This is a genomic window from Methylohalobius crimeensis 10Ki (genome assembly GCF_000421465.1).
Taxonomy (GTDB): Bacteria; Pseudomonadota; Gammaproteobacteria; order Methylococcales; family Methylothermaceae; genus Methylohalobius; species Methylohalobius crimeensis.
The window spans coordinates 2,188,015-2,303,357 of record NZ_ATXB01000001.1 but is presented as its reverse complement, the minus strand read 5'-3'; the positions used below and the strand labels follow the sequence as shown (position 1 = coordinate 2,303,357).

The 115,343-nt window shown below is 57.6% G+C and carries 101 protein-coding genes (2 of these 101 only partly in view); 57 read left to right on the top strand and 44 right to left on the bottom strand.

Annotated features, from left to right (window positions below):
* Positions 1-1,759: the 3' portion of a sodium-translocating pyrophosphatase gene (locus H035_RS0111400; protein WP_022949106.1), read on the top strand. It extends 251 nt beyond the left edge of the window; the window shows 1,759 of its 2,010 coding nt (coding positions 252-2,010); the start codon falls outside the window, past its left edge; the stop codon is at positions 1,757-1,759.
* 146 nt (positions 1,760-1,905) lie between these two features.
* Here H035_RS0111400 and H035_RS0111395 read toward each other — a convergent pair whose 3' ends face one another.
* Positions 1,906-2,526 carry a MarC family protein gene (locus H035_RS0111395; RefSeq protein WP_022949105.1) on the bottom strand — a complete coding sequence of 207 codons (621 nt, stop codon included), beginning with the start codon at positions 2,524-2,526 and terminating at the stop codon, positions 1,906-1,908.
* On the bottom strand, positions 2,523-3,167 hold the full coding sequence (ccmA, locus tag H035_RS0111390) for a cytochrome c biogenesis heme-transporting ATPase CcmA (protein ID WP_022949104.1): 645 nt from the start codon (positions 3,165-3,167) through the stop codon (positions 2,523-2,525). Before ccmA ends, H035_RS0111395 begins: the two co-directional genes overlap by 4 nt.
* Positions 3,168-3,335: 168 nt before the next feature.
* Here ccmA and H035_RS19420 point away from each other — a divergent pair, with 168 nt between their 5' ends.
* Entirely contained in the window at positions 3,336-4,526 is a 1,191-nt protein-coding gene (locus H035_RS19420) for a polysaccharide deacetylase family protein (RefSeq protein ID WP_022949103.1), read from the top strand.
* Between the two features lie 73 nt (positions 4,527-4,599).
* Positions 4,600-6,066, top strand: a complete 1,467-nt coding sequence (locus tag H035_RS0111380) for a hypothetical protein (protein ID WP_022949102.1) — start codon at positions 4,600-4,602, stop codon at positions 6,064-6,066.
* A gap of 1 nt (position 6,067) precedes the next feature.
* Here H035_RS0111380 and H035_RS19415 read toward each other — a convergent pair whose 3' ends face one another.
* The 5 genes from H035_RS19415 to H035_RS0111355 form a co-directional block, all read right to left on the bottom strand.
* Complete coding sequence (locus tag H035_RS19415; RefSeq protein WP_022949101.1) at positions 6,068-6,598, bottom strand: Slp family lipoprotein; 531 nt, start codon at positions 6,596-6,598, stop codon at positions 6,068-6,070.
* Positions 6,595-7,536, bottom strand: a complete 942-nt coding sequence (locus H035_RS19410) for a bifunctional enoyl-CoA hydratase/phosphate acetyltransferase (RefSeq protein ID WP_022949100.1) — start codon at positions 7,534-7,536, stop codon at positions 6,595-6,597. Before H035_RS19410 ends, H035_RS19415 begins: the two co-directional genes overlap by 4 nt.
* An 11-nt stretch (positions 7,537-7,547) precedes the next feature.
* The gene (locus tag H035_RS0111365; RefSeq protein ID WP_022949099.1) at positions 7,548-7,910 is read right to left on the bottom strand and encodes a carboxymuconolactone decarboxylase family protein; all 363 of its coding nucleotides are present in this window, start codon (positions 7,908-7,910) and stop codon (positions 7,548-7,550) included.
* A gap of 65 nt (positions 7,911-7,975) precedes the next feature.
* Positions 7,976-10,348, bottom strand: a complete 2,373-nt coding sequence (locus tag H035_RS0111360) for a phosphoketolase family protein (RefSeq protein WP_022949098.1) — start codon at positions 10,346-10,348, stop codon at positions 7,976-7,978.
* Positions 10,349-10,351: 3 nt separating this feature from the next.
* Positions 10,352-11,545, bottom strand: coding sequence for an acetate/propionate family kinase (locus H035_RS0111355; RefSeq protein WP_022949097.1), 1,194 nt, complete (start codon positions 11,543-11,545; stop codon positions 10,352-10,354).
* A 150-nt stretch (positions 11,546-11,695) separates the two neighbouring features.
* On the opposite strand from H035_RS0111355, the gene H035_RS21380 reads away from it, so the two are divergent.
* From H035_RS21380 to H035_RS0111340, 3 genes are all read left to right on the top strand, one after another.
* Positions 11,696-11,860 (top strand): DUF3096 domain-containing protein, encoded by a 165-nt coding sequence (locus H035_RS21380; protein WP_022949096.1) that lies wholly within the window; start codon positions 11,696-11,698, stop codon positions 11,858-11,860.
* Positions 11,861-12,154: 294 nt separating this feature from the next.
* Positions 12,155-14,806, top strand: coding sequence for a SpoIIE family protein phosphatase (locus H035_RS0111345; RefSeq protein WP_022949095.1), 2,652 nt, complete (start codon positions 12,155-12,157; stop codon positions 14,804-14,806).
* Positions 14,807-14,868: 62 nt separating this feature from the next.
* Positions 14,869-16,002: a PhnD/SsuA/transferrin family substrate-binding protein gene (locus H035_RS0111340; RefSeq protein WP_022949094.1), complete on the top strand. Its 1,134-nt coding sequence runs from the start codon at positions 14,869-14,871 to the stop codon at positions 16,000-16,002.
* Between the two features lie 38 nt (positions 16,003-16,040).
* On the opposite strand, the gene H035_RS19405 is transcribed toward H035_RS0111340, so the two are convergent.
* The 3 genes from H035_RS19405 to H035_RS19400 are packed head-to-tail and all read right to left on the bottom strand — an operon-like array spanning position 16,041 to position 22,198.
* Positions 16,041-19,391: a mechanosensitive ion channel domain-containing protein gene (locus tag H035_RS19405; RefSeq protein WP_022949093.1), complete on the bottom strand. Its 3,351-nt coding sequence runs from the start codon at positions 19,389-19,391 to the stop codon at positions 16,041-16,043.
* 12 nt (positions 19,392-19,403) lie between these two features.
* Entirely contained in the window at positions 19,404-20,006 is a 603-nt protein-coding gene (locus H035_RS0111330; protein ID WP_022949092.1) for a hypothetical protein, read from the bottom strand.
* A gap of 17 nt (positions 20,007-20,023) precedes the next feature.
* Positions 20,024-22,198 (bottom strand): SPOR domain-containing protein, encoded by a 2,175-nt coding sequence (locus tag H035_RS19400; RefSeq protein ID WP_022949091.1) that lies wholly within the window; start codon positions 22,196-22,198, stop codon positions 20,024-20,026.
* Positions 22,199-22,413: 215 nt separating this feature from the next.
* Between H035_RS19400 and H035_RS0111320 the strand changes: the two genes are divergently transcribed.
* From H035_RS0111320 to H035_RS0111290, 7 genes are all read left to right on the top strand, one after another.
* Positions 22,414-22,764, top strand: coding sequence for a DUF4398 domain-containing protein (locus tag H035_RS0111320; RefSeq protein ID WP_022949090.1), 351 nt, complete (start codon positions 22,414-22,416; stop codon positions 22,762-22,764).
* 16 nt (positions 22,765-22,780) lie between these two features.
* Entirely contained in the window at positions 22,781-23,620 is an 840-nt protein-coding gene (locus H035_RS19395) for an OmpA family protein (protein WP_022949089.1), read from the top strand.
* A gap of 89 nt (positions 23,621-23,709) precedes the next feature.
* Positions 23,710-23,994: a DUF883 family protein gene (locus H035_RS0111310; RefSeq protein WP_022949088.1), complete on the top strand. Its 285-nt coding sequence runs from the start codon at positions 23,710-23,712 to the stop codon at positions 23,992-23,994.
* 4 nt (positions 23,995-23,998) lie between these two features.
* Complete coding sequence (locus H035_RS0111305) at positions 23,999-24,454, top strand: hypothetical protein (RefSeq protein WP_152486020.1); 456 nt, start codon at positions 23,999-24,001, stop codon at positions 24,452-24,454.
* Between the two features lie 67 nt (positions 24,455-24,521).
* On the top strand, positions 24,522-24,995 hold the full coding sequence (locus tag H035_RS0111300) for an ATP-dependent zinc protease family protein (RefSeq protein WP_022949086.1): 474 nt from the start codon (positions 24,522-24,524) through the stop codon (positions 24,993-24,995).
* Positions 24,992-25,897: a 30S ribosomal protein S6--L-glutamate ligase gene (rimK, locus tag H035_RS0111295; protein WP_022949085.1), complete on the top strand. Its 906-nt coding sequence runs from the start codon at positions 24,992-24,994 to the stop codon at positions 25,895-25,897. Before H035_RS0111300 ends, rimK begins: the two co-directional genes overlap by 4 nt.
* On the top strand, positions 25,894-26,967 hold the full coding sequence (locus tag H035_RS0111290; protein WP_022949084.1) for a succinylglutamate desuccinylase/aspartoacylase family protein: 1,074 nt from the start codon (positions 25,894-25,896) through the stop codon (positions 26,965-26,967). The genes rimK and H035_RS0111290 overlap by 4 nt, the downstream gene beginning before the upstream one ends.
* Before the next feature lie 9 nt (positions 26,968-26,976).
* Here H035_RS0111290 and H035_RS19390 read toward each other — a convergent pair whose 3' ends face one another.
* The 3 genes from H035_RS19390 to H035_RS19385 are packed head-to-tail and all read right to left on the bottom strand — an operon-like array spanning position 26,977 to position 31,473.
* The gene (locus tag H035_RS19390; protein WP_051149778.1) at positions 26,977-28,806 is read right to left on the bottom strand and encodes a cation:proton antiporter; all 1,830 of its coding nucleotides are present in this window, start codon (positions 28,804-28,806) and stop codon (positions 26,977-26,979) included.
* Positions 28,803-30,293, bottom strand: a complete 1,491-nt coding sequence (locus H035_RS0111280; protein WP_022949082.1) for a RimK family protein — start codon at positions 30,291-30,293, stop codon at positions 28,803-28,805. Before H035_RS0111280 ends, H035_RS19390 begins: the two co-directional genes overlap by 4 nt.
* A gap of 7 nt (positions 30,294-30,300) precedes the next feature.
* Positions 30,301-31,473, bottom strand: a complete 1,173-nt coding sequence (locus tag H035_RS19385; RefSeq protein ID WP_022949081.1) for a GNAT family N-acetyltransferase/peptidase C39 family protein — start codon at positions 31,471-31,473, stop codon at positions 30,301-30,303.
* A gap of 57 nt (positions 31,474-31,530) precedes the next feature.
* On the opposite strand from H035_RS19385, the gene H035_RS0111270 reads away from it, so the two are divergent.
* Complete coding sequence (locus H035_RS0111270; RefSeq protein ID WP_026596532.1) at positions 31,531-32,967, top strand: TrkH family potassium uptake protein; 1,437 nt, start codon at positions 31,531-31,533, stop codon at positions 32,965-32,967.
* On the top strand, positions 32,964-33,635 hold the full coding sequence (locus H035_RS19380; RefSeq protein ID WP_022949079.1) for a potassium channel family protein: 672 nt from the start codon (positions 32,964-32,966) through the stop codon (positions 33,633-33,635). The genes H035_RS0111270 and H035_RS19380 overlap by 4 nt, the downstream gene beginning before the upstream one ends.
* Positions 33,636-33,649: 14 nt before the next feature.
* Here H035_RS19380 and H035_RS0111260 read toward each other — a convergent pair whose 3' ends face one another.
* From H035_RS0111260 to H035_RS0111245, 4 genes are all read right to left on the bottom strand, one after another.
* Positions 33,650-34,048 carry a hypothetical protein gene (locus H035_RS0111260; RefSeq protein ID WP_022949078.1) on the bottom strand — a complete coding sequence of 133 codons (399 nt, stop codon included), beginning with the start codon at positions 34,046-34,048 and terminating at the stop codon, positions 33,650-33,652.
* A 14-nt stretch (positions 34,049-34,062) separates the two neighbouring features.
* Entirely contained in the window at positions 34,063-35,145 is a 1,083-nt protein-coding gene (locus H035_RS0111255) for a metallophosphoesterase (RefSeq protein WP_022949077.1), read from the bottom strand.
* 5 nt (positions 35,146-35,150) lie between these two features.
* The gene (locus H035_RS0111250) at positions 35,151-36,308 is read right to left on the bottom strand and encodes a cytochrome-c peroxidase (protein WP_022949076.1); all 1,158 of its coding nucleotides are present in this window, start codon (positions 36,306-36,308) and stop codon (positions 35,151-35,153) included.
* A 112-nt stretch (positions 36,309-36,420) separates the two neighbouring features.
* Positions 36,421-37,257, bottom strand: a complete 837-nt coding sequence (locus H035_RS0111245; protein ID WP_022949075.1) for a ZIP family metal transporter — start codon at positions 37,255-37,257, stop codon at positions 36,421-36,423.
* A 178-nt stretch (positions 37,258-37,435) separates the two neighbouring features.
* Here H035_RS0111245 and H035_RS0111240 point away from each other — a divergent pair, with 178 nt between their 5' ends.
* From H035_RS0111240 to H035_RS20855, 15 genes are all read left to right on the top strand, one after another.
* Complete coding sequence (locus tag H035_RS0111240) at positions 37,436-38,902, top strand: cation:proton antiporter (protein WP_022949074.1); 1,467 nt, start codon at positions 37,436-37,438, stop codon at positions 38,900-38,902.
* Entirely contained in the window at positions 38,899-39,894 is a 996-nt protein-coding gene (locus H035_RS0111235) for an LOG family protein (protein ID WP_022949073.1), read from the top strand. Before H035_RS0111240 ends, H035_RS0111235 begins: the two co-directional genes overlap by 4 nt.
* 28 nt (positions 39,895-39,922) lie before the next feature.
* Positions 39,923-41,308, top strand: coding sequence for an MBL fold metallo-hydrolase (locus H035_RS0111230; RefSeq protein ID WP_022949072.1), 1,386 nt, complete (start codon positions 39,923-39,925; stop codon positions 41,306-41,308).
* 13 nt (positions 41,309-41,321) lie between these two features.
* A complete protein-coding gene (gene siaA / locus H035_RS0111225; protein WP_022949071.1) occupies positions 41,322-43,349 on the top strand; it encodes a biofilm regulation protein phosphatase SiaA in 2,028 nt (675 codons plus the stop codon).
* Positions 43,350-43,410: 61 nt separating this feature from the next.
* Positions 43,411-43,944: a biofilm regulation protein kinase SiaB gene (gene siaB / locus H035_RS0111220; RefSeq protein WP_022949070.1), complete on the top strand. Its 534-nt coding sequence runs from the start codon at positions 43,411-43,413 to the stop codon at positions 43,942-43,944.
* 11 nt (positions 43,945-43,955) lie between these two features.
* A complete protein-coding gene (gene siaC / locus H035_RS0111215) occupies positions 43,956-44,339 on the top strand; it encodes a biofilm regulation phosphoprotein SiaC (RefSeq protein WP_022949069.1) in 384 nt (127 codons plus the stop codon).
* A complete protein-coding gene (gene siaD, locus H035_RS22220; RefSeq protein WP_022949068.1) occupies positions 44,339-45,157 on the top strand; it encodes a biofilm regulation diguanylate cyclase SiaD in 819 nt (272 codons plus the stop codon). The genes siaC and siaD overlap by 1 nt, the downstream gene beginning before the upstream one ends.
* Positions 45,158-46,096 carry a 1-phosphofructokinase family hexose kinase gene (locus H035_RS22215; protein WP_026596526.1) on the top strand — a complete coding sequence of 313 codons (939 nt, stop codon included), beginning with the start codon at positions 45,158-45,160 and terminating at the stop codon, positions 46,094-46,096.
* Between the two features lie 413 nt (positions 46,097-46,509).
* Positions 46,510-48,915, top strand: coding sequence for a phosphoenolpyruvate synthase (gene ppsA, locus H035_RS0111200; RefSeq protein WP_022949066.1), 2,406 nt, complete (start codon positions 46,510-46,512; stop codon positions 48,913-48,915).
* A 75-nt stretch (positions 48,916-48,990) separates the two neighbouring features.
* Positions 48,991-50,175: an alanine transaminase gene (gene alaC, locus H035_RS0111195; RefSeq protein ID WP_022949065.1), complete on the top strand. Its 1,185-nt coding sequence runs from the start codon at positions 48,991-48,993 to the stop codon at positions 50,173-50,175.
* Positions 50,176-50,258: 83 nt separating this feature from the next.
* Positions 50,259-51,569 carry a homoserine dehydrogenase gene (locus H035_RS0111190; RefSeq protein ID WP_026596525.1) on the top strand — a complete coding sequence of 437 codons (1,311 nt, stop codon included), beginning with the start codon at positions 50,259-50,261 and terminating at the stop codon, positions 51,567-51,569.
* 2 nt (positions 51,570-51,571) lie between these two features.
* A complete protein-coding gene (gene thrC, locus H035_RS0111185) occupies positions 51,572-52,642 on the top strand; it encodes a threonine synthase (protein ID WP_040574405.1) in 1,071 nt (356 codons plus the stop codon).
* Positions 52,643-52,646: 4 nt separating this feature from the next.
* Positions 52,647-54,374 carry a single-stranded-DNA-specific exonuclease RecJ gene (gene recJ / locus H035_RS0111180; RefSeq protein ID WP_022949062.1) on the top strand — a complete coding sequence of 576 codons (1,728 nt, stop codon included), beginning with the start codon at positions 52,647-52,649 and terminating at the stop codon, positions 54,372-54,374.
* A complete protein-coding gene (gene nadC, locus H035_RS0111175) occupies positions 54,371-55,231 on the top strand; it encodes a carboxylating nicotinate-nucleotide diphosphorylase (protein ID WP_022949061.1) in 861 nt (286 codons plus the stop codon). The genes recJ and nadC overlap by 4 nt, the downstream gene beginning before the upstream one ends.
* Complete coding sequence (locus tag H035_RS20855) at positions 55,215-55,739, top strand: hypothetical protein (protein WP_022949060.1); 525 nt, start codon at positions 55,215-55,217, stop codon at positions 55,737-55,739. The genes nadC and H035_RS20855 overlap by 17 nt, the downstream gene beginning before the upstream one ends.
* An 8-nt stretch (positions 55,740-55,747) precedes the next feature.
* Here the strand turns inward: H035_RS20855 and H035_RS0111165 are convergent, their stop codons facing one another.
* Genes H035_RS0111165 through H035_RS19370 form a run of 3 tightly spaced genes read right to left on the bottom strand, consistent with a single transcriptional unit; the run spans position 55,748 to position 59,385 of the window.
* The gene (locus H035_RS0111165) at positions 55,748-56,116 is read right to left on the bottom strand and encodes a YraN family protein (protein ID WP_022949059.1); all 369 of its coding nucleotides are present in this window, start codon (positions 56,114-56,116) and stop codon (positions 55,748-55,750) included.
* On the bottom strand, positions 56,103-57,995 hold the full coding sequence (locus H035_RS0111160) for a penicillin-binding protein activator (RefSeq protein WP_022949058.1): 1,893 nt from the start codon (positions 57,993-57,995) through the stop codon (positions 56,103-56,105). Before H035_RS0111160 ends, H035_RS0111165 begins: the two co-directional genes overlap by 14 nt.
* A 10-nt stretch (positions 57,996-58,005) precedes the next feature.
* Entirely contained in the window at positions 58,006-59,385 is a 1,380-nt protein-coding gene (locus H035_RS19370) for a citrate synthase (protein WP_022949057.1), read from the bottom strand.
* 144 nt (positions 59,386-59,529) lie between these two features.
* Here H035_RS19370 and H035_RS0111150 point away from each other — a divergent pair, with 144 nt between their 5' ends.
* Positions 59,530-61,110, top strand: a complete 1,581-nt coding sequence (locus tag H035_RS0111150; RefSeq protein WP_022949056.1) for a peptide chain release factor 3 — start codon at positions 59,530-59,532, stop codon at positions 61,108-61,110.
* Positions 61,111-61,322: 212 nt separating this feature from the next.
* A complete protein-coding gene (locus H035_RS19365; protein ID WP_022949055.1) occupies positions 61,323-61,757 on the top strand; it encodes a c-type cytochrome in 435 nt (144 codons plus the stop codon).
* Between the two features lie 59 nt (positions 61,758-61,816).
* Here H035_RS19365 and cysG read toward each other — a convergent pair whose 3' ends face one another.
* A complete protein-coding gene (cysG, locus tag H035_RS0111140; protein WP_022949054.1) occupies positions 61,817-63,223 on the bottom strand; it encodes a siroheme synthase CysG in 1,407 nt (468 codons plus the stop codon).
* Here cysG and H035_RS22860 point away from each other — a divergent pair.
* Positions 63,125-63,505, top strand: coding sequence for a sulfurtransferase TusA family protein (locus H035_RS22860; RefSeq protein WP_456152366.1), 381 nt, complete (start codon positions 63,125-63,127; stop codon positions 63,503-63,505). The two genes, cysG and H035_RS22860, sit on opposite strands and share 99 nt — an antisense overlap.
* Positions 63,506-63,622: 117 nt before the next feature.
* On the opposite strand, the gene H035_RS0111130 is transcribed toward H035_RS22860, so the two are convergent.
* On the bottom strand, positions 63,623-64,324 hold the full coding sequence (locus H035_RS0111130; protein WP_022949052.1) for a histidinol-phosphatase: 702 nt from the start codon (positions 64,322-64,324) through the stop codon (positions 63,623-63,625).
* Positions 64,325-64,414: 90 nt separating this feature from the next.
* Here H035_RS0111130 and H035_RS0111125 point away from each other — a divergent pair, with 90 nt between their 5' ends.
* The 3 genes from H035_RS0111125 to H035_RS0111115 are packed head-to-tail and all read left to right on the top strand — an operon-like array spanning position 64,415 to position 66,632.
* Complete coding sequence (locus tag H035_RS0111125) at positions 64,415-64,939, top strand: RNA pyrophosphohydrolase (protein ID WP_022949051.1); 525 nt, start codon at positions 64,415-64,417, stop codon at positions 64,937-64,939.
* A gap of 36 nt (positions 64,940-64,975) precedes the next feature.
* Positions 64,976-65,422 (top strand): type 2 periplasmic-binding domain-containing protein, encoded by a 447-nt coding sequence (locus tag H035_RS22495; protein ID WP_026596524.1) that lies wholly within the window; start codon positions 64,976-64,978, stop codon positions 65,420-65,422.
* Between the two features lie 25 nt (positions 65,423-65,447).
* The gene (locus H035_RS0111115; protein WP_152486019.1) at positions 65,448-66,632 is read left to right on the top strand and encodes a porin family protein; all 1,185 of its coding nucleotides are present in this window, start codon (positions 65,448-65,450) and stop codon (positions 66,630-66,632) included.
* A gap of 1 nt (position 66,633) precedes the next feature.
* Here H035_RS0111115 and cpdA read toward each other — a convergent pair whose 3' ends face one another.
* Genes cpdA through H035_RS0111080 form a run of 7 tightly spaced genes read right to left on the bottom strand, consistent with a single transcriptional unit; the run spans position 66,634 to position 74,494 of the window.
* Positions 66,634-67,485 carry a 3',5'-cyclic-AMP phosphodiesterase gene (gene cpdA / locus H035_RS0111110; RefSeq protein WP_022949048.1) on the bottom strand — a complete coding sequence of 284 codons (852 nt, stop codon included), beginning with the start codon at positions 67,483-67,485 and terminating at the stop codon, positions 66,634-66,636.
* Complete coding sequence (gene argA, locus H035_RS0111105; protein WP_022949047.1) at positions 67,482-68,789, bottom strand: amino-acid N-acetyltransferase; 1,308 nt, start codon at positions 68,787-68,789, stop codon at positions 67,482-67,484. Before argA ends, cpdA begins: the two co-directional genes overlap by 4 nt.
* Before the next feature lie 3 nt (positions 68,790-68,792).
* Positions 68,793-69,941, bottom strand: coding sequence for an acetylornithine deacetylase (gene argE / locus H035_RS0111100; RefSeq protein ID WP_022949046.1), 1,149 nt, complete (start codon positions 69,939-69,941; stop codon positions 68,793-68,795).
* A 6-nt stretch (positions 69,942-69,947) separates the two neighbouring features.
* Positions 69,948-71,648 carry a dihydroxy-acid dehydratase gene (gene ilvD, locus H035_RS0111095; protein ID WP_022949045.1) on the bottom strand — a complete coding sequence of 567 codons (1,701 nt, stop codon included), beginning with the start codon at positions 71,646-71,648 and terminating at the stop codon, positions 69,948-69,950.
* Between the two features lie 33 nt (positions 71,649-71,681).
* Entirely contained in the window at positions 71,682-72,380 is a 699-nt protein-coding gene (locus H035_RS0111090; RefSeq protein ID WP_022949044.1) for a TIGR04211 family SH3 domain-containing protein, read from the bottom strand.
* Between the two features lie 51 nt (positions 72,381-72,431).
* Positions 72,432-73,328: an ornithine carbamoyltransferase gene (argF, locus tag H035_RS0111085; RefSeq protein ID WP_022949043.1), complete on the bottom strand. Its 897-nt coding sequence runs from the start codon at positions 73,326-73,328 to the stop codon at positions 72,432-72,434.
* Positions 73,325-74,494, bottom strand: coding sequence for an acetylornithine transaminase (locus H035_RS0111080; RefSeq protein WP_022949042.1), 1,170 nt, complete (start codon positions 74,492-74,494; stop codon positions 73,325-73,327). The genes argF and H035_RS0111080 overlap by 4 nt, the downstream gene beginning before the upstream one ends.
* 234 nt (positions 74,495-74,728) lie before the next feature.
* Between H035_RS0111080 and H035_RS0111075 the strand changes: the two genes are divergently transcribed.
* The 3 genes from H035_RS0111075 to miaA are packed head-to-tail and all read left to right on the top strand — an operon-like array spanning position 74,729 to position 78,824.
* Complete coding sequence (locus H035_RS0111075) at positions 74,729-76,033, top strand: N-acetylmuramoyl-L-alanine amidase (protein WP_022949041.1); 1,305 nt, start codon at positions 74,729-74,731, stop codon at positions 76,031-76,033.
* A 29-nt stretch (positions 76,034-76,062) separates the two neighbouring features.
* Positions 76,063-77,886, top strand: a complete 1,824-nt coding sequence (mutL, locus tag H035_RS0111070; RefSeq protein WP_022949040.1) for a DNA mismatch repair endonuclease MutL — start codon at positions 76,063-76,065, stop codon at positions 77,884-77,886.
* A complete protein-coding gene (gene miaA, locus H035_RS19360; RefSeq protein ID WP_022949039.1) occupies positions 77,883-78,824 on the top strand; it encodes a tRNA (adenosine(37)-N6)-dimethylallyltransferase MiaA in 942 nt (313 codons plus the stop codon). The genes mutL and miaA overlap by 4 nt, the downstream gene beginning before the upstream one ends.
* Positions 78,825-79,003: 179 nt before the next feature.
* On the opposite strand, the gene H035_RS19355 is transcribed toward miaA, so the two are convergent.
* The 8 genes from H035_RS19355 to H035_RS0111025 all read right to left on the bottom strand — a co-directional run bounded on the left by H035_RS19355 (position 79,004) and on the right by H035_RS0111025 (position 89,068).
* Positions 79,004-82,126 (bottom strand): TonB-dependent receptor domain-containing protein, encoded by a 3,123-nt coding sequence (locus tag H035_RS19355; RefSeq protein WP_022949038.1) that lies wholly within the window; start codon positions 82,124-82,126, stop codon positions 79,004-79,006.
* Positions 82,127-82,160: 34 nt separating this feature from the next.
* Positions 82,161-83,330 carry a tetratricopeptide repeat protein gene (locus tag H035_RS0111055; RefSeq protein ID WP_026596519.1) on the bottom strand — a complete coding sequence of 390 codons (1,170 nt, stop codon included), beginning with the start codon at positions 83,328-83,330 and terminating at the stop codon, positions 82,161-82,163.
* Between the two features lie 4 nt (positions 83,331-83,334).
* Entirely contained in the window at positions 83,335-84,006 is a 672-nt protein-coding gene (locus H035_RS19350; RefSeq protein WP_022949036.1) for an energy transducer TonB, read from the bottom strand.
* Between the two features lie 4 nt (positions 84,007-84,010).
* Positions 84,011-84,415, bottom strand: a complete 405-nt coding sequence (locus H035_RS0111045) for an ExbD/TolR family protein (RefSeq protein ID WP_022949035.1) — start codon at positions 84,413-84,415, stop codon at positions 84,011-84,013.
* A gap of 5 nt (positions 84,416-84,420) precedes the next feature.
* Positions 84,421-85,041, bottom strand: a complete 621-nt coding sequence (locus H035_RS19345; protein WP_022949034.1) for a MotA/TolQ/ExbB proton channel family protein — start codon at positions 85,039-85,041, stop codon at positions 84,421-84,423.
* Positions 85,038-86,507, bottom strand: coding sequence for a MotA/TolQ/ExbB proton channel family protein (locus H035_RS20850; protein ID WP_022949033.1), 1,470 nt, complete (start codon positions 86,505-86,507; stop codon positions 85,038-85,040). The genes H035_RS19345 and H035_RS20850 overlap by 4 nt, the downstream gene beginning before the upstream one ends.
* 5 nt (positions 86,508-86,512) lie before the next feature.
* Complete coding sequence (locus H035_RS0111030; RefSeq protein WP_022949032.1) at positions 86,513-87,298, bottom strand: DUF3450 family protein; 786 nt, start codon at positions 87,296-87,298, stop codon at positions 86,513-86,515.
* Positions 87,299-87,373: 75 nt separating this feature from the next.
* Positions 87,374-89,068 (bottom strand): hypothetical protein, encoded by a 1,695-nt coding sequence (locus H035_RS0111025; RefSeq protein WP_040574400.1) that lies wholly within the window; start codon positions 89,066-89,068, stop codon positions 87,374-87,376.
* Between the two features lie 357 nt (positions 89,069-89,425).
* Between H035_RS0111025 and gap the strand changes: the two genes are divergently transcribed.
* The 3 genes from gap to H035_RS0111010 are packed head-to-tail and all read left to right on the top strand — an operon-like array spanning position 89,426 to position 92,974.
* Positions 89,426-90,439: a type I glyceraldehyde-3-phosphate dehydrogenase gene (gene gap / locus H035_RS0111020; protein ID WP_022949030.1), complete on the top strand. Its 1,014-nt coding sequence runs from the start codon at positions 89,426-89,428 to the stop codon at positions 90,437-90,439.
* A gap of 3 nt (positions 90,440-90,442) precedes the next feature.
* A complete protein-coding gene (pyk, locus tag H035_RS0111015) occupies positions 90,443-91,915 on the top strand; it encodes a pyruvate kinase (protein ID WP_022949029.1) in 1,473 nt (490 codons plus the stop codon).
* Between the two features lie 30 nt (positions 91,916-91,945).
* Positions 91,946-92,974 (top strand): class 1 fructose-bisphosphatase, encoded by a 1,029-nt coding sequence (locus H035_RS0111010; RefSeq protein ID WP_022949028.1) that lies wholly within the window; start codon positions 91,946-91,948, stop codon positions 92,972-92,974.
* Positions 92,975-93,010: 36 nt separating this feature from the next.
* Here the strand turns inward: H035_RS0111010 and H035_RS0111005 are convergent, their stop codons facing one another.
* Positions 93,011-93,919, bottom strand: a complete 909-nt coding sequence (locus tag H035_RS0111005) for a LysR family transcriptional regulator (RefSeq protein WP_022949027.1) — start codon at positions 93,917-93,919, stop codon at positions 93,011-93,013.
* A gap of 188 nt (positions 93,920-94,107) precedes the next feature.
* Here H035_RS0111005 and tkt point away from each other — a divergent pair, with 188 nt between their 5' ends.
* The 4 genes from tkt to H035_RS20845 all read left to right on the top strand — a co-directional run bounded on the left by tkt (position 94,108) and on the right by H035_RS20845 (position 100,631).
* Positions 94,108-96,120, top strand: a complete 2,013-nt coding sequence (gene tkt, locus H035_RS0111000; protein WP_022949026.1) for a transketolase — start codon at positions 94,108-94,110, stop codon at positions 96,118-96,120.
* Between the two features lie 23 nt (positions 96,121-96,143).
* Positions 96,144-97,190, top strand: coding sequence for a class II fructose-bisphosphate aldolase (fba, locus tag H035_RS0110995; protein WP_022949025.1), 1,047 nt, complete (start codon positions 96,144-96,146; stop codon positions 97,188-97,190).
* A 106-nt stretch (positions 97,191-97,296) separates the two neighbouring features.
* Complete coding sequence (gene fba / locus H035_RS0110990; RefSeq protein WP_022949024.1) at positions 97,297-98,361, top strand: class II fructose-bisphosphate aldolase; 1,065 nt, start codon at positions 97,297-97,299, stop codon at positions 98,359-98,361.
* Positions 98,362-98,630: 269 nt separating this feature from the next.
* Entirely contained in the window at positions 98,631-100,631 is a 2,001-nt protein-coding gene (locus H035_RS20845; RefSeq protein ID WP_022949023.1) for a cyclic nucleotide-binding domain-containing protein, read from the top strand.
* Positions 100,632-100,673: 42 nt separating this feature from the next.
* On the opposite strand, the gene rpmG is transcribed toward H035_RS20845, so the two are convergent.
* Together rpmG and rpmB are read right to left on the bottom strand one after the other, a co-directional pair.
* Positions 100,674-100,829, bottom strand: coding sequence for a 50S ribosomal protein L33 (gene rpmG, locus H035_RS0110980; RefSeq protein ID WP_022949022.1), 156 nt, complete (start codon positions 100,827-100,829; stop codon positions 100,674-100,676).
* A 23-nt stretch (positions 100,830-100,852) separates the two neighbouring features.
* On the bottom strand, positions 100,853-101,089 hold the full coding sequence (gene rpmB / locus H035_RS0110975; protein ID WP_022949021.1) for a 50S ribosomal protein L28: 237 nt from the start codon (positions 101,087-101,089) through the stop codon (positions 100,853-100,855).
* A gap of 143 nt (positions 101,090-101,232) precedes the next feature.
* Between rpmB and gshB the strand changes: the two genes are divergently transcribed.
* The 7 genes from gshB to H035_RS0110940 are packed head-to-tail and all read left to right on the top strand — an operon-like array spanning position 101,233 to position 106,915.
* Positions 101,233-102,195 (top strand): glutathione synthase, encoded by a 963-nt coding sequence (gene gshB, locus H035_RS0110970; protein ID WP_022949020.1) that lies wholly within the window; start codon positions 101,233-101,235, stop codon positions 102,193-102,195.
* Positions 102,192-103,103 carry an energy transducer TonB gene (locus H035_RS19330; RefSeq protein WP_022949019.1) on the top strand — a complete coding sequence of 304 codons (912 nt, stop codon included), beginning with the start codon at positions 102,192-102,194 and terminating at the stop codon, positions 103,101-103,103. Before gshB ends, H035_RS19330 begins: the two co-directional genes overlap by 4 nt.
* A gap of 16 nt (positions 103,104-103,119) precedes the next feature.
* On the top strand, positions 103,120-103,689 hold the full coding sequence (locus tag H035_RS0110960; RefSeq protein ID WP_022949018.1) for a YqgE/AlgH family protein: 570 nt from the start codon (positions 103,120-103,122) through the stop codon (positions 103,687-103,689).
* On the top strand, positions 103,682-104,116 hold the full coding sequence (ruvX, locus tag H035_RS0110955; RefSeq protein WP_022949017.1) for a Holliday junction resolvase RuvX: 435 nt from the start codon (positions 103,682-103,684) through the stop codon (positions 104,114-104,116). Before H035_RS0110960 ends, ruvX begins: the two co-directional genes overlap by 8 nt.
* Positions 104,113-104,649 (top strand): bifunctional pyr operon transcriptional regulator/uracil phosphoribosyltransferase PyrR, encoded by a 537-nt coding sequence (gene pyrR / locus H035_RS0110950; protein WP_022949016.1) that lies wholly within the window; start codon positions 104,113-104,115, stop codon positions 104,647-104,649. The genes ruvX and pyrR overlap by 4 nt, the downstream gene beginning before the upstream one ends.
* Before the next feature lie 2 nt (positions 104,650-104,651).
* Complete coding sequence (locus H035_RS0110945) at positions 104,652-105,614, top strand: aspartate carbamoyltransferase catalytic subunit (protein WP_022949015.1); 963 nt, start codon at positions 104,652-104,654, stop codon at positions 105,612-105,614.
* Complete coding sequence (locus H035_RS0110940; RefSeq protein ID WP_022949014.1) at positions 105,611-106,915, top strand: dihydroorotase; 1,305 nt, start codon at positions 105,611-105,613, stop codon at positions 106,913-106,915. Before H035_RS0110945 ends, H035_RS0110940 begins: the two co-directional genes overlap by 4 nt.
* Before the next feature lie 27 nt (positions 106,916-106,942).
* Here H035_RS0110940 and H035_RS0110935 read toward each other — a convergent pair whose 3' ends face one another.
* A complete protein-coding gene (locus H035_RS0110935; RefSeq protein ID WP_022949013.1) occupies positions 106,943-108,061 on the bottom strand; it encodes a PilT/PilU family type 4a pilus ATPase in 1,119 nt (372 codons plus the stop codon).
* Positions 108,062-108,073: 12 nt separating this feature from the next.
* Complete coding sequence (locus H035_RS0110930) at positions 108,074-109,108, bottom strand: type IV pilus twitching motility protein PilT (protein ID WP_022949012.1); 1,035 nt, start codon at positions 109,106-109,108, stop codon at positions 108,074-108,076.
* A gap of 61 nt (positions 109,109-109,169) precedes the next feature.
* Here H035_RS0110930 and H035_RS0110925 point away from each other — a divergent pair, with 61 nt between their 5' ends.
* The gene (locus H035_RS0110925; protein WP_022949011.1) at positions 109,170-109,850 is read left to right on the top strand and encodes a YggS family pyridoxal phosphate-dependent enzyme; all 681 of its coding nucleotides are present in this window, start codon (positions 109,170-109,172) and stop codon (positions 109,848-109,850) included.
* On the opposite strand, the gene H035_RS0110920 is transcribed toward H035_RS0110925, so the two are convergent.
* On the bottom strand, positions 109,847-111,712 hold the full coding sequence (locus tag H035_RS0110920) for a polysaccharide biosynthesis protein (protein ID WP_022949010.1): 1,866 nt from the start codon (positions 111,710-111,712) through the stop codon (positions 109,847-109,849). The two genes, H035_RS0110925 and H035_RS0110920, sit on opposite strands and share 4 nt — an antisense overlap.
* Before the next feature lie 254 nt (positions 111,713-111,966).
* Here H035_RS0110920 and H035_RS0110915 point away from each other — a divergent pair, with 254 nt between their 5' ends.
* From H035_RS0110915 to H035_RS0110905, 3 genes are all read left to right on the top strand, one after another.
* The gene (locus tag H035_RS0110915; RefSeq protein WP_022949009.1) at positions 111,967-112,854 is read left to right on the top strand and encodes a porin family protein; all 888 of its coding nucleotides are present in this window, start codon (positions 111,967-111,969) and stop codon (positions 112,852-112,854) included.
* Between the two features lie 91 nt (positions 112,855-112,945).
* Positions 112,946-113,887, top strand: a complete 942-nt coding sequence (gene pip / locus H035_RS0110910; RefSeq protein ID WP_022949008.1) for a prolyl aminopeptidase — start codon at positions 112,946-112,948, stop codon at positions 113,885-113,887.
* Positions 113,884-114,495: a UbiX family flavin prenyltransferase gene (locus H035_RS0110905; protein ID WP_022949007.1), complete on the top strand. Its 612-nt coding sequence runs from the start codon at positions 113,884-113,886 to the stop codon at positions 114,493-114,495. Before pip ends, H035_RS0110905 begins: the two co-directional genes overlap by 4 nt.
* Before the next feature lie 527 nt (positions 114,496-115,022).
* On the opposite strand, the gene H035_RS19325 is transcribed toward H035_RS0110905, so the two are convergent.
* Positions 115,023-115,343 carry the end of an IS4 family transposase gene (locus tag H035_RS19325; RefSeq protein ID WP_084684842.1) on the bottom strand. 732 nt of this gene lie beyond the right edge of the window, so the window shows 321 of its 1,053 coding nt (coding positions 733-1,053); its start codon lies off the right edge, out of view; its stop codon occupies positions 115,023-115,025.

The window sequence follows — 115,343 nt, the reverse complement described above, 5'->3', positions numbered from 1 at the left end:
GGGGGCGACGGCCTCGGCCACTGCCGGCTATATCGGCATGAATACCGCCACCCGCGCCAATGTACGCACCACCGTGGCGGCCAGCACCGGCGATGCCGCCAAGGCGCTGGAAGTGGCCTTTTTCGGCGGCTCTATCATGGGGTTGGCGGTGGCTTCCCTGGGGCTTTTGGGCTTGGGGTTGATGTATCTTTTCTTCGGCGACGATCCGGAAACCGCCCACGCCCTGCACGGTTTCGGCATGGGGGCGTCGGTGGTGGCCCTGTTCTCCCGGGTCGGCGGCGGCATCTACACCAAGAGCGCCGACGTGGGGGCGGATCTGGTGGGCAAAGTGGAAGCGGGGATTCCCGAGGACGATCCGCGCAATCCCGGCGTGATCGCCGACAACGTGGGCGACAACGTGGGCGACGTGGCCGGGATGGGGTCGGATATTTTCGAGTCCTATTGCGGCGCCATGATCGCCACCATCGCCATGGCTTCCACCATCGCCGCCGAGACCCTGGCGCCGGTGGGGTCTCGCGCGGCGCTGATGTTCCTGCCGTTGGCGCTGTCTTCGGTGGGACTGCTGTCTTCCATCACCGGCATTTGGCTGGTGAGGCGTTCGGCCGACCGGTCGGCGGAAGTGGCGCTTCGGATCGGCACCATCGGCGCGGCGGCCATTTTCATCGTCCTGGCTTTCTTGGTGATTTTGATCGCCGGGGTCAGCCTCAAGGCTTGGCTCGCCGTATTGGCGGGTTCTGTGGGGGGAATCGTCATCGGTCTGGTGACCGAGTATTACACCGGCGGGCGGCCGGTGGCGCTCATCGCCCAATCCGGGGAAACCGGTCCGGCCACGGTGATCATTTCCGGCCTGGCGACCGGCATGCAATCGGTGGTGGTGCCGATTTTGAGCATTAGCGCGATTATTTTCTTGGCTGACTGGCTAGTCGGCTTGTACGGCGTCGGTATCGCCGCGGTCGGTATGTTGTCCACGGTAGGAATTACCATGGCCATCGACGCCTATGGACCGGTGGCCGATAACGCCGGCGGGATCGCCGAGATGGGTGGGCTCGGCGCGGAAACCCGTCGGATCACCGATTCCCTGGATGAGCTGGGCAACACCACCGCCGCCATCGGCAAGGGGTTCGCCATCGGCGCGGCGGCCTTGGCGGCGCTTGCCATCATCACCGCTTACGGGGAAACCGTGGCGGCGGAATTGCCCGATTTCAGTCTCGACTTGAGCGACGCCGACGTCCTCGGCGGAGTGTTCATCGGCGGCACCATTCCATTGTTGATCGCTTCGATCACCATGACCGCGGTGGGGGATGCGGCTTTCGAGATGATCCAGGAAATCCGCCGTCAGTTCCGCGAGATTACCGGCTTGCTGGAAGGCGAGGTGGAACCGGATACGGCCCGCTGCGTGGATATCGCCACTCAAGCGGCGCTCAAGAAGATGGTTCTGCCCGGGGTGATCGCGGTGGCGGCGCCGGTGATCGTCGGTTTCTGGCTCGGTCCTCAAGCCTTGGGCGGCATGCTCGGCGGGGCGCTGCTGGGATGTGTGTTGATGGCGCTGATGATGGCCAACGCCGGCGGGGCATGGGACAACGCCAAGAAATACGTGGAGAAGGGCAGTCTGGGCGGCAAGGGATCGGAAGTCCACAAAGCCACCGTGGTGGGAGATACCGTGGGCGATCCGTTCAAGGATACCTCGGGGCCGTCCATGAATATTCTCATCAATGTGATGGCGATCGTCAGCTTGGTGATCGCACCACTTTTGGTATAGAGGCGTATAATCCACATGCGGCGCCTGCGAGCCGGTGAACACGCTGTAACTACTTCCTTGTACGCTCGTCGCAGCATCCTCGCTGCGAACGGTCCCGAAGCGTTCTCACCGGCTCGCGGTTAAGCTACGGTTGATATTAACAGGATCTAACGAAGGACCCGGCACAAGCCGTCGATCACGAATTGCATCGCGATGACCGCGAGCAACAGTCCGCTCAGGCGGGTGACGACGCCGATGCCGCCGACCCCCAAAACCCGGCGGATCCAGCGTGCGGCGTAGAAAGCCAAGAAAACGCAGGCGCATGCGGCGGCGATCACGCTGCCCAACAGCCAGGGGGAGATCTGCCGGGTGGGGTCCTGCTGCCAGACCAAAACGGCAGTGATGGCGCCGGGACCCGCCAGCAGGGGGATGGCCAAGGGCACGAGCGCGATGTTGTTTTTGCGCAGGCTTTCGGCTTCCTCGGCGGCCGAGCTTTTGAGGTTGGGGGGCGGAATCAGGTTGAACATTTGCAGGGCATAGATGAAAAAAATAAACCCGCCGGCGAGCTGAAAGGCGGGTACGGTGATGCCGAACAAACGCAGTGCCGCATCCCCGGTGAGGCCGAAGAAAAACAGGATCAGGGCGGCGGTGAAGCAGGCGACTGCGGCGACGCGCACCTGCCGGGTCCGGTCGAGATCGGCGGTCATGGCCAAGAAAAGCGGCAGATTACCCGCCGGGTCCATGATGATCAAGAGCGGAACGAATAAGCTCAGAAACTCCTTGATCACGATTTGCCGCCGAGGCGTAATTTCCGCACCGGGCACCGGGTTCGGACGGGTTGGTGGGAGGTCAAAACCACCATTCCACCTTGCTGCAAATGCGCGTCCAACAGGGTTTGCACCCAATCCACCCCGTGGACATCGAGGGAAGTGAACGGTTCGTCCAAAATCCACAAAGTGGCTTTCTGCAGCAGGAGGCGGGCCAGAGCGATGCGCTGGCGCTGGCCGGCGGACAAGGTTCTGCTGGGGGCGTCCATGTGCTTGCCCAGACCGACTTGAGTCAAAGCGTCTTCCAAGTCGATATCCGGTCGGATGCGGTAGAGTCGGCTCGCCAATGTGAGGTTTTCCAGCGGCGTCAACTCTCCCTTGACGCCGGTGTGATGGCCCAGATACACCAACTCTTGATGGAATCGATCCCGTTGCTTCCGGGTCGGCTTGCCGAACCAAAGAATTTCCCCGGCTGCCGGCGGGCTGAGACCACAAAGAATCCTGAGCAGGCTGGTTTTGCCGCAGCCGTTGGCGCCTTCCAGGTGGAGCAATTCCCCACCGGTTAAATGAAAGCTGAGACCGCTGAACAATAAACGGTCGCTTCGAATGCACTCCAAGTTGTCTACGTGCAGGGCGGGGGTGTGGGTGTGAGCCTCTGTCATGGGTCTCCAATCAACGTTGATAGAATCTTAATGTTGGCACCTGGCGAAGCGCTTTGCTTCCCACGACAAATTTTAAGCGCATCAAGTCCTTTGAGGATAGGCCGTGCGGAGCAAATTGGAGTATGATTGTCGGCAGAGACCTACAATTGATCGAGGATCGACATCCCCATGATGCCCATCCACCACGCCTTGGTTTTGAACCTGCATCAGCCGCTGGGCAATTTGCCCGATTTATGGGAGCACAACCGCTGGGAGGCCAAGGAAATTCTTTTCGCCATGGACCGCATTCCGAGAAAACTTTGGGGATTCGAGGATGTGGCGCGGGTGCATCTTTCCCTCTCGGGCACCTTGCTGGAGAGCCTTTCCGATCCGGTTTTTCAGAACCGGGTGTACGGAACGGTGGATGTGGGGTCGCTGCTTTGGCATTTTCAAAATACCTCCCTGTTCGAAATACTGGGCACCGCCTATTATCATCCGGTTTTGCCGCTGATTCCCGAAGCGGACCGCAAGGAGCAGCTCTGGCGTTGGCTTCATATCGGCCGGCATCTGTTTTGGCGTGAGCGGTTTCCGGGCTTCTGGCCGCCGGAGATGGGCTTCTCCATGGAACTGATTCCTCTCTTGGCGGAACTGGGCTACCGCTACGTCCTGGTGGACAGCGAACACGTGGAATCGGTGACCCCGATGGATTGGCCGCAGCTGCGTTACCGACCCCATATCGCCCGTTACGAAGGGGCGGAAATCGTCGTGGTGGTGCGCGACCGGGATCTGTCCAATGCGCAGGAGTCGGGGATGGAACCGGAATGGTTCTGCCAGGAAGTGGCCGAGCGCACCCGCTGGTGCGATTTTCCGCCGCTGGTGACCACGTGTACCGACGGCGAGAACGGCGGCTGGTTCCGCAATGTCACCCAAGGATCGAATTTCTGGGATGCCTTCTACTTGCCCATGCTCATGCGGGCCCGATTCGACGCGGAAGCGCCGCGGCCGATTTTCATCGGGGAGTATTTGGATCGTTACGGAGCGCACGGCGAGGTGAAAGTCCATTCGGGTGCGTGGAATACCGGCGATCATTCGGGACACGGATTTACCCAATGGACCGGCTCGACGCGTCAAAAAGATGGCTTGGCGGCGATCGAAGACTTGAGCAAACAGATTCATGATCTGCGTTGGCGTGCCGGAGAGCTGGGCAGGGGGGAGGCGGAGATTCAGTATCCGCTGTCGCAGGCCTTGTCCCATTTGCTCCAGGCCGAGACCAGTTGCCATTTTTATTGGGGAGAGGCCTGGATGGAGCGCGCCGAGCAACTGCTAAAAAAGGCGGAGGCGGAGCTGGAAACCGCCCGCGAATCCTTGGGAGATGAATGAGATTCCTTAAATACCCGATTCGCCATCACCTCATCCTCTTCACCTATATCTGCTATCAATAAGGAGGTCTTCTATGACCGAGCAATTGCCCGAAATCGTCGACGGTTTGCCCAATGTCTGCGGGAGCGAGGACCGTGTCCAGGCAGCGGTGAAAAAACATGCCGGTGAACGGATTTATCTGGAGAAAAGCGGGGTCGATTTCGACCGGATCGACAGCGCCTGTGCGATTGCCCTGCACATGCACCAGCCGCTGATCCCCGCCGGGGGAGACGATCTGCACAACGCCGAGATCATCAGTAACCTACAGCACATGATGGCGCACCAGGATATCGGCGACAATCACAACGCGCCGGTGTTTCATTGGTGCTACAAACGAATGGGGGAGTTCATTCCGCAGCTCATCGGCGAAGGCAAGCAACCGCGGGCGGCGCTGGATTATTCCGGCACGCTCCTTTACGGTCTTTGCAAAATGGGCCTCCACGACGTGTTCGATGCGCTCGGCCCCTTGGCCGCCGATCCGGCCCATGTGCATGCCGCCGAATGGCTCGGCACCGCCTGGGGACATGCCGTGGCCCCTTCCACGGCAGTACAGGATTTTCGCCTCCATGTCCAGGCGTGGCAGCATCACTTCGCCGCTATATTCGGGTTCGACGCGGTGGCTCGAGTACGCGGTTTCTCTCCCCCCGAAATGGCGCTGCCCAATCACCCGGATGTGGCGTATGAATTCGTCAAAACCCTGAAGGATTGCGGCTTTCAATGGGTATTGGTTCAGGAACACTCGGTGGAGCAGCCGGACAACGGTTGGGGACCCCAGGAGAAGCATCTGCCCCACCGGTTGGTCTGCCGCAACAGCCACGGCGAGACGGCGGAAATCATCGCCGTTATCAAGACCCAGGGCAGCGATACCAAGCTGGTGGCCCAGATGCAGCCCTACTACGAGGCCCAAGGGCTTGGCCGTCTGGAATTGGCCGGGAAAAAGGTGCCGCCGCTGGTGACCCAGATCGCCGACGGTGAGAACGGCGGGGTGATGATGAACGAATTTCCGCCCAAATACATGGACGTGGTCCGCAAATGCAGCGGAAGCCGCACTCCCGTGGTCAATGTGAGCGAATATTTGGAGTATCTCTTCTCCCTCGGGATTGAGGAAAAGGATCTGCCGGCGCTGCAGCCGGTTCATCAAACACGGTTATGGGAACATGTCCAACCCGGCGACGGGCATGAAAAGCTGGAAAAGGCGATCGAAAAATTGCGCCAGCAGGACCATGAATTCCACATGGAAGGCGGCAGTTGGACCAACGACATTTCCTGGGTCAAGGGATACGACGAACTGCTCCAGCCGATGGACGAGATCAGCGCGCTGTTTTACGAAAAGGTCATCGAGGCCGGCGTTCCCACCACCGAGGACCGTTACCGGCGGGCCTTGTATCACCTGATGGTGTGCGAGACCAGCTGCTTCCGCTACTGGGGGCAGGGCGTTTGGGTGGACTACGGGCGGGAACTATGCCGCCGCGCCCGGGAAATTTTGGAGCATGAATTTTAGGTTACCAATAATAACCCGGCCAATAACGGTAATACGGCGGAGAATACCACCAATAAGGATAATAATAGGGCGTTTGGATTTCGACTCTTTTCGGCCAGAGCCGCCATGATTCGATCCGAACCACCGGTAGTTGAATTTCACGTTTGCCGACGGTGCGTTCCGCGACGCCGTCCAAAGTGCCGAGCACGGTGAGTTCTCGGCCTTGCGTGTAGATGGCCGGGTCCAGGAAGGCTTCGGTGCTGACCAGAAAACGTCCCAGGGGACGGGCGTCTTCTTTGGGGCGCCAGGAGCTGTCCAGAGGTTTGCCCAGGACCTGCACCCAGGTGGCATCCGCCTCGTTTTCCACCGCGAGAATGGTGCCGCCCCACCGTACCCGGCGTCCCCGGTAAACTTCCGGGTTTTGATTGACTTGGGAGAGCGTTAACGGTTCCACGTCGGGCGCTTGCAGTTCGGTCGGGGGGGTGGCGCAGGCGGAGAGGAGGCAGATGGGAAACCATAGGAGTAAACGTTCGATGGGCTTGATCATGTTCATCCGGGTTCTCCTTGCGTTTCGTTTTCACGGCGGAATTGCTCCCACAGGTGATGCATCAATACGGCGATGGCGCACGAAGCCAGCCGCCCTTTGGGCGGATCGGAGCGGGACGGCAGCACGATGGGCACCTTGGCGCCCACCACGATACCGGCGAGGGTGGCCTGGGCCAGGTAGGCCAGATCCTTGGCCAGGATGTTGCCGGCGTTGAGGTCCGGCGCCAGCAGGATGTCCACCTCACCGGCCACGTCGCTGTCGATTTGCTTGATCCGGGCCGCATCCTTGGAAATGGCGTTGTCGAAAGCCAGCGGGCCGTCAACGACGGCGTGATGGATTTGACGGCGCTGGGCCATCTTGCTCAGACACGCGGCGTCGATGGTGGAGGCGATCTCCGGCTTAACGATCTCCAAGGCCGACAAGGCCGCCACTTTGGGAAGCGGGACGCCCAACAAGCGGGCCAGATCCACGGCGTTTTGAACGATTGCCGCCTTTTGCTTCAAATCGGGGGCGATATTGATCGCGGCGTCGGTCACGTACAACAGCTTGGGATAGGCCGGTAGCTCGGCCAAAAACACATGGCTGACGCGGCGCTCGGTGCGAAGGTGCTTGAGGACGGGGTGCATCAGCACGTCGGTGTGGATCCAGCCTTTCATCAAGCCGTGAACCTGTCCCTCCGCGACCAATTCCACGCCTTTGGACGCGGATTCTTTCTCGCCGCCGGCGTCGATGAGGGTCACTTCCGCCAGCGAAAAACCGATTTCGGCGGCGATTTTCTCGATCCGGGGTTTCCGGCCCAGCAAGACGGGCTGGAGCAATCCCGCATCGGTCGCTTCCCGCGCTCCTTCCAGGACATAAGCTTCTCCCGCATCCACCACCGCCATGGGCAGGGGAGGAAAATCGGAGGCCCGTTCGATCAGAGAGTCTAAAGTCACGAGATCCATAGGTGCGTCTTTCAGGAAGGGTCTTCGTTTTCCGGAAGATACAAGTCCAGCGCCTGGACCAGTGAGGTCAAGTACATCAGCGCCGGTCCCCCGTGCATGATCACCGCCATGAATCCGGCCTCGACGATCTCGTCCCGGCTCGCGCCCGCATGAACGGCGCTTCTCACATGGGAACCGATGCACCAATCGCATTGACCCGCCACCGCCAAGGCGACGTTGATCAGTTCCTTTTCCCGCATGCTCAACGCCGGTCCCGATTCGGTCTCCTTGAAAAAATGGGAAAAGGCCCGGGTTTCGGTGGGATAGCGCTTTTGCAGATATTGGTACGCCTCGTGCATTTGGGCCATTTTGGCTTTCATGGGGTTCGAAGCCATGGGGGTGCCTCCCTATATTTTGACCATTTGAAATTCATCCGCTACTGATATTGCCACGGTCGGTGTCAACCGGGCCACTGCCAATTACGAATTTCGGGCATGTCTTGTCCGTGAAAGTTGATGTAGCGGCGGTGCTCGATCAGCTTGTCGCGCAGTAGCTGCTTGACGTGAGCGGCCTGGGGACCCAGTTTGGGGACCCGATCGATCACGTCCATGGCCAGGTGGAAACGGTCGATGTCGTTGAGTACCGTCATGTCGAACGGCGTCGTGGTGGTGCCTTCCTCTTTGTAGCCGCGCACATGCAGATTTTTGTGGTTGGTGCGGCGATAGCTGAGCCGGTGGATCAGCCAGGGATAGCCGTGATAGGCGAAGACGATCGGCTTGTCGGTAGTGAACAAGGTATCGAAATCCTGATGCGACAGGCCGTTGGGGTGTTCCTCGGGGGGTTGCAGGGTCATCAGGTCCACCACGTTGATCACCCGGACCTTCAGGTCCGGCAGGTGTTGGCGCATGAAGTCCACCGCCGCCAAGGTTTCCAGAGTGGGGACGTCGCCGGTGCAAGCCATTACCACGTCCGGTTCCCCTTCCTGATCGCTGCTGGCCCATTCCCAAATCCCGACTCCGGCGATGCAGTGCTTGATCGCCGCGTCCATATCCAGCCATTGAGGTTGCATCTGCTTGCCGGCCACGATCACGTTAATGTGGTTGCGGCTACGCAGACACAGATCGGTGATATAGAGCAGGGTATTGGCGTCGGGGGGGAAATAGACCCGAACGGTATCGGATTTCTTGTTCACCACCAAATCGATGAACCCCGGATCCTGGTGGGTGAAACCGTTGTGATCCTGACGCCAAACGTGGGAGGTGAGGAGATAATTGAGCGAGGAAATGGGTTGCCGCCAGGGGACCTCGTGCGCCTCGTCGAGCCATTTGGCATGTTGATTGAACATGGAGTCGACGATGTGAATGAAGGCCTCGTAGGAAGCGAACAAACCGTGACGTCCGGTGAGCAGATAGCCTTCCAGCCAGCCTTGGCAGGTGTGTTCGCTCAAAATTTCCATCACCCGGCCGTCCGGCGCCAGATGCTCGTCCACAAGCGCGGTTTCGGCCAGCCATACCCGGTCGGTAGCCTCGAAGACCGCATCGAGACGATTGGAAGCGATTTCATCGGGGCCCATTAATCGGAAGTTTCGAAGGTCGGCGTTGAGATTGATGACATCGCGTAGATAGCGTCCCATCACCCGGGTGGCTTCGGCTTGGATCGCCCCGGGTTGAGCCACCTCGACGGCGTACGGCCCGAATTCGGGCAGGCGCAGATCTTTGATCAGGAGCCCGCCGTTGGCGTGAGGATTGGCGCCCATGCGCCGCGTTCCCCGGGGGGCCAGGTCGCGTAGATCCTCGCGCAGCGTGCCTTGCTCGTCGAACAATTCCTCCGGCCGGTAGTTCTTCAGCCAGGCTTCCAATTGAGCGATGCGCTCGGGGTGGTGGGGGAGATCCCCCAGCGGCACTTGATGGGAACGCCAGGTGCCTTCCACGGGTTTGCCGTCCACCTCCTTGGGACCGGTCCAGCCTTTGGGCGTGCGGAGGACAATCATCGGCCACAGGGGGCGTTCGAGATGGCCGCCCGTCCGGGCGTGGCGTTGAATGGCGAAGAGGTTGTCGAGAACCCGGTCCAGGGTGGCGGCGAAGGCTTGGTGGACCTTGGCCGGATCGTCTCCTTCCACGAAGAAGGGTTGCCAACCGTAGCCTTCCAGGAGTTGGGCCAGTTCCGCCCGGGGAATCCGGGCCAATATCGTGGGATTGGCGATCTTGTAGCTGTTCAGGTGCAAAATCGGCAGCACCGCGCCGTCGGTGATCGGATTGAGGAACTTGTTGCCGTGCCAGGCGGTGGCCAGGGGCCCGGTTTCCGCCTCCCCGTCGCCTACCACGCAGCAGACCAAAAGCTCGGGATTGTCGAACGCGGCGCCGAAAGCATGGGACAAAGAATACCCCAATTCACCGCCCTCGTGGATCGAGCCGGGAACCTCGGGCGCGCAGTGGCTGGGAACGCCGCCGGGGAAGGAAAATTGCCGGAAGAATTTTTGCATGCCCTCGGCGTCCCGGGTAACCGCCGGGTAAAGCTCGCTGTAGGAACCTTCCAAGTAAACGTTGGCCAGAAGGGCAGGGGCGCCATGTCCGGGGCCGGTGATGAAAATGGCGTTGAGATCGTGCTGGCGGATCGCTCGATTCATATGAACGTAAATCAAATTCAGGCCCGGACAAGTGCCCCAGTGCCCCAGTAGGCGGGTTTTGACATGTTCCGGTTTGAGCGGCTCTTTGAGCAGGGGGTTGTCGAGCAGATATATCTGCCCCACGGATAAATAGTTGGCCGCGCGCCAGTAGGCGATGATGCGGTTCAGTTCGTCGGATTTCAGCGGAGTGGTCGAAGTGTCGGCCATGGTTTATTCCTCCAAGGGGCGTGGCAGCAAGTCGAGCATGTTGCGGGCGATCTCCCGGGCCTCGTCGGTGGCAACCGCCAAAATTTTCATGGTGGCACGGTCGGATTGAATCTCCATGACATCCGTCAACAAGCGGCGATTTTTTTTCTCGTCGAGTCGGATTCCGAAGCCGTTCAAGTCGGCTAAGCTGCGGGAACGCACCTCGGGGTCGTGTTCGCCGATCCCGCCGGTGAAGACGATGGCATCCACTTGCCCCAGCACGGCCAAATAGGCACCCAGGTATTTCTTCACCCGGTAACAGAACATATCCAGCGCCAGCCGGGCGTCTTCATCCCCGGCGGCGACGGCGGTGTGGATCCGGCGCATGTCGCTGAGACCGCACAGGCCGACCAGTCCGCTGGCGTGATTGAGCACCCGGTCCAGTTCCTCGGCAGACATTTGGCGGTGATTGAGAAGATGCAGCAGCACGCCGGCATCAAGATCGCCGGAGCGGGTCCCCATGATCAAGCCTTCCAAGGGAGTCAAGCCCATGGACGTATCCACGCCGCGCCCCTTGGCGATGGCCGCGGCGCTGGCGCCGTTGCCCAGGTGCAGGGTGATCAGGTTGAGGTTTTCCAGCGGTTCGTCCAGATATTCGGCGGCGCGCTTTGCCACGTAGGCATGGGAAATGCCGTGAAAGCCGTAGCGACGAATGCCGAAATCCTCGTACCACGCGCGGGGGACGGCATAGCGAAAGGCCTGCGGCGGCATGGATTGGTGGAAGGCGGTGTCGAATACCGCCATTTGCAGCGCAGTGGGCCAAAACGACCGGGCCAGGCGAATGCCCTCCAGGTTTGCCGGATTATGAAGGGGAGCGAGGGGGATGTTGGCTTCGATGGCGGCCATGACGGGCGGGTCGATCACCACCGACGCCTGGAATCGTTCGCCGCCGTGGACCACCCGATGACCGATGCCGGCGGGCGGTGGCAAATCATGCTCTCGAAATGCATCCGCAATGCGTTCCAATCCCTGACGATAATCGCAGGATGGGCATTTTTCACTGTGTTGTTGTCCGCCAGGGCCCTCCAAAATCAACCGAGCGCGTTCGGTTCCAATGGCTTCCAATTGACCGTGGAGCAGGCACGACAACGAAGAAGAAGCACGAAAGATCGTGAACTTGATCGAGGAGCTGCCGCAGTTGAGAACCAGGAGATGCATGGTTTGCCTCGAATGCTCGGCTGGTGATTTTATAGTGACAAAGGCGTCGGCTTTGCACAAGCGGAAGAAAGTGTTTTTCTGTTAGAATCCGGGTGGATTGAGAAATGCCCCTGAACGGAAAATCCGTAATGATGGACGGAGGAGAAAACGATGATGGGTTCCCATTTTTACATGCTGGGGCCCTCGGTGATTTCGCTGATCGCCGGGATTGCCATTTTAATTTGGCCTAGATTGTTGAATTACATCGTGGCGTTCTATCTGATCGCCTTCGGTTTGATCGGGATAATCGGTAGTTTCTCCATGGGAGCCACATAGCTCGGTACTGTTCCCCCCCCCCCCAATCGGTCCCCTCATTCGCTGAACCGTCGATGGTTTGCGGAATCGATTCCGCCCATGACGTGCAGTGCTTCCCGCGCTTCTAAACGTTAGTCGTGTCAGCTGAGATTTTTCGCAGTCGGTCACATTTCCGACCGTTTTCCTCCCCTATCTTTTCGAAATTAACTATTTTTTTACAAAAGTATTACCAAGGCGCGGTGGAGCGGTTTACCGACGTCCACACGTGCCGATGAATAAATATTTCCCGGAAGGATAACTGTTGAGAGGCCGATTATGTTCAATGCGCAATTCAAACGGTTGTGGGAACGTTACCGACAACTTATTTTTTCACACTATGCCAGCGGGCTATATCTTGCGGCCATCATGTGGACCGTGGTCTTTCTGCTCATCGGTACCGGCCTGGAAAATCAACGCGGCAATATCGGCCGGGTTAAATTGGCCGAAGACGTGGTCCGTCAGGCGGAAAGCATCCGGGCGCAGATTCTGACGGCTGTTTATAGCGACGATCCGGATACCAGGCGGGATCTGCGCAGCCATCTTCTCGATACGCTGACCCAGCTCGACGACGGGCACAGCGTCCTCGTTTCGGGAAAACGGGTCTTGCCCGTCAAGGACTTGTGGTATGTGACCGCACCCGGGAAGTTGTCGCCGGAACTCAGACAGTTGTATTTTGGAAAAACGGCGCTGAATAAAAGAATGCAGGAATTCATCGCCGACGGCCGCAGTCTCGTCAGACGTTCGCACTTCACTCCTGACGAACCGCTTCTCAAATCGGTCTTGGCCGAATCGGAAAAGCTGATTCCCGATCTGGAGCGCGCCGCCAATATGATTCAGGCGGAGGGCGCCTACACATTGGACCGTTCCATTTCGTCCTTCAGTACCTTGTATGTCGTCGCGATTCTGGGCTTGCTGGCGGTCGGTCAGATGGTGGTCAAGCCGCTGGTAGGCCGTTTGAAGGAAAGTATCGATCAGCTGCAAAAGCAACGCGACTTTACCACCGCCGTGCTGAATACCGCTCAGGCGCTGATTGCCATCACCGACCGCTCCGGGAAAATTCAGTTGATCAATGAATGCGCCCAGTCCGAAAGTGGTTGGATGGAAGAAGAAGTGGTGGGACAAAATTTCTTCGAGCATTTCATTCCGGAGGAAAAACGATCCTTTTTTCAAAATGAATTACAAAAACTGCTGACCGGCGAGATTTTGGAAAGCGTGGTGGAAACCCCCTTTTTAATTCGCAGCGGCGAGTCGCTGGCGGTGATCTGGCACAGCAGCATTCTGATCGGGGAAGACAACCAACCGCTTTTGCTGATGACCGGCATCAACATCAGCGAGCGCCAACACGCGGAACAGAAACTGCGTTTGAGTTTGGAGGAGCTGGAGCAGCTGCATCGCCTGCAGAGCGAGGAGATCAGGCTGGCGGCCAGCCTGCAAAAAGCCATGCTGCCCACGCCCGCCTTCGCCCTGCCGGGATTGGAAGGGCATGCGATGATTCAGACCTCGAGCGAGGTCGGCGGGGACTATTACGATTACTACAGCGTGGACGGACGCTACAGCGTGGTATTGCTGGGGGACGTGACCGGTCACGGCGTAGGGCCGGGAACCCTGGTGAGTGCGGTGAAAGCGGCGGTGCACCAATTGAGCACCCGAGGCGTATTCCGGCCGGCGGAGATTTTGGCCGCCATCAATGAAATCGTCTCTGAAGTCGCCCATCAGTCCTTGTTTATGACCATGACCTGTCTCACCCTGGATGCCCGGGAGGGTCGCTTATGGTATGCCAGTGCCGGTCATATCCCGCCATATTACCGCAACCGCGACGGGGAATGGATGCAATTGGCCTCCTATGCCCCGCCTCTCGGTCAACAGGCCGATATGGACTACCGCGATGCGGAGGCGGAATCGAATTGGGACCTGGGTGGCCGTATCGTTTTGATCACCGACGGTTTGGTGGAGGAGGAATCGCCTCTCGGGGATATTTTCGGCTATGAACGTCTGGAATCATTACTCCGCCAACAAGCCGGAGCTACCGAACCGAAGGCGGAGTGCGACCGGGTCTTCGAGGCTCTGAGCCAGCATACCCACCGTCGCCGATTTGAAGATGACATCACCGTGATCGTCGTGGATCACCTCGAACGGATCACGGCCCCCACGGCGCCCGCCTCCGATCATGTGCGATTGTTGCCGCTCTCCCGCTATCGCCGGGGCGAGCGCCCGCAACCGGAACTGGATCGGCGCTGGCTCATACTCCACGCCGACGGTCCTTTCTCCGACGTGATGCCGGAGATCGAACGGGACGGTATCCAGCGGGTATTGCCCGAGGAGCATTTTCTCTATCGGGAGGTGGCTTTCGATTCTTTGTTGACCCAACACGCGGAAGGCGTCGCCGACGATATCTCCCGTCTATTGGGGGCCTCCCATTGGCGGCAAAGCTACCCGCTTACCCATACCGAAGATAAGGCGTTCATTCTTGAAGAGATTCAGGCGCAAATCAGCGAACGGGGGTGCTCCGAGGAGGCAGCGCAGCAATTGGTGATGGTTGCCGATGAGATGCTGGAGAATGCGTTTTACGCCGCTCCCCGCGACGGCCACTACCGTCCTCTCTACGACAAAGGATCGCCCCGTTCTCTGGAGGAAGAGAAAATCCTGATCGATGTGGCTCAGAAAGACAACATGCTTGCCCTGATGACGACCGACAGCTGGGGCACGATCAACGCCGAACGTTTCCTCCATCACATGAGTCTGGCGTCCCAGCAGGGAGTCACGCCGGGTGTCGGCGGGGCGGGCCTGTTCATGATGTGGAAGTTCAGTCATTATCTTCAGCTGCGGGTCATGCCCTTCCGTTGGACCCGAGTCGTGGCTTTATGGGACATGGAAGCGCAAGCGCCCGTTTCGGGGGACTGCGGCTTCCAGTATTTCGAGCAATCATGATTCCTCACGGTTGGTGAATCCGCTCACCATCCAACCCGAACAATCAGAACAAAGGCTGCAACATGAACGAGCAAACCATCCAAATCGCGAGGGAAAATCAAGATAGGGCTGTCCTCTACCGCTTTATCGGAGTTCTCGATGCCTCCAGCCGACCGGAGTTGGAGTCGTTGACTCGGCAAGTACCCGACGTTTCCGAAATCGTTCTGGATTTTTCCGAGGTCGGTCGAATCAACTCCATGGGTTTGGCGCTGCTTCTAAAGCTCCTCAAAGCCTGGGAAGACGAAGGCAAACAGATTCAGGCGATCAATCTCAATCGCATGGCGTCCATTTTGTTCAAAATTACCGGCCTGGGTCGCTTCCTTCCGGATGGCGAAGGGGACGCCACGCCCACACCCCGGAAAATCCAAGTCGATTCGGCCGTGGAGGAAAATCCGAAGACGCCTGCTCAAACCCGGGATCGTCTCAATCTCTTCGCCAGCCTGCAAACCAGCCAACAGCTCAACGGCTGGTTTCTATTCAATACCTATCTTCAGCGCCGACTGCAAAAGCCGATTCAATTTTTCGCGCAAACCCTGGCCGAGCAAACGGCCAATGACCGGGAAGAGCAAACCGATCTTGTTTTCGCCCGTCCGTTTGAAGCGTGCCGCTTGATTTACGGCCAGGGGTATATTCCTTTATGCAAACCCGAAGGGGAAACCGAAGAGGTGGTTATTTTGGCTCCCGCCAACGACTCCCGCTCGTTGGAGGATTACGCTTCTCCGAAAGTGGCGATCGCAAGCAAGCAAAGTTTCACTTATCTATTGGGACGATTTTTGTGCGATGAGCGGGATCTGGATTCGAATGCTTTCCGGTTTCACGAAAGCGGCAATGATATCAAAGCGATCCAGTATCTCATTCGCCAACAGGTGGACTGGGTCATGATGCCCCTCAAAACCTATTCCGGCTTATCTTCCCTCAGTCGTCGCCAGACACGCGTCTTGGACCAAACCCAAACGGAGTTGGCCGCCCATCTTTTTTGCATCGCTCCTTATTTGGATGCGGATTTTCGACAATCGCTTCAAACTGTCCTCACTCAGATGCATACGGATGAAAAAGGATTGGGCGTTTTGGAAGACATCGAAATCCAAGCATGGGAAGTGCCCGAGTCGGCGGAAGTGGATTTGCTATTGAAAGTTTTTGAAACTTACCGTTATTAGGATCGATACAGGATCTGAGTCGCGGAACACTGAGGCCCCTAAGGCGAAGGCTGCTCCTTTGTTTCTCGCCGAATTTTGATTTCCAAGGGACGGACGGTATCCAAATGCACATCCCGCTGCGGGAAGGCGATTTCAATGCCGGCGGCGTTGAGTTGGGTATAGATGGTTTGGTGAAGATCGCTGATGGTGGCCAGGAGGTTATCCAGCGATCCCAGATAAATACGCAGATTGATAAGCAGTGCATTGTCGCCGAAGCTCTCGAACGTGATCAACGGATGAGGATCGTCGAGCACTTCGGGATGATTGGCGGCCGCCTCTGAAATCAAGCGCATGGCTTTTTGGGTATCGCTGCCGTAGGCAATGCCGATGGGTATGGTCGTGCGGTTGACGCTATCGGTTAATGTCCAGTTGATGAATTCCCCGGTGATGAAACTTTTATTCGGGATAATTAATTCTTTTCGGTCCCAGTTGAGAATGGTGGTGGCGCGGATGCGAATCCGGGAGACGGTACCGGTGACGTCGCCGACGGTGACCACGTCGCCGACGCGAATCGGGCGCTCGAACAAAAGCAGCAAGCCGCTGATGAAGTTGGCCACCACTTCTTGAAGACCGAACCCCACCCCGACCGAGAGGGCTGCGATCAGCCATTGGATATCCGCCCATTGCACCCCCAGGGAGGAGAAGATGACATAAATTCCGATGGCGGCGATCAAATATTGAGACAAGGAACTCCACGCGTAGCGGGAGCCTTTTTCCAGGGGCAAGCGTTGAAGGATGGTGAATTCCAAAAGCCCCGGAAGGTTTTTGGCCGCCAGGACGGTCAACAGGCCGATTAAGAGTCCCATGACCACGTCGGCGAGGGTCAAGGGGACTTCTTTGGAGACGCCGCCCACGATCTTAGTGGTGGTCATGGGGAGGGTGACTTGATCCAGGAAGGCCAGGGCCGGAACCGCGTCTTTCCAGATTAACCCCAAGCCGATGAGCGAAGCGAAGAAAAAACCGATCCGCAATAGACGCCGGGCTTGTTCGCTCAAGCGGCCGAAATCCACCGTCGGTTCCTCCACCGCCGGTAATTCGCTCGCCGAGGTGTCGGGTTGTGTTTGTTGGGCGCGCAGATCCTCCCGCCGGCGCAGGATTTCCTGAAAGCGCAGGCGCCGTTCGGCCACATAAAGGGAGCGCAAAAGAAAATCCTTCACCAGCATGAGGGCGACGAAATACCACAAGGTTCGGGCCAGGTTCTTAACCAAATAGAGGGCGGCATAGTAATAACCGCCGGCTGCACTGAGGGCCAACGCCAGGGGGATGCCGATTCCCAGCGGGAACCATAAAAGGTGGTAAGTTCCTACCCAGTTGGATCGGGATGCGGTCAGTTCGGACATAATCGCCCCTTCTTTGCGCCAGAGACGATGTACCAAAGCGCTGGTGATCAGCATCAGCATCGCGAAGGTCCAACGTCCGAGTCCCAAAGAAGCAGTGGTGAGCGAAAGGCCTCCGGAGATGTCGATAATGAACGCAGAGGCAATCGTCACGGGGAGAAACCATCGGAGGTGACACCAGAGTTGTTCCCGGGTGGCATTGAGCCAGCGCAGGTGGCGCTGGGCAAGTCCCTCTGGCCGGCAGATCTGGCGCAAGATGCTGAGAGCAACCGCCGGTCGGCCGGACATCAATAAGGCGTGAGACAGTGCGCCGATTTGATCGTCGCCGACCGCAGAGCGGCTGAGCCACCACCCCAGCCCGAACAGCAGTAGCGGAATTGGCGCGGCTAGAATGAGGGTATCAAGCAAGGCGCGCAGTGTGTTGAGGAAACTGTCGGTGCGGATGCTTCGAGTGGCTTGGGCCATCTCGAGTAAATCCTGATTCACCCTCCGGCGCATAACGAGCAGTCCCGCGAACCCCATCATCACCAGTCCCAAAGGAAAAGGATCGGAAGCCATCAAACGGAACAATCGGCTTCTCAGTTGGTTGAGCGCAGCCGGGTTGAGATTGTCCACGAGCGGGTCGATGAGTTCACCCATTGTGTGGGGGAAACCGCCGTAGCGAATCCATAGCAGCTTTTGCTCGATGAAATCGCGATAAGATTTCGTCAGTCGGGTGAGTTGCTGCTCCAGGGTATCCAATTCCGACAAAGTGCTGAGGTAGCGGGTGTATTCCTGTTGCAGGGCTTGCAATGCTTCGCGGCGGTTCTGGAAAGTTTCCCGGAGTTGGAGTCGGATAATCGTGCGGCGGCTCTCATCGATATCGGCCGGCAAAGATTCGATCTGAGCTTTGATCATCTTGTTGATTTCGCCGAGTTGCTGTAAGGACTCTTCGATCTCGAGCCGGCGAGCGATGGCGGATTTCAGACGGACTTGGCGAATTTCCGCATCCCGGTGAATGCTGGTCACGGAGGGCAAGGATTCGAGACGCTTGCGTAGCAAGCGAGCGATGGTGGCATCGGCTTTTGCCAGAGAAATAGCTTGTTGCGTCCGATCGAAATCGCTTTGCAGGTTGTCGAGTTGCCGTTTGATTTTTTGCGATCGCTCCTTGAGGTTTTTGCCTTCGTCGATGAGTTTTCTCAGTTCCGCCCACAGATTGAGATTTTGTTCCAGTATCGAGCGTACTTCCGGCGCCGCCGTCTGAAAAGCGCGTTCGGCCTCGTTGGCCGCGCTCAAAGCTTGATGCTCGCGGGCGGATTGCACCGCTTGACGAAGACGTTCGGTTCGTTCCTGACGCTCGGCCACCTGAAGGGCCAAAAGGTCTCGTTCCGCGCGCGTGAGTTCGGTGAGCAGCGCCAGGTTGGATTGCCTGAGGCGCAATCGCTCAATCTCTGCCTGCAACCAGATGCGGCGGGCTTGCAGGGAGAGGCGACGGGCTTGGTCCAAAGGCATTTCGGACGATGCCGAGATCGTCTTGAGCTCGGCTGCCACTTCCGCCAATTGCCGTTCCAGTTCCGCGATTTGTTGTCTGCCGGCGGTGGCTGCTGCCAGAAGTTCGGTTAATTCGCGTTCTTTCTGTTCTAGTTCGGTTTGGTCTTTGCTAAGCGCGCTTTCTTCTTCGGCGAGTTGAATTTCCAGCCATTCCAAGGGACGGGAAAGATCGAGGGGAGGCCAATCCCGGCTCAGGTCTTCCGGTTGTATCAGCCGTTGACGAATTTCGGCCAAGCGTTTAGGCGCCTCTTGCAGTTTTTTCTCCAATTCTTGGCGAGCCTTTTGCGCCGCTTGTGCCTGGTGCAGCCACTGGCGCGCTTGGCCCAACCATTCCATGGCTTGCTTCTGTTGCTCCTCGGGAAGATTGGCGGATTCGATGGTTTTTTGTTCCTGAACCAGGATTTCCTCGGTCAGGCGTTCTTCTCCCAGCACCGGATGCAGAAAAATCGAGTAAATGAGACCTAAGCAGATGAGCAGACGCATGGATTTTCCTTTCTAGGGCCGATTTTCTATTTCTTGATACAGGGATTCGAGGGCTTGATAGAGCCTTTCTTTCTCCTCCTCGGAGAGATCGGGTTCCTTGAGTCGACGCTGAATCGCCTCCAGGCGGGCGCGGTCTTGGGCGGTCATTTTACCCAGAATGCGTTTGTTGGCGGCCTGATGGATTTCGGCCTGACGCCGGGCTTTGCGGAGTAATTCGCGCCACTGGGACGGTTTGAGGTTTGTCGGGTCGAGTTGGGATGAAAACAGTGAGACGCAGGTCCAGCCAACGGTTTCCACCAACAATAAGGTCGCGGTGGCATTGGCCCAGTTGCCGATGCCGGGTAACCAGAACAGAAGTTTGCTCGACAGATAGGTTCCGCCGTAGTAAGCCAGGCATTGACCGAGCACCTGTTGAGCGCTGACATCCTGAACGCCGTATAGTTTGCCCAGTTTGTGGATCAGATACAAGGTCAGCCCCGTGACCAGCACCGTATCGCCCAAGGCGGTGTTGGCGAGGGTAAAGGCAATCCCCGCTTGGAGCGCGGCGAAGGTATGGATTAAATGGGCGGCCCGTTTATCGAGAGGGGAAGCGGGGGGCAGGGAAAGGTCAATCATGCAAGGCCAAGCGGATGTCAGGAACGACCGATTTGTTGTTGAAGACTGGCGAAGTCGCGGACCCATATGTCCGGCAAGGACAGTTTGCTTCGCCAGACGGCGGCCGCCTGTTCAGCCTCCTTTCGGTTAGGATAGACGCCGAGGACCACCGCATACCAGGTTTTACCGTCACGACGGAAGCGGTAATAAGTTCCGGGGCTGTTACCGAGCCGCTTCAGGAAAGATTGGGCGGCCGATTCTTCTTGGACCGCGATCAATTGTAAGGTGTAGTGCTCAGGGTTTTGGCGTTTGATCCAGCTCCTTCCCGAAGCGCTATCGATCGGTTTGGCGGTCGCTGTCGCATCGGCGCCGGATGCCGGTGTGGTGGTTGGATCGATTCGTACCGACCCGCCGTAGCATCCGGCCACAACATGGAATCCGTCGCGCTGAATTTGCCGGTATTTTTCCCAGAAAGCCCGGTCGATTCGGCGCAGATGAGGCGATGTGCCGGATTTGCGGTAACGGCTGATGTGGCGGGGACCTCCGTTGTACATGGCATAGGTGGAGCGCGCCAGGGCGTCGCGGCTACCGCCCAAGCGATCCTCCTTCTTGGCGAGGGCGTAATCGGTCAGATAATGCAGCAATATTTCGCTGCCGGCGCGGGCGTTGTAGGCGATGTCATCGCGTAGGCGCCGGGGATGGTAAAGCCCGCGCCAGACCCGGGTATTGATTTGCAGAATGCCCACATCGCCGGAAGACGAAACCAGCGGTTGAATGCTGCCTCCTTGTTGGATGAATTGACGCCAGCAGCTTTCCTGCCAGGCGGCGGCAAGCACCAGATTCCGAAATAAGGGACGCAGATCGCCACGAAGCGCTTGGCTTTGAGCGCTGTCTTCGATCGCCTGGACCAGCAACTGATGCGCCAAGGGCAGATAGCGTCCGGCATCCCGGCGGTCCGGGGCCCAACCGTTCAAACGAGCCGCCAGGGCGGTGTCCGAGCGGGCGGCGATGGCTGGGTCAATCAACCAGTCGAGGGGGAAGCCGAGTCCCTGCATTTCGGTGTCGTTGGGTGTCAAACCGAAAAGGCGTCTCAGTTCGGGGTCGATCTCGTCGCGGTATTGCAAGGGGGTGTCGCCGTCTCGGATCAGCAAGCGCGCCAACCGCCGCAGCCCGGCGCTGGAAATCTCCAGTCCCAAGGCGGGACCGAGGGCATCCAGAGCCTCGAGGGTATCCACCGCATTGATGAAAGCGGCATAGCGGATTCCTTTTTCGGCGGGAAGTCGGGCGGTCAACGTCGCCAGTACCGGCGCGAGTTGGTCCCAGGTTTCCAGGAAAAATACCCGTACCGGATCGGGCCGTTCTTCCGGCGTTTCCGCCGCCAGTGCATCGCGCCAAACATAGCGGGCGTTGAGTAGAACGGATTCCAGGGTATGGCGCAGGGCGGGGGAATCGGTATCGGAGGCGGCTTGCTTGATGGCCGCGGTTAAGAAAGCGTCCCATTGTTCCCAGGTGTTTTCCCACTGCTTTAATTCTTTTGCGGTGAAAGGGGGGGGCGAAGACGGTTCGCCGGCAGGAAGGTCGGGAGTGGTGAAGCGCAGGGTCAATTGAAGATGGTCATTGTTCACCGCAAGATCGGTGACCGCCAGGGAGTCGAGGATCGAAGCCAATTGCGGGCTGTTTCGAGGCAGTACTTGCGGTAGCAGCGTTTTGATTTCCTTCAGCGCCGGTTTCAGATCGATGCTGAAATCGTTGAGACGAGGTTCGGCGAATCGCCGGGCCTGGTTTAGCATGGGACCGGCGGGAATTTCCATGCCTGTCTCGTCGTAAAGACGGCTGGCGGCTATCGGAAAACGTACCACCGATCCGCCGTCTGCGATTTCCGGTCGATGCCAAGTATGCAGCCGGCCCCGCCAGTGGATGAAGGGAGTGCATCGGCCGTTGAGCGCTGTGCCCACCTCCACTTCCGCTTGTTGGTTTAAATGCATTTTTTTATTCTCAGGCGTCAGTTTGGGATCGGAAAGGATCACCCGATTACAACCGGAAGCGTCTTGGAGAGCCCCCAGCTTGCCTGAGTCGTCATAGGCCCAGGCTAAGAGGGCTTGGCGGATGAAACCATACTCGAAGGTGAGCGGAACGCTAACGGTAGCGGCTTGGAGCGGCTTGGTCGATAGCCAGCATAAGCAGACGATGTAAAGGAGGCGCCATGGAGTCACGTACTGCTCTCCCGGGAATTGAATGAGGGGAAGGTTATGGTATTGCAATTTAGTCAACAGTCCTAGCCGTAAGGAAGATGCATTAAATTGCCATGCCGGGGGATTTCTGATAGCGTTCCTTCCCATGGGCGCTTGTCCTATCCGGTAGTCCACTTATAAATTATGGAGGTGGATAGATGCGATTCTTCAGTTGCAGAAACATGATAACCATAGGCATGGTTCCCCTGTTCATTTGGAGCTGCGGCGGCGAGAGACCGCCGTTGGAAAAGATATCGGTGGCCGAACAGATGGTCAGTATGGCCGACAACGAGAATGCCGCCCAATATGCCCCGTTGGATATTCGTTTAGCCCGCGAAAAGCTTCAGCAGGCCAAAGCGGCGCTGGACGATAAAGAATATGCCGAGGCTCGTCGCCTGGCGGATCAGGCGTCCGTCGACGCTCAAGTCGCCGAGGCCAAGGCGACCACGGAAAAAGGCCGACGTGCGGTGGAGGAATTGCGTCAAAGCATAGAGACGTTGCGTCGAGAAATCGACCGCTCGGTCTCTGAGCAACAACCTACCGGATAGAAGGGGGGAAATGGTCATGCGCAAACATACCTTCAAATTTCTGCAGTTGGGCTCGCTTGCCGGCTTGGCCTTTTTTTACGGTTGTGCTTCCCAGCCTCCGGTGGCTCTGGGAGAAGCCCGGGAAGCGGTGGAAGCGGCCAAGAACGATCCGCAAATCGCTCGGATGGCGCCGGTGGAACTTCATGAAGCGGGAAAAACGCTGGCCCAGGCCGAACAAACGTGGAGTGAGAGCGAGGATGCAACCGAAGTTTCCCATTTGGCCTATCTGACCAAGAGGCAAGTGGAGCTGGCCAATTTTCGGGCCGAACGCGATATGGCCGAAGAAACCATTTCAAAATTGACCGAGCAGCGCAAACAACTTTTGCTGGAGGCACGGACCCGTGAGGCTTTGATGGCTCGGGGCGAGGCCGAACAGGCATCGGAGAAAGTCAGGCAATTGGAAGGGGAACTGGCGGATCTTCAGGCCAAACAGACCGAGAGAGGTCTGGAGATCACCCTGGGCGACATTCTGTTTGAAACCGCGAAAGCGGAATTGAAGCCCGGGGCCATGCAGAAGCTTTATCGTCTGGTAACCGTGCTCAAAGAGAACCCCACCCGCAGGCTGGTGATCGAAGGCCATACCGATAGCGTGGGTTCGGAGACGTATAATTTGCAGCTTTCCCAACGCCGCGCCCGATCGGTGGCGGATTTTTTGATTCAGAACGGTGTTGATCGGGATCGGATTACGACCGAAGGTTACGGCGAGGCTTATCCGATCGCTCCCAACGATACCGCCTCAGGGAGACAACACAACCGTCGGGTGGAGGTCATTATTCTCAAGGAAGGACAGACCGCCGAGGATATTCGCAGGGAATAGCGGCACTTGCAAGTTGGGTTATTATTGAGCCGAGCCCGCTCCGCACGTGTGGGTTCGGTCGGCGTGGACCTGAGCGAAGGAGGTGATACATGGCCGAAGTCGAACGAGACATCGAATCTTTGAAAGCGGATATCCGAAAATTGGGGCAAGACATTTCCCAATTGACCAAAACCGTGGGCGACTTGGCGAGTGAAACCGTTCAAGCCCAAAGGGAGCACTGGTCCGAAGCGACCGATTCGGCGGTCAAAGAAGCCGGCAGAGCGGTCGGAGACGCACGCAAGACCGTGGAAGGAAAAATCGAGGAAAAACCGTTTCTCAGTATCCTGGCTGCGTTCGGCTTGGGATTGATTGCCGGGAAACTCCTCAGCCGCTAGGCTTGTGGGCTCTTTGCGAGGCGTTTTTTCTGCCACTGCCGTCCGGGTCGATTCCATGGCCCGGCGGGGACTGCTTTTCCTTGCGGTTTATATCCTTTCCATTTTGTTGTTGGCGGCCGGTGTCGGTCTACTCTTCGGCAGTCTCTATCTCTGGCTGGTGATGCGTTTGGGCAACCCGGTCGCCTTGCTGATCACCGCTTGCGTGGTATTGCTGTCGGCCTTGATCTTCCTTATGGTCTGGTGGTTCGTCGGCCGCCCCAAGCTTCCACCGAAAACTTCCGCCGAGGTTTCCACCGCGGAAATCCAAACGTTGGAAGCGGACGTGGATCGGCTGACTCAAGATCTCGACCGGATGGTACGCAAAAACGCGCCGTCGTTTACCCTCGCCGCCTTCGCCTTGGGTATTGCTATCGGAGTGAGTCCCAAACTGCGCCGAGGGGTGATGCGGTGGCTCAAATAAATTTCCCGAAAAGCGAGAAACGCTTCCGGGTACGCCGCTTTTATCTTTAAACCCTCCTTGGTACTCCATGGCGGCCGAATCGCATGTTCCTATTTTGCTCGGTTGGCGAGAATGGGTGTGTTTGCCCGAGTTGGGATTGCCCCCCGTGAAAGCCAAGGTGGATACCGGCGCCAAAACCTCCGCTTTGCACACCTTCTACGTGGAACCTTATCGCCGTAAGGGGGCTCTCTGGGTGCGGTTCGGCGTTCATCCCCGGCCGCGCAATACCCGCTTGGCCGTGGAATGCCGGGCGCAAGTGGTCGATCGGCGAATGGTGAGCGATTCCGGTGGCCATCGGGAAAAGCGCTATGTTATCGTCACGCCGATCCGGCTGAGCGATGTGGAATGGCCCATCGAGATGACGCTGACCAACCGCGATACCATGTTGTTCCGGATGCTTCTCGGCCGCACCGCGATCGCCGGGCGCGCTCAAGTGGACCCGGCCCGGTCTTATCTGTTGGGAAAACCCGAGACCGGAATATCAACCCAGGAGAATTCGTGAAAATCGCCATCCTGTCCCGCGATCCCAAACTCTATTCGACCCAACGCCTCGTGGAGGCGGGCACCCAGAGAGGTCACGAGATCAAAGTGGTCGACGTGCTGCGTTGTTACATGAATATCACTTCCCATCGTCCCAGTATCCACTACAAGGGCAGTATTCTGGATGACTTCGATGCGGTCATCCCGAGGATCGGAGCGACGGTGACTTTCTATGGAACCGCGGTGCTGCGCCAGTTCGAGATGTTGGGAGTCTATCCGCTTAATGAGTCGGTGGCCATTACTCGATCCCGCGACAAACTGCGCTCGCTTCAACTGTTGGCGCGGAAGGGAATCGGCTTGCCGGTCACCGGTTTCGCTCACGCCCCCGACGATATCGATGACCTGATCAAGATGGTGGGCGGACCGCCTTTGGTGATCAAATTGCTGGAAGGCACCCAAGGTATCGGGGTGGTGTTGGCCGAGACCTATCAGGCCGCCGAAAGCGTCATCCAGGCATTTCTGGGATTGAAAGTTCATATTTTGGTGCAGGAGTACATCGCCGAGGCCAAAGGTACGGACATTCGCTGCCTCGTCATCGGAGACAAGGTGGTGGCGGCGATGAAGCGCCAGGCCCGGGAAGGAGATTTTCGCTCCAACATTCACCGGGGTGGCAGCGCCGCTTTGGTTCGAATCACTCCGGAAGAGCGCTCCACCGCGGTCCGGGCCGCCAAAACCATGGGGTTGAATGTGGCGGGGGTGGATATCATCCGTTCCAATCACGGTCCCTTGGTATTGGAGGTCAATTCGTCGCCGGGCCTCAACGGAATCGAAACCGCCACGGGCAGGGACATTGCCGGCCAGATTATCCAGTTCATCGAAAAAAACGCCCGGCTGGGTAAAACCCGTACCCGCGGCAAAGGATGAGCCGTAAAGAAGAAAAAGACATGCAAGAGCTGGTCATCCACGAGATGACCGTTCGCCCCGGAAAGCGGGCGAGTTTCGATATTCCCTTACCCAGCCTTTATACCCACGCGCCCGTGCCGATGACCGTGCATGTCATCCACGGTCGCCGCGAGGGGCCCAGACTTTTGGTTTGCGCGGCGGTGCACGGGGATGAGATCAACGGCATCGAAATCATTCGCCGCCTGATTCGCTCGCCCATGCTTAAAGGGCTGCGGGGGACACTGATCGCGGTGCCGATCGTCAATGTTTACGGCTTCGTGCGCCAGTCGCGGTATCTGCCCGACCGCCGCGATTTGAACCGCTGTTTTCCGGGAACCGATAAAGGGTCTTTGGCGGCGCGGTTGGCCCATCTGTTTACCCATGAGTTGTTGACGGTATGCACGCATGGTATCGATCTTCACACCGGCGCCATCCACCGCGATAACTTGCCCCAGATTCGTACCGCTTTTGAGGCCGCCGATTGCAACGAGGCCTTGGCGCGGGCGTTTGGCGCGCCGGTCATTCTGAATGCCGATTTACGCGACGGTTCCCTGCGCGCGGAAGCGGCGGAGCGGGGCATTCCGTTTCTGGTGTATGAAGGCGGAGAGGCATTGCGCTATAGCGAGACGGTGATCCGCGCCGGCGTGCGCGGGGTGTTCCGGGTCATGCGGGCCTTGGGCATGGTGCGTTCCGTCCCGGGGAAAAGCCGTTCCCCGGCGGAGGCGGTCGTTGCCCGCTCGACCCAATGGGTTCGTTCTCCCCAGAGCGGGCTGTTGCGGGCTCTGGTTCCCTTGGGAGCGAAGGTGTCCAGTGGAGAAGTCCTCGGCGTCGTGGAAGATCCGTTCGGCAAAAACGAGGAACAGGTAACCGCCACTTGCTCCGGTATCGTGATCGGGAGAAACAACCTGCCCCTGGTCACCGAGGGCGACGCCTTGTTCCATATCGCCCGCTTCGGCGAGGCGGGGCCGGCGGCCGAAGCGGTGGAGCAATTTCAAGTCCGAATCGAGGAGGAAATGGAGGCGTTCCCCGCCGAGCCTCCTATTGCCGATTGACCGGTCGAGTCAGGGGAGGGTACGGGATTCGGCGGTGGGGGCGGTCTCCTCTCCGGATTCCGGTTGGATCAGCGCCAGCAGCGTCGAGCCGGGTTTCGGGGTGAGTTTACGATCGGTGGTAATGACTTCCAATTCTCCATCGGGCAGGCGCAAAAACAGGGGGATCGCCCGATTGCGATAGCGGGCCCGGTAGGCCTCGAAGTCAAAATTTTCCGTCAACTTGGTTTGGCGGATGATTGCGCCTTGACCGATGCGGCTCGCCAGAACCGCGAAGGTGATCTCCCGATCGAACAAGATCCGAGCCGTGGCGGCGGTTCGATGACGGTTTTCTTCTTCTTTCTCCGCTTGGATCATGTAGACGCGGTCGGTACCGAATTCCCCTGCGTATTTGCAGGAGGCCAAGGCGTTCAATTCCGCGCTCGGGGAAAGGGCCAGCAGACCGTCCAACCCCACCAGGTCCAAATCCCAGTCGGCGTGCTCGGAGGTTAGGTTGCCGTAATAGGCCGGCAGTCCCTCCAGGCGCGCGGTTTTGACGTGATCCCAGGAACTGTCGGTCAACATCACTTGGATGCCGAGGTCTTGCAAGGCCTCGGCCAGCGTCCGGGCGACCGCATTGGCCCCGACGATGAGAAAACCGCCGCCCTCCGGCTCCGAGACCCCGAGGTGTTTCGTCAGCAGCCGGGCGAAGGCGCTTTGTATCGCCACCGTGCCGATAATGACCGTGAAGGCCAGCGGCACCAACAGATCCGCTTTGGGATAACCGTGTTGCTCGAGGCGGATCGCGAACAGGCCGGTCACTGCCGCCGCGACGATCCCCCGGGGACCGATCAGCGCCAGGACGGTTTTCTCTTCCGAAGTCAGGTCGGAATTGAGCGTGGAAAGCCACACCCCCGCGGGGCGGGCGATGAACTGGGTGACCAGAAAAACACCCGCCAGGGCTAAAAATCCCAGATCTTGAAATCGGCTGAAATCCAGGCGTGCGGCGAGGAGGATAAACAGTCCGGAGATCAGGAATATGCTCAAGCTTTCCTTGAAGTTGAGGATTTCTTTGACCGGCACGCCGGGCATATTGGCAAGCCACATTCCCATGACCGTCACCGCCAACAGCCCCGCTTCCGTTTCCAGCGTGTCGGCGAGGGCGTAGACGCCGAAGACTAAAATCAAAGCGGTGACGTTGTGCAGATAATCCGGAATCCAGAAGTTGCGAAGGGCAAGCCCGAAGCAATAGCCGGCGAAGGAACCCAGCAACAAACCGTCCAATAAAATTTTCCCGAAAGTGGAGGCCGTCAGGGTCAGAGCCGAACCGTAGCTCGATCGGATAAACTCGAACACCAGCACAGCCAGCAAGGCCCCCAAAGGATCGATGACGATCCCCTCCCAGCGGAGAATATTGGATACCCGGCGATTGGGGCGCACACTGCGAAGCAGGGGGACGATCACCGTGGGGCCGGTGACCACCATCAAGGCGCCAAACAGTATGGCGATGTCCCAGGTGAATCCCACCAGGTAACGGGTGGCCAAGGCGGTGATCCACCAGGTGATCAGGACGCCGAGGGTGACCAGATTGCGGACTACTTTCTCCAATCCCCGGATCTGCTCGAATTTCAGGGTCAAGCTGCCCTCGAACAGAATCACCGCCACCGCCAGGGAGATCATGGGAAACAGCAGATCGCCGAACAGGGTATCCGGAGACAGCCAGCCGCTCACCGGTCCGGCCGCGATGCCCGCCAACAGAAGGAATAGGATGGCCGGCAGCTTGACCCGCCAGGCGATCCATTGACAGACGATGGAAATCAGGCCGATTCCCACCAAGGACCAGAGAATCTGACTATGCATCATGGTGAAGTAAAATAAGCATCGCCCTCGCGACGGTTGTCGATGCGGCGGATAAAGTCCGCCATGATTTGACGATAAAGGGACTCGCCCAAGACTTTGTCTTCGATGCCGGAATCGATATTGGGGTTGTCGTTGATTTCGATCACAAAGACGCCTCGCTCGGTCTGTTTCAGGTCCACCCCGTAAAGACCGTCACCGATATGTTGAGCCGCAAGAACCGCCGTGTCCACCACTGTTTTCGGTGCCTGTTCTATGGCCAGGGTCTCGAATCCGCCTTCTTCGATCCGGCCGGATCGTTGGTACTTGACGATCTGCCAGTGCCGGCGCGACATGAAATAACGGCAGGCATACAAGGGCTCATGATTGAGGATGCCGATGCGCCAGTCGAAGGGGGTATAAATGAATTCCTGAGCCAGGATGAGATCGGACGCCTTGAACAGCTGGGCACAGACCTGGGTGAATTCGTTTTCATCGTTGGCTTTGAGCACCCCTTTGGAGAAGGAACCGTCGGGGATCTTGAGGACGATCGGAAAGCCCAATGGTTGGGGCAACTTTTTGCGATCCCGTTTCTGCAAAATCACGGTGCGGGGATGGGAAATTTGTTGACCGGCAAGCAGCTCCGCCAAATAGACTTTATTGGTGCAGCGGATGATGGAGTCGGGGTCGTCGATCACTGCCATTCCCTCGAAATGCGCCTTGCGGGCGAAGCGATAAGTGTAATGATCGATGGCGGTGGTGGTGCGGAGGAACAGGGCGTCGAATTCCGTCACCCGGTTGAAGTCTTTCTTTTGAATCAGCTCCACCGCGACCCCCAACTTTTTGCCGGCCTGAACGAATTTGCGCAATGCACCGGCGTTGGACGGCGGCTTCTTTTCGCCCGGCTCGTGCAGGATGGCCAGGTCGAAGCGGGCCGCCCGGCGGCTTTTGGGGAGTCGCCAGGGCTTGCTCAGATACGATTCGAGCGCGTGGGTGAAGCTCTCGTGTTGAAGGTTGGACAACTGATGCAAATGGACCGGTTGAATGGAAGCGATTCCCCAGCGACGCTCATGATGAAGCGATACTTTCAAGATCGGGCAGGGAAGCAACTCGAAAATTTGCCGGGCGAGGCCCTGCATTCGGACTTCTTCCGCTTGGCCGAAGTAAATGTTCAGTTCCAGGCTTTCTCCATCGGATGGCTGGCCTTGGGCATGTATTTTTTGCAGGGTCCGGTCCAGGTTCTCCAGGTCTAGGCTGTAGAGAGTCTTGCGGCTCAGGGCAGTGAGGGTATGGACCGATGGCAGGATTTTGTGGTGGCGGGCGCCGGCCAGCAGAGAGCAATAATATCCGGAACTCAAATAACGATAGCTGCGGCAAAAATTGATCAAATGTGTACCCCGGGGTTTAAAAAGATCCGGCCGGGCCAGATATTCTCCCGCTGTGAGTATCTGTATCCGGGGAAAATCGGGGCGCCAATCGTTCGGCTTTTCGATCAATACGATATGGGAAGGCATGGGCAGGTCAGTCGAATGTCGCGGTTGGGTCGGTGTCGATAGAGCGGGATAGGATAAGCACGGCCTTTTGGCCGGTCTTACCGTAGCGGGCCATGCGTTGGAAGTCGCGTTTCAGGATCGGCATGTCGATGGAGTCGGTGGCTGTTTTGCCGACTTCGTGATCCACGTAAGGGTCGTGCAGATAGACGAACGATTCGTCGTGACCGGTCATTACCACCCAGTGGGGAAATTTTTCCCCGTAGATTCGATAGGAACTGATGAGCACCACCGGAATGCCGCCGCGGTCGAATTTTGCGGTCAATTCTTCCACCTCCAGCGCCCGGTATTCCAGATGTATCGGCAAGGCTTGCAGTTCCTCCAGGAAGTCTTCCTGCACCAGGCGCATCACTTCGCGTTTTTCCGGGTCGCGCACCGACGTGATGAATAGCGCCCCCGGATCGTTGACGAAGACCTCGACGTCGAAGCCGCGCCGCCAGGCAGACAAGGCCAGACCGTAAGGACCGCAACCGCCGTGTCCGGAAGTCATGAATACGGTGGTGGATTCGCGCCAGATGCGAAGTTCCAATTTGCGGTCAAGCTTTAGAGAGGAATCCAAGGTCTCCATCGCCATCATCAGAGAAGCCGGTCCGCAAGTGAAATCCAACGTTTGTTCGTAGTAGGGGACGCGCGCCAGGGAAGGTTTCAGGTGCGGGGCGAGGGATTTCTCCATCCGCAGGGCATCCATGTGGTCCTCGTAATAGTCCGAGACCGTATCCAGCGCTTTGTAGCCCCGTTTTTGGTAGAGGCGGATGGCGTCGGTATTGTCTTGGCGAACTTCCAAGCGCAGAGTAATACAGTCGTGGTTCAAGGCGAGTTGTTCGGCCGCCTCGATGAGGGTGGCGCCCGTTCCTTGCCCCCGCAAGGCGGGGTCGACGGCGAGTGAATAGAGGCGCGCCAAGGAAGTGCCGCGGTGGAACAAAAGCATGGCATAGCCCGCCACGTTTCCATCGGCGGTCTCCGCCACCAGGGTGACGGCGTGAGCGCGGGTCAGAAGATAGCGAAAGGTGCGGCGGGAAAAACGATCTATGGTGAACGAGCGGTTTTCTATTTCCACCAGCCGGTTCAGATCTTCCAGGCGGGCGGGGCGGATGCTGAGTGCATGACCCGAAGGAGAGAGCTGAAAAACCGGAAGATTCGTCACGCCGCTGTTTTCCGCTGATAGTATAGGCCTTTATTCATCGCCGATTGTAGCAGGTCTATGACTGAACCGTCCGTTGGCGTTTTGTATCACTCGGTCCGTCCGCGGGTGTTGGCTTACCTGCTGGGGAGGGTAGGGTTGGTGCTGGTTGCACTGGCCCTGGTGCCGATGTCGGTGGCGCTGATGAGCGGTTTGCTCGGCATAACCCTGCGTTATCTAATTGTCCTCGCCCCGCTGGGCCTTCTATGCTGGCCGTTGGCGCGTCTTTCCCCGCCGACCGATCTGCGGGGCAACGAGGGATTGGTGGTGACCGCGCTGGCCTTTTTGCTGTCTCCCTTGCTCATGGCCTATCCTTTGAGCGGGGCCGGGGTCAGCTATTCGGCCGCGCTTTTCGAGGCGGTTTCGGCGGTGACCACCACCGGCTTGAGCACTTTGCCCGCCGTGGCGGACAAACCGCCTGCGTTTTTATTCGCCCGGGCTTGGATGCAATGGTATGGCGGACTCGGCATCGTCGCCTTGTTGCCCTTATGGCTGGAACCGGGGCGTTTGCCCAGGCGGCTGTTGGGTTTGGAAGTCGAAGCCGAACCTTTGACCTCTGCCTGGATTTACACTTGGCGAATCGGCAGGGTTTATCTGGCCATTACCGGGCTTGCCTTTTTTCTCTTGTGGGGGCTCGGCGGCGACCCCTTTGCCGCTCTCGTGCACGCCCTGGCGGCGATTTCCACCGGCGGCTTTTCGTCCTTGGACCGAGGTTTGACCGAACTGGGCGCGCCTTTTGCGGTTGGCGTTATGGGTGTCAGTTTGCTGGGAGCGTTGCCGTTCGCGATGTATCTCGGTCTGCCCGGATCGTGGTGGCGCGACCTGCAACTTCGTGCATTGTTGGTGAACGCCTTCCTGTCCGCCTGCCTGATCGCCGCCATTTTGGTGTGGCAGCAGGGGTTCGGTTGGGGGCCGGCCCTATTCCATGGGGTGCTGACGGCCATTTCCGCTCAGACCACGGCGGGTTTTTCCACCCTGGAAGTGGGCACGATGCCGCCGGCGGTATTGGGACTCTTGTTGGCGACCATGTTGAGCGGCGGTGGACTGGGTTCCACCGCAGGCGGCATCAAGTGGTTGCGAATTTTGATTTTTCTTCGCACCCTGATCTTGCAGCTGCGCCGTCTGGCGCTTCCGCCCCATGCCTGGATCGAATTGCGGCTGGGTAACCAGATCATCGACGAATCCTTGAGCAGCCGGGTGCAGCTGTTGATCCTCCTGTACGTGCTGACCGTGTTCGTTTCCTGGCTGCCTTTTTTGCTGTGGGGATATGATCCCTTGCGGTCCTTGTTCGAAGTGGTTTCGGCGGTGGCCACGGTGGGATTGTCCGTCGGGATCACCGATATGGAACTGCCGGGTTTGTTGCGATGCGTACTGGGCTTGGATATGTGGCTGGGTCGAGTGGAGATTTTTGCCGTTTTGGTCTTGTTCAATCCCGTCACTTGGAGGACTTCGCGATGAGAGTGGTGTTTATCGGCGCCAGTGCCACCAACGTGGCCTGCGCCCGGCTTTTGATCAAGCGTCGTCACGAGGTGATCATCATCGAGCGCAATCAGGATCGTATCCAGGAATTGAGTGAAAACATGGATTGCGGCTTCATTCACGGCGACGGCACCCATCCCCATATTTTGGAAGAAACCGAACCCCATTCGGTGGATGTGTTGATTTGCACCACCGGAATCGATCAAAACAATATTTTGGCCAGCCTGGTGGGAAAAACCATGAAAATTGGCCGGATATTCACCACTTTGGAAGACCCGGAATTCGAGCGCGTCGCCATTGCCCTGGGGCTGACCGAGACGCTGGTGCCGGTCCGCACCATCAGCCGTTATTTGGCCGACGCCGTCGAGGGGCGCGATATCCTCCAGCTCGCCACCTTGCTCAAGGGCGATGCCTATTTATTCTCCGTGGTCATCCCGCCGGAATGGGCGGGCTCCCTCACGGAATTGCCGCTGCCGGAAAAGCAAGCTCATCCCGCCTGGCTGTATCGCGGCGACCGCTTGGTGTTTGTGGACGCCTCTTCCGAACTCGAGGAAGGGGATGAATTGGTGATTGTCGCCTTGGACAGCAAAGTCGCCGAGGGCATTCGGCAAGAATTGCTCGACAAGGCAGCCCCTTCCCAAGTTTGAGGGAGTAACGCGATTCAGTGCTTGCCCGGCGCCAACGGAACGTCGCGTCGTTCCCAAGTGATGTAGGCTTCCAGGGCGATCATTTCCTTGCTGTCCAAGGGAAAGGGTTCGCCTTCCAGGGGGTTTTTCAGGCACCAGTTGATCATTTCCCTCAAAGTGGCCACCTTGCCCAATTGCTGCTGGAACTTGGGATAGGTTTCGGGATGAGTGTTGGCGGCATTGGGGTGGCATTGATCGCAAGAGACGTGGTTGCTGCCCATGGTCGAGTGGAACAGCTTTTCACCTTTTTCTTTCACTTCCATGAACTCGGCCCGCCATCGCTTCAGATCCTCTTCGGTGAATTCATCGCCGATAACCGAAGTGGCCGCTGCGAGCAGCGCCAGCCCCAGGGTCAAAACCTTCATGCATCCCATGGTCTCTCTCCTCATCAATAGTGGCGTTGTGGCGGGATTCGCTGGTCTTCGTCTTGATATTTGCGATCCACCGGATGGTCGAGTTTGAAGTCGTAGGCGACTGTCCGGTACTCGTTCTGCCATAGCTGATAGTGATTGGTGATCGCGCCGCTTTCCAGGTCGAGGATGTCCCATCCGGTGGCGTCGCGCTCGTGAAAAGGATCGGCCCGGTTCATGAACACGGTCAGTTTGGGTACCTGATTGGGTTTCTGGACGTAGCTGACCGGATAGGGCCAGGGCCAGGCGGTGGCCATCATGGCATAGAAAGTGATGTTGCCGATCTGGTTGTAAAGCACCTGATGGACGTGGCCGTGGAGCACGGTGACCCGATCGAAGCGCTGCAGCAGGGCTTGGACCTCTTCCGCGTCGTCGGTCCAGAAGTTCCACGGTTTGAATATCTTATACAAGGGGGAGTGGGACAGAACCACGATCGGCGTGCTCGGGTCCTGCTTGGCCAGGTCCTCCTTGAGCCATTGGATTTGAGCTTCGCCCACCATGAACGGCGAGCCTTTGGGGTTGTCCAGGCGGGCCATGTTGAGCATCCGTTCCATGGGGGTCGACCATTGGTTGATCCACTCCTCGTAGGTGAGAATGCTGTTGAGGACCGCGAAGTGGACGCCCTTGTGGTCGAAGCTGTAATGAAGGGGGCTGATATTGTCCTCCCAGTATTTACCCATATCCAGATACAGATCGTGCTCGCCGATGACCCAACGGACCGGATGGCGCAGCGACGACATCAATTCGAGACCGTGGTCCAGCTCTTCGGGTTTGCCCAATTGGGCCAGATCGCCGCCGTAGACCACGAAATCGGGCTTGGGCGACATCAAATTGACTTCCATGATCGCCTTGCGCAACCCTTGATCGAAGTTGCGGGTGAATCGGGTGCCCTTGATGTGCGTGAGATGGGAGTCGGAAATATAGGCGAAGGTGAACGGTTCGTGTTCGGCTTTGCCTTTTTGGCCCATGCCCCAGCTGATTTCCACCAGGCTGAAGGGAAGGGTGGCGGCGGCGCCGGCCACGCCGGCTTGCTTGAGGAATTTTCTCCGGGTGATGCTCATGACGCTTACCTCCCTTCAGATTGCAGATGGGCAAAACGATCGCTGGTCAAAGACTTGAGAAACTCGATCAGATCCGACTTTTCTTGGGGGGTCAATCCCAGCGGCCGGATACCGCCGTCCAGCATCGGATTGTCGAATCCGCCCTGGTCGTAAACGACGATTACCTCTTCCAGGGTCTTGAGGCTACCGTCGTGCATGTAAGGGGCGGTGAGGGCGATGTTGCGCAGGGTGGAGGTTTTGAAACGGCCGATGTCCTCCAGTTTTTCGGTGACCACGAAGCGGCCCAGTTCCGACATATCCGCCTTGGTCAATACGGTCTCGTCGATGTCCTCGCCGGCTTGTCGGGCTTTGCGGAAAGCGTCGAGGATCTGCGGCAGCCGGGATTGGATCCGGCTGAAGCCTATCCCCAAATTGTGGAACTGATTGTCGGTGAACAGGGCTTGGTTTTCCTCGATCACATGGCAACTGACGCAGCGGCCCTTGCCCCGGAAGACCTCCAACCCCCGGATCGCCGCTTCAGACAGGGCGTTTTGGTCGCCGCCGAATTGATAGCGGTCGAAGGGACTGTCGCCGGCCACCACCGTGCGTTCGAAGCTGGCGATGGCTTTGGCGACATGGTCGATGGTGATTTGTTCGGGGGGCGATCCAAAGACTTCTTGAAAGCTTTTCCGGTAATCGGGGTCCTTGCGCACGCTCTCGACGATGGGGGCGTGACTTTTCAAACCGTGCTCGACCGGGTTGAGGAAAGGATCCTTGCTTTGGGCTTCCAGGCTCGGCCTGCGTCCGTCCCAGAATTGAGTTTCATAATAGGCCGCATTGATCACCGTGGGGGAGTTGCGAGTGCCTTTCTGCTGACGGATGCCTTGAGCGATGGGCAAATCGTCCTGAAAGGCCAATTCCGGTTGATGGCAATGGGCGCAATTGATGGTGCCATCGCCACTGAAACGCTTGTCCTCGAACAATCTTTTGCCCAGCCGTGCCTTCTCCAGGGTCAAGGGGTTGTCTTCCGGAATCGGTACCGGAGGCAGGCCCAAAAGGGCTTTGTCGTCGGCTAGAGTGACTTCCGCGGCTTGGGGTTTCCACGGGGCTGCCAGTAAAGCAAACAGGACCAGAGTGAAAAGTAAGTGGCTCGCTGTGACTCCCGGACGGTCAAGAATTGGCATGGCGCCCTCCTGGAACGATCAAGATTCGCGGCCAGGATAAAACAGAAAAGGGGAAAAGCCAATGTTGGCAATTCGAGAAAAGCGCTCAGTCGCTCGATGCGAGATCACGCCGTCAGGAATGGAATTCTGCTTCGAAACCAAGCAATTGGAACAGGATCAGAGCGGCGATCACCAGAATCGCTCCCAGTCCCACCCGTCGGAAGAGGCGCATGCCCTGCTGTTGTCTGCGCACCCTTCCCAATACGTCCACCGCCGCGACATAGAAGAAAGTGCCGCCGGAAAATAACAAGATCAGTCCGATCCATTCGTGGGGGAGGTGGCGCAGGAATAGAAAGGTAATCAGCAAACCTGCCGGCGTAGCCAGACTGAACCAAATCAGGAGGCGCAACGAGTCGTGTTCTTCGCGCTTGCCGTTTTGCCAAAGAAAAGTGCCCAGGCCGAATGCAATCGGAATCTTATGCACCATGATTGCCGCCAGGATGGGCAAAGTGATGGCAAGGAGCCCGGTCGCCACACTGGCTCCCAGGGCAAGACCGTCGGTGAGGGCATGAAGGCCGAGGCCCAGGGCCAGCATATTGATCGGATTTTGCCCGTTCGCCTCCGAGTTGTTGGCCTGGGAAAATTCGTGCCCCATTCCACCGCTTTCCAGGCCGAGCATCAGCAGAAAACCGGCCAGGATGGCCAAGCCCGAGGCCAGCACCTTGGGCAGGCCGAGAAAACTGTCCGCATGGGGGATCGTCTGGGGAGGGTGGACGAGAAACAGCACCTCGAAGCCTTCCGGGATGACGATTACCATGGCCGATGCCAGCAATAAGCCGGCTGCGATGGCGGTGGTCGCGCTCCACAAACCGGGTTTGCCCGCCGGTAGATAACGGGGAGCAAGGCCGGCGGCCATCGCTCCCAAAAAAGCGGTAAGCGCGATGCTAAAAGCGGTGGTCCATCCTGACATGAGGAATTATGTACTCCGTAAGGCTTGGGATTGATTCGGTGAAGGGTACTTGCGCCATTGAACGGCGTGTGAGTATATCACCCGACAGCGCGAGGGGAGAACGAAGTGGCGGGAGAATTCCACGAATATGGCTGCTATTCTTAGATTCACCCGGGAAGATAGGGGGAGGACTTTGAGCATGCGAATTACAATTAAACGGTGGTTGCTTTGGGTAACGGTAATCGGGGGGATTCCAAGTGCCTACGGCGCCGGCCAGCAGCCCTTGGGAATCGATCCGTTTGCTTATATCCTCGTCGAGTTGGGCGTGCTCCTGGGGGTCGTGGTAGCCGGTCATCTGTTGGCGCGGCGACTGAATCTGCCCAAGATTCTGGGAGAACTCTTGATCGGCTTGGTATTCGGTAACTTGTTGTATTGGAGCGAGCTGTCACCGCTGTTCTTCCTGATCATGCATCTGGGCGATGCCAATATGTTGTTCCGAGAGGTCTGGGTGTCGGGTGCTTCGGTGGTGACCGCGGCCTTGAACATCTTTCCGCCCGAGGAACTCGAACCGGGTGGTCTCGGAGATCGGCTGATCAGTATTTTGGTGGGAGACGAAGGTCCGGGTTTTCTGTTGATGGGCAGTGCGCTGTGGCACTTTTCCAATCTGGGCATCCTGTTCCTGCTGTTCAAGGTGGCATTGGACGTGCGGCTGGATGAATTGGTGGAGGTGGGCCCCGAATCCTTACGAGTAGCGCTCTGGGGTGGAATCGGCTCGTTGGCGTTGGGTTGGGTTGCAAGTTTCTGGTTGCTACCGGAATCCAGTTGGACCGCCAGGTTTCTTCTCGCCAGTGGTTTGGTCTCCACCAGCGCCAGCATCAGTTTGGCTTTGATGCCGCTTTTTCGGAGGCGGTTTACCCAGGAAGCCAAGATCCTTGTCGGTGCCGTGCTCCTTGACGATGTGTTGGCTATCGGGTTGATCTCCGTTGCTTCTTCTTTGGTTCAAAGCGGTGGTTGGCTTGGCATCTTGGCGGATTTGCTGGGTGTTGGACTGTTTTTCTTCGGTGTCTACTGCATCTGCCGTAAAGCGCCCACCTGGGAACTGGCCTGGATGAAAGATATGGAAGAATATCAGGCCAAGCTGCTGTTGCCTTTGGGGTTGGCGTTTATTATGGCTTGGTTTGCCGACCTACTGGGCTTGTCCGGTATTTTAGGGGTGTTCGAAGCGGGCTTGATTCTAAACAGCCTGAACCTCGAAGAAAGATGCGAAGGTCGGGTTACGATGCAGGATCTGATAACCCCTCTGGAAAAAGTGTTCGCTCCCATTTTCTTTGTCCTGATGGGCATGCAAATCAATTTGGCGTCTTTGTTTTCCCTTAAGATTGTGGGTATGGCTTTGCTTTTGACGATTGTGGCGATGGGGGCGAAATTACTCGCTGCGCGAATGGCCGTTCCAGACGTTCGCGGGTGGGTGCTAGGCTGGGCCATGGTGCCGCGGGGTGAAATCGCCATGATCGTTGTGGCTTTGGCCAAAGGCTTCGGTTTATTAACGGATGATGTCTATGCGGCCTTCGTGATGATGATGGTGGGCACCATGCTGATCGCCCCTTACATGTTGCAAAGGCAGCTTTCCGAATCGGTGATGGTTGAAGAGGAGCGCTCCCCATGACAGATACGCACGATTCGTCATCCAAATCCCGACCATCGGCCGAGGCGCCCGCTTTGCAGCGAGTGGAGCCTTTGCCTTGGCAGACCCCCAAGCCCCCCGAAGAGGATCCGGAGGCGCCCAGGCGGGTTCAGCGGATCCTGGCCAGTCCCAGCTATCGTCCGGCGGTTCGCGATGTGGAATTTCTCAATCGTTACGAAACCCGCTCCACCCGCCTGCAGCTGGACTATCTCAAGCCGGAATTGGAGCTTCAGCGGGAGGGCGTGCAAAACAGTATCGTGGTCTTCGGCAGTACCCGGATTCCGGAGCCGGTCGCCGCCCGGCGCAAGTTGCGGGTGCTTAAGGAGGCTTTGGCAAAGCGGCCCCATAGCGAGGAGCTCCGACGCCGCGTGCAAGTGGCCGAGCGGATCGCCGCCAAGGCCAAATACTACGACATCGCCCGGGAATTCGGCCGCTTGGTGGGCGATTCCGGACGGGGACCCTTGGATTGCCGGTTGGTGGTGATGACCGGCGGAGGGCCCGGGATCATGGAGGCGGCCAGCCGAGGGGCCTTCGATCGGGGAGCCAAAAGCGTGGGGCTCAATATCACCTTGCCTTATGAACAATTTCCCAATCCCTATATCACGCCGGAACTGTGTTTCCAGTTCCACTACTTCGCCATTCGGAAGCTGCATTTCCTGCTGCGGGCCAAGGCGCTGGTGGTGTTTCCCGGCGGATACGGTACGCTGGATGAACTGTTCGAAACCTTGACTTTGATCCAGACCCGCAAGATTCGATCGGTGCCGGTGGTGTTGGTGGGGGAGGAATACTGGCGCCGCGCGGTGGATTTCGATTTTCTGGTGGAGGAAGGCACGATCGATCAGGAGGACCGTCAATCCTTCCGCTATGTGGAAACCGCTCGGGAAATTTGGGATGAAATCGTTTGGTGGTACGAGAGTCGGGGGGAAGCCTTGATTAATGGAGACCTCTGTCCGATGCCATCGGAGGATGATTGATCGTTAAATACGAGGAGCGAGAAGAACCATGCAGATCGAATTTCACGGTGCCGCGGGCGGAGTGACCGGCTCTTGCTATTTGCTCGAGGTGGCGGATCAAAAACTCCTGATCGATTGCGGCTTGTATCAGGGGGGACGGGAAATCGAAGAGGAAAACGCCAAGCCCTTCGGTTTCGATCCGGCGGAGATCGATTATGTGCTGCTCACCCACGCGCATCTGGATCACTGCGGGCGCTTGCCGCTATTGGTCAAACAAGGGTTTCGGGGGGAAATCATCACTACCGGGGCCAGCCGCGACCTGGCCAAGATCATATTGATGGATTCCGCCCACCTGGCCGAGGAGGAAGCGCGACGTAAAACTTATCAGGCTCGGAAAGCCGGGCGAAAGGAGCCGATAGAGCCGCTCTACAGCGTGCTCGACGCGCTGGATACCCTCGACTTTTTCGGGCGTCGAATGGAGTACAACCGGCCCACTCGGATCGCCAAGGGGATTCGGGCGACTTTCATCGATGCCGGTCATATTCTCGGATCGGCTGCCATTCTGCTGGATCTTCAGGAAAGCGGCCGTCATCGTAAAGTGCTTTTTTCCGGCGATTTGGGCAATCGGGGCAAGCCGATCGTGCGCGATCCGGCCCATCCCCCTCATGCGGACGTGGTGGTGATGGAAACCACCTACGGCAATCGTCCCCACAAGCCGCTCGCCCCTTCCGTGACCGAATTGTACGAAGCGATTCTGGATACCCTGGATCGGGGGGGTAATGTGATCATTCCCACCTTCGCTCTGGAACGGGCTCAGGAGCTTCTTTATTTTCTGCGGGAAGGGATCGAATCGAAAATTCTGCCGCGGCATTTGCCGGTGTTTCTGGATTCCCCCATGGCCATCTCCGCCACCGAGATCTTTCGCCGCCATCCCGAATGTTACGACCGCGAAGCCAATGAAATTTTTCACAGTGGGCGCGATCCGCTCGACTTGCCCAATTTGTATTTCACCCGCGAGACGGCCGAATCCATGCGCTTGAATCAGATCGACAGCGGCGCGGTGATTCTGGCCGGCTCGGGGATGTGCACCGGCGGCCGGGTACGGCATCATCTCAAGCACAATCTGTGGCGTCCCGAATGTAGTCTCGTGTTCGTCGGGTTTGCCGCGCGCGGCACCTTGGCGCGGATCATTATCGACGGCGCCCAAACGGTACGCCTGTTCGGCCGAGAGATCCAAGTGCGGGCCAAGCGGTACACGATTGGCGGATTTTCCGCTCATGCCGATTGCCATGAATTGGCGGACTGGCATCGACAGACCGGTCGTCCGGAACTGACTTTTCTGGTTCACGGCGAAGACGAAGCCCGAAACGCCATGGCGGGCCGCCTCGACGGCCGAGTGGAACTCCCCGATCTGCACAGCCGCTATTCGCTTTGAGTGCTTTGCTTGGATGAAGGAGACCTTGGAGGAGAGCGACATTTCGCTCCGAAGTCGGCGTTTGGCTTTGGGGTTGCGGGGCAAAATGATCTTGGGCGTGGCGGCCCTCTTGATCGTGATCGGTCTGACGGGAATGGTGGTGGGCGATTATCTGATCAGTACGATTCGCGAGTATTTCGGTACCGCCTTCGTGCGCGATCACACCTTGCTCAGCCGTCAGAAATTACTCACTTTGATCGAGCGGGAATTGGCGCTGACCAAACGCCTCGCCCAGGCGGAGGTCACCCGGCAATGGATGCTGGACGAAGAGGATCCCCGCAAAAAAGCCCGGTTTTTTCGTGAAGCGGAAGGGTTTCGCCGGCTTTTCAGGGGGCATCTCTATTCCGTCATCGTGCATGGTTCCGGCCATTATTATCTGAACGACGAAAGTCAGCCTTACAGCACTCGTCCGCGCTATACCTTGAGCCCCGACAATCCCGACGACGCATGGTATTTCGCGACCCTGGAAATCTCGCCAGGCTATACCCTCAATGTGAATCGCGATGCCAAGCTGAAATTGACCAACCTCTGGTTCAACGTCATCGTGACTGACGATTCGCAACCCATCGGGGTGGCGAGCACGGGTTTGCCGTTGTCCGAACTGTTGGCGGATTTCTTTGCTTCCAGCGAAAGCGGCGTCACCAACCTGATCGTTGACCGCGCCGGCCGCATCCAGATGCATCCCGATCCGAACCTGATCGAATATAGCTCCGTTTCTAAAGCGCACGCGGATAACACCTTGTTTAAATTGTTGGGGGAGGTGCCTGCGACCACCCTTCAAAAAGCCATGGCCGAACTGGAAAAAACCTATGGCGGTGTGGAAGTGGTTAAACTTCGGCACAACGGAAAACATCGGCTCTACGGCTTGTCTTTCATGCCGGAGCTGGGTTGGTTTTTCGTCACTGCGGTGGATCTCGATATCGCCCGTTTGCTTAACGAGCGCCTTTTGCTGGTTTTCGCTTTAAGTGCCGTGGGCGGCGTGATTATTGTGGTTCTGGTGGTCGCGGCGGGGGTTCATCGGATCCTATTGGCGCCGTTGATGCTGTTGACCCGTTCCGTGCGTCAAGTCGCCGCCGGCGATTATCAGCTTCGCTTGAATTCGACGACGCAAGACGAAATCGGTGAACTGACGCGCATGTTCGCCTATATGACACAGCAGGTGCGCCGCCATGCCGACGAACTGGAGGAACGGGTCCAGCAGCGAACCCGGGATTTGCGGCGGGCCAACGACGAAATGACCCTGGCCCAGCAAAAGATTCACGAGAGCCTGCGTTATGCCGGCATGATTCAGACGGCGATTTTTCCGACCCGCCAGCTGGCCGAGCAAGTCGGGATCGAACACTTTATTCTGTGGAAACCTCGCGATGCGGTTGGCGGAGATTTTGTCTTGTTTCATGAAGACGGGGAAGCTTATCTGCTCGGACTGGTGGACTGTGCCGGCCACGGCGTGCCCGGGGCATTTATGACTATAATTGCTCAGGCGGCCTTCGATTCGGCGATCAAGGAAACGAGCATCGCCGATCCGGCGGCGCTTTTGTCGCGGGCCGATGCGGCGGTCCGTGCGATGCTGCCGTCTCGGGGAAATCTTGCCTCGTTGGCGACCAATATGGATGTGGGTTTGTGCCACATCGATCGGCGTGAGCAGAGCTTGAAATTCGCCGGCGCCAGGCTGTCTCTCTACCGGAGCGGCAAGGACGGCGTCGAAGAAATTAAAGGGCAAAGGCGGAGTCTGGGAGAACGCAAGCGCGGCCGCTTTGAAAATAGGCGTTTTTCCCTGGAGGCGGGGCAAGGTTTTTACCTAACCACCGACGGACTGCTCGATCAGTCCGGCGGGAACAAAGGTTACGGTTTCGGCAGAAGGCGTTTCGCCGAATTTATGGAACGGCATTCCCCTCTATCCATGGACGCGCAAAAAGTAGCGCTGGCCGACTGCCTGAAGGCGTATCAAGGAAACTTTCCGCAACGGGACGATATTACCGTGTTGGGGTTTCGTGTCCCTTGAATCGGACCTGTGTCCGCCGGTTATCGTCAATTGCCTGATTTAAAACTTTCGATAAGCAACCATGGAACAATTGGATATATTGGCCCTCCGGGAAAGGTTCGTACAGCAGAATATCGTGTTATGCTTCAACGGTCCTTTTTCTTCCATGTTGATTCAAGAAACCGGACGGGCGTTACGTAACTACATGGGGAGGCTCTCGGAATCTCCCTCCGCGGTGATGGATGTATTTTCGGTATATATTGAAACCACCCAAAACATTCACAAATATGCCTTGGCCCAAAATTTCGACGAACGGCAGGCCACGGCGACGGTGGTGGTATCTCGCGCCGACAGCGGTACATACATCGTCAGCGTGGGCAATATCGTGAAAAAAACGGATGGTGAGGTTTTATCCGAACGCATCCGATCCCTTGCGAAAATGGATAAATACGAATTAAAGGCCGCATACAAGGCCCAGTTGCGACAACCGCGGCATTCAGCCGGTGCGGGATTGGGCTTGATTGCGGTGGCGAGGAAGGCCCGGGAGCCCTTGAAAGCCTCTTTGAAATCTCTGGATGAGGATTATGCTTTTTTCAGCCTTCGCGTCGTAATTTAAAATCAATGGCTATGCAAGATTTCACCATTCCGAGTACGGGGTCCACGCCCGAGATCATCTCCAATTGGGCGGCTGGACGGTTGGTAATGCGGGGGGATTCCTATCCGGAAAATTCTTTCGAATTTTTTCAACCGGTGATCGATTGGGTCGAACGGTTTCTGGTCGAAACCGACAGGACGCTCCAGGTGGATTTGTTCCTGCTTTATCTGAATACCAGCAGTATCCGTTCGTTGATGGAGATCCTGGATTTGCTGGAAGCCGCGCATCGGGCTGACAAACCGGTCCGGGTTAGTTGGTACTATGATCAGGAAAACGAACGATTGGCCGAGTTGGCGGAAGAATTCAAGGAAGATTGTACTTTTCCATTCCATATTTTGACGCTTGCGGAAGAGTGATGGGAGAAAGCCGAGCGGAAATTCAATTTCACCGGGACGAAACTTCCCTCGATCAAGTCATCGAGGAATTGTTGGAAGATCCGAGCTATGCCGGTCAACCCTTGCGGGAAGCTTTAGCAGATTTATTCTCCCGCTATCGGCAACATTTGCATCAATTGGAGAAGATCACTCGGATCGCCGATCGCTACCAGAATGCCGAGCGGGAGCGTGGCAAGAGTTACGCCATGCGTTATCAACGGCAGCTGCGGAAGCTGGAGAAAATCATCCGGATCAGCGACCGCTATCAGTATATGTTGCGCGATGTGAATCGGCGTTTGCATTATTTGTCCATGCGCGACGAGCTGACCGACTTGCCCAACCGCCGCTGCATGATGGAGCGCTTGAATACCGAAATCAGTCAAGCCAAGCGCTTAATGCAAGAATTGACCGTGGCGCTGGTGGATATCGATCATTTCAAGCAAATCAATGACCGATACGGCCACGTCGTCGGGGACGAGGTGCTCGTGTGGGTCGCCTCGACCCTCAAGGGAATGCTCCGTGAATATGATGTCTGCGGCCGCTGGGGCGGAGAAGAGTTTCTGATTTTGTTGCCCCAGACCGATCAGGCCGCGGCGCAGCCGATTGTTGAGCGTCTTTGCCGGACCATCTCTTCCTGCACGATACCGCTTTCCGAAGAAAATGCCCGTTGCCAGGTCACGGTGAGCGTCGGTTTGACCCAGTGGCGCATGGGCGAACCGGTGGATCATGTGCTTAAACGCGCCGATGACGCCTTGTACAAGGCCAAACATCGGGGCAGAAATCGATATGTCAACGCTTGAATGCCTATGCCCATCGCAACCCTAACCCTCAATCCGGCGGTGGATGTCACCTACGAAATCGAACGCTTGATCCGCGACCAAAAAGCCCATGCGGACGCCACCCGCTTCGATCCCGGCGGTAATGGGATCAATGTGGGCAGAGCGCTCAAACGCCTCGATGTGACCGCGAGCAATGTTTGCTTGCTGGCGGGAGAAACGGGGCAATTTTTGGAACGCCTGTTGGGCCAGCATGTAGACGATCCGGTCTATGTCTGGGTGGATGGAGAGACCCGTATCAATGCCACCATCCTCGAGTCGGAAACCGCCTCCCAATACGAGGTCAGCGGAATCGGGCCGCAGTTTCCCCAGACAATTCTGGATTCCTTGCGGCAACGTTTCGTTGGCCGGGTGGGGAACGGCTACGGCGTGGTGACCGGATCCGTTCCTCCGGGCGTTTCGGAAGACGTGTATGCGACTTTCATCCATCCAATCCGCGCCGCGGGCGGGCGACCGGTTTTGGATGCCCATGGGGCGCTTCTCAGGCGAGGGATCGAAGCCAAGCCTTTTTTGATCAAGCCGAATCTCTATGAACTGGAGTTGATCACCGGACGCAAATTAACCGATATCCGGGCGGTAGCGACCGAAGCCCAACGGATTCAGCGGTCCGGCGTGGACTATGTATGTGTTTCCTTGGGCAAGGAGGGAGCTTTGCTGACCGGGGCGGAAGGCACCTATCACGCGATACCGCCCAAAGTGAAGGTCCGTTCCAGCGTGGGCGCCGGCGATTCCATGGTGGGAGGCTTGGTGGCGGGATTCGCCCGGGAGGACGCGCTCGACGACATCCTGCGGCTGGCGGTGGCGTGCAGTGTCGGCACCGTGGGGCAACCGGGGACCGAGCTGTTTGATCCGGAGGATCTGCCGGAGCTGATGGAACAGATTGAAATGCGGGTCGTCGATTAGGCGGGGTACGCCGCGTAAGAATCACCAACCCACTTGTTGAGACGGCGGTAGGGGCGGCCGTGGGCAAAAACGCCGCCGGCGCGCCCCGCCAGTGCCAGAGGCCGCCGAACAAGAACCCTCCCGACAGCATTGCCAGCGGCGGTCGAGCCGCTTCATAGAGGCTATTTGCAAAGCGATTCAAATTGGGGTGGGGTCCGGCGGCTTGACCGGAGGGCGTTCGCGACCCGGACGGTCGCGATTCGAGCCCCCAGGGACGGGTTCATGGCGTCCCGGAGGTCAAGCCGCCGGACCCTACTTCGGGTCAGCTTTGTAAACAGCCTCATAGAATGAAAAGGGAGCGCGTTTTGGGTCTGTTTCCCGGCGCCGAAACAGGCATAATGGAAATAATTTGAACGAGCACCGGGGAGGGCGTCATGGCGCAGGATTATCGGTTCATCCGTTTTTTTTCCGAGCTGGGTATCGACGATGTGCCTTCGGTGGGAGGTAAAAACGCTTCCCTGGGGGAGATGTACCGGGCGTTGATGTCCGAGGGGGTCAAGGTGCCCAATGGGTTTGCGATCACCGCGGAAGGTTACCGCTACATGCTCGACAAGGCGGATGCCTGGCAGTCGCTGCATCAAGCCCTGGACGGACTGGATTCCGATAATATGAGCGATCTGAAGCGAGCCGGCAGCCGTGCCCGGCAAATTGTCTATGAAGCGGGTGTTCCGGACGATCTGCGCGAGGAAATCTTCGCCGCTTATGAAAAATTGGAAGCGGAGTACGGGGAGGATCTGAGCGTCGCGGTACGGTCGTCCGCGACCGCCGAGGATTTGCCCACCGCCAGTTTCGCCGGCCAGCAGGAAACCTATCTCAACATTCGCAGTGGAGAGGCGCTGGTCGAATCGATTCGGCGCTGTTTCGCCAGTTTGTTCACCGACCGCGCCATCCATTACCGCGTCGATCGCGGATTCGATCACTTCAAGGTCGCCTTGTCGGTGGGGGTGCAGAAAATGGTGCGTTCCGATCTGGCCGCCAGCGGCGTCATGTTCTCGCTGGATACGGAAACCGGTTTTCGCGATGCCGTGTTTATTACCGGCAGTTACGGGTTGGGTGAAAACGTGGTGCAGGGGGCGGTGGATCCGGACGAATTTTACGTTTTCAAACCCACCTTCCGCCAAGGATATCGGTCGGTGCTGCGACGCCGGCCCGGCTCGAAAAAGATCAAAATGATTTATGCCGAAGGCGGCCAGCAGACCACTCGCAACGTGCCGGTCCCTCACGCCGAGCGGGAGCTTTTCTGTCTCAGTGACGACGATGTCCATCTCCTGGCCGAGTATGCGATCAAGGTGGAAGACCACTATGGGCGTCCCATGGATATGGAGTGGGCCAAGGACGGGATCGACGATCAATTGTATCTGGTCCAGGCGCGTCCCGAGACGGTCGCCTCCCAGAAGAGCGCGACCGTCCTGGAGGAGCATCGCCTGACCGGGAGCGGCAAGGTGTTGTTGGAAGGGCGCGCGGTGGGCAATAAAATCGCGGCGGGAAAGGCGCAGGTGATTTCCGATGTGCGCCGCCTGTCCGAATTTCGGCCCGGCGAAGTGCTGGTGGCGGATATCACCACCCCGGATTGGGAGCCGGTCATGAAAACCGCCGCCGCGATCGTCACCAACCGCGGCGGCAGAACCTGCCATGCGGCGATCGTCGCCCGGGAGCTCGGGATCCCGGCGGTGGTGGGCGGCGGCGAGGCCACCGAGGTTTTGAAGGACGGTCAAATGGTTACCGTCTCCTGTGCCGAGGGGGACGTGGGGAGAATCTATGAAGGGGAAGTCTCGTATACGGTGGAAGAGGTGGACTTGTCCGATATGGCGCGCCCCAAGACGGAGATCATGATCAACCTCGGCAACCCGGATTTGGCATTCCAAACCTCGTTCATCCCCAATGACGGCGTCGGCTTGGCGCGCATGGAATTCATCATCAACGAATCGATCAAAGTCCACCCCATGGCGCTGGTGCACCCCGAGCAAGTGGAAGATTCGCAGGAGCGGGCGGCGATCGAGAAATTGACCCGGGGTTATCGCGATCCGAAGGAATTTTTCATCCGCAACCTTGCCGAAGGGATTGGCACCATCGCCGCGGCTTTCTATCCCAAGCCGGTGGTGGTCCGGATGTCCGACTTCAAGACCAACGAATACGCATCCTTGCTAGGCGGGCGTTGGTTCGAACCCGACGAGGCCAACCCCATGCTGGGATTCCGCGGCTCGGCCCGCTATGCCCATTCGGCGTACTCGGAAGGGTTCGCCCTGGAGTGCGCGGCGATGAAGCGGGTGCGCGAGGAGATGGGGTTGACCAACGTGGTGTTGATGTTGCCGTTCGTGCGGCGGGTGGACGAGGCCGAGAAGGTAATGGCGAAAATGGCCGAATTGGGGCTCGAGCGCGGCAAGCGGGATCTCAAGGTCTATTGCATGTGCGAAATTCCCAACAACGTGGTCCAGATCGACCGGTTTGCCGAGTATTTCGACGGTTTTTCCATCGGCTCTAACGATCTGACCCAGTTGACCTTGGGAGTGGACCGGGATTCGGCGCTGGTGGCCTTCGATTACGACGAACGCGACGAGGGGGTGAAAAACATGATCCGCTTGGCCGTCGAGGGTTGCCGCCGCAACGGCGTGCATTCGGGTTTGTGCGGCCAGGCCCCCTCGGATTATCCTGAAATGGCCGAATTCTTGGTCGCTTGCGGTATCGATTCCATGAGTTTGAATCCCGATGCGGTGCTCAAAACCACCCAGATCGTTCTGGACGCGGAAAAGCGCCTCGAGAGTTCGGAGCGATCCGGCTAGAAGCCAGTGGCATTAATACTTATTAAGTAGCACAATATTCGTTTATTCAAGCGAAAGAAGTTCTGAGAAATTTCCATGGAAGAATTTCAGCGCATCAAGCGCCTTCCCCCCTATGTGTTCAATATCGTCAATCAGCTCAAGGCCAAGCAGCGGGCGGCGGGAGAGGACATTATCGATTTCGGGATGGGCAATCCCGACCAGCCGCCTCCCCGCCACATCACCGACAAGCTGGTGGAGGCGGCTCAGCGGGAGACGACCCATCGCTATTCCCTGTCCAAGGGCATCCCCCGTTTGCGCAAGGCGATTTGCGACTGGTACGCGCAGCGTTACGATGTCCAATTGGACCCCGAGTCCCAGGCGATCGTCACCATCGGCTCCAAGGAGGGGTTGGCCCATCTGGCGCTTGCCACCCTCGGCCCCGGGGATGTGGTGTTGGTACCCAATCCGGCCTATCCCATCCATCCCTACGGATGCGTGATCGCGGGAGCGGATATCCGCCATGTGCCGTTGACTTCGGGCCGCGATTTCTTCGAGGAATTGGAGCAGGCCATCCGCGATTTGTGGCCGCGTCCCAAGATGCTGATCCTGAACTTCCCGGCCAACCCCACCACTCAGTGCGTGGAGCTGGAATTTTTCGAGCGGGTGGTGGCGATTGCCCGGGAGTACCGGATTTGGTTGGTCAACGATATCGCCTACGCCGACATCGTTTTCGACGGCTACAAGGCGCCCTCGATATTGCAAGTGCCGGGGGCGATGGATATGGCGGTGGAGTTTTATTCTCTCTCCAAAAGCTACAATATGCCCGGTTGGCGGGTAGGCTTCATGTGCGGCAATCGGGAATTGGTGGCGGCGCTGGGAAGGCTTAAGTCCTATCTCGACTACGGCATGTTCACCCCGATTCAGATCGCCGCGATCACCGCTTTGGAAGGACCGCAGGATTGCGTCGCCGAAATTCGCGACATGTATCGCCGCCGCAGGGATGTGTTGTGCGACGGGCTCATGCAATTGGGTTGGGAGGTGGAAAAACCCAAGGCGACCATGTTCGTTTGGACGCCCATTCCGGAACCCTATCGAGCGATGGGTTCGTTGGAATTTTCCAAGAAATTGTTGTTGGAAGCCAAGGTGGCGGTCTCCCCGGGCATCGGTTTCGGCCAGTACGGGGAGGGATTTGTGCGTTTCGGCCTGATCGAGAACGAGCACCGCACGCGTCAGGCCATTCGTGGAATCCGCCATATGATGCGGAAGGACGGCACGCTATAATGCCGCCCCCTCTGCGAGAGGGGAGCGTCTGAGCGAGCCGGATTGAAACCCAATTAATTTTCAGTATGCACGAGGAGAAACAATTGCACCCGGTCAAAATAGGCCTTTTAGGCCTGGGAACCGTGGGCGGCGGGACGGTGAACGTGTTGGCCCGGAACACCCGTGAGATCACCCGCCGCGCCGGGCGTGAAATTCAGGTGGCCAAGGCTTTTACCCGGGATCCGGAGAAGCCGCGTATCTGCGGGACCGAAGGCATCGATTTGGTCACCGATCCTTGGGAGGTGGTGGAAGATCCCGAGATCGCCATCGTCGCCGAACTGATCGGCGGTACTTCCTTGGCCAAGGAGTTGGTGCTGCGCGCCATCGAGCTGGGCAAGCACGTGGTCACCGCCAACAAGGCCCTGATCGCCTTGCACGGCAACGAGATCTTTTCTCGGGCCTCGGAGCAGGGGGTGATGGTGGCCTTCGAAGCGGCGGTGGCGGGGGGGATCCCCATCATCAAGGTGCTTCGGGAAGGGTTGACGGGCAACCGGATCGAGTGGGTGGCCGGGATCATCAACGGCACCGGCAATTTCATTCTCACCGGCATGCGCGATCAAGGGCGGGTTTTCGACGATGTGCTGACCGAAGCCCAGGCGTTGGGCTATGCCGAGGCCAATCCCGCCTTCGACGTGGAAGGAATCGACGCCGCCCATAAGCTGACCATTCTCGCCGCCATCGCTTTCGGCATCCCCCTTCAGTACGACAAGGTCTATACCGAGGGTATCACCCGGATCACGCCCGAGGATATCCGTTATGCCCAGGAGCTGGGTTATCAGATCAAGCATCTGGGCATCGCCCGACAGACCCCCGATGGCATCGAATTGCGCGTCCATCTCTGCTTGATTCCCGCACGCCGCCTGCTGGCCAATGTGGAAGGGGTGATGAACGCGGTGGTGGTCAAGGGCGACGCGGTGGGGCCGACTTTGTACTACGGCCCGGGTGCCGGAGCCGAACCGACCGCGTCGGCGGTAGTGGCCGATCTGGTGGATGTCGTTCGGGTATTCACCGCCGATCCGGGTAATCGAGTGCCCCATTTGGCGTTTCAACCCGATGCGTTGAGCGATCTGCCGGTCCTTCCCATCAGCGAGATCGAGACCGCCTACTATCTGCGCCTCAAGGTGGCCGATCAGCCCGGTGTCCTGGCCGATATCGCCCGCATTTTGGCCGATCACGAAATCAGCATCGAAGCGGTGATCCAAAAAGAGCCCCAGGAGGGGCAAATGGATCTGCCGTTGATTTTCCTCACCCACAAAGTCAAGGAAAAAGCCTTGGATGCGGCTGCCGCGAAAATCGAAGCCTTGCCCGCCGTCAAGGCACCCCTTTACCGAATTCGACTGGAAACCTTGGAGTGACCATGAACCGTTACACTGGTCTGATCGACCGTTACCGCGACCGCCTGCCCATCGCCCCGGAGACCTCCCCCATCAGTCTGTGCGAGGGCGATACCCCGCTGATCCGGTTGGAAAATCTGCCGCGTTTGATCGGCAAGGAGGCGGAGATCTACGTCAAATTCGAAGGCCTCAACCCGACCGGTTCCTTCAAGGATCGTGGCATGACGGTGGCGGTGACCCGCGCGGTGCGCGAGGAAGGCAGCCGCGCGGTGATTTGCGCTTCCACCGGGAATACCTCGGCATCGGCGGCGGCTTACGCGGCGCGCGCCGGAATCCACGCTTTCGTGTTGATTCCCGAAGGCAAGATCGCCATGGGCAAGCTCGCCCAGGCGCTGATGCACGGCGCCGAGGTGATCCAGATCCAAGGGAATTTCGATGCGGGCATGCGGATCGTCAAGGAAATCGCCGATCACGCGCCGGTCTCCATCGTCAATTCCATCAACCCCTATCGCATCGAGGGCCAGAAAACCGCCGCCTTCGAGATCGTGGATGCCTTGGGGAAAGCGCCCGATTATCACTGCCTGCCGGTGGGCAATGCGGGCAATATCACCGCCTATTGGAAGGGCTATCGGGAATACCACGCCGATGGGGTGGCGGCGAAACGACCGGTGATGTGCGGCTATCAGGCCGAAGGGGCGGCGCCTTTCGTCAAGGGCGAGCCGGTGGATCATCCCGAAACGGTAGCCACCGCGATCCGCATCGGTCATCCCCAGTCCTGGGACGGAGCGTGGACGGCGCAGCGGGAATCGGGGGGCTGGTTCGCCTGCTTTTCCGATGCCGAGATCCTCGAGGCGCAAAAATTGCTTGCCGATCACGAAGGCATTTTCTGTGAGCCGGCTTCGGCCGTTTCCATCGCCGGGGCGCTCAACGATCTGAAGACCGGCAAAATTCCGGAGGGAAGTACGCTCGTCTGCACGCTTACCGGCAACGGCCTCAAGGATCCCGATACCGCGATCCGTCAGTGCCAGGTCACCCCGCAAACGGTGGCGGCGGAACTGGAGGCGGTCAAGCGCGCGATTTTGGAACGGTTGTGAGGGGATGCGTAGGAAAAAAATTCGCCAGCGTCCGATACCTGCGCAGCCTCACTCCCTCCCGTCCCGACTGCATCCCGTTCTGACCCGCGTCTATCTGAGTCGGGGCATTCGTCATCCCGACGAACTCGACCGAACGCTGGCTGCCTTGCCGCCGCCGTGGACCTTGACCGGCATCGATGCCATGAGCGCGCGATTGGCGCAGGCCTTGGAGCGCGGGGAACGCCTACTCGTGGTGGCCGATTACGACGCCGACGGGGCCACCGCCTGCGCCCTGGCGGTCACCGGCCTGCGTGCCATGGGCGCACGGCAGGTGGATTTCATCGTTCCGGATCGCTTCCGCCTCGGTTACGGGTTGACACCGCAACTGGTCGAGCAAATCTTGGATCGCAAGCCTCAAGTGTTGGTGACGGTGGATAACGGGATCGCCAGCCTGGAGGGAGTGGCGGCGGCCAAGGCCGCGGGTCTGGACGTGCTGATCACCGATCATCACCTGCCGGGCGAACGTCTGCCGGACGCCGATGTGATCGTCGATCCCAATTTGCCCGATGATTCCTTTCCCAGCCGGGCTTTGGCCGGGGTGGGGGTGATGTTCTACGTTTTGACCGCTTTGCGAACCCGATTGCGCGCGCAGGATTGGTTCCAACTCCAGGGTATGGCCGAGCCGAATTTGGCGGAATTGCTCGATCTGGTCGCCTTGGGGACGGTGGCCGACGTGGTGCCCTTGGATGAGGTCAACCGCATTCTGGTGCATCAGGGGTTGGAGCGGATGCGCGCCGGTCGCGCCCGCCCCGGCGTTCGGGCGCTATTGGAGGTGGCCGGCCGGGATCCGGAAGGCTTGGTGGCTGCGGATTTGGGATTTGCCTTGGGGCCGCGTCTGAATGCCGCCGGCCGCTTGGAGGACATGGGTTTGGGTATCCGGTGCCTGCTCAGCGCCGATCTCGACGAGGCGCGCTCTTTGGCCCGGCGCTTGGATACGCTCAACCGGGAACGGCGGGAAATCGAGGCTCGAATGCAGAGTGATGCGCTCGAATATTTGCAATCCGATGAGTGGGACCGCGGGGCGTCTTCCGGGGTATGTTTGTTCGATCCGGCTTGGCACGAGGGAGTGATCGGCATTCTGGCTTCCCGCATCAAGGATCGATTGGGGTTGCCGGTCATCGCCTTCGCCCAAGGGGAAGACGGTTATTTGAAGGGATCGGCCCGTTCCATAGCCGGCCTGCACATTCGCGATTTTTTGAGTGAAATCGACGCTATCCGTCCCGGCCTGATCGTGCGTTACGGAGGTCACGCCATGGCGGCGGGTTTGACCTTGAAAAGCGGCGATTTCGATCTCTTCGCCGAACTATTCGCCGCTCGGGTGAAAGCGCAACTGGGCGAATCCGCGCCGGAAAGCGTGATTCATACGGACGGCCCTTTGCAGGTAGCCGATTTCTCCCTTCGGCTGGCCACCGAACTGCGCCGGGGCGGGCCGTGGGGACAAGGTTTTCCCGAACCGGTGTTCGAGGGAGATTTCGAGTTGTTGAACGCTCGCGTCGTGGGAGAGCGGCATCTGAAAATGTCCCTGCGGCCCCGGGGAGGTCCCCCTTTGGACGGGATCGTTTTTGGCCTGGACGACCCCGCCAAGTGGCTGGGTTGCGGCGCGTTGCGAATGGCTTATCAGTTGGACATCAACGATTTTCGCGGCCGCCGCCGATTGCAATTGAAAGCCGAATATCTGGAGCCGATTCAATGACGGTAAATGCTGAAAATGTCGATCGCGAGGAAATCCGCCGTTTTTTGGCCGAAGACGTGGGGCCGGGAGATGTGACCGCCCGGATTATTCCCGAATCCGTCCGGGCCGAGGCGACGGTGATCACCCGCGAGCCGATGGTTATGTGCGGTCGGGATTGGTTCGAAGCGGTATTCTACGAACTGGCCCCGAGTTGTCTCGTCGAGTGGCGGGTGGGGGAAGGCGACGAGGTGGGGGCGGACACCGAGCTTTGCCGCGTCCTGGGCCCGGCCCGGGCGCTGCTGACCGGGGAGCGCACCGCGATCAATTTGCTTCAAACCCTTTCCGGTACGGCCACCCGCGCGCGGCGTTTCGCCGAGGCGGTGGCCGGCACCGGGACGGTGGTTTTGGATACCCGCAAAACTATCCCGGGATTGCGTCGCCTACAGAAGTATGCGGTCAAAGTGGGGGGATGCGAAAACCATCGCTTCGGTCTTTACGATGGTATCCTCCTCAAGGAAAATCACATCCTCGCTTCCGGCTCGCTCACGCAAGCGGTGCGGCAGGCCCGGACGTTTGCGGAGGCGCTCCCGGTGGAAGTGGAAGTGGAGAGCTTAGCGGAATTGGAAGAAGCGTTGACGGCAGGGGCCGATATTATTTTGCTGGATAATTTTTCCCTTGAGGAAATGCGCACGGCGGTAAAGCTCGCTTCGGGAAGCGCGCTTCTGGAGGCTTCCGGCAATATCGACTTGACCAACATGCGTCGAGTGGCTGAGACTGGCGTGGATCGGATTTCGGTGGGTGCGATCACCAAGAACCTTCAAACGATCGACTTATCCATGCGGATTTCTCTAAAAGAGCACGGTGAGCACAAAACATAATTTTATTTTTCCGGGATTCGCTTTCACCTCGGTGGGGTTGGTTCTGGTTTTTTTGTGGCTGCCTCAATGGTCGGTCTGGTTCGCCTCCTGGTGGGTCGGATTGGCAGGGGGAGTGGCGGTGGCCCTGGCGCTGATTTTGGGTTGGCGCAAGAAGTTGGCGGTGCGCCATGTCTATGATCTCTTGTTATGGGGAAGTCTTTGGCTGTGGCTGGCCGGGTGGTCGCCGGTCTTTTCCCTGGAGGCCTTGGTATTCAAGGTTTATCCGGTGTATTTTGTCCTCCTCGACGCCTTGACCGGGCATTTCGTTCTCGGCCATCGCGAGCGGTGGAGCGTGGAAGAGCGGCGGTTCCTTGCCGCTTTAGTGCAGCAATGGTGGTTCGACGGGCGCCTGTTGGCCGGCTTGGTCCTGGCAAGCTTGCTGATGACCGGCCATTATTTGATCTATCCCCTGGCCGTGGGGCTCTTGACCGTCCGCCATGCCGTGGTAATGGCCTTGCAGGCCGATTAAGGTCAAGCCTAAGCTTCGGCCTGGAAAGCGTCGCGGACCCATTCCAACTCGAATCCTCCCGTGGTGGCGGTTAGCGCCACGACATCGAAGCGGACCGGCGCATCCTCGCGGTGACGGACGAGATAATGCTGGGCGCATTGGATGAGACGTTTTTGTTTGCGAGCGTCGACACTGGCCAGCGCGCCTCCAAAGCGGTTGTTTCGGCGGAAGCGTACCTCGGCAAAGACCAGGGTGCCGCGATCTTCCAGAATGAGGTCGATCTCTCCACCGCGCCAACGATAATTGCGCGTCAACAATTTGAGTCCCCGCTTTTCCAAATAAGCCAGGGCATGATTTTCGGCGGCCTGTCCGAGGGCGGTGGTACTACGGGATCGCATCGATCGTTTTTTCGGGGGCCAAACCGTAAATCACCGGTGTGCCTTGGCGGAATTCGGCACACGTCAGGCGGCGTTTAATATGCCCGCCATTGCCCAGTTCCAGGACGCCGGTGGCGCCCGCATAGCGCTGGCCGGTGGCAAGTAAACGGAAGGGGATCCGATAAGCATCCATGCCCAGGGCGACCAAGCGTAAATAAGCGCCGGAATGGATTCCCCATTCGGTTTCGAAGCGCTCTCTGGAAGGGGTATCGGTCCGTTCGCCTTGAAGCAGCCAGGGGATGTCGCAGAAGCGAACCCCTTCCAGGTCGCGGTCCCAGCGGGGTTCGGGATGTCCACTGTAGATGTCCCGGGTTGCATAGACGGGAAGGGTTTCTGCTCGATAGAAAAGGAGCTGCGGTCGAATCAATCGTCCTTGGCGGGGTTTGGCTTGGAGAAATAAGAAATCCGCATCCCGGCGAATGCGCGGTTCGAACTTCACCTCCCAGACCACTTGACGCAGGCGCTTGAAACGACGTTCGCTTTCATCCAGGTCGAGCAATCCCCGGATGGCGGGAGAAAAATCATTGGCCTCCGGATCGTACGGCTGGATTTCCAGTACGCGTCCGCCCAAGTTTTCCCAGTAAGCGGTAAAAAAGGTTGCGATCCGCTCTCCGAACGGCGTGGTCGGTACCAATACCAGTGCGCGTCGGCGATCGTGCTGCCAGGCGCTGTCGGCTACCTGTGCGACGCCTTCTTCGGGGGATAGGGCGAACTGATATAAGCCGGAGCGGGTCAGATGGTCCAGCGCGTTGAGAGCGAGTACCGGCGGGTTGAATTGTGCCTGGCTAGCCAGTTGCTCTAGTTCGGTTTTTTGGAGTGGCCCGATAATCAGTTCGGCCCCCTCATCGGTCGACCGCCGGTATAAGTCGAGCGGGTCGGTGTCCGTGCTGTCGTATTCCATGAATTCGACCGGCTCGCTATTCGCGGCGGAAGGGTAAGGGCTGTCAGCGAGTCTGCGGGCCGAGAGTATGCCGCTTCGAACCGCATCGGCGGCCGACTGAAAGGGGCCTTCCCCGGGTAACCAGAGGGCGATGCTTTGGGGGGTGCGATAACTCGGGAGACGAGCGGCAAGATGGCGTTCCAGGAAACGTGCGCGATCGGCGGGATGATAAGGATAGACCTGTCGCCACCGGGATAAGGCGCGATCGAGCTCCGGGGAATGATAGGGGTGGGCCCGCAGGGTTTGCGCCAGTTCGATCCAGCCGGCCAGGTCGCCGTGGGGCTTGGCCTGAATCTGCTCCAGCTCGGTCTCGGGCAGTAGCAGCAAGGCCTCCAAAATCGCCTGCTGGTTTCTTTCCACGGTTTGAGGGGATTGGAGCCGTGGAAGGAGGCGTACTCGCTCACGGATAGCGTCCGCCAGCCTTCCCTGAAGGGAAAAGGCCCGAGCCCGCAGGAGACGGTAGCTGGTTAACTTCGATTCCGTCAAGCGGTCGGGGTCGATCTCGCCGATGAAATCCAAGGCGCCGGCGGGATCGTCTTGATCCAACGCCAGGCGGGCCCGCAGTAAGGCGAGGGCGTTGCGATCATGGGCGGCCATCCGCTCCGGCCTCAGGTCTCTTAGCCGTTTTTCGAGGGCTTTTAGCTCGCCTGCGCGATACGATAATTCGGCGGCGCGCAAGAGGGAATGGCTGCGTTCCTGACCCGACTGCCGGTCGGCTGCGCTTAAATAGTATTGAGCTGCTTCACGGTGTTTGCCCGCTGCGGCAAGCGTCTCTGCTTGACGCAATAGGGGGGCGGCTAAATTTTCGGAGGGGCGTTGGAGTGGCGCGCAGGCGGCCAGCAACAGCAGGAAGACCGTGAAGCTGCCTTGAAGCCATCGAACCTGGATCGTCGCGGGCATGGTGATGAATTCAGGTGTTGTTACCGCCGCCCCAAAACCGGCTCCAAGTCCGCTGACCGGGGCGGGGGCGCTGATCCATGGGGACGTAGGGGCGTTGAGGACTGCCCACATAGAGTTGGCGCGGTCGGCCGATTTTGATCTTGGGATCGGCGATCATTTCCTTCCAATGGGCGACCCATCCCACGGTGCGGCCGATGGCGAACAAGACCGTGAACATGTTGGTGGGGAAACCCATCGCCCGAAGTACGATTCCGGTATAGAAGTCCACGTTGGGATAGAGCTTGCGCTCGATGAAATAATCGTCCTGGAGGGCGATTCGTTCGAGTTCCACCGCCAGTTCCAGCAGCGGGTCGTTGCGGTGACCCAGTTCCGCCAAAACTTCGTGGCAGGTTTGGCGCATGATTTCGGCGCGCGGGTCGTAGTGTTTGTAAACCCGGTGACCGAAGCCCATCAAGCGGAACGGATCGTTCTTATCCTTGGCCCGGTCGATGAATTCGGGAATCCGCTTTATGTCGCCGATTTCCCTCAGCATTTTAAGCACCGCTTCGTTCGCCCCGCCGTGGGCGGGTCCCCATAAGGAGGCGATGCCCGCGGCGATGCAGGCGAAGGGATTGGCGCCCGAAGAGCCGGCCAAGCGGACAGTGGAGGTGGAGGCGTTCTGTTCGTGATCGGCGTGGAGAATCAGGATTCGATCCAAGGCTTTGGCCAGGACCGGATTGGCTTGGTAGTCCTGGGTTGGAAGCGAGAAGGTCAGGTAGAGGAGATTCTCGGCGTAGCTGTAACGGTTTTGGGGATAGACGAAAGGCCAACCCATGGCGTAACGATAAGCGCACGCCCCGATGGTGGGCATTTTGGCGATGATCCGATAGGCCGCCAACATCCGCTGCTCCGGATTGGTGATGTCCATGTCGTCATGGTAGAAAGCGGAAAGGGCGCCGACGACGCCGACCATGATCGCCATGGGATGGGATTTGCGGGTAAAACCGCGGAAAAACAGCATCAATTGATCGTGGAGGAGGGTGTGGCGTTTGATGTCCCGTTCGAATTCGGCTTTTTCCTCCGGCGAGGGCAATTCTCCGTAAAGCAATAAGTAACACACCTCCATGTAATCGCTCTGGACGGCCAGTTCCTGGATGGGATAACCGCGGTACAAAAGGATGCCGTTATCGCCGTCGATAAAGGTGATCGCGGATTTGCACGAGGCGGTCGAGGTAAACCCTGGATCGTACGTCAGTACGTCGGTATCCGAGTAAAAATTGCGAATGTCGATGGCGGCAGGTCCGAGGGTGCCGTGCAGGAGAGAGCGATTATAATTTTGGCCGGTGCGTTCCCGCGTGAGAACGAAACCGTCTCCGTTGCCATTGCTTTTGGAGGTGGGATGATCTGTCATGGCATGTCTCCTTCGCAGCTCATCGAGGCCCTCATCGGGAATCTATTTTTCATAGAGTACCACGAAAGAAGGGGAATAAAAGCCGGGTATGCGTGTCCAACACTCACGTTATAATATTGGATTTTTCGAGTAAATAAGCGATTTATGGCTGATTCTTCCCAGGAAATACAAAAACGACGCACTTTCGCCATCATTTCCCACCCCGATGCCGGTAAAACCACTTTGACGGAAAAATTGCTCCTTTTCGGCGGGGCGATTCAAATGGCGGGGGCGGTGAAAGGGCGCAAGTCCTCGCGCCACGCCACTTCCGATTGGATGGAAATGGAAAAGCAACGGGGCATTTCGGTGACCACCTCGGTGATGCAGTTCGAGCACGGCGGCTGCTTGTTGAACTTGCTCGATACCCCCGGCCACGCCGATTTCTCGGAGGATACCTACCGCACCTTGACGGCGGTGGATTCGGCCTTGATGGTGATCGATAGCGCCAAGGGGGTGGAGGAACGCACCATCAAGTTGATGGAGGTCTGTCGCCTGCGCGATACGCCCATCATCACCTTTGTCAACAAGCTCGACCGGGAAGGGCGGGACCCCATTGAATTGTTGGACGAAATCGAGTCGGTTTTGGGGATCCAATGCGCGCCGGTGACTTGGCCCATCGGCATGGGGAAGCGTTTCAAGGGCGTCTACCATCTCTACGAGGATGCGGTTCATTTTTTTGATACTCGCCATCGCGATCGAGTGGTCAAGGGAGAGATGATCGAAAGGTTGGATAATCCGACCTTGGAGGAACGCCTCGGTGATCAAGCCGAGGAACTGCGCGAGGAAGTGGAATTGGTGCGCGGCGCCAGTCATCCCTTCGATCCTAAAGCCTATTTGACGGGCAGACAGACGCCGGTTTTTTTCGGTTCGGCGATCAACAATTTCGGGGTATTGGAATTGCTCGACGCCTTCGCCCGCTATGCGCCGCCGCCCCGGCCCCGACAAGCGGAGGAACGGATGGTGGCGGCGGACGACCCCGATTTCAGCGGCTTCGTATTCAAGGTACAGGCCAACATGGACCCTCAACACCGTGACCGGATCGCTTTTGTGAGGATCTGTTCCGGCAAGTACGCCAAAGGAATGAAATTGCACCACGTGCGGCTGGGAAAAAATATCACCGCAGCCAACGCCATTACCTTTCAGGCCGCCAGCCGCCAGCACGTGGAAGAGGCGTGGCCGGGAGACATTATCGGTCTATACAATCACGGCACCATTCAAGTGGCCGATACGTTTACCCAAGGGAAGTCGCTGAAATTCGGCGGGATTCCTTATTTTGCGCCGGAACTGTTTCGGCGAGTCGTCTTGAGAGATCCCTTGCGCGCCAAAGCGCTCCATAAAGGCTTGATCCAACTCAGCGAGGAAGGCGCGACACAGGTGTTTCGGCCTTTGAAAAACAACGATTTGATCTTGGGAGCGGTGGGCGTGCTCCAGTTCGACGTGACTGCATTTCGGCTCAAGAGCGAATATAACGTGGAATGCAGCTACGAGCCGATCAATGTGGCCACCGCGCGTTGGATCGAATGCGAAGACCCCAAAGTATTGGAGGACTTCAAGCGCAAGAATTATGAATATTTGGCCGAAGACGGGGGCGATTTCCTGGTCTATCTGGCGCCGACCCGGGTCAATCTCCAGTTGGCCGAAGAGCGCTGGCCACAGGTCAAATTCAAAGCGACCCGTGAGTTGTGAACATGCTTATCCTATATCCATGCATCACCTGCCGCACTGCATCTACTATGATAATTTCCCATTATTCTCCGGGAAGGGATTTGCTATACTGCGCAGCTCATGTTTAAAGGTCGGGTAACGGTCATGGCGACCGGTTCAGCCTCGGTTCACGGGGCGGCTGTTACCTTGTCACCACCCCATTGAAACTAATCCAAAAAGGAGGAGTAGATATTATGCGTCTACGCAAATTGATTTTTGGCGCGGCTATGACGATCACTACCTTGGGCATGGCTTCCACGGCATCCGCGTTGGAGTTCAGCAACGATGAGATGAAGTGGATGGGCATGAAGATCTATCAGCGGGCCGCCGGTCGCGGTTGCGGTACCTGTCACGACGTGCGCCCTTTTCCGGAACTGGACAAAAGCATTCAGCAGCTGAGCAAGGAAGAGTTTCTCGGTGTGGTCAAAAATGGCCGTAAAGGGACCATTATGACTCCTATGGCGCCGCAGATTATGGAAATCGGTTTGGTGGAAAGCGTGTGCATGACCGAAGAGCAGGCGCTGGATGCATTATATATGTATTTGAAAGGCGTAGCGGATGGGGAAATCAAGGGCAAGGTAAAAACACCCAGGTCCATCCGGGATAAGAAAAAAGCGTGCGGAAAATAATTCGCCCGTCGATTGATTAGCCTTTCCTCGGCCGGTCCGGGACATCTCCGGGCCGGCTGTTATTTCTCTTCTCCTTTTTCCTGGCCCTGAAACCAGGAAAGTTTCTCGCTTAATTTCACCACTTCGCCGATTATGATTAAGGTCGGCGCGGCTGCATTTTTCTCTCGAGCCCGCTCGGCCAGGGTGGAAACGGTGGCGATGATGACTTTTTGCTGGGGGGTGGTGCCCGATTGAATCAATGCGGCCGGCATGTCCGGAGCCATTCCATGTCGAATGAGCGCTTGACAGATTTCTTGCAGACCCAGCAATCCCATGTAGATCACCAGGGTTTGTTGCGGCACCACCAGCTTGTTCCAGTCGAGATTAGGTTGGTCACCCCGGCGGTGGCCGGTGACGAATAGGCAGGATTGGGCATGGTCGCGGTGGGTCAGAGGAATGCCCGCGTAGCTCGCGCAACCCGAGGCGGCGGTGATTCCGGGAACGACGGTGAAGGGGATTTTTTCGGCGGCGAGACTCTCGATTTCTTCGCCTCCGCGTCCGAAAATGAAGGGGTCGCCTCCCTTGAGACGGACCACCCGCTTGCCTTCTTTGGCCAGGCGGACCAATAAATGATTGATTTGCTCTTGGGGCAGGGTATGCTCGGAGCGGGCCTTGCCGGCATAGATTTTTTCCGCATCGCGGCGGACTAATGCCAGAATTTCCGCCGATACCAAACGGTCGAATACGACCGTATCGGCTTCTTGCATCAGGCGCAGGGCGCGGAAGGTTAATAGATCCGGATCGCCGGGGCCGGCTCCCACAAGCGCCACATGACCTAACGGGACGTGATCTTTGTTCGTAGATTTAAGGGCTGCTTCCATCGCTTCCGCCGCGGCGGTGGTTTGACCGGCCAGCATCAGTTCGCCCACCGATCCTTGCAGAACTCGTTCCCAGAATCGGCGTCGTTCCTTGGGATTGGGAACGACCGGTTTAACGCGAGTACGGAATCGGCCGGCGAGTTCCGCCAAGCGTCCGAAATTGGCCGGGATCAGGCTTTCCAGCCGCGCCCGGATCATTCGGGCCAAGACGGGGGCACGTCCCCCGCTGGATACGGCGATAATCAGTGGCGATCGATCGACGATGGCCGGCATGATGAAATCGCACAGCTCGGGTTGATCCACCACGTTGACCCATAGGCCGCTTTTTCGAGCGCTATGAGCGATGGTGGCATTGAGGGTGGTGTCATCGGTGGCGGCGATGACCAGCGCGAAACCTTTCAAATCGGAGGAATCGAAAGCTTTCCGCCTCAGCACGACTTTGCCGGACCGGACCAGTGGCTCGAAATTAGGGTGGAATGCGGGTGCGAGGGCGGTCACGATAGCGTCGGTGTGCGACAGCAGTTCAGCTTTGCGCAAAGCGACCGGACCGCCACCGATGATCAGGCAAGGTTTTTTATGCGGATTGAGGAAAATTGGCAAGAAGTCCATAATAATAAATCTGCTATCATTTTGTTTTTATTGTACTTGCGCATAAGTCAATCTATGGAGTTTGACCGGGAGCTGGATACCAGTGGACTGAATTGTCCTTTACCTTTGTTACGCCTTAAGAAAACCCTGAATGAAATGGGAAGCGGCCAGGTCGTCCACGTCATCGCCACCGACCCCGCTTCTATATTGGATTTTGGCGTTTTTGCCGATCAGACCGGTCATGGCATTTTAGAACAGATCGAGGCCAACGGTATCTACCATTATTGGGTCCGCAAGAAGTAGGGGCAACCCCCTGTGGTTGCCCAGTCCTTATAGGGGCAGGCAGGGTTGTCCCATCCCTATAGGGGGCAGGCACGGGGGCCTTTTGCCCCTACATGAAACAATTCCCTCCGGGGACGGCTAAGAGGGACCATCTAAGCGTACAGGCTCAGCGGTTTGACGCAAGGTTAGAATCGGCCAATTGCGGTGTCTGGCCGTTTGTTCCAGAGAAGAATCCGGATCGACGGCCACCGGCTGGCGGACTTTCTCCAGTAGGGGCAGATCGTTGTGGGAGTCGCTGTAGAAAGTGGACTGTTTCATACTCAGACCTTGTTCCCTAAGCCATGCCATCAGGCGCGTGACCTTGCCTGCTTGAAAGCAAGGGGTGCCGGTGAATCGGCCGGTGTAGCGTCCTTGACGAAATTCCGGCTGAGTGGCTATCAGGTGCTGGATGCCGAATAATTCAGCGATCGGCTCGGTAACGAAAGCATTGGTTGCGGTAATAATCGCTAATCGATCGCCGCGTTCTCGATGGTAGTGTACCAGGATCTGGGCCGCGGGAAGAACGAGAGGCTCGATTTTTTCAGCGACGAACCGTTCGCGCCAAGCGTACAGGCGTTCCGGAGGATGCTCGCTCAAGGGTTTGAGGGAAAAGGTGAGAAATTCGGCAATGTCCAAGCTGCCTTGCCGGTATTGCTGATAAAAGCGGCGGTTGGCCGCTGCATAAGTTTCGGGATCGACAATGCCCTGTTCCACCAAAAATTGGCCCCATAGGTAGTCGCTATCGCCACCGAGGAGCGTATTGTCCAGGTCGAACAAGGTGAGAGACTGGTTTGGAATCACTTGCGATGCTTTGGTGGGTTGTGTAGGTTATATTTATATATGAACAATAAATTTTATCATCAAATCCAATCTTACCTGCAGCATTAGGCTATGATTGATTCTGAAGGTTATCGCCTAAATGTGGGAATCGTTTTGTGCAACGATTCCGGCCAGGTTTTTTGGGCGCGGCGGGTGGGGATGCGTTCCTGGCAGTTTCCCCAAGGGGGGATCAAGTCGAGGGAGAGTCCGGAGGTTGCCATGTTTCGCGAGTTATACGAGGAAACCGGGCTTATCCGAAAAGATGTCGACGTGATCGGCCGAACCCAGAACTGGTTGCGTTATCGGCTTCCGGAACGATATATCCGGCGTCATTCGTTTCCTCTTTGTATCGGACAAAAACAAGTCTGGTTTTTGCTGCGGTTGCGAGGGCAGGAAAATCGCATTCAATTGGACCGCTGTCACAAGCCGGAGTTCGATGCCTGGCGATGGGTGGATTATTGGCGTCCGGTCCGGGAAGTTGTTTATTTTAAGCGGGCCGTCTACCGGCAAGCATTGGCGGAATTGGGGGAGTTGTTGATTCAAGGCACGGTTCCGGTCGATCCTAAGGGTTTTCTGACGACCCGCGGTCAGTTCTAAAGTCAGGATGATTGAACGCAGGCATTAGGGGGAAGGTTGCCTGGATTGCGTTGGGTAAGTTGGCTGGTTTTGCTGCCGATTTTGTTGATCGGCGATTTGCTTTGCTATGGTGATGAATCAGTGTCCGCTCCCGTCACGATTACGCATCCCGACGTTGTGGTCGATTCGTTGCGCCGCAACGAGGCGCGTGCGATTTTTGCCATGCGTCGCCGTACCTGGCCGGATGATACCCCGATAAAAGTTTTCGTCCTACCGGATAATCACCCGCTTCATCGCGCCTTTTGTAAAAAGGTTTTGAGAATCTATCCCCATCAATTGCGCCGAATCTGGGACCGGAATGTGTTTTCCGGCACTGGTCAAGCGCCTATTGAAGTTGACAGTGTGGAGGAAATGCGTAAACAAATCGCTTCTATGGATGGCGCGATCGGTTATTTGGGGGGGGAGGGTCTTGATACATCGGTGAAGGCTGTCACAGTCCATTGAGGTTTCCTGGTCAATGATTTCCAATATGAAACAACTTCTGACTGCGGCGGTTTTTTTAGGATGGAGCTCGATCTGTGGCGCGGAAGAGCAAGGATGGTTAGGGACCGCTCAAATTCATGGCTTTTTGAGTCAAGGTTTTGTCCTGACTTCGGCGAATAATTTTTACGGCGACAGTGAAAGCGGCAGCCTGGATTTTACCGAGGCCGGCGTCAATCTCTCGGTACGACCTTACGGGCCGTTGATGCTGGCGGCGCAAGGTGTATTTCGCCGTGTCGGACGGATCAACCCCAATGAATTTCGGCTCGATTATGCCCTGGCCGACTATGCCTTTTGGTCCGGTACCGAGGGCCGCGCGGGGATCATGTTAGGCCGGGTCAAAAATCCCTTGGGTTTCTATAACGAAACTCGGGATGTGGCTTTTACTCGGCCGACGATTTTCCTCCCCCAGAGTATTTATTTTGATCGAACCCGTAATTTTGGTCTTGCCAGCGACGGATTTCAATTCTATGGAGAATATTCCACCAACTGGGGTGATTGGTTTCTTCGTCTGGGAGCGGGTTGGCCTAATGGTACTAAGGATAAGGAATTTGAGCGTTTAGTTATTGGTGGAAATTTTCCCGGTCGTTTTGAGCCGAGGTTTTCTTATATCGGGCGTTTATCTTATGAGCTGCAAGGCGGATTGATACGTTTGGCCTTGACGGGGGCTCAAGTACATTCCCGATATGATCCTTCTAGGAGCAATCCTTTTCAGGCTGGAGATGCAACGATAGCACCAGTCATTTTTTCTGCCCAATACGACGGTGAAAAGTTTTCTCTGACCGGTGAATACGCACTGCGTTTTAGTGAGGTTAATAATTTTGGTCGTTTATTACCCGATATGAGTGTCACCAGTGAGAGTTATTATCTTCAAGCAGGCTATCGTCCGTTGCCTTCCGTGGAGCTAGTCGCCCGCTACGATGTGTTTTTCGCCGACCGCGACGATACCAGCGGTCGTAAATTCGCCGCCCTCACCGGCCGTCCCCGTCACACCCGCTTTGCCCGCGATTGGACGGTAGGCATCCGTTGGGATATTACCAATGCGTTTATGGTGCGCGCCGAATACCACAATGTGGATGGCACCGGCTGGCTGGCTTTTTCGGAAAGCCCGGATCTTTCCGAGCGCCAGCGGCATTGGCATATGTTTGCGTTGTTGGCGTCTTTCCGTTTTTGAGTCAGTAGCCCGCCAGGGAAAAATCGAGGTCCGGCGGCGGGTGGTCCAGTCGCTTTACCCACGTATGAATTTGGCCGCTGGGGTGAAGTTCCAACCAACGCCACCCGGCCGCTTCGACATCGAGCGCGAAGGTTTCCGATTTGGGCTGGAATTGGAAGCAAGTGGAGGGAGTGCTCCACAATCGAATCGACCGATACCGGCTCTCGAATACTTGATGGACGTGGCCGAAAATGACGCCTTTCACGTTGGGAAAACGCGCGAGACAATCCAAAAGTTCCGGGCCGTTGTCGAGCCGCATGGTATCCATCCAGGCGCTTCCCACCGAGAGGGGAGGGTGGTGAAGGGCGATCAGGCTGAAAAAATCGGAGGTTTCCGCCAGGCAACCGGTCAAGTACTCCAATTCCTTCGGGTTGAGATGCCCGCCGTGAGAGCCGTGGCGGTGACTATTTAAACAGATAATCTGCCAGGACCGACTCAGGATACGTCCGGCGCAATGTTGTTCTTTTCGGCACATGATGCGAGCCATCATCGCCGGATCGTCGTGATTACCCGGAAGGCAGGCCCACGGAATTTCAAGTTTTTCGAGATAGTCGAACAAACGCTCATAGGCGCCCGGGAAAGGGTCTTGGACCAGATCCCCGGTCACGAGGATCAAATCGGGCGGCCATTCTTCGGTGTTCTGAAGTCGGATTAATACTTCGCGAAAACTTCGTTCCGTATTGACGCCCATGAGTGTTTGCCGGGGATGCTCCAGCAAGTGTGAGTCGGAGATTTGCAACAGCCTGAGCGGTTTCCCGTGGTGGGCTAAATGCCAGGTGACGGGGGTAGGTTTTGAATCGGAATGCAGGGTCATAAGGCTTTGATGAGCACTTTGGAGTTTCGGGTATTGTTGTAATATTTCCTGCGTTGAGTTGGAAGGGCTTTAAAATCCGTCAGTTGGAAACCTCGTTCCAGGAACCAATGGGCGGTTCGGGTGGTGAGCGCGACCAATTGGGTTAATCCTTTCCGGCGTGCTTGATATTCGATGTGCTCGAGCAGGCGACGGCCATGATCCTGGCCGCGGTAGTCCGGATGCAGGACCAGACAGGCGAGTTCTCCGATGCGGTCGGTGGGAAATGCGTGCAGGGCGGCGCAGCCGACGACCAGGCCGTCGCGGTCGATGACCCAAAAATCACCGATTTCCATTTCCAATTTTTCCCTCGAACGCTTGACCAGTATGCCTTGCCGTTCGAAAGGCTCGATGAGTTCCAGGATTCCCGGGATATCTTCGAGTCGTGCCGGGCGCAGGTTCTCGAAGGGCTCGGCCGAGATCAGGGTGCCGATGCCGTCGCGGGTGAAAAGCTCCAGGAGCAGAGCACCGTCCGTGTGCCGGTCGAGAAGATGAACCCTCGCCACGCCTCGGTTGATGGCGGCAACCGCCGCCTCAAGGTGACGGCTGGTTTCCGGATCGAAGGTTTTTGCCACCAGTAAGTCACGGGCTTCTTGGCAGGTCATCTGGGGAATGGCTTGTTCCGTGGCGGAATCCCGACAGGCGGTTTCCATCAAGATCAATAATTTGTCTGCGTTTAGCGCACTCGCCACTGAGGTCGCCACTTCTTCCGCACTCAAATTGAAGATTTCGCCGGTGGGTGAATATCCGAGCGGCGCCAGCGTTACGAGGTTGCCTTGATCCAATTGCCGATGAATCGCCTCTTTATCCACCCGCCGGACTTCCCCGGTGAACTCGAAATCAACTCCATCTCGCACCCCTAGGGGCTTAGCGGTTACGAAATTTCCCGAACTGACCCTCAACCGCACCCCCGCCATCGGAGAGTCGGCCAGTCCCATGGATAACAGCGCTTCGATTTCCACGCGGGCGGTACCGGCCGCTTCCTTGACGCAAGCCAGCGCCGCCGCATCGGTGATGCGAAGCCCGTCGGCGTAGCGCCAGGCAATTCCTCGAGCCGAAAGGCGGTTTTCGATCTGAGGACGAATGCCATACACCAGGACCAGACGGGCGCCCAGCCCGTGGAGCAGGGCCAAATCATGGATTAGATGAGGAAAGGTTGGATCGAGCAGGGTTTCTCCGCCGAAGGTGACCACGAAGGTTCGGCCACGATGGGCGTGAATGTAAGGAGAGGAACTACGGAGCCAGCGAACATAGGAAGTCGTGTCCATCGTTCATGCCAGGCAGTGGCGTTCGATCAACCGGCGCAAGATCCCGATGGCCGGATCGATCTGGTGCAGAGAGAGATATTCGTCGGGTTGATGAGCCTGGTCGATGGAACCGGCCCCCAAGACGATCGTTTCCAATCCGAGCGCGGCCAAATAGGGGGCCTCGGTGGCGAAGGCCACGGCACCGGCAGTTTGACCGGTGAGGGTTTCACAAAGCCGCACCAAGTCGGCATCGGCGCTGGTTTCGAATGCGGGGACGCCGGCGAACAAGGATTCGACATGAGATTTGAGTTTGGGATGGACGGTCAGAGCGGTTTCCACCCGCCGCTTAAGTTCGCTTCGGACCGCATCGGGGGGCATCCCCGGTAGGAGGCGCAGATCCAAATAGGTCCGGCAGTGGCCGCAAATTCGGTTGGGACTGTCCCCGCCGTGAATGGCGCCCAGATTGAGGGTAGGGAAGGGGACCTCGAAGTCCGGGTTTTGGTCTTGGCTGAGTTCGTCGCGCCAACCCAGGAGCGCTTGGAGTACCGACGTCATGCCTTCCAGGGCATTGGCCCCCAAAGCGGGATTGCTGGCATGGCCGCTGCGGCCGATGACTTCCACCGATTCCATTAGCACGCCCTTGTGCATTCGGACCGGTTTGAGGTCGGTGGGTTCGCCGATGACCGCGAAGCGCCCCGCGGGAAGTCCGGTATCGGCCAGCAGGCGAGCGCCATCCATGGTGCTTTCCTCGTCGGCGGTGGCCAAGACGACCAATGGCCGCTTAAGCCGCCGGGGTAAAATTTCTTGCACCGCAGCCAGAATCAAGGCGAAGAAGGATTTCATATCCGCCGTTCCGAGACCGTACAAGCGTCCGTCTCGCTGAGTTAGTCGAAATGGATCTTGGGACCACTGTCCTTCATCGAAAGGAACGGTGTCGGTATGACCGCTGAGTACCAGTCCTTCGCCTGCTGCGGCGGGACCCAGAGTGGCGATCAAGTTGACTTTGTTTTTCGTTACCGCTTGCAGGGTGACTTCGAATCCGGCCTCGTCCAGCCACTGCGCCAACTGGTTGACCACCCCCCGATTGGATTGATCGAAGCGCGGATCGGCGCTACTGACCGAAGGTTCGCCCACCAGGGCGGCAATCATCTCGATGGGGGTGGGGAGCGCCATAGGAGGTTAGAATTTGTCCGTCAGTTGTTGGTCGGTGACCGCGCCTTCCGAAGCCGAGCTGACCAAAGCGGCGTATTTGGCGAGTACTCCCCGAGTATAGCGCGGTTCGGGTTTTTGCCAACGGCTCAAACGGTCCTGAATTTCGACATCGGCTAAATGTAGATGCAGTTCCTGACTTTCGGCATCGATGGTGATGGTATCGCCATCCTGAACGATGGCCAAGGGCCCTCCCATATAGGCCTCCGGGGTGATGTGTCCCACCACGAAGCCGTGGGTGCCGCCGGAGAAACGGCCATCGGTGATCAAGGCCACGTCTTTGCCCAGTCCTTTGCCCATCACCGCCGAGGTGGGCGACAGCATCTCGCGCATTCCGGGGCCTCCCTTGGGGCCTTCGTAGCGAATCACGATCACGTCACCCTTTTGAACGGTGCCGTCCAAAATTCGCTTCAAGGCCTGTTCTTCGCCCTCGAACACCCGAGCCCGACCGGTGAAGCTCAGGCCTTCCTTGCCGCTGATCTTGGCCACCGCGCCTTGAGGAGCCAGATTGCCTTTTAGAATGACCAGGTGGCTGGTGGGCTTGATCGGATTGTCCAGCGACCGGATGATGTCCTGGCCTTCGGGATAAGGGGCGACATCGGCCAGGTTCTCGGCCAGGGTTTTGCCGGTGACGGTGAGGCAGTCGCCATTCAGGAGGCCGGCATCCAAAAGCATCTTCATTAACGGTTGAATACCGCCGATTTCGATCAGATCGGCCATGTGGTAGCGGCCGCTGGGCTTGAGGTCGGCGAGTACCGGGACGCGCTGTCCGATGCGGGTGAAATCGTCCAAAGTGAAAGAAACGCCGCAGGCCGAGGCCATGGCCAAAAGGTGGAGCGCCGAGTTGGTGGACCCTCCCAAGGCGATCACCACGCTGACGGCGTTTTCGAATGCCTCGCGGGTCATGATGTCGCGGGGCTTGAGGTCCAATTCCAACAGTTTCAAAACCGCTTTTCCCGCTTCTTCGCAGTCCTTCTGCTTGTCCTCTGAGACGGCGGCCTGTGCCGAGCTTCCGGGGAGGCTCATTCCCAAGGCCTCGATGGCCGAGGCCATGGTATTGGCGGTATACATGCCGCCGCACGAGCCGGGCCCCGGAATCGCTTCGCATTCGATGGCATGGAGGGTTTGGTCGTCGATTCGGTCGTTGGCGCGGGCGCCCACCGCCTCGAACACGGAAACGATGTCCAACTTCCGACCCGCGTGGCAACCGGGCAGAATCGTGCCGCCGTAGACGAAAACCGCCGGGCGGTTAAGGCGCGCGATGGCGATCATGCAGCCGGGCATGTTTTTGTCGCACCCGCCGATGGCCACCAGCCCGTCATATCCCTGACATCCCATTACCGTTTCGATGGAATCGGCGATGACCTCGCGCGAGACCAAGGAGTATTTCATCCCTTCGGTCCCCATGGAGATGCCGTCGGAAATGGTGATGGTATTGAATAAGACCGCCTTGCCGCCGTTTGCGTCCACCCCTTGAATGGCGTGATCGGCAAGCCGGTTGATATGCATATTGCAGGGAGTCACCATGTTCCAAGTGGAGGCGACACCGATCTGGGGCTTTTGGAAGTCTTCATCGGTAAAGCCGACTGCGTGAAGCATGGCGCGGCTGGGTGCGCGTTCCATGCCATCGACGACGGGGGAAGAAAAGGGACGATTTTTATCGGAAGGCATCGGTAAAATTCTCCAGTGGGTATTTTCTCAAGATCAAAGGGAATTCCATTGATGACGACGGCGCCATCTAAGGTGGGGCAAAATCAGACCTAGCACAAGGCCGCCGACCAGCACGCCGGCTCCGATTAAAAACCAGCGTTGGGAGTTGTCGCTGTTGAGCGCCCGGTTTTCCAGTTGCAGCTGTTTAAGATTCCGTTCCAGGTTGGCCACTTTTTCCCGCAATTGATTACGCTCGGATTCGATGGCCAGCGCATTGGCGGCGACATTCCGAATCCGTTGAATCTCCGAGGTCAATTGTCCCGTGCGGTCGGACAGTTCGGTTTTTTGATCGGCGAGCGTGCGTTGCTGTGCTTGGAGTGATTCCAACTCCTGTTTCAAGCGAGCGTTTTCTTCGGTTAATTGTTGCAGTTCCCTCGAGGTTTGCCTGAGTCGCGCATGGGCGCTGGGTTTGTCGCTGAGGTAGCGGGTCAGCAGCCAACCCTCGGTGCCGTTGCGCAAGCGGATGCGGCTGTATCCGCTTGGGGAGTCGTGTTCCAGAACGGTGACCGGGGTGCCGCTGGTGATGCGGCTGAGTATCTTGTACTGGATGCCTTTTCCGGAGCGTAAAAGCACCTTGATCTGATCGGTGATGTAAGCGGGCTCTTGGGCCTCGACCGATATGGAAAATGCCATCAGCAACGAGAGCAGCGCGGCTCTGGCGTAGTTTTGCCGAGGCGTGCTAAAGATTAACATGCTCGTCTCCTGGATCCGGTTTTCAAATGACCTCCAGCGATAAGGCCGCTATCAATGAGTCTGCAATAGAAATTCCAACAGAGCTTTCTGGGCGTGCAACCGGTTTTCCGCCTCGTCCCATACCACGCTTCGCGGTCCTTCCAGTACCTCGGCGCTCACTTCTTCGCCGCGATGGGCGGGCAGACAGTGCATGAAAAGGGCATTCGGTGCCGCCATGGCCATCAGTTGCTCGGTGACCTGAAATTCCCTAAAAGCCTCGATGCGTTGTTGCTGTTCTTCTTCCTGCCCCATGCTGGCCCAGACATCGGTGACCACCAGATCGGCTCCTTGGGCGGCCGCGGCGGGATCGTGATCCAGAATAATTCGTTCGTCGTCCGTTGCGACCCGTTCCGTCTCCGGCAGGTAACCCTTCGGGCAGGCCAGATGGAGGCGAAAGTTCAATTGCCGCGCGGCGTTGATATAGGACTGGCACATATTATTGCCATCTCCGATCCAGGCCACCTTCCGTCCCTCGATATCGCCGCGATGCTCGAAATAGGTTTGCATGTCGGCCAGCAATTGACAAGGATGGAATCGGTCGGTCAAGGCGTTGATGACCGGTACTCGCGAGTATTCGGCGAATCGGGTCACGCTTTCGTGTCGATGGGTCCTCAGGACCATGCAGTCTACCATTCGCGACATCACGCGGGCAGTGTCTTCCAATGGCTCCCCCCGATCCAGCTGGGAATCGCGCGGCGAGAGAAAAATGGCCGCGCCCCCCAATTGTACGATGCCCGCCTCGAAAGACACTCGGGTTCGCGTGGAGGCCTTTTCGAAAATCATCCCCAGAACCTTGTTCTTGAGCGGCTCGAAGGGTTCCTGAATTTGTTTGAGTTCGCTGGCGCGTCGAATCAAGGCACGTAGTTCATCCGTGCTCAAATCCAGTAAAGTGAGAAAATGACGGGTCATGGTTGCTTTCCTTGGATGAGGTCCACCAGGGTGTCCACCAGTTGCTCGGCTTGGCTGTTTTCCAGAATCAAAGGCGGTAGCAATCGTAGGACGTTGGTTGCGGTCACGTTGATCAATAGTCCCCGTTCCAAGGCTTCGGGGACCAGATGGGCGCAGGGATGGTCCAGTTCGATGGCCAATATCAACCCCCGGCCGCGAATGTTTTTGACTTGGGGGTGTCGGCCTAGCCGATGGGCAAGGGCTTCCTTCAATTGATCGCCCAGACGCGCGGCACGGTCAATGAGTCCTTCTTGCTCGATGATGCGCAGTACTTCCAAAGCCACCCGGCAGCCGAGAAAATTGCCGCCGAAGGTGGAGCCATGCCTTCCCGCCGTTAAGACTTCCGCGGCTTTCCCTTTGGCCAAGCACGCCCCGATAGGAAAACCGTTGCCCAGGGATTTGGCCAGGGTCATGACATCCGGGGTGACCGCTTCGTGTTGGCCGCCGAACCAGCGTCCCGTTCGGCCGATGCCGGTTTGGACCTCGTCCAGCATCAACAGCCAGCCGTTTCGATCGCATAATCGACGTAGCTCGGCTAGATAGCCGTTGGGCGGCATCCGGACTCCGCCTTCGCCTTGAATCGGTTCCACCAGCACGGCGACCACGTCGCTTCGGTCTTCCAGCACCGCGACGGCATTCGGATCTCCGAAAGGAACCCGCAAGAATCCCGGCAGCAATGGCTCGAAGCCTTGTTGAATCCGAGGGTTGCCCGTGGCGCTCAAGGTGGCTAGGGTGCGGCCGTGGAAACTTTGGTCGGCGACCACGACCCGAGGGGTATCGATGCCCTGGAGATGTCCGTAGGCGCGGGCGATTTTGAGGGCGGCTTCGTTGGCTTCGGCGCCGGAGTTGCAGAAAAAGACGTTCTCCATTCCGCTGAGACGAGTGAGCGTCTCGGCCAGCGCTTCCTGCGGCTCAATCCGGTACAGATTGGAAGTATGCCAAAGTCGTTGGGACTGGTCGCATAAAGCTCGTGCCAAAGTGGGATGGGCATGGCCGAGATTGCAGACGGCGATGCCCGAAATTGCGTCAAGGTAGCGTTTGCCCTGGGTGTCCCAAAGCCAGATACCTTCGCCGCGGGAGAAAGCGACCGGGAGTCTGGCATACGTGGGCATAATGGGGTCGGTCATGGGCTTGCGTTCAGAATAATAGATAATGGAGTGGGTTGAAAAACAAAAAGGCAGCCGCGAAGCCCAGCCGCTCGCGGAGCTGCCATTATCTTCTGCATTTTATTGGAAACCGAGTTGGTGGACAATATGATTAGGGTTATTGTGACCGATTAACGACAAAGAATTGCGAAATAACCAATGATTTTGGCATATAATCGAAGGTGGTCAATGAGTTGTCTCGGGGGGAAATGAGTCATGGCGCGAAGAAAGCTATGGTGGTGGCTTTTGATCGGGTTCGCTTTCGCTCACGCCGGTTTTGCGCTCGAGATCGAAGGCGTCCGCTATTGGAACGCACCGGATCATATTCGGGTGGTGCTCGACACCTCGGAACCGGTCAAGCCCAAGGTGTTCGGATTGGAAAATCCCCGCCGGCTGGTGATCGATATGCCCCGAGCCGAATTGGAGGCCGCCCTGCCCGAACTGGAGGCGAACCCTTTCCTGCAAAAGATTCGAGCCGGCCGTCCCAAATCGAAGGTGCTTCGAGTCGTGCTGGATTTGAAGAAGGAAATCCAGCCCAAGGTCTTCGTCTTGGCACCGAACGCGCACTATGGGCATCGCCTGGTGGTGGACCTATATGGTGAGAATAAGGCGGTCGCCGAGCCGGAAGAGGTGAAGCAAAACGCTTCCCCCAAACCGTCTCAGCCACGCGAAGTAGTGGTGGCCATCGATGCCGGTCACGGCGGCGAGGACCCCGGCGCCATCGGGCGGCGAGGAACCCGGGAGAAGGATGTGGTGCTGGCGATCGCTCGCAAGTTGGCTTGGTTGATCAATCGGACCAAAGGCATGAAGGCGGTGCTGACTCGGGACGGGGATTATTACGTACCGCTCAGGAAACGGATAGACTTGGCCCGCCGATCAAAAGCGGATTTATTTGTGTCCATTCATGCCGATTCCTTCAAGCATGCCAGTGCCCGAGGATCGGGCGTCTATATTCTTTCCGAGCGCGGTGCTTCCAGCGAGGCGGCGCGTTGGCTGGCGGCGCGGGAGAACGCGGCCGATTTGGTGGGCGGCGTGAGCCTGGACGACAAGGACGACGTGCTGGCCAAGGTATTGTTGGATTTGTCCCTGACCGCCACCCGCGAGCACAGCCAGACATTGGCCAAGGAGGTGCTGACGGAACTTGAACGGATTGGGAGAATCCATAAGAAGAGCGTCCAATCGGCAGGCTTCGTTGTGCTTAAATCTCCGGATATTCCGTCCGTTTTGGTGGAAACCGCCTTTATATCCAATCCCACCGAGGAACAGCGGCTGCGCAGCTCGCGCTATCAGAGCCATTGGGCCAAGGCGATTCATCGCGGCATTCAGGATTATTTCACCACTTATGCACCGCCGGGAACGATCTTGGCACAAGAGCGCCGGCACGTCATCAGCCGCGGCGAGACCTTGTCCGAGATCGCGGCCCGTTACGGGGTCAGTTTGCGTCGTCTGATGGCGGATAACGAGCTTCACGATTCCGCGATCCAGGCCGGCCAGGTGCTGAAAATCCCTATGGGCGGATGAGTCACGCTGCCGCGCAAAACAGGATACATTTGCTTTCGTCGCAGCTGATCAACCAAATCGCGGCGGGAGAGGTGATCGAACGACCGGCGTCGGTGGTCAAGGAATTGGTGGAAAACAGTCTGGATGCCGGCGCCGGCCGGATCGACGTGACCGTTGAAGCAGGAGGCGCCGGATTGATTCGTGTGCGCGACGACGGCACGGGGATCGCCCGAGACGATCTGCCGCTGGCTATTGCCCGCCATGCCACCAGCAAAATTGCCTCCCTGGAAGACCTGACGCGGGTGTCCAGTTTTGGGTTTCGCGGCGAAGCGCTTCCGAGCATCGCTTCAGTGGCCAGGGTGGAGTTGATGTCGCGAACCGCCGAGGATACGCGCGGTTGGCGTTACCTCGTCTCGCCCGGAGAGCCCCCTTCCGATCCAATCCCGGTGGCCCATCCCCCGGGGACGACCGTCAGTGTGGCTGATTTATTCTACTCCGTACCGGCCCGGCGCAAATTTTTGCGCACCGAGCAGACGGAATTCGGGCATATCCAAAGGTGGATCGAACGCTGTGCTTTGAGCCGTTTCGATGTCGCTTTTACTTTGCGCCACAATCAGCGTGAGGTTCTGAAAATGAAGCCTGCGCGCACCCCGTCGGAGCAGGAGGGCCGCCTGGCGGAAATCCTGGGGCGGCGTTTTCCGGAGCAAGCCTTGCAGGTGGATTGTGCGGCAGGCGATCTCCGACTTACCGGTTGGATCGGATTGCCCGCTTTGTCCCGTCGGCAATCCGACCTGCAGTTCTGGTATGTCAACGGCCGGCCGGTTCGGGACAAGCTGCTAGGCCACGCCTTGCGCATCGCGTTTCGGGATGTCTTGCCCCACGGTCGCCAACCGGTGGCGGTGTTGTATCTGGAACTGGATCCGACCCTGGTGGATGTCAACGCCCATCCGGCCAAACTCGAGGTGCGTTTCCGGGATGCCCGAAATGTGCGCGACTTCGTCTCCCAATCCCTTTATCGGGTATTGGGCAGAGCCCGCCCTTCTGGCGAGACAAGCCGAATCGTCGGAGGGCACGATGCGGCGGGACGCCTCGAGCTGCAAACGCCCGCCGGCAAGGCGCAAGCACCTCGAGCCGGTTGGGGCGGTCAAATCGGGCGGAGCGAAACGCCATCCCCATCCCAAGTGAATGAATCGCTGGCGTTCTATGAGGCTTTCCGCGCCCCGACCGAGCCATTTCCGTCGCAACCCATCGCATCGGAAAATCCGGATTGGAAGCAGGGCGACGATTCGATACCGCCTTTGGGAGAGGCGATTACCCATCTTCACGGCATCTATATCCTCGCGGAAGCGGAAGAGGGGTTGGTGATCGTCGATGCCCACGCCGCCCACGAGCGGATCGTCTATGAAAAACTCAAGACTCAAGTGGAAAGCGGCGAAGTGGTCAGTCAGCCATTGCTGATTCCATTGAAAGTCGAAGTGAGCCGCAGCGAAGCCGATCAGGTTCAGCGCTCTCAGGATTTGTTGGCGGAATTGGGGCTCGAAATCGATCTGCTGGGACCGGACAAGCTGGTGGTGCGGTCCGTGCCGGCCCTCTTGTCCGGTGTCGATGTCGCCGAATTGGTCCGCGATCTTTTATCCGAACTGGCCCATCGGGAGACTGCCACCCAACTCCAAACCACTTTGCGCGAACGCTTGGCGACCCGGGCTTGTCACCGGGCGGTACGGGCCGGTCAGCGTCTCAGCCGCGGAGAAATGAATGCGCTGTTGCGCGAACTGGAGCAGACCGAGCGGGGCGGTCAGTGCAACCACGGTCGTCCCACTTGGGTTACCTTGGATTTCAAGGCCTTGGACCGGTTTTTCGACCGGGGCCGATGATGATGCAGGAGCGTCCGGTCGCCTTGTTGCTCATGGGGCCGACGGCTTCGGGCAAATCCGAATTGGCGGTGGATTTGGCCCGGCGCATGGAGGGCGAGATCGTTAGCGTGGATTCCAGTCAGGTGTATCGGGGAATGGATATTGGCACCGCCAAGCCGTCGCTCGATATCCGCGCCGAGATTCCCCATCATTTGATCGATATCCTTGACCCCAGCGAACATTTTTCCGCCGGTCGTTTCCGAGAGGAAGCGTTAGCACTCATTGCCGCCATCCACGGTCGCGGGCGTTTGCCCATCTTGGCCGGCGGGACCATGCTGTATTTTCAGGCGCTGGTTTACGGTTTGGCCCCCTTGCCGCCGGGCGATTCCGCTACCCGGGCCGAGATCGATGCCGAGGCCGCCGAGATGGGATGGCCCGCTCTGCACCGACACTTGGCCAAGGTGGATTCGGAGGCGGCGACGCGTATCCACCCCAACGATGCCCAGCGGATTCAGCGGGCGCTGGAAGTATACCGACTCACCGGGCGGCCGTTGAGTGCTTGGTGGAAAAAAGAACCTTCCGAGACATTGCCGTTCCGGCCTCTGAAAGTTGCTATCTCGCCCCTGGCGCGGGCGGAACTTCATCGACGCATCGAACGACGCTTCCGTGCCATGTTGGACCAGGGATTGGTGGAAGAGGTCGAACAGCTCCATCGGCGCGCGGACCTCCATCCCGGCTTACCCGCGATCCGCAGTGTCGGTTACCGTCAGGTCTGGTCGTATCTGGAGGGAGACTGCGATTTTTCCACCATGATCAACAAAGCCGTGAGCGCCACCCGCCAATTGGCCAAGCGGCAGTTCACTTGGCTCAGGCGGGAAGAGGATGCTTTATGGCTGGCATCGGATGATGCGAATGCCTCGGGGAAAATCATAGCGGCGCTAGGTGAAAAGCAGTCCTAACCCAACCTTCCTACAGCGAATTCCGCGTTCATTGAGAGAGGAGAGCCGGGGAGAACAGTCTGGAACCGTTCGCAGCAGGGATGCTGCGATACGAGCGTACATGGAGGTATTTACAGCGTGTTCCGGAGTGTTTTCCCCGGCTCGTGATTCTAGGCGAGTGCTCTAAATATTAACAGCTCCTAGAAGGCAAAATTGATCGCTAAAGCGAACTCGCGCCCTTTGCGATATTCGCGGGTTGTCTCGCTGCCTTGGGAAAACTTGACCTTGCTGTCCAATAGATTGCGGAAACGCAACTGGGCCGACCAGTGCTCGTCGAGGTTCTGCTGAACGATGAAGTCCAGTTGATGGAAAGGTTGCCGGTAAATATCCGGAGCCCCCAAGGCGCCCACTTGGGAAATGCGGGGGCTGAAAAAGTTGTAGAGCAGGGTGGCCTGGGTGCCCAGGTCTTCGTTGTCATAACCCAAGCGAGCATTGACGATGTGTTTGGAATGGCCTTGCAAGGGGCGTTTCGGGTTGGTCAACGCCTCCAGGTTTTCCGGTAACAGTTTGATTTCCGACTCGGAAAGCGTGTAGTTGCCGCCGAAGAAAAATCCGTTCAACCAAGGATGGATAAAATCGAGATTCTTGCGAAAGGCTATTTCCAAGCCATAAATTTCGCCGGTACCGGCGTTTTGAAACGTTAAAACGTTGGCCGTCCCTCCCAATTGGGTCTTTTCGATGGGTTGGATCAATTCCTTATAAAACAAACCGAAACTCACATTCTCTTCGGGGGAGAAATAATACTCCCAGCGCGCGTCATAGCTGGTTATTTCGGCTTGCTGTAGGTTGGGATTGCCGGTCGTTTCGAGGTCGGTTTCGGGGTCGATGAACGGGGCGGGAGAAAGCTCCCGGAAGTCCGGGCGCGACAGGGTTTCGCTCCAGGTCAGACGCAGTTGTTGTTTGTCCGAGATCAGCCAGGTCAAAGCGACCGATGGCAATGCGTCGCGGCTTTCGAGAATCGAGGTAATGGGTTCGCTGCCCGGCGTGAACTCCTGGACCGTCTCCACCGTTTGCAAGTTGTCCTCGAATCGAACTCCGCCGGTAAGGCGCAGGAGATTGAAGAAGGTCACATCCAGTTGGCCGAAATAGGCTTCGAGTGCCTGACTGGCGGTGTAGCTGTCGGTGGTACGCGTCGTTTCCTTCAAAAAAGCGCCTTCCGGGCTGATATTCTCGGGGGTGAATATGTCCTCGGGCGATTGAGAGGTGATGGCCGGGTCGCTGATTTGCGAGATGTCGAAACTGAATCGACGTATGCCGGAATCCCGATAACGTTCGGTGGTCCAGTAGCCGGATGCCAGCGATCCTTCTATGCGATCGTCCAGCAATTGAAACGGAAGTTCAAGGTCCAGCCGCCAGCTGTCGTCTTCGTCTTCCAAATCCCCGAAGATGATTTGGTTGTTGCTTAAATTTCTCCCTACCAATATGAAGTTTCCGGGATCGCTGCCGAGTTCGTCGGCACGCGTGCGCCGTTGATTGGGCTCCGAACGGCTGGCGGTGGAACCCGAATACAAAAAGCGTAGCCAGAGATCGTTCAAGCGCTTGAAGGTATGTTCGGTGCCCGCCTGCCAATTGAACAACTCGTTTTCCACATACCACAATCGTGTCGTCCGTATGCGATCGCCGCCGGCCCCATTACTGGTGCTGAACCCCTGCATACCTCTGGCTTCGTTGGTGGTTTGGCGAACCAACATGACCCGACCGAATACTTTATGATCTTCCTGGTAATCGGCTTCCACGTTCAAATAAGCGTTGGTATTGACCTCTTGGACGGTTCGGCGAATCTCAAAATCATCGGTCAATTGAAGTCCTGTGCTGCTGGGGGTATAGAAGCGGCGGCTTTCATCGGTGGTTTGCCAGCTTTGGTCCCAGCGGCCCAAGGCATAGAAGCCGAAGTTGAAATCCCCGAAATGAAACTTGTCGCCGATCGCGCCGCTGATTCTTCCGTCGGGGGGGATGGTTTCTGCATCTATCTCCCAAACATTGGAAAAGCTCTCCCCGAATTGTTCGATTTCCTCGGGCGTGAAGCCATCGGAGAAAGGCGTCTCGGGACGCAGCGGGGTGCCGCTGGCGAGTGCTTTGGCGAGGGAATCCGGCAGATCCCGGGTGCCGTCGTCGACCCCGATCCAGTCGTAATCGCCGCCGTTGTAGGTTGCTCCGTCATCGAAGGTGGTGCCGGTTTTGAACCCGATTTTGCCGCTGAATTTCAGCAAGAAATCGTCGGGCACGCTTCGGGTTTGGAGGTCGATCACCCCTCCGGCGAATTCCGCGGGCATATCCACGGAAAAGGACTTTTGTACGTTGAGGCTGTCCAGCATGCCCGACGGAAAGAAATCCAAGGGAACCACGCGGCGGGTGGGATTCGGCGAAGGGACATTGATGCTGTTGACCAGTACGTTGGAATAGCGTTCCCCCAAACCCCGGATATAGGCATATTTGCCGTCCACGATGGTGACCCCGGACACCCGTTTCAAAGCCGAGGCCACATCGCTGTCGCCGGCCCGGCTGATTTGCTCGGCACCCAGAATATTGGTGACGGCGGTGGAACTACGTTCCTGGGTGATGGCCGATGCCACGCTGCCGGCCAGGTGCGGTTCGATGACGATGTAAGGCGGTAATGCCACGCCTGCCGGGGTGAGCTCTAGATTCACCGAAGCGGTGTGCTCTGTGTTAATGCTTATGTTTTCTTTGACCAGCATGTTATAGCCACCGGCCGTAACCGAAAGGCTGTAATTGCCGGTAGGAGCTTGGGTGGTAAACCGTCCTTTTTTATCGCTGACGAGCGGTTGTTCCAGGCCGCTTAAATAAATCTCGGCACCGGCGATCGGTTTACCGGTATCGGCGGCGATCACTCTGCCTGCGAGTGTCCCAGGGGGCGCCGACTTCTCTTGAGTGGAGGTTTCTGACGTTGATGGACGATGGGTTGCTGAGCTTTCTACGGCAACCCGCGACGGCGAGCCGTCCGGTTGGGTGGTGATCAGAATTTGGATATCTTCGTTCGGTTTGAACCGACGTCGGACGACGGCAACGGTTTTGTTTTCGGAACGCAGTTCAAGCCGGTGCTCGCCGGCAGACAATTTCACCCAGAGCGCACCATTCTTGTCGGTTACGCCTTTAAGATCCCCGTCTAAATAAACTTGAGCACCGGCCAGTGGCTGATCGGCCAAGAATAAGTAGAGTTGGAGGTGTGCTCCTTCAGTCGCCTGGACGATAATAGGAAGCCATAGCAATCCCCACAAAAAAGTGCGAATAACAAAATTCATCATTTATATTTTGGATTTCGGTAGGGTTGAAATTTTCTTATGCGCAGCGCCAAGGCTCGGCCTTGCATTCCTTGATCAAGCGCCTCAGTTCTGAAGCCTGTCGGAAAATCTTCGGGGTTCGGATGGCGCTCAAATAGGTTTTGGCCTTCTCGAAATGCCCTGATCGATAGGCGGCGAAGGCGAGGGCGTAGCGAATTGAATCGTCCTGGAGTAGCCCCACCCGATCCAGGGAACGGTGCATCGCCAGTACTTGCTCGTAGCGTTTGAGTGCCAAGAGAATGGCGACTCGTTCGCGCCGGTTGCTTTTCGGGTCCGGCACCGAAGCATTGATTTGCAACGCTTTGTAGAGTTCTCCTGCGCGGCGATAGAGCTCCGCTGCATCGGCGAAGAGGGAAGCGTCCACCCAGGCGGCTTGTTCCATGATCCAGGCGGCAGCCAGAGGCATTTCCCGACTGAAATAGGTGTTCGCCAGCAGTTTGGCGAGGGTTGTATCTTGTGGATATAAAAGCCGCCCTTGTTCGAGGATATGGCTGGCCAGCTCCATCTGTCCCCCGTGTCGCAGGGCGTTGCCCAATGCGGCATAATCCTTGGGGCCCCTTTCACTGAGATCAAGATAAAGCATGCCCAGATCCGCGGCTTGCCGATACAATTGTTTTTCTATCAGATAAAAAACCTGCCGGCGTAGAAATCGGGGGTCTTTGGGAAATCGATCCCGGGCAATGACTAAAGTGCGCCAGGCTTGATCGTATTGTTTTAACGCCCACTGGCTTTGGGCTTTCATCTCATAGAGAGCGGGATACTTATCGATCAGAGGCGTTGCCTTCTCGATGGCCTCCAGGGTTTTCTGATGGCGTTTCAATTGGTGATAGACCTGGGCCAAATAGATATAAATGAGGGGATCGGTCTGACCGGATGCCAGCGCATTTTCGAAACGCTCGCCGGCTTGTGAATATTGTTCCAAACCCAGGTAGGCAAGGCCTGTCAAGGTGTGGAATCGCTGGCGACTCTGCTTATCGTCCTCATCCTCTCCTTCGGGCAGAGGGAGACGCAATAAAATGCCCAAAGCCCGCGAGTAATGCCTATCCTTGACCAACAGCGCCGCCAGATTGAGCTGCTCACCGAAGTTTTGGGGTTTGGAAGCGGCGAAAACAACATCGGACGCCAGGAGAAAGGCAAGTAATCCATAAATCAAGTAACGGGGCATCATGAATTTAACCGAATTGGAAGACGATTTTTTGTTGGACCCAGGTTTTGACCGGTTTTCCTTGGTATTGGGCGGGTTTGAAGTGCCAGTAGCGGATTCCTTCCAGGGCGCTGTCATTGAATACGCCAGGCGGAGAGGATTCCAGCACGCGTGCTTCCTCGACGGAGCCGGACTTATCCACCAAAATAGAGAGTAAGACATAACCCTGGATTCCCTTTTTCTTGGCATCGGGCGGATATCGGAAGTTTCCAGTGACCACCGCTTCAGGGGGGGTGTCCACACTGTCTTGGGTCATACTATCCACTTGGGTGTCGCCCAGCAGACGGTCGTCCATTCCGAGACCTTCCAAGCCGACGTCGGGCAAACCAAAGTCGATGCCGGAAAGGGCGGCGCCAAGATCCGGCGTCGGAATCGGCTTAAGGTTTCTTTGTTGGACCTGTTTGCGCACCTTGCGGGATTTGGGTTTGGGCTTGGGTTTTGGGGCAGGGGAGAGATCCAACGCTACCGTACGAGCTTCCTCTTGTTTCTCCGGTGCCGACGAAAATTCGTTCATCCAGATCACCAGCGCCAGCACCCCTAATGTACCCGTGGCGGCTACCAGAGTGGCGCCGGTCCAGCGCCGCCACTCCGAACCCCGGTGCTGCGGATTGTGCTGAGAATGTATTCCCGAGGCCGTCATGGAATTAGCCCGCCTCCTGCTGAGTGGCCACGCCCACGTTTTGGGCGCCCGCCAGACGCGCTTGGTCGACGACTTCCACCAGGCGACCGGCGGGAACTTCGGTATCGGTGACGACCAATACATCTTCGCTGCCTTCCCTGAGCAGCGTTCGCACCTTGCTTTGCACCATCCAAACCCGGACGGGTTGCTCGTCGATGTATACCGCGCCCTGGTTGTCGATATAGATGCGAACCGCCTTGCTGGGAGCCATGGTGGCGCTGGAGGCCGACGGACGGTTGATGTCCAGGTTCATGTCCTTGACGAAAGTGGTGGTTACCACGAAGAAAATCAGCAGGATGAAGACCACGTCGATCAGCGGGGAGATGTCGACGCGGCTTTCTTGTTCGGTGTCTTGTCTTAATCTACGCATAATTTTTAATGATTTTGAGACGATCCTTCATGCAGCGATTCATGGATCAAGTCCTGAAGACGCAGTAACTCGCTTTCCAAATTCTTTTGCCTGCGTTGTTGCACCGCCAGGAGAAAGTATCCGGGGATGGCTACCGCCAGGCCCATCTGGGTAGTGAATAGCGCTTTGGAAATGCCGCCGGCGATACCGCCCGATTGACGAAACAAGGCCATTTCGGCCAGGGAATCGAAGGTCTCGATCATGCCCGAAACCGTTCCCAGGAGTCCCAACAGCGGCGCGGTGACCACCAGGGATTTGGCCAGAATCTCGAATCGATTGAGCCGGCCCTGCAGCGTCTTGAACAGATAATCCAGTTGACCGAGGCGCTCCGGGTGGCGCTGCAGGATTTGGGCGACCAAACGTCCGGTTTCCGTCAAGACGCCGTCGCCGCGGATCGGCCGTCCCTGGCGAATGGATTGCCAGAGGGATTCAAGACTCATGCGAGTGCCGCGGCGCAGGAGCATGAAGCGATAGCCGATGCTGAACCAGAGCAGGAACAGGATGACCACCAGCACCGGCATGACCCAGCCGCCGGCTTCCAAATAGGAAGCGATAAGCCCCCAGAGCGTATTCCAGTTCAGACTCATGTTCCGGCAAACGCTGTTCTAGGCGCTTCTTGGGCTTCTTCTTCAGCGAGGGTTTCTTCCAACTCCGCCGGAGAAGTATGGTCCTGGGCCGCCTCGCGGGCACCCAGCGCGGCCAATTCCAGGTCGTTTTTTAAGCTACTGCTCCAACCGTTCAGCACATTGCCTAAAAGCAGGGTGGGGATGGCGACGATCAGGCCCACTTGGGTCGTGATCAAGGCGATGGAAATCCCGGTCGCCAACAGCTTGGGATCGCCGGTTCCGAATTGGGTAATCACGTCGAAAGTGGAAATCATCCCTGTGACTGTCCCTAGCAGCCCCAGAAGAGGCGCCACCGCCGCGATCACCAGAATCAATCCGGAAAAGCGATCGAGACGTACCGATTGTTGCAGCAGTGCGTCGGAAACGGCGATCTCCCATTCATCCTCCGGCATCTGCAGATGGGCGATGCTCGCCTCCAGGACCCTCGCGTAAGCGCCTGGGGCACGTGGGAGTGTCGTCAGGAGTTGATCCTTGTCGCCCTGGGCCATTTCATGCAATACCTGGTTCACCTGTTTTTTTCCGCCTCTTCCGGCACCGATAATGATCCCCAAGCGAACCAGGATCAGCAGCCCGCCTAAAGCGCCCAGTCCGGCGATAATCCAAGCGATCGGTCCGCCGTCGTTCAAAATACCTCTCCAGGTTTTCTCGGCCTGGATTTCCACGGCTTTGTTCAGATTTTCGAACAGGAAAAGGCTGAAATGGGATAAGGATTCTCCTTCGGCCAGGGCGTTAGCGGTTTTTGCGCCGCCCGGCTTATTCAGTAATTTCAGGCGACCTTCTCCCGCCGGTATCAATAGGCCGCTGCCGGATGGGCTGACTCCGTAGGCGGCGATATTGCCGACAAAGATCAAGCGGCCCGGCACTTCCGTACCGTCCTCCAGGAAAAATTTCCCGTCTCGCTGATGCAAGCCGGCGCTTTTAATCAGCGCTTGCTGTGCGCGATCGAATAGTTGGGCGAGCTTGTCGGCATCGCTCAATTCGCTGTTTTTCATTTCCTGGCTCGAGAGACCGTAATCGGCAAGGCTGGTCTCAGCTTGGGTAAAGGTCATCTCCAGCAGCGATTCGTTTTCCTGGATTTGGCTGTTGTGCTGTTCCGCTTCGATGATGGATTTTTCCAGCCGCTTGGCTTGAAGGGATATTTCCATGATGCGGTTTTGCAGGGCCGAGATTTTGCGATCCAGTCGGCGTTCGTCGGCGGCACTGGTCGCGGCGAATTCATTCAGAAGGCGTTGGAGCTCCTTTTTCTGGGTATCCAAAAAAGCGAACTCCCGTTTGTAGACTGCTTCCAGCGATGCGCCAGGGGGTGCGCCGGCAGCTTTGGGGGTACTTTCAGGTGCTGCGGTCGGCGCGGTATTCGACGCCGATCCGGCGTACGCTGCACCGATGCCCAGCAGGCAGCACAACAAGCTCAAGGGATAAATTCGCATCCTCATCATTGATACCCTGGATTGGGGAGTTCGAAATAACCCTGGCGGATCTGTTTGCGCAGGGATTCCATCAAGTGTTCGATTCGTTGACTGTCTTCCGGGTTGGCGGTGACTTCGAACCGCCACTCTTCATTTTTCCGGCGGGCCATGCCGTAGCGCCCATCGGGGGTACGGAAATACAGCAGGGTCATACCCAGCTTCGCCGTATCTACAAGCGCATTTTGTCCATTCACGGAAACGGTTTGCCGATAAAGGCCGTTTTCCCGGGTCAGACGCAATTCGTCCTCCACCAACGCCCACAATTGATTGGCCAGTTTTTTGGGAGGAACCGTCCCCTGATCTAATTTGTTTGCGATTGCATCCACTGCTTGGAGCCGTTCTTTCCGTTTGAAAGGCAAGCTTGATTGGATGTATTCATTGAGCACGCCGATGGCGTGTTGCAAGGCTGGAACGAGTTCGGCGCCGGTGACTTGATCGGCCGGCACTTGCCGGCGAATATCTTCCAGATTGGCCTCGAGTTTTTTTACGGACAGCACCTGGCGCCTTTTTTCGGCCTCCAGCTGGGCGATTTGAGCGCCTAGCGCTTCCATTTGATGGTGGTGATGGGTTTTGGCCTGGTCGAGCTTCTGCTGGAGTTGATTGACTTCGCTGCGCAGCCGCGCCAATTCTTGCGCCAGCCGATCCAGGTCAGGCGTTTTGGCGATTGCAGCATCAGCACTTATAAGTCCCGCTAGTATCAACCCGGACAGCAGCAGGTATTTAGAAGGTTTCCAGTTTGAATAGCCGTTCATGATCGTTGATCTTCATAAAGAGAAAATGGCGCATTCCGTGCGCCACCGTGCTCCTTGCGCAGGGGAAAAGTGCCCTTACAGGCCGGTGGTCCAGCCGAAGGTCCAATCGTCGTAGCGGCTTTTGAAGGCGCCGACGAAATCCGCCGGGTCCAGACCTTCCGCGGAAGTGCCTCCGTTGATCAGAGGCGAACCCTCCGCGGGCAAGAAGCCGTCCAATTGCGGATTGCCGGCGACATTGCCCGCCTGGGCGGCGAACCAGTCGCTGACCGCAAAAGTGGCGCCGTTGCCGTCGGCGAAATTGCTCGGGCAGTCCACGTAGCTGTGCTGGATGGTCAACTCACCCGTCAAGTTGTCGGGCGTGCCGGCGTTGGTAAACGTGGCTTCGTCGGAGACCCGAATGCAGGTGGAAGAATTGACGATTACCGAGTTAAAGAGGTTGGCGCCCGTGCCGCGACGCAATTCGAAACCCTGGCCGCTGATGGGGGAACCGATGCAGGTCATATTGGCGATCGTCGGTTTGGAGCGCGGTTGGCTGTCGAAAGCGTCCTCGTTGTTGTCCGCCTCGATGCAGCGGTCGGCGTCGTCTTCTCTTTGTTTAGCCAAGACAAACTGAGCCGAACCGGTCCAGCCGGATCCCCAGTCCAGACTGTCGTCGTGGATATTGGTCAGGACTATGTGTTTAAGTTTGACGGTGCCGCCGAACATCTCCACGCCGTCGTCCAGACCTTCATGAGATTGGACGTAATCGATCAAAGTGCCATCGCCGACGCCGAGCAGGGTGAGGGCATTCAATTCCTCGTCCGGACGAACCTGGTTGCCGGCGTAGCGAATCTGAACGTATTTCAATACCCCGCTGCTTTCGTGGGGGTTATTGCCGCCGAACAGCTCGCTGGTGATGGCTTCAAAGGGCGTTTCGCAAACCTCGACGGTTTCATTACAACCGTTGACAGGCGCGTTGCCTGCAATCACCAGCCCGCCCCATTCACCGGGTGCTTGTTCTTGGGTGCCGGTAAAGATGATCGGATGCTGAGGCGTGCCCACGGCGTTGATCTTAGAGCCGCGCCGAATCCACAAGAAGTCGGGGCCTTGCTGACCGATGATGCGGGTGCCCGGCTCGATGGTGAGGGTGGCGCTGTTGGCGTTGTCGTTGCCGATAAATACGCCGCCTTGCAGTACCCAGGTAATGTCGTTGGTGAGAGTCGCATCCTGGGTGATGGTCCCTTGTAGCAGGCAGAAACCCGGGGTATCCAAGGGTTGCGAGAAATCCGGGCAGCTTTGGAAGGCTTGTTCATGCACGCACTGGCTGCCTTCGAGGGAGGAGAACCGGCTCACCTGCATGCTGCCGTTGCCGTCTTGGCCTTGGAACTCCACGGTTGCGGAATCGCAGGTATTGAAAGTGAATGTTGCGTTGCCCCAATCGATCGCAGACGTATCGGCGAAGCGGTGCTGATCGTCGAAGCGACCGCCGGTGAAGCGCTGCAGCGGAACTTGGATGGCGTTGCCGCTGCTTTCGATCGGTGCTGCGCCGTGGAGCCAAATTTGATTGCCGCCGTTGTCGTAAGTGAACCAGTCGATGGTCAGGGCCGGGTCGATCTCTTGGCCATTGGCTTTGTCTACTACCTCGACGATGATGCCGCGTCCCCAGCGCTCTTGACCTTCCCACCAAATACCGTTGAGAGATTGATTGATGGTGATTGCATGAGTGCCCCCGGAAATCAGGCCGAGTCCTAATGAGAGCACTATGGTCTTGCTCATCTTTCGATACGTCATGATCGCGATGTCCTCTTAAATTTGACCTTAATAAAAAGGGAAAGCGTTGCGGCTAACCCAGCGAGCTCAAGCCGCAATTGTGGGGGGGGAAGGTTTCAGAATTTTTACGAGAGGATGAAGATACGATGACAACGGGAAGAGTTGGCGGACCATTGGCGCTTGAGGTGCGGTAAGGGCCGTCAAAGAAGAAAAAGGAGCGGCGGCGGATATTGTAATGATTTTATGTATCGGTGAGTCCCGCGGAAGGGCGGCATCTGGACGTGGCTTCGCCGAGTTTGTTATAGTTGATGCATTAAATTCCAGAATTATGGGCGCCCATTTGTTGGGTGGAAAGTATAACCCTTTGGAGAATCATTTATGGCGATTAAGCTGGCAATCAACGGTTATGGGCGGATCGGGCGCAATGTCCTGCGGGCCCTTTTCGAGTCCGGGCGGACGGATGAGTTCGAAATCGTTGCCATCAACGATTTGGGGGATGCGCAAACCAATGCGCATTTGACCCGCTATGATACGGTCCACGGTCGTTTTCCCGGGGAAGTGACGGTGGACGGGGATTATTTGATCGTCAACGGTCACAAGATCCGAGTGCTGGCCGAGCGGGATCCCACCAAGTTGCCTTGGGGGGACTTGGGGGTCGAGGTGGTCCTGGAATGCACCGGCTTGTTCACCTCCAAGGAAAAGGCTTCGGCCCATCTGCAGGGCGGCGCCAAGAAGGTATTGGTTTCTGCGCCCGGCGGTCAAGACGTGGACGCTACCGTCGTCTACGGGGTCAATCATCAAGTGCTCAAGGCCTCCGATACGGTCGTCTCCAATGCTTCCTGCACCACCAACTGCCTGGCGCCGCTGGTCAAGCCCCTCAATGATAAAATCGGGGTCGAACGCGGCCTGATGACTACGATTCACTCCTATACCAACGACCAAGTGCTAACCGACGTGTTCCACAAGGATTTGCGGCGGGCGCGTTCGGCCACGCAGAACATGATTCCCACCAAGACCGGCGCGGCGGCGGCGGTGGGGTTGGTGCTGCCGGAATTGGCGGGCAAGTTCGACGGTTTTGCCGTGCGGGTTCCGACCGTCAACGTCTCCCTGGTGGATTTGACTTTCAACGCTTCCCGCGCCACCTCCAAGGAGGAAATCGATCAAATTATCAAGGATGCCGTGGCCGGCGAATTGAAGGGGATTCTCGCGTATAACGACGAGCCTCTGGTGTCCATGGACTTCAATCACAACGCCCACTCTTCCATTTATGAATCCACCCTGACCAAGGTGATCGACGGTACGCTGGTCAAGGTGCTGGCTTGGTACGACAACGAGTGGGGATTCTCCAACCGAATGCTGGATTCCGCCAAGGCGATGACGGAGGCGCGCTAATTTATGGGAGATATATTCGTACCTAGGCGTACTAAAATCGTCGCCACCTTGGGGCCGGCTTCCGAGAGCCCCGAGATGTTGGAAAAGTTGATTGATGTCGGCGTGGATGTCGTCCGGCTCAACTTTTCCCACGGCAAGGCTGAAGACCACCGCAATCGCGCCCAGTTGGTGCGTGAGATATCCGAAGGACGCGGCCATTACGTGGGCATTCTCGCCGACCTCCAGGGGCCTAAAATCCGGATTGCAAGCTTCAAGGAAGGTCAGGTGGAACTGCAAGAGGGCGCATCGTTTTCTCTTGACGCCGATTTGCCTCTGGAGGAAGGCGACGAAACCCAAGTAGGCATCGTTTACCCTGATTTGCCCCGCGATGTCCAGCCAAGGGATAAGCTGCTGCTGGACGATGGACGAATTGTCCTGACCGTCGAGAAAATTACCGGCAATCGTGTGGAATGCCGGGTTGACGTGGGCGGGATATTGTCCAACAACAAGGGTATCAATAAGCAAGGCGGCGGCCTTTCGGCCGAGGCCCTGACCGATAAGGATAAGCGGGACATTAAAACCGCGGTGGAAATCGAAGCCGATTATTTGGCGGTTTCTTTTCCCCGCAGTGCCGCAGATATTCATCTGGCGCGGCAACTGCTGCGCGAGGCGGGCGGTGATGCCGGTATCGTCGCCAAGATCGAGCGGGCCGAAGCGGTTCAGCCCGGTGTCATGGAGGAGGTCATCGAAGCCTCCGATGTCATCATGGTGGCCCGTGGCGATTTGGGGGTGGAAATCGGTGACGCCCGCTTGCCCCAGGTGCAAAAAGATTTGATCTCCAAGGCCAGAGACTTGGATCGGGTGGTCATCACGGCAACCCAGATGATGGAGTCCATGATTGATAGCCCGTTACCGACGCGTGCCGAAGTGCTGGATGTGGCCAATGCCGTCTTCGACGGCACCGATGCCGTCATGCTTTCCGCCGAAACCGCGGCCGGCAACTTTCCGGTCGAGGCGGTGCAAGCAATGGACCGGGTGTGCCTGGAAGCGGAGAAGCATCCTCAGGTTCGGCGCTCATCCCACCGGATGGATCGCCAGTTCGAGCGTGTGGATGAGGCGATTGCCATGGCGACCATGTACGTGGCCAATCATCTGCCGGTGCGGGCGATCGCCGCCATGACCGAAAGCGGCTCCACACCGCAGTGGATGTCTCGAATTCGTTCCGGGATTCCCATTTATGCCTTGACTCGACAACTCAAGACTTGCCGAAAAGTAACGCTCTACCGAGGGGTCTATCCGATTTATTTTGAGTTTAACACCACCGAGCATGTGGAGCTCAACAAAGCGGGGCTCAGGAAACTTTTGGATTGCCGTGCGGTAACCGAAGAGGATCAAGTGGTCATCACGAAAGGAGACTTGACCGGTGTGAGCGGAGGGACCAATGCCCTCAAGATCGTTAAGGTGAAAGATGCATTGACCCTGGAAGTGGGAAGCTGATCCAGGGCATTAATCAAGTTGGAGGTTGTGATGCAAGGTCAAGGTATTTCCCTAACCGAGTTTTTGATTCAGGAGCAGCGCAAGGCGGTCGGAGCCACCGGTGAATTGACGCTGTTGATCAGCGATATTGCCCGGTCGTGCAAGGCGATCGCCCGCGAGGTTCGTTACGGCGCCTTGGTGGGCAATCTCGGTCAGGCGGGGGAGGAGAATATTCAAGGGGAAGCGCAGCAAAAGCTGGATGTGCTTTCCAATGACATCATGGTGAATATCCTCCGCCGCTCGGGCCACGTGGCGGCGATGATCTCGGAGGAAAACGACGAGGTCATTCGAGTGCCCAAGCAGAATCGAGGCAAGTATCTGGTCTGTTTCGATCCGTTGGACGGTTCGTCCAATATCAATATCGACATGTGCATCGGTACGATTTTCTCGGTGATGCGTTGCCCGGAAGGCGTGGACGAACCGGCCGAGGAGCACTTTTTGCAACCGGGAAGCGAGCAGGTCTGCGCCGGTTTCTGCGTTTACGGTCCGGCAGTCACCCTGGTCATGACCACCGGTAACGGGGCCCATGGCTTTACCCTGGATCAGGGCGTGGGCGAATTCATTCTGACCCACCCCAACATCCGTATCGCCGAGGAAGCCAAGGAATTTGCGATCAATATGTCCAATCGGCGTTTCTGGGAGCCGCCGGTTCGTCGGTTCATCGAAGAATGCGAGCAGGGAAAAGAAGGGCCTTTGGACAAGGAATTCAACATGCGCTGGATCGCTTCCTTCGTCGCCGAGGTTTACCGCATTCTAATGCGCGGGGGCGTTTGGACCTATCCTTTGGACGACAAGCTGAAGACCAGGGGGTTGGAAGGGCGTTTGCGTCTGATGTACGAGGCGAATCCGATGGGATTCATCGTGGAGCAGGCCGGCGGCGTCATCTCCACCGGCAGGGAGAGGGTGATGGCTTTAAAGCCCAAGGATATACATCAGCGGGTACCGCTGTTTTTGGGGGCCAAAAAGGAAATGGAGCTCATCGAAAGCTATCATCGGGAATGGGATCAAAATCAGCAATGAAATCGAAGCGGTGATTGAGGGGGGCGCTTTTGTCTGCTATCCCCCGGTTTCCATGAGTTGCCAGGCGTTTTGTTGAACGAATTGCTTAAACGCCTGAGCGGCGCGCGATAGTTTCTTGCCGCTGCGGTGGGCAAGATACCATTTTCGAACGATTGGAAACGACTCCACATCCAAGACCGCCAAGCGCTTGTCTTGGAGTTCCCGTTGGATGGTATGCAAGGAAACGATTCCGAGCCCCAACCCCGCCTCCACCCCGTGAATGATGGCGGTGTTGGTGTTCATTTCCATGCTGCCGGTGATGGCGATCCCGCGGCGGTTGAAAAAAGCTTCGACGGCGCTGCGGGTGCCCGATCCCTCTTCCCGGATGAGAAAGGTCTGATTTTCCAGTTCGGCGAGGGGAATTCTTCGCCGCCGAGTAAGGGGATGGGCGTGGGGGGCGATCACTACCAGGGGATTGTCCATGAACGGTTCGGCGATCAGATCCCAGTCCGCCGGGGGTTTCCCCATCAAAGCCAGGTCGGTGGCGTTCTCCTCCAATAACTGCAATAGTCCCCTGCGGTTGGTGACTCTTAGATCGATTCGGACCTTGGGGTGCTTGCGGCAATGGCTGGCGAGCGCCCGAATCGCGAAATAGTGCACCGTGCTTACCACGGAAATCGTCAAGGTCCCCCCCTCGGTGCCTTTGAGGGCTTCCAGGGTTTGGCCGGTTTCCTCCAATTGAGCCGCGATGGTGCGGCTGAGGCGATAGATTTCTCGGCCGGCTTCGGTGAGAAACAGTCGTTTCCCCAGGCGTTCGAATAAGGGCAGGCCGACACTTTCCTCTAATTGCTTGATCTGCATGGAGACTGCCGGCTGGGTCAAGTATAATTCCTCGGCTGCCCGGGTGAAACTCATGCGCCGGGCGACTTTTTCGAAAACTTGCAACTGGCGTAAAGTGATATTCATACATCAATGTTATATCAATGCCGGTAGCAATAAGAATTTCTTATGTTTAATTGAAAAAACATTGACTGTTATTTATAACGGATTCCGGCTATAGTGCCAAGATTCGGGCTAAAATGTATCGGTTATTGCGCCTCTCTGGGAGAGGTGCTAGATGATCTTCGATGAATAAACGATAAGGGAGGGAGAATATGCCTTCACGCCGAGAGCTTGCAAATGCCGTCCGCGCCCTGTCCATGGACGCGGTTCAACAAGCAAAGTCCGGACATCCGGGCGCGCCGATGGGTATGGCGGATATCGCCGAAGTGCTTTGGAACGACTATCTGCGCCACAACCCCGGTAATCCGAAGTGGGCCAACCGCGACCGGTTTGTCCTGTCCAACGGCCATGGTTCGATGCTGGTCTACTCGCTTTTGCATCTGACCGGTTACGACCTGCCGTTGGAAGAGCTCAAGAATTTCCGTCAACTGCACTCCAAAACGCCGGGTCACCCCGAGTACGGTTATGCCCCCGGCGTGGAAACCACCACCGGCCCGCTGGGGCAGGGGATCGCCAATGCCGTCGGTATGGCCCTGGCGGAAAAGATTTTGGCTGCGCAATTCAACCGCGATGCCCACAACATTATCGACCATTATACGTATGCTTTCCTGGGCGACGGCTGCATGATGGAAGGGGTTTCCCATGAGTCCTGCGCCTTGGCCGGCACCTTGAAGCTGGGTAAATTGGTGGCCTTCTGGGACGACAACGGCATCTCCATCGACGGTGAAGTGGAAGGTTGGTTCGCCGACGATACGCCCAAGCGGTTCGAAGCTTATGGTTGGCACGTGGTGCGCGGTGTGGACGGTCACAGCGCCGACGCCGTCAAAGCGGCCATCGAGGAGGCCCGCAGCGTCACCGACAAACCCACTCTGATCTGCTGCAAAACCATCATCGGCTACGGTTCCCCCAACAAGCAAGGGAAGGAAGAATGTCACGGTGCCCCCTTGGGTGACGATGAAATCAACTTGGCGCGAGAAGTGTTGGGTTGGAATCACCCGCCTTTCGAGGTGCCGCAGGAAATTTACGCAGGCTGGGACGCGCGCGAAAAAGGCGCCGAGTGGGAAAAGGAATGGCAGCAACGGATGGAAGCGTATCGGGCGGATTATCCCGAGTTGGCCGCGGAGCTGGAACGCCGGCTCAAGGGCGAGCTTCCCAAGGATTGGTCCCAGATCGCCCAGGCCTATATCGCCGAGGTGGATTCCAAGGCCGAAACCGTGGCTACCCGCAAGGCTTCCCAGGCCGCTTTGAATGCCTATGCTCCGAGCTTGCCGGAATTCTTGGGCGGTTCGGCCGACTTGACCGGTTCCAACAACACTAACTGGAAAGGCTGCAAGGTTCTGAACTATCCGGGCAACAGCCATGAGGACGGCAATTACATCCATTATGGCGTGCGGGAGTTCGGCATGGCCGCGCTTATGAACGGGATTGCGCTGCACGGCGGTTTCCGGCCGTACGGCGGGACCTTCGAAATTTTCTCAGACTACGCCCGCAACGGTATCCGCATGTCGGCGCTGATGAAGCTGCCGGTGATCTACGTGCTGACCCACGATTCCATCGGTCTCGGGGAAGACGGCCCCACCCACCAACCGGTGGAACAGCACGCTTCCTTGCGCCTCATTCCCAATCTGCATTTCTGGCGCCCGGGAGACGTGGTGGAAACGGCGGTCGCATGGCGCGATGCGGTCAACCGTCAGGACGGTCCCTCCGCGATGGCCTTGACCCGTCAAGGCATTCCGCATTTGGAGCGGACGCCGGAACAGATCGAAGCCATCAGCCAAGGCGGATATATCCTTCGGGAATGCGAGGGCAAGCCGGACGCGATCATCATCGCCACCGGTTCCGAGGTCCATCTGGCCGACGAAGCGGCCAAGCAGCTGGGTGCGGAAGGTAAGAAAGTCCGGGTCGTCTCCATGCCCTGCGCGGACATTTTCGAAGCCCAGAGCTCGGCATATAAGGAATCGGTATTGCCCGCCGATGTCACCGCCCGGGTGGCGGTGGAAGCCGGCGCCACCGATGGCTGGTACAAATATGTGGGGCTCGGTGGTAAGGTGATCGGCCTCGACCGGTTTGGCGAATCGGCGCCCGGCGGCCTGCTGATGAAAGAATTCGGCTTCACCGTGGACAACGTCGTCAAAACGGTCAACGAGGTTCTCGCAAACCAATAAACGTTTAGAGAAGGAGGTTGGTTATGGCACTCATTACCTTAAGGCAATTGCTCGATCATGCCGCGGAAAACGGCTACGGTGTGCCGTCCTTCAATATCAACAACATGGAGCAGGTGCATTCCATCATGGAAGCGGCGGCGGAGGTCGACAGTCCGGTGCTTATGCAAGTATCGGCCGGGGCCCGCAAGTATGCCGGGGAGACCTTTATTCGTCATATGGTGCATGCGGCGCTGGAGCAGTGGCCTCATATTCCCGTGGTCCTGCACCAGGACCACGGCGCCGATCCCGGCGTGTGCGCACGTTCGATCCAGTCCGGATTCACTTCGGTGATGATGGACGGTTCCTTGATGCCGGATATGAAAACGCCCTCCAGTTACGAATACAACCTGGAAGTGACTTCCAAGGTGGTGGAGATGGCCCACGCCTGCGGGGTTTCGGTGGAAGGCGAGCTGGGATGTCTGGGATCCTTGGAAACCATGAAATCGGATAAGGGCGACGAGCTCACCGAAGACATGCTCCTGACCGACCCGGAGCAAGCCGCCGATTTCGTCAAGCAGACCAAGGTGGATGCCTTGGCGGTCGCCATCGGCACCAGTCACGGGGCGTACAAATTCACCAAGCCGCCGACGGGAGAAGTCCTGGCGATCGACCGGATCAAGGCGATCCACGCCCGGATCCCGGATACCCATCTGGTGATGCACGGTTCTTCCTCGGTGCCTCAGGAATGGGTCAAGACGATCCACGAGTACGGCGGAGACATCGGCGAAGCCTACGGGGTACCGGTGGAAGAAGTGGTCGAAGGCATCAAGCACGGCGTGCGCAAGGTGAATATCGACACCGATCTGCGTCTGGCATCCACCGGCGCGATGCGCAAGCTGATGGCGGAAAATCCCAAGCAGTTCGATCCGCGCAAGATATTCGCGGCGGCCACCCAGGCCATGAAGGATATCTGCAAGGCGCGTTACGAAGCCTTCGGTTGCGCGGGGAATGCATCCAAGATCAAACCCGTTCTCATCGACGATGTGGTCAAGCGCTATGCCGCCGGTGACTTGGATCCCCGCATCAAGTAACCCAGCGCGACTTACCCCCTATCTCCGGGTGCGTCTTGCACCCGGAGCCTATCTTAAAAGCGAATGCCTGGACTCAGGCAATCACTCAATCAACGAGGAAATTTGAATGGCACTTATCACCCTTAGACAATTACTCGATCATGCCGCCGAGAACGGCTATGGCGTGCCGGCATTCAACGTGAACAACATGGAGCAGGTGCATTCCATCATGGACGCGGCGTCCGAAGTGGATAGCCCGGTGATCATGCAGGCTTCGGCCGGCGCGCGCAAATACGCGGGCGAGCCGTTTTTGCGCCATCTGATTGTGGCGGCGTTAGAGCAGTGGCCCGATGTTCCCGTGGTGCTGCACCAGGACCACGGCGCCGACCCCGGCGTGTGCGCGCGCTCGATCCAATCCGGATTCAGCTCGGTGATGATGGACGGCTCCCTGATGCCGGACGCCAAGACCCCGGCTTCCTACGAATACAACGTGGAAGTGACCGCCAAAGTGGTGGAAATGGCCCATTCCTGCGGCGTCTCGGTGGAAGGCGAACTGGGTTGCCTGGGATCGCTGGAAACCATGCAGGCGGGCAAGGAAGACGGCGTCGGCGCGGAAGGTCAACTGACCAAGGAGATGCTTCTCACCGACCCCAATGAGGCGGCCGATTTCGTCAAAAAAACCAAGGTGGATGCCCTGGCGATCGCTATCGGCACCAGCCACGGCGCGTACAAGTTTACCCGTCCGCCGACGGGCGATATTCTTGCCATCGACCGCATCAAGGAAATCCATGCGCGGATTCCCGACACCCACCTGGTGATGCACGGCTCCTCTTCGGTGCCGCAGGATTGGCTGGAAATCATCAATGCCTATGGCGGCGACATGGGGCAGACTTACGGGGTCCCCGTGGAAGAAGTGGTCGAAGGCATCAAGCACGGGGTACGCAAGGTGAACATCGATACCGATTTGCGGATGGCCTCCACGGGGGCGATGCGCAAATTCATGGCGGAAAACCCCAAGCAGTTCGACCCGCGCAAGATCTTTGCCGTGGCGACTCAAGCCATGAAGGAAATCTGCAAGGCGCGCTATGAGGCTTTCGGTTGCGCCGGTAACGGCTCCAAAATCAAGCCGATCAACCTGGAAGATACCTATAAAAAGTATGCTTCCGGTGAACTGGATCCGAAAGTGCGCTAATATCCCGTTTTTTAGGAATTTTGCAAGTCGGATGAGGGCGTCTTCGGACGCCCTCTTTGTTTTTGGTGACGGAGTCCTGAAATTTTCGTAAAAAGTGGATGTCTCTTTTAATGCTAGGCTAGATTTACCTGCAAGGGCATTATTATTAAGGGGGGAGGTTAAATCTTTCCCCGCCGGACACCACGTGAGTTCCGGGTTTGATTAAAAATTTCATTGTCAGTCAGCGATGAAAAAATAACGAGATGCTGCAAGGGAGGAGCACGGATTAGGTGAGCACCCTATCCGAATTGTATCCGTATGTACGGCGTTTGATTCCATTGCATTTATTGCCTCAAGCTCGCTGCGAACAGTTGTGTAAGCAGTTGGCGATCAATGAGGCGGCCCCGGGAGAAGTCCTTTTTCAGCGGGGAGAAGAGGATCCGGATTGGATTTATCTTCTGGAAGGGGAAGTGGCATTGGAAGCGGATGGAATCCTCATGGAGCAAGTTAGCGGCGCCAGCGACGCCGCCCGTTTTCCACTCGCCCATCAAGTGCCGCGAAAACTGGCGGCCAGAGCGCTGACGGAGCTTCGCTATATTCGTATCGATCATCGACGCTTGAAGCCTATGGAACATTATCAAGACGAGGAAATGCAGTCCCAGCCGGAAAAAGAAATGGAAGAAACCACCGACTGGATGACCAAATTATTTAAATCGCCGATATTTCAACGCCTGCCGGCGAGTAATCTGCAAAAAGTGCTCTCGCGCTTGCAAGAAATGGAAGTCAGTCGTGGGGAGAAAGTCATCGCTCAAGGCGATTACGGAGACGCGCTCTATATTCTCCGAGCCGGTAAATGCCGGGTAACCCGCAGGCCACATCCCAACGCGCGCGAGATTAAATTGGCGGAATTCCGGCCGGGAGATATGTTCGGCGAGGATGCATTGCTTTCCGGGCAGCCCCGGGCGGTGGATGTGACCATGCTCACCGATGGCGTCGTGATGCGCTTGGAAAAGGACGATTTTTTGTCTTTGGTGGTGGAGCCGGTATTGGAGAAGGTCAGTTTCGAGTCGGCCTTTCGCGAGGTGGAACAGGGAGCGGTCTGGTTGGATGTGCGCGATAGCGAGAGTTATCGGCGCAATCATCTGGAGGGAAGCCTCAATATTCCCTTCTTTTCCCTGAGAATGCAATTGGGCGGACTGCAACGTCAACGCCGGTATATTTTGGTGTGCGATCAGGGGGGGGTGAGCGTTGCGGCGACTTTCCTCCTGTTGCGTTTCGGTTTCGAAGCCGCGGCGTTGACGGGCGGATTGACCAACGTACCGGAAAAGTGCTTGCAGGAAGAAGGTCGGTCCTTCAATGACCGAATGGATGATTCGGAAACCGCCGCAACCATCGCCTTTTCTCCGGTGGTTGAGGAGAAAGGGGAGGCCGGCAAGATTGTTCAGGAAAGCTCGGAACCTGCCGCCGATGATATCTTGGAGAAGGAGACGCAAGAAGACGTGGTCTCCCGATTCGAGCTTGAAGGTAATCGAAATGACGATGCGCTTAGAGAGAGAAAAAAAGCGCGCGAGCAAGGACAGGCACCACCGCCGGCAAGTGTTTCGGATCAAAAATTGAAGGCGGAAATAAAAGGCTTGCGGCGAGAAAAGGAGGAATTGGAAACAACAACTAAAACCTTGCGTCGCCGGATATCGGATTTGGAGGAAGTGATCCGCCAGTATTGGGAAGCAGCCCAAGCCGAGGATGAGAACGAGGTCATTCAAGCCTTGCAGAGCGAGCTTGCCATGGTGCGCGAGCAAGCGGACGAGGATGTGACCGCCATGCGCCGCCAGGTGGAAGCAAGCCGCCAAGAATGCGATCGCCTAAGAAAGGAGATGGAATCAACCCATTCGACGGCCGCCTTGCCGTCCGGATTGGTACCGGTGAATCCCGAGAAGCTACCGCTTAATCCGCCGCCCCCATCCATTCGGCACGCTTCCGGTCACTGGTTTTCTCAAGCCTTGTGGTTGTTGGTGGGCGTGTTGATAAGCCTGGCGGGATTGGGAATTGGCTTGCAAACCGAGAGCGGTCGCCATTGGTTGCAGGGATGGGGGCAGGCGGATAGTGCGGCTGTGTCTGAGCCGCCGGCGCGAAGTGAGAGCGCAAAAATTGAGGCGCCGGCTGAGGTGGAAGATTCGAATTTGTTCGCCGATGATGCGGCGCAAACGACGCCGGAATACGGAGCGCCTGTCCAGTCGCTGGGCGAGGAAGAGGGCGCGGCGACGGAAACGGGGGAGCTATTCGCTCAATAACAAACAGTCTCCCCCGCAACCTGGGAGCTGCGGGGGAGAAAATTATTTGATTTTGGCTTCTTTAAAAACCACGTGTTTGCGAACCACCGGATCGTATTTTTTGAATTCCAGCTTGTCGGGCGTGGTGCGCTTGTTTTTGGTGGTGGTGTAGTAATAGCCGGTACCGGCTGTCGAGACGAGCTTGATTTTATCCCGCATGCTATGTGACCTCTGAAGGTAAGTTAGATCTTGATGCCGCGCTGACGCATGTCGGCCAGCACCACGTCAATGCCTTTTTTGTCGATGATGCGCATACCTTGGCTGGAGATCCGCAGTTTAACCCAGCGGTTCTCGCTTTCCACCCAAAACCGGTGCTCGTGCAGATTGGGCAAAAAACGCCGCTTGGTTTTATTGTTGGCATGGGACACATTGTTGCCGGTAATGGGTCGTTTGCCCGTTACTTGACACACTCTGGACATGGTTTAACCCCGATCTATCCAATGAATTTAAACGGTGAATTTTAACCCAAATGCGACGTTTCGGCAAAAAAGGATGATACCATTTCCATTTGCATCCAATCTTAAGCCAAATCGATTGAAATCAGCGGAGGCAAAGTTCCTTCATGGCCACCAGCTCAAATATAGAACTCGGCGTTGTCATGGATCCCATCGGGGAGATCAAAGTTCATAAAGACACCACCTTCGCCTTGCTGCTCGAAGCCCAGGCGCGGAGTTGGGATTTATTTTATATGGAAATGAATGACCTTTACCTCCGCGACGGTCGAACTTATGCGCGCATGCGCCGTCTTTCCCTCCAACGCGATGCGCAGCGATGGTATTCCTTCGAGGAAGAATGCGAGCGTCCGCTGGATGATTTGGATGTGATCTTGATGCGCAAGGATCCTCCCTTCGATCAAGAATACATTTATGCGACCTATTTGCTTGAATGCGCCGAGCAGCGCGGTACGCTGGTGGTGAACAAGCCCCGCTCCTTGCGGGACGCCAATGAAAAACTCTTCACCGCTTGGTTTCCCCAGTGTTGCGCACCCACCTTGGTGTCTCGCGATGTGCGGCAATTCCGGCAATTTTTGCGCGAGCAGGGGGAGATCATCCTCAAACCGTTGGATGGCATGGGAGGAGCTTCGATTTTCTACTTGCATCCCGATGATCCCAACTTCAGTGTCGTTATGGAGTTGATGACCGCCCATGGCCGCCGGTTCGTGATGGCGCAAAAATACCTGCCGGAAATCGCGGCCGGCGACAAGCGTATTCTGTTGATTAACGGAGAGCCGGTTCCCCATGCTCTGGCGAGAGTGCCGGCGTCGGGGGAATTACGGGGCAATCTGGCCGCCGGCGGACGGGCCGAGGGGCGGGCCTTGACCGACCGCGACCGCTGGATTTGCGCCCAGGTGGGGCCGCAGTTGCGCGAGCGTGGTTTGATCTTCGTCGGTATCGACGTAATCGGCGACTATCTCACCGAAATCAATGTGACGAGCCCCACTTGCGTTCAGGAATTGGATAAACTATTCAAATTAAATATCAGTGCTCAGTTGATGAATGAAATCGAAGGATTGCTTAAGCGATGACCCAAGGGACCTTCGGCAGTCCGTCCGATCGAATGTTGGTCGCGGTCCTCGTGGCCTTGGTGGTGCATGCCGGGTTGATTTTCGGTATCCGTTTCCGCATGCCCGATATTCCCAAAATCGAGCGCACCTTGGATATCGAATTGATTGCCCAACCCGATACCAAGCGGCCCGACAAGGCGGACTATTTGGCCCAGAGCGACAGCGAGGGAGAGGGGAAACCTCTGGCTAAGCCGTCTCGTCCGGTTCAACCATCAGAGTTTGGACGGTCGGCGGAAGCGACGGCGTCTTCCCGCAGGGAACCGCCTACCAAGCCGAGCGGGCAGCCGGCTGAAAAGCATCACACAAATCCCGGTGACGAACCGGCGGAGGCAGATCTGCAGAACAATTCCCATTTGACCCAGGCGCAAGCGGATGCCGCCTTGCCTCACGATGGTCAGCCCACGGAAGCGGCAAGCGAGCCCCATCTGGACCGGCGCCTCTTGGCCCGCCAGATCGCCGAACTGGGTGTCGCAGCCACGCAGCCGGTGCGATATTCCCCTAACGAGCGGGTGGTGCCGATTCGTGAGCTCATCAGCGCCCACAAATACGTTGCCGCCGCCTATGAGCGGGCGTGGCAGGAGAAGGTGGAGCGGATCGGCAACTTGAATTATCCCGATGAGGCGCGGCGCAAGGGGTTGTCCGGCTCCCTGGTAGTCAGCGTGTGGGTGAGCAGGGAAGGCAAGATGGAAAAAATCAAAATTCTCCGTTCTTCGGGACATCGCGTGCTGGACGATGCGGCGATCCGGATCATGCGGTTGGCCGCGCCGTTTTCTCCTTTTCCCGACGAATTGGCGGCCCAGGCGGATGAGATCGTCATTACCCGTACCTGGAAGTTTTACAATGAGGCGGGTCTGGCCATGGACCGTTGACAGATTCGAGGGTGATATGACGCAACACGACCATACTTATTTAACCGGGCAGTTTCTCATTGCCATGCCGACACTGGAGGACCCGAACTTTTCCCATTCGGTGACCTATTTATGCCAGCATAGCGCTCAGGGGGCGTTGGGAATCGTCATTTCCAGGCCCCTGGAGATGCGCCTTGCGGATATTCTCGACTCCATGCAAATTCCCGCTCAAAACACCGCCGTTGCCGACCAACCGGTGTATCTCGGCGGGCCGGTTCAGCCGGAACGCGGTTTCGTCCTCCATAGCCCCGTGGGCGATTGGGAAGGCACCTTGGCGATCAATGACGAGATCGGATTGACCACATCTCGCGACATCTTGGAAGCGATTGCCGCCGGCGGTGGGCCGGAGAAAAATTTGATCGCCCTGGGCTACGCCGGTTGGGGGGAAGGGCAGTTGGAGCAGGAAATGCTCGATAACGCCTGGCTCAACGTACCCGCCGCATCCGATATTTTATTCGATCTTCCACCGATTCAGCGTTGGCGGGCCGCCGCCGGCCGCTTGGGGATCGATCTCGATCTTTTATCCTCGCAGGCCGGTCATGGATAAGCGTGGTACTTATTTGGGTTTCGATTACGGCACCCATAAAATCGGGGTGGCGGTGGGGCAGCGGATTACCGGGACGGCTTCCCCTTTGGAAACCATCCGTTCGGAAAAGAAAAGCGTCCGCTGGGAAGCCATCGACCGCCTGGTGAATACTTGGTGCCCCGACGGATTGATCGTGGGGATCGCCTGTCAGCCCGACGGCCAGGACAACCCCATCACGCCCTTGATGCGCAAATTTTGCCGTCAATTGGAGGCCCGCTATCAGGTGCCGGTCTATCCGGTGGATGAACACCTGACCAGCTTCGAATCCCGGCGCCTGTTGTTCGACGAAGTCAATCTGCGAGCCCGCAAGGTCCAAGAATTCAACGATCAGGTGGCGGCCAAGCTGATTTTGCAAACCTGGCTCAACCATCGCGAACACGCGGCATGAAAACGGCGTCGATCGGTATCGGGGGTGAGGTAAGGGAGTGGGATGTACAGGCGCCGTTGGCGGCATTGGAAGCTTGCCTGCGCAGGCAGATCGATATGCGCCAAATGGACAATCCTTTGATCGTGGGCATTCATACCGGCGGCGTGTGGGTTGCCGAATGGTTGCGTAAGCGCTTGGGGGTCGCCGAGGCCATCGGCCAATTGAACATTTCTTTCTACCGGGACGATTTTTCCCGGATCGGGATGCATCCCGAGGTTCGCCCCAGTCGTTTGCCCAACACCGAGGATCGGAATATCATCCTGGTGGATGACGTCCTGTATACCGGCCGCACCGTCCGCGCGGCACTCAATGAGCTGTTCGATTACGGGCGTCCCCGGCAGGTGGTGCTCGGCGTGTTGCTCGACCGCAACGGCCGCGAATTGCCCGTCCAGGCAGAATGCGCCGGCGCCCGGATCGAGCTGCCGCCGGGACAGCGTATCAAACTGACCGGTCCCGAGCCCTTACGTCTGGAATTGTTCTCTGGCGGCGCTTGAACATGGGAGACGAGGATTTGCAACTGGACCAGCAGGGACGGCTGCGTCACTTTCTGACGCTCGAAGCCTTGAGTCGGGAATGGTTGACGCGGATCATGGATACCGCCGAATCCTTCGGCAGCGTCACCGAGCAAAAGGTTAAAAAAGTCCCGCTTTTGCGCGGCAAAACCGTGGTCAATCTGTTTTTCGAGACCAGCACCCGCACCCGCACCACCTTCGAATTAGCGGCCAAACGCTTATCCGCGGACGTGCTCAATCTGAACGTCGCCGTCTCCGCCACCGCCAAGGGGGAAAGTTTGCTCGACACGATCCGCAATCTGGAGGCGATGTTCGTGGATATGTTCGTGGTCCGCCACGCCGACAGCGGCGCGGCCCATTTCATCGCCCGCCACGTGGCGCCCCACATCAGTGTCATCAACGCCGGCGACGGCCGCCACGCGCACCCCACTCAGGCCTTGTTGGATGTTTTCACCATCCGCCGGCACAAACCGGATTTCGAATCCCTCAAGGTGGCCATCGTCGGCGATATTCTGCATTCGCGAGTGGCCCGTTCTCAGATTCACGCCTTGAAAACCTTGGGAGTCCCCGAAGTGCGGGTAATCGCGCCGCGCACCTTGTTACCGGTGGCGGTGGAAGATTTGGGCGCCGAGCCTTATTGCGATCTGGATGCCGGTCTGGAAGACGTGGATGTGGTGATCATGCTCCGCCTGCAAAGAGAGCGGATGCAAGGTGCCTTGTTGCCGAGCGAGCACGAATATTATCAGTGTTTCGGTCTGACCCAGGCACGCCTTGAGCGCGCCAAGCCGGATTGCTTGGTGATGCATCCGGGGCCGATCAATCGCGGCGTGGAGATGGCGTCGGATGTGGCCGACGGGGTTCATTCGGTGATTCTGGAACAAGTCAGTCACGGGATTGGCATCCGAATGGCGGTGATGGCGCTGGCGATGGGGGCGGTTCAGGTATGAGCCAACGGATCGCCATCGTGGAAGGTCGCTTGCTGGACCCGGCCAGCGATTCGGAACAAACGGGAATGGGCAGTGAGCTGCCTAAGGGCGGCGTTTATGTCGCGGATGGGCGAATCATCGCGGTTGGGGATCAGCCTGTCGGATTTCAAGCGGACGAGATTCTGGATGCCGAAGGCAGTGTCATCAGCCCCGGGTTTATTGATTTGTCCGTATTCTTAGGGGAACCGGGTTACGAACACAAGGCGACCGTCGCCACCGAGACCGCCGCGGCGGCCAAGGCGGGGATCACGACGCTCTGTTGTTCTCCGGAGACCGATCCGGTCATCGACACGCCGGCGGTGGTGGAGCTGATTCGGGAGCGGGCGGAACTTTCCAATAGGGCTAAGGTGGTGGTGGTAGGGGCCCTCACCCGGGGCTTGGCAGGGGAGCTGTTGAGTGAAATGCACGCACTTAAGCTTGCCGGTTGTATGGCGGTGAGCAACGGTCGTCGCCCCTTGGCCAATCCCATGATTTGGCGACGAGCCTTGGAATATGCCGCCACCTACGGCTTGCCGGCGATCGTCCGGCCCCAGGAACGTTGGTTGTCGGCGGGGGGGTGCGTCCATGAAGGCGCAGTGGCGACCCGCTTGGGCTTGCCGGGCATTCCGGCGAGCGCTGAAACCGTCGCGGTCGCTCAGATCCTGGCCTTGGTGGAGGACATTGGGGCGCAGGTGCATTTTGCCTGTCTAAGCACTCGTTCCGCGACGGGAATGATCGCCGCGGCCAAGCAGCAAGGGTTGCCGGTAAGCGCCGATGTGGCGGCTCATCAATTGCATTTGACCGAAGCTGCCGTCGAAGGCTTCGATCCCCTTGCGCACGTCCAACCCCCGCTGCGATCCGCCGTGGATCGAGACGGTCTACGGGAGGCGGTGGCCGCGGGGGCGGTGACGGCGATCTGCAGCGACCATCAACCCCATGAGGCGGATGCGAAACGGGATGTGTTCGCGGCCACCGAGCCCGGCATCGCGGGTTTGGAGATTTTGCTTCCCTTGACCCTTCGCTTGGTGGACGAGGGCGTCTTGTCCCTTTCCCAGGCGATCGCCCGCTTGACCATCGGACCGGCACAGGCCTTGGGCTTGGCCGGGGGGAGGTTGACCGCCGGTGCGCCTGCCGACCTGTGTGTGTTCGACCCCGGAGTGCTCTGGGAGGTGGGAGAAACCACCTGGCTCAGCCAGGGGCGTAATACGCCTTACTGGGGACAACCCATGAAGGGCAGGGTGCGTTATACCCTGGTCGACGGTCGGGTGGTTTATCGGAGCTGACGTGAACAATTTTTGTAGGGGCTGCCCCTACTCGTCGTCCACCAGATCCATCTTATCCAGTTCGCCGTATTGGCCGGCTCCGCCGTCGGCGCCCAGTTTGATCATCAAGCGTACTTCATTGCGCGAATCGGCGGCATTGAGGGCATCTTCGTAGCCGATTTTGCCTTCCCGGTAAAGGTCGTACAGGCATTGATCGAAAGTTTGCATGCCTTGTTCCCGAGACCGCTTCATCAAGTCCTTGAGTTTATGGATCTCTCCCTTGCGAATCAGGTCCGAGGCCAGCGGCGTATTGATGAGAATCTCCACCGCCGGATACCGGCCTTCACTGTCAGCCCGCCGAATCAATTGTTGGGCGACGATGGCCTTGAGGTTCAAGGACAAGTCCATGAATAGCTGGTCGTGCATGTCTTCGGGAAAGAAATGCAGAATCCGGTCCAGGGCCTGGTTGGCGTTGTTGGCATGGAGTGTGGTTAGACACAAATGCCCGGTTTCGGCGAAAGTGATGGCGTGCTGCATGGTTTCGCGGGTTCTGACCTCGCCGATCAGGATGACGTCCGGGGCTTGGCGGAGGGTGTTTTTGAGCGCCACTTGGTAGGACTCGGTATCGGTGCCCACTTCCCGCTGGGTAACGATGCAACCGGCGTGTTGGTGGGTGTATTCGATCGGGTCTTCGATGGTGATGATGTGGCCCGAGCTTTGGTGGTTGCGGTGTTTGAGCATCGCCGCCAATGAGGTGGATTTACCGGTGCCGGTGGCGCCGACGAAGATGATCAGGCCGCGCTTGGTCATGGCCAATTCCTTGAGGACCGGCGGAAGATGCAGTTCCTCCACTTCCGGAATGTAGTCCTGGATCCGACGGATAACCATGGCCGGGCTGCTGCGCTGGTAGTAGGCGCTGACCCGGAAGCGGGCTAAATCCTTCACCGCGATGGCGAAATTGCATTCGCGCGCGTTCTCGAACTCGTCGCGTTGACGTGTATCCATGGCACCCAACACCAATTCCCGGGCCATCGGTTCGCTAAGGCTCTTGGGGCTGATCGGTTCCACCTTGCCGTTGACCTTCATGCACGGCGGCCGGCCGGCGATGACGAACAAGTCGGAAGCTTTCTTGTGGACCATGAGAGTGAGCAAAGATTCGACGTTCATGAGGCGACCTCTTTAGAATGCAGCTTTGTTGACGGCCTTGATCCGGGCGCTTTGGCGGGAGATGAGCCCTTTCTCCACCAGCTCCTGAAGGTGCTGATCGAGGGTTTGCATGCCTTCCTTGCGGCCGGTTTGAATGGCCGAGTACATTTGCGCCACTTTGTCCTCGCGGATCAGGTTGCGGATGGCGGAGGTGCCCACCATGATTTCCCACGCCGCGGTCCGGCCGCCGCCGATTTTCTTGAGCAGGGTCTGGGCGATGACCGCCTGAAGGGATTCGGACAGCATGGAGCGGATCATCGCTTTTTCCGCGGCGGGAAAGACGTCGATGATGCGGTCGATGGTTTTGGCCGCCGACGAGGTGTGCAGGGTGCCGAATACCAAGTGGCCGGTTTCGGCCGCGGTCAAGGCCAAGCGGATGGTTTCCAAGTCCCGCAATTCCCCCACCAGAATGACATCCGGGTCTTCGCGCAGGGCCGAGCGCAAGGCCTCGTTGAAACCCAAGGTGTCGCGGTGAACTTCGCGTTGATTGATGAGGGACTTCTTGCTTTGATGCACGAATTCGATCGGATCCTCGATGGTGAGAATATGAGAGTAATTGTTGGAGTTGACATGGTCGATCATCGCCGCCAGGGTGGTCGACTTACCCGAGCCGGTAGGGCCGGTGACCAAAATTAGTCCGCGCGGCTTTTGGGTAACTTCGCGAAAAAAAGTCGGACAACCCAAATCGTCCAGAGTCAGTACTTTGGAAGGGATGGTCCGAAACACCGATCCGGCGCCCCGGTCCTGATGAAACGCGTTGACACGAAACCGGGCGACGCCGGGCAGATCGAAGGAAAAGTCGGTTTCCAAAAATTCTTCATAATCGCGGCGCTGCTTATCGTTCATGATATCGTAGATCAGCGCGTGGACTTCCTTATGCTCCAGAGGCGGTACGTTGATCCGGCGGACGTCCCCGTCCACCCGAATCATGGGAGGAAGCCCGGCGGACAAGTGCAAGTCCGAGGCATTGTTTTTGACCGAGAAAGCAAGCAGTTCTGCAATGTCCATGGAAGATCCTTGTAGTGACGCAATTGCCTTAATTATAGAAATTATAGACCAGACGAAATCCATGACCATCCAGCAGCGACTCCAGAAGATACAACAAAGGATCCGATCGGCACTTGAGCAAGCCGGTCGCGATACGCACGTGACTCTGGTGGCGGTGGGGAAAACCCAACCGCCGCGGCGGCTTCTCGAAGCCTATCGCTTAGGCGTGTGCCACTTCGGGGAGAACTATCTGCAAGAAGCATTAGCCAAGCAGAAAGCCTTGTCGCATTGCCAGATAACCTGGCATTTCATCGGCCCGATCCAATCCAATAAAACCCGGGACATTGCGGCCCATTTTGCTTGGGTTCATGGTGTGGATCGACTCAAAATCGCACGCCGTTTGAGTGAGCAACGCCCGGATTGGCTACCGCCGTTGAACATTTGTCTCCAGGTGAACGTGAGCGGCGAGGAAAGTAAATCCGGCGTTTCTCCCCCGGAGGTAACGGATTTTGCGCGGGCGGTGGGGGCCTTGCCGCGCCTCCGTTTGCGGGGATTGATGGCTCTGCCCGCGCCGGCCGAGGATTTCGAGGCCCAGCGTCGTCCGTTTCAGCGTTTATACGGGCTTTATGAGGAACTCGCCGATTTGGGGCTGGATACCTTATCCATGGGCATGTCGACCGATATGGAGGCGGCGGTTTCGGAGGGGGCGACGATGGTCCGGATCGGAACCGCCCTGTTCGGCCCCCGGCAAAAAACGGTCTAGGCCGAGGTGAGTCGGCGCTCGAGCGTCAGTTGGGGGCGATACTCGGGAACCAGGGTGCGGAGCAAGATCATGATCTGACTTTCATCGGATGTTTGACAGGCCTTGACCATTTGATCGAGCAGTTTGGCGATGATTCGGGGATCGCAGGGACGCGAATGGGCCAGGAGCAGTTTTTGATGGACGGTGGCCACCAGATTTTCGTCCCGGTGGAACAATTCTTCGTTCAGCCTTTCGCCGGGACGCAGACCGACGTAGCGAATTTCGATATCGATCCCCGGACGTTTGCCGCTCAGGCGGAGCATTTGTTCGGCCAGATAACGGATTTTGATCGGCTCGCCCATGTCCAGGATGAAAATTTCTCCTCCCTGGCCCGCCGTCGCCGCCTGCATGATCAGTTGACACGCCTCCGGAATGGTCATGAAATAGCGGCTGATTTCGGGATGGGTGACGGTGACCGGGCCGCCCATGCGGATTTGTTCGCGAAACAATGGCACCACGCTGCCGGCCGAATCGAGCACGTTGCCGAACCGTACAGTGAGAAAGCGCGTGGAACCAAGACTGTCCAGACTCTGGCAAATCATCTCGGCGGCCCGTTTGGTCGCGCCCATCACGTTGCAAGGGTTGACCGCCTTGTCGGTGGAGATCAGTACGAATTCTTCCGCTTCCGCTTCGATGGCCGCCTCGGCGACGATGCGGGTCCCCAGGCAATTGTTGTGCACCGCCTCGCGTAGCTGATTTTCCAATAAAGGGACATGTTTATAAGCGGCGGCGTGGAAGACGATCTGCGGGCGATGGGTTTCCATCACTTGGCGTACGGAGGCCGGATCGGTAATGTTGCCCAATATCGGTACGATGGGGAGCTCCGGGAAGCATCGGCGCAGGTCGTTTTCAATCCGGAATAAATTGTATTCGCACAATTCGAACAGGATCAGCCGTTCCATCGGCATGGAGGCCAGTTGCCGGCATAGTTCGGAACCGATGGACCCGCCGGCGCCGGTAATCAAGACGGTTTTGTGGCGCAAGTGGGTGCGGATGGCTTGCCAGTCGAGTTGAGCGGGTTCGCGCCCCAGAAGGTCCTCGATCGACACCTCCCGTAAACCCATGTCGAGCATACGGTAAAACAAACTTTCCTTCAAGGAAGGCAGGGTAAGGAATGGCACATCCGTCTGCTCGCAGTATTCGACGATTCGCCGCATTTGTCGGTCGCTTGCCGATGGAATAGCGATCAGAATGGCGTCTATGCGGTATTTTTTGACCAGCCGGGGAATTTTCTGGCATCCTCCGGCGACGCGGATGCCCCGAATCTCGCGGCCCTTTTTTTTGGAATCGTCATCCACCAGGACCATCGGCCGGTATTCCGGGGCATTGGCTTGCAAGAGGTCCCTGACCAGCATCTCGCCGGCTCGGCCCGCGCCCACCACCAAGGTGCGTTTGCCCGTCATAAAGGCGGATACCTGGTCTTTCCAGGATCGATAGATCAACCGAGGGGTGCCGATGAGAATCGGCAATAAGGCGCTATAAATAAAAGGCACCGAACGGGGGATCGATTCCAGACGATCGTACAGCCATCCGCCGACGGCGATGCAAGCCGTACCCATGAGCACCGCTTTGGCGATCTGCAGCAGATCCGGTAAGGAGGCGAAACGCCATAGGCTGCGATACAAACGAAAGTAATAGAAAATGATCCCTTGGGTGGCCACCACCCACGGAAGAAATGCGAAGCCTTTCAGAAGAACCCCTTCCGGTATGGATTCCAGATTAAAGCGCAGCCAGTACGCGCCCATCCAGGCAAGGGGGATCATCAATAGGTCGTGTAACAGCACCAGGCTTGGGGTGCGGAGTTTGTCCAGGGTAATATTCATGGCCCCCCGTTGTTTATTTGCTACAGTCGCTGAGATGGACGGTTTTTGCCTCGATATATCAAGACTGTCATAATCTGCAAGACATTATTGCAAAATATTTGTTTCTCTAAAAGTTGTCTGCTAGCATAAAGTTGTATTCGAATGTTGCTTTTAAGCAAAAAGCAAAAGCGACTGAGGTAAAGGGATTGTCCAGACTTCAATATTTAAAGGGAACGGTGGAAAATTAATAACCCGAATCGGGGAGGATGGTAACCATGAAGACCTTAAAACATATTGCCAAGGCAATGGCCGGAGGTTCGCTGTTGGCGGCGGCTGCGGTCGCGCCTCAAGCCCATGCCCATAAAAATCACGACCACGGCGGCGGCGCGGCTTCCCGCATGCAGCAGTTGGAAGATCAACTGCGTTTGCTCAAGCGGGAATTGGCCGATTTGAAAGCCCATCAGGAAGGCCACCATCAGCAAATGATGGAACTGGAAGAATGGAAGCAGCAGGCCGGGGTTGAAATCGGCGCACATCCGAAACATGATAACTTGCTCTTCTTCCGCGGCGGTTATGCGCGCCTGATGACCGATCGGGGAAAAGATGTGCTGCCTTCTCCTAACAGCTCTGCGGCCAAAGGCCAGAATGGTTTCTACATTGGCGCCGGTTTCGAGCACAATCTCTCTCATGATATTTTCGGATTGACCGAAGGCACCATGCTTGACGGTACGGATCTTCTGGGTGAAGTGATGTTCGAATACAAGCGTTTCGCCCAGGGCAACTCCCTGCTAACCGACAGCGATCAAGGGGTTGTCGTCACTCAGTTGGCGCCCAATAAAGCTCCGGAAACCTCCACCGTGACCCAGTTCACGATCAGCGCCGCGCCCAAAATCCGATTCTTGCGTGACAGCATCATTCGGCCCTGGATTATTCCGGTCGGCTTTGCCGTCCATGTGGTCAGCCCGCCGTCCGACGGGGTGACCGTGTTTAATCCGGGATTGATGTTCGGTGCGGGTGCCGAGGTCAATCTTTGGAAAAACTTCTATGCCGGCGCCGACTTCCGCTATCACGTGACTCCGGGTAGCGAAAGCAGCCTGAGCGGTGTGGAAGATACCGATACCGACGGCCTCACCGCCGGTGGCTATATCGGTTTCGGTTTCTAACAACCGTTTTTCATCCACTTGTCAGCAAGGGGCCCTCGTGGCCCCTTGTTTTTGTCCGCCTGAAGCCCATTTTCCACTACAATAGGCGGTCATGAAAACGCTCTATCCTCCCCTGGAACCTTACGCGGTTCATCAATTGGAAGCCGACGGCCACCGTATTTATTACGAGGAATGCGGTCATCCCGAAGGGATACCTGTCCTCTTTCTGCACGGAGGTCCGGGTTCGGGTTGCCGTCCCGATCATCGGCGATTCTTCGATCCAAAGCACTATCGCGTGATTTTGCTGGACCAACGGGGCTGCGGTCGCTCCGAACCGGTTGGAGAATTGCGCCACAACGATACCTGGAAGCTGGTCGAAGATTTGGAAACCGTTCGCGCTCGGCTCAGAATCAACCGCTGGTTGTTATTCGGCGGTTCGTGGGGGGCGGCGCTGGCGCTCTTGTATGCCCAGCAGCATCCCGAGCGGAGTCTGGGGTTGATCCTGCGAGGCTTGTTTCTGGCGAGACAGATGGATCTGGATTGGTTCGTCCGGGATGGTGCGCGTCGGATTTATCCGGATTATTGGCACCAATTGGTCAAGAGCCTGCCGGTTTCGGGGTGGAATGATTTGATCGAAGGCATGTACAAGGCCGTCACCGGCCATAACGAAGCTTTGCAGTTGCGCGTCGTAGAGGCTTGGAATCGTTGGGGGGCGGCGGTGACTTTGGGGGCGGATTTTGATCCGGATGCCTTGCAGGACCCTGAGCTCTTGCTGCCCAAGACCAAAATAGAACTCCATTATGCCGCTCACCGTTACTTTGTAGAGGAAAACCAAATCCTGCGCGATTGCCACCGGATTCGAACCTTGCCTTGTATCATCCTCCACGGTCGTCAGGATCTGGTCTGCCCCGTGGAGACGGCGTTTTCTCTGCGCCGGCGTCTGCCCGGCGCGCGCCTCAGAATCTTGGCGCATGCGGGTCACATCGCCGCCGGCGAGGAAATGATCGATGCCTTGGTGGATGCCACCGATCAGATGGCGGAGCAGTTGGCATGACCGCTGAGGGCAATCTAGAAGAAGCCATCAAGACCCGCCGTCTGATCGTCGCCCTCACCGGGGCGACCGGCGCCGTGTACGGAGTGCGCATTCTGGAGTTGTTGAAAACCTTGCCCGAGTGGGAATCGCACTTGGTTATCTCCCATGCCGGCGTGGTCAATCTGCACCACGAACTGGGGATGAAGCGTCGCCAACTCCAGGAACTCGCGGACGTTTATTACGATGTTAACGACATCGCGGCCGCCATCGCCAGCGGTGCCTTCAAGACCGAAGGGATGGTGATCGCGCCCTGTTCCATGAAAACCCTGGCGGCCGTGGCCCACGGCTTCGGCGACAATCTCATCACCCGCGCCGCCGACGTCACTTTGAAAGAACGCCGGTCTTTGGTCCTGGTTCCCCGCGAAACCCCCCTGAATCTCGCCCATCTGCGCAACATGGAAAGTGTCACCGAAATGGGAGGCGTCATTTTTCCGCCGCTACCCGCCTTCTACGGCCGTGAAAAGACTTTGGCCGAAATGATCGACGAAAGCGTGGGAAGGATTTTGGGCTTTTTCGGCATTGAGATTGAAGGGTTGGTAGGGCCTTGGAAAGGCCTGAGCAGGCGTTAACAAGTATTTAACCAAGTAGTGACAGGAGTCAAGGGAAGGCGAACCTACAGAAAAAGGCGTTTGTCGCTGCTAGTTGCGCTTCCCCAGGCGAACGAAATTGTACATTTGAAAAGCTCCAAGCGGCGGCGCTCGTCGTAAAAATCCCCTACCCGTCAATACTCTTTCTCGACTAGCCTTCTTTTCCTTGGGATAAGCAATCACATAGTGGTTTCCCCGTAGAGTTGAAATTTGGCAACATCATCGCGTCTCATGGTTAGCGGTGAGGATGACATTAAAAATGCATTCTGGCGCCTTCGTAATCCGCTCCCCCTCCGGTTCATAACAGATCACCAGTACTGTAGTGGCAGTTGGTAGATTGCTGAGTTGCAAATGTGATCGAGGAGAGAACAATTAACTTTAGCACCAATAAGAAGAGGGGTTACGTCGATGCGCTGCATTAACTGTGTTGCTCGGATGAAGCTTGCGGAATCAGTCGAAGGAGGTGGAATCGCTTTACTGCTACAAGCCTCAGTACGGGACAAAAAACTTCAATAGCCATAGAAAATCCGTCCATCGATCGAAGAGGTTGAAGAGGAGATTGCGGATGAAATCGAGGCCATGTCGGAAGACGGACTTGACCGGTCGCTGGAGCGTTTTTTTACCTCAATGGGCTTTTGTTCAGTCAGTACCTCACCGGTACGCCAACTCCAAGCAAAGGCGAGCGCCAAAAGCGCCAGCAGTTTGCTGAGGCGGTCGGGATGAGTCAGATGGGTGTCCTCCAAATTGAAGCCGCGGGACTTCAAGGCGCCGAACAGGGTTTCGATTTCCCAACGCTGCCCATAGGCGGTGAACGCCTCGCTCTGGGGCGC

Bases quoted from the DNA above. Each gene is read 5' to 3' on its own strand.
- H035_RS0111365 (WP_022949099.1), bottom strand. From the start codon at position 7,910: ATGGCTTCGAACCCCATGAAAGCCAAAATGGCCCAAATGCACGAGGCG.
- H035_RS0110915 (WP_022949009.1), top strand. From the start codon at position 111,967: ATGAAGACCTTAAAACATATTGCCAAGGCAATGGCCGGAGGTTCGCTG.
- H035_RS0110920 (WP_022949010.1), bottom strand. From the start codon at position 111,712: ATGAATATTACCCTGGACAAACTCCGCACCCCAAGCCTGGTGCTGTTA.
- pyk (WP_022949029.1), top strand. From the start codon at position 90,443: ATGGGAGATATATTCGTACCTAGGCGTACTAAAATCGTCGCCACCTTG.
- argF (WP_022949043.1), bottom strand. From the start codon at position 73,328: ATGACCCGTCATTTTCTCACTTTACTGGATTTGAGCACGGATGAACTA.
- H035_RS0111080 (WP_022949042.1), bottom strand. From the start codon at position 74,494: ATGACCGACCCCATTATGCCCACGTATGCCAGACTCCCGGTCGCTTTC.
- pyrR (WP_022949016.1), top strand. From the start codon at position 104,113: ATGAAAACGGCGTCGATCGGTATCGGGGGTGAGGTAAGGGAGTGGGAT.
- H035_RS19345 (WP_022949034.1), bottom strand. From the start codon at position 85,041: ATGAGTCTGAACTGGAATACGCTCTGGGGGCTTATCGCTTCCTATTTG.
- gap (WP_022949030.1), top strand. From the start codon at position 89,426: ATGGCGATTAAGCTGGCAATCAACGGTTATGGGCGGATCGGGCGCAAT.
- H035_RS0111355 (WP_022949097.1), bottom strand. From the start codon at position 11,545: ATGCATCTCCTGGTTCTCAACTGCGGCAGCTCCTCGATCAAGTTCACG.
- H035_RS21380 (WP_022949096.1), top strand. From the start codon at position 11,696: ATGATGGGTTCCCATTTTTACATGCTGGGGCCCTCGGTGATTTCGCTG.
- H035_RS0111090 (WP_022949044.1), bottom strand. From the start codon at position 72,380: ATGTTAATCTTTAGCACGCCTCGGCAAAACTACGCCAGAGCCGCGCTG.
- H035_RS0111025 (WP_040574400.1), bottom strand. From the start codon at position 89,068: ATGACGTATCGAAAGATGAGCAAGACCATAGTGCTCTCATTAGGACTC.
- miaA (WP_022949039.1), top strand. From the start codon at position 77,883: ATGATGATGCAGGAGCGTCCGGTCGCCTTGTTGCTCATGGGGCCGACG.
- fba (WP_022949025.1), top strand. From the start codon at position 96,144: ATGGCACTCATTACCTTAAGGCAATTGCTCGATCATGCCGCGGAAAAC.
- tkt (WP_022949026.1), top strand. From the start codon at position 94,108: ATGCCTTCACGCCGAGAGCTTGCAAATGCCGTCCGCGCCCTGTCCATG.
- H035_RS0111240 (WP_022949074.1), top strand. From the start codon at position 37,436: ATGCGAATTACAATTAAACGGTGGTTGCTTTGGGTAACGGTAATCGGG.
- H035_RS0110945 (WP_022949015.1), top strand. From the start codon at position 104,652: ATGGGAGACGAGGATTTGCAACTGGACCAGCAGGGACGGCTGCGTCAC.
- H035_RS0111280 (WP_022949082.1), bottom strand. From the start codon at position 30,293: ATGCCTTCCCATATCGTATTGATCGAAAAGCCGAACGATTGGCGCCCC.
- H035_RS0111030 (WP_022949032.1), bottom strand. From the start codon at position 87,298: ATGAACGGCTATTCAAACTGGAAACCTTCTAAATACCTGCTGCTGTCC.
- recJ (WP_022949062.1), top strand. From the start codon at position 52,647: ATGCGTAGGAAAAAAATTCGCCAGCGTCCGATACCTGCGCAGCCTCAC.
- siaD (WP_022949068.1), top strand. From the start codon at position 44,339: ATGGGAGAAAGCCGAGCGGAAATTCAATTTCACCGGGACGAAACTTCC.
- H035_RS0111380 (WP_022949102.1), top strand. From the start codon at position 4,600: ATGACCGAGCAATTGCCCGAAATCGTCGACGGTTTGCCCAATGTCTGC.
- H035_RS0111115 (WP_152486019.1), top strand. From the start codon at position 65,448: ATGAAACAACTTCTGACTGCGGCGGTTTTTTTAGGATGGAGCTCGATC.
- H035_RS0111360 (WP_022949098.1), bottom strand. From the start codon at position 10,348: ATGGCCGACACTTCGACCACTCCGCTGAAATCCGACGAACTGAACCGC.
- H035_RS0111250 (WP_022949076.1), bottom strand. From the start codon at position 36,308: ATGCCAATTCTTGACCGTCCGGGAGTCACAGCGAGCCACTTACTTTTC.
- H035_RS0110925 (WP_022949011.1), top strand. From the start codon at position 109,170: ATGACCATCCAGCAGCGACTCCAGAAGATACAACAAAGGATCCGATCG.
- H035_RS0111165 (WP_022949059.1), bottom strand. From the start codon at position 56,116: ATGCGATCCCGTAGTACCACCGCCCTCGGACAGGCCGCCGAAAATCAT.
- H035_RS0111340 (WP_022949094.1), top strand. From the start codon at position 14,869: ATGAACGAGCAAACCATCCAAATCGCGAGGGAAAATCAAGATAGGGCT.
- siaA (WP_022949071.1), top strand. From the start codon at position 41,322: ATGAAGGAGACCTTGGAGGAGAGCGACATTTCGCTCCGAAGTCGGCGT.
- H035_RS0111330 (WP_022949092.1), bottom strand. From the start codon at position 20,006: ATGATTGACCTTTCCCTGCCCCCCGCTTCCCCTCTCGATAAACGGGCC.
- H035_RS0111310 (WP_022949088.1), top strand. From the start codon at position 23,710: ATGGCCGAAGTCGAACGAGACATCGAATCTTTGAAAGCGGATATCCGA.
- ruvX (WP_022949017.1), top strand. From the start codon at position 103,682: ATGGATAAGCGTGGTACTTATTTGGGTTTCGATTACGGCACCCATAAA.
- H035_RS19395 (WP_022949089.1), top strand. From the start codon at position 22,781: ATGCGCAAACATACCTTCAAATTTCTGCAGTTGGGCTCGCTTGCCGGC.
- H035_RS0111150 (WP_022949056.1), top strand. From the start codon at position 59,530: ATGGCTGATTCTTCCCAGGAAATACAAAAACGACGCACTTTCGCCATC.
- H035_RS0110960 (WP_022949018.1), top strand. From the start codon at position 103,120: ATGACGCAACACGACCATACTTATTTAACCGGGCAGTTTCTCATTGCC.
- H035_RS0111045 (WP_022949035.1), bottom strand. From the start codon at position 84,415: ATGCGTAGATTAAGACAAGACACCGAACAAGAAAGCCGCGTCGACATC.
- H035_RS0111255 (WP_022949077.1), bottom strand. From the start codon at position 35,145: ATGAGCATCACCCGGAGAAAATTCCTCAAGCAAGCCGGCGTGGCCGGC.
- siaC (WP_022949069.1), top strand. From the start codon at position 43,956: ATGCAAGATTTCACCATTCCGAGTACGGGGTCCACGCCCGAGATCATC.
- H035_RS19415 (WP_022949101.1), bottom strand. From the start codon at position 6,598: ATGAACATGATCAAGCCCATCGAACGTTTACTCCTATGGTTTCCCATC.
- H035_RS19410 (WP_022949100.1), bottom strand. From the start codon at position 7,536: ATGGATCTCGTGACTTTAGACTCTCTGATCGAACGGGCCTCCGATTTT.
- rpmB (WP_022949021.1), bottom strand. From the start codon at position 101,089: ATGTCCAGAGTGTGTCAAGTAACGGGCAAACGACCCATTACCGGCAAC.
- H035_RS0111245 (WP_022949075.1), bottom strand. From the start codon at position 37,257: ATGTCAGGATGGACCACCGCTTTTAGCATCGCGCTTACCGCTTTTTTG.
- cpdA (WP_022949048.1), bottom strand. From the start codon at position 67,485: ATGACCCTGCATTCCGATTCAAAACCTACCCCCGTCACCTGGCATTTA.
- H035_RS19370 (WP_022949057.1), bottom strand. From the start codon at position 59,385: ATGACAGATCATCCCACCTCCAAAAGCAATGGCAACGGAGACGGTTTC.
- H035_RS0111300 (WP_022949086.1), top strand. From the start codon at position 24,522: ATGGCGGCCGAATCGCATGTTCCTATTTTGCTCGGTTGGCGAGAATGG.
- rpmG (WP_022949022.1), bottom strand. From the start codon at position 100,829: ATGCGGGATAAAATCAAGCTCGTCTCGACAGCCGGTACCGGCTATTAC.
- H035_RS0111075 (WP_022949041.1), top strand. From the start codon at position 74,729: ATGGCGCGAAGAAAGCTATGGTGGTGGCTTTTGATCGGGTTCGCTTTC.
- H035_RS0111260 (WP_022949078.1), bottom strand. From the start codon at position 34,048: ATGGGATGCATGAAGGTTTTGACCCTGGGGCTGGCGCTGCTCGCAGCG.
- H035_RS0111005 (WP_022949027.1), bottom strand. From the start codon at position 93,919: ATGAATATCACTTTACGCCAGTTGCAAGTTTTCGAAAAAGTCGCCCGG.
- thrC (WP_040574405.1), top strand. From the start codon at position 51,572: ATGAACCGTTACACTGGTCTGATCGACCGTTACCGCGACCGCCTGCCC.
- H035_RS19330 (WP_022949019.1), top strand. From the start codon at position 102,192: ATGACCCAAGGGACCTTCGGCAGTCCGTCCGATCGAATGTTGGTCGCG.
- H035_RS19405 (WP_022949093.1), bottom strand. From the start codon at position 19,391: ATGCGTCTGCTCATCTGCTTAGGTCTCATTTACTCGATTTTTCTGCAT.
- H035_RS0111320 (WP_022949090.1), top strand. From the start codon at position 22,414: ATGGTTCCCCTGTTCATTTGGAGCTGCGGCGGCGAGAGACCGCCGTTG.
- gshB (WP_022949020.1), top strand. From the start codon at position 101,233: ATGGCCACCAGCTCAAATATAGAACTCGGCGTTGTCATGGATCCCATC.
- H035_RS19350 (WP_022949036.1), bottom strand. From the start codon at position 84,006: ATGACGGCCTCGGGAATACATTCTCAGCACAATCCGCAGCACCGGGGT.
- H035_RS0111055 (WP_026596519.1), bottom strand. From the start codon at position 83,330: ATGATGCCCCGTTACTTGATTTATGGATTACTTGCCTTTCTCCTGGCG.
- argA (WP_022949047.1), bottom strand. From the start codon at position 68,789: ATGGACACGACTTCCTATGTTCGCTGGCTCCGTAGTTCCTCTCCTTAC.
- H035_RS22215 (WP_026596526.1), top strand. From the start codon at position 45,158: ATGCCTATGCCCATCGCAACCCTAACCCTCAATCCGGCGGTGGATGTC.
- H035_RS19390 (WP_051149778.1), bottom strand. From the start codon at position 28,806: ATGATGCATAGTCAGATTCTCTGGTCCTTGGTGGGAATCGGCCTGATT.
- H035_RS0111270 (WP_026596532.1), top strand. From the start codon at position 31,531: ATGACTGAACCGTCCGTTGGCGTTTTGTATCACTCGGTCCGTCCGCGG.
- cysG (WP_022949054.1), bottom strand. From the start codon at position 63,223: ATGGACTTCTTGCCAATTTTCCTCAATCCGCATAAAAAACCTTGCCTG.
- alaC (WP_022949065.1), top strand. From the start codon at position 48,991: ATGGAAGAATTTCAGCGCATCAAGCGCCTTCCCCCCTATGTGTTCAAT.
- ilvD (WP_022949045.1), bottom strand. From the start codon at position 71,648: ATGCCTTCCGATAAAAATCGTCCCTTTTCTTCCCCCGTCGTCGATGGC.
- fba (WP_022949024.1), top strand. From the start codon at position 97,297: ATGGCACTTATCACCCTTAGACAATTACTCGATCATGCCGCCGAGAAC.
- H035_RS0111235 (WP_022949073.1), top strand. From the start codon at position 38,899: ATGACAGATACGCACGATTCGTCATCCAAATCCCGACCATCGGCCGAG.
- H035_RS0110935 (WP_022949013.1), bottom strand. From the start codon at position 108,061: ATGAACGTCGAATCTTTGCTCACTCTCATGGTCCACAAGAAAGCTTCC.
- H035_RS19355 (WP_022949038.1), bottom strand. From the start codon at position 82,126: ATGATGAATTTTGTTATTCGCACTTTTTTGTGGGGATTGCTATGGCTT.
- H035_RS0110940 (WP_022949014.1), top strand. From the start codon at position 105,611: ATGAGCCAACGGATCGCCATCGTGGAAGGTCGCTTGCTGGACCCGGCC.
- ppsA (WP_022949066.1), top strand. From the start codon at position 46,510: ATGGCGCAGGATTATCGGTTCATCCGTTTTTTTTCCGAGCTGGGTATC.
- pip (WP_022949008.1), top strand. From the start codon at position 112,946: ATGAAAACGCTCTATCCTCCCCTGGAACCTTACGCGGTTCATCAATTG.
- H035_RS0111345 (WP_022949095.1), top strand. From the start codon at position 12,155: ATGTTCAATGCGCAATTCAAACGGTTGTGGGAACGTTACCGACAACTT.
- H035_RS0110930 (WP_022949012.1), bottom strand. From the start codon at position 109,108: ATGGACATTGCAGAACTGCTTGCTTTCTCGGTCAAAAACAATGCCTCG.
- siaB (WP_022949070.1), top strand. From the start codon at position 43,411: ATGGAACAATTGGATATATTGGCCCTCCGGGAAAGGTTCGTACAGCAG.
- H035_RS19365 (WP_022949055.1), top strand. From the start codon at position 61,323: ATGCGTCTACGCAAATTGATTTTTGGCGCGGCTATGACGATCACTACC.
- H035_RS0110905 (WP_022949007.1), top strand. From the start codon at position 113,884: ATGACCGCTGAGGGCAATCTAGAAGAAGCCATCAAGACCCGCCGTCTG.
- H035_RS0111125 (WP_022949051.1), top strand. From the start codon at position 64,415: ATGATTGATTCTGAAGGTTATCGCCTAAATGTGGGAATCGTTTTGTGC.
- nadC (WP_022949061.1), top strand. From the start codon at position 54,371: ATGACGGTAAATGCTGAAAATGTCGATCGCGAGGAAATCCGCCGTTTT.
- H035_RS20850 (WP_022949033.1), bottom strand. From the start codon at position 86,507: ATGCGAATTTATCCCTTGAGCTTGTTGTGCTGCCTGCTGGGCATCGGT.
- H035_RS0111230 (WP_022949072.1), top strand. From the start codon at position 39,923: ATGCAGATCGAATTTCACGGTGCCGCGGGCGGAGTGACCGGCTCTTGC.
- H035_RS19420 (WP_022949103.1), top strand. From the start codon at position 3,336: ATGATGCCCATCCACCACGCCTTGGTTTTGAACCTGCATCAGCCGCTG.
- H035_RS0111160 (WP_022949058.1), bottom strand. From the start codon at position 57,995: ATGCCCGCGACGATCCAGGTTCGATGGCTTCAAGGCAGCTTCACGGTC.
- H035_RS0111010 (WP_022949028.1), top strand. From the start codon at position 91,946: ATGCAAGGTCAAGGTATTTCCCTAACCGAGTTTTTGATTCAGGAGCAG.
- H035_RS19380 (WP_022949079.1), top strand. From the start codon at position 32,964: ATGAGAGTGGTGTTTATCGGCGCCAGTGCCACCAACGTGGCCTGCGCC.
- argE (WP_022949046.1), bottom strand. From the start codon at position 69,941: ATGGCGCTCCCCACCCCCATCGAGATGATTGCCGCCCTGGTGGGCGAA.
- H035_RS0111290 (WP_022949084.1), top strand. From the start codon at position 25,894: ATGAGCCGTAAAGAAGAAAAAGACATGCAAGAGCTGGTCATCCACGAG.
- ccmA (WP_022949104.1), bottom strand. From the start codon at position 3,167: ATGACAGAGGCTCACACCCACACCCCCGCCCTGCACGTAGACAACTTG.